Raw genomic sequence first — 114,195 nt, forward strand, 5'->3', positions numbered from 1 at the left:
GGTGGCAAACTTGCGATTAGCTACAAATCGCTCGACCAGCTTGATGATCTTTTGCGCGCGTTATCCGGTGGTTAATCTGCAAGAAGTTCGCGTAAGACTGCATTTAGAATTGGGCGGCCTTTTTCCGTTACTACGAGGCGACCCGCACTTGTATTCACCATACCGAGATCAGTTAAGTTACTGATATTTATTTTAATATTTTCGGTGATCCCGATCCGTTCGATCAACACACCTTCGCGCAGCCGCATGCCCATAAGCAACAGCTCTGACCGCTGATCTTCCGTAGATAACTTGCAGCGCAAACTATCGCCATTTCCTGTCTTGCTGACCTGCGCCAACCATTGCATTGGCGCTAGTGGTGCCTCTGTCGCGTATCGGTCTCCGCCAAGCGTTAACCGTCCATGCGCGCCGGGACCAATCCCGGCATAATCGCCATAGCGCCAATAGATTTGATTGTGGATGCTTTCAAACCCAGGGCGGGCGTGGTTCGAAACTTCGTAACAGTCGAAATTGGCAGCCGCGCAGATGTCTTGCGTCAATGCATACATATCCGCTGCCACGTCATCATTGGGCAGTCCACGCAGTTTCCCAGCAGCGTAACGATTGCCAAAGGCAGTGCCGTCTTCGATTGTCAGCTGATAAAGTGACAGATGATCAATCGCTAAACTCAAGGCTTGATTCAATTCAGCCCGCCAATCCGCCAAATTTTGTCCCTGGCGGGCATAAATCAGGTCAAAACTGACCCGATCAAACGTCTCTCTGGCCGTGCTGAAGGCTGTCAGCGCCTCCTGAGCGGTGTGAAGGCGGCCTAGGGCACGTAAATCTGCGTCGTTTAGGGCCTGAATTCCCATCGAAACACGGTTTACACCGGCATCCCGATACCCGGCAAAGCGTCCCGCCTCGACAGATGTCGGGTTTGCTTCAAGTGTGATTTCGATATTATTCGCCATTGACCACGTCGCGCGCACCTTTGTTAGGATCGCATCGACAAGATCGGGATCCATCATACTTGGCGTGCCACCACCAAAAAATACCGATTTCAAGATGCGCCCTTGGGTCTGGGCGCCAATTCGGTCGATTTCACCTAAATAGGCGGATTGCCATGCAGCCTGATCGATCTTTGCGACGACATGGCTGTTGAAATCACAATAGGGGCATTTGGCCTGACAAAATGGCCAATGGATATAAAGCCCAAAACCCCCATGTTCCCAATCCTCAAGCAAAGCAGCCTGCAATCAGTTTTTGAAACGCATCGGCGCGGTGGCTGATTTTGTTTTTTTCCCAACGATCCATTTCACCAAATGTGATGTCATATCCTTTTGGCTGGAAAATCGGATCGTAACCATGGCCTTGCGCGCCACGCATTGGCCAGACAATTTGGCCAGGCATGACGCCGGGGAAAACTTCATCATGTCCATCCGGCCAAGCAAGAACAAGCGTACAACAAAACCTAGCGGTACGTGGGAACGGCGCAGAAACAGACTCTAACTCTGCCCAACTCCGTTCCATCGCCATAACAAAATCACGGCCATTCGGTGTTTCGGCCCAATCTGCCGTATACACGCCGGGTGCCCCATTTAGCCCGTCGATCTCAATTCCACTATCATCGGCAAGCGCAGGTAACCCCGTTGCCTTTGCAGCCGCATGGGCCTTAATGCGGGCATTTCCTACGAATGTCGTTTCGGTTTCATCAGGCTCTGGAAGCCCATGATCGTCGTTTGATGTCAACGCTATGCCGTAGGGCTGTAAAAGATCAGCAATCTCTTCCAGCTTCCCTTTGTTATGGGTCGCGATGACGAGCTGTTTTCCATCAAACTTGCGCATTAGCTTACCGCGGCCAGTTGTGCGACCTTCAGTTCTGACACGCCTTTTTCAGCAAGATCAAGCAGCGCATCCATTTGCGCGCGTGAATAGGTAGAACCCTCGGCGGACATTTGCACCTCGACCAGCTTGCCGCCCGTCATGACAAAGTTTCCGTCGACACCCGCTTCGCTATCTTCGGGGTAATCGAGATCAAGCACCTCTTGTCCGGCATAAATACCGCAAGAAATCGCAGCGACCGGATCAACCAGCGGATCAGAAATCACATCTCCGGCTTTCATCAGTTTTTGTACCGCCAGTTTCAATGCCACCCAACCGCCAGTGATCGACGCACAACGTGTTCCGCCATCGGCTTGGATGACATCGCAGTCGACGACGATCTGACGTTCACCCAAGGCCACACGATCAACGCCAGCACGCAGCGACCGCCCGATAAGCCGTTGAATTTCTTGGGTACGCCCTGACTGACCGTTCTTGGCTTCACGCCGCATTCGGGTGTTGGTTGCACGGGGCAGCATCCCATATTCAGCGGTTACCCAGCCAAGCCCAGAATTCTTCAAAAACGGTGGCACACGGGCGTCAATTGTCGCGGTGCATAAAACATGTGTGTTCCCACATTTAATCAAGCAAGAGCCTTCCGCATGCATGGTCACATCTGTTTCGATGGAAATTTCACGCATTTCGTTCGTTTGACGTCCAGATGGGCGCATGTGGTCACTCCTTTTGATTGCCTGTTTGGGATACGCTGCCCACATATGAAATCCAACCCCGATTGACGCCGGGGCTGACTTCGTTTTAATTGCCCTGCCTTCACCCGAGGATCAGATGCCTGACCAAACGCCTAATATTGCCGATATGAATGACCGATCGCGCGAGGTATTTCGTCGCGTCGTCGAAGGATATCTCGAAAGCGGTGACCCGGTCGGTTCGCGCACATTAACCCGTGATTTTACAGAAAAAGTAAGCGCGGCGACGATCCGAAATGTGATGCAAGACCTTGAATATCTTGGATTACTTGACAGTCCACACGTCAGCGCGGGCCGTATCCCGACACAGTTGGGGCTACGCATGTTTGTGGATGGTCTGCTTGAGGTTGGCGATTTGGACGGCAAAGACCGCCAAACTATTGACCGGACTTTGGGCGGAAATGACACGGATGTGGCTTCCGTACTTGATCAGGTGGGGCAGGCGCTTTCGGGTGTGACCCACGGGGCCAGCCTCGTTTTGACGCCTAAACACGAGGCCGCGATCAAACATATTGATTTTGTTTCACTGTCACGTGAACGCGCGCTTGTTGTTTTGGTGTTCGCCGATGGGCATGTTGAAAACCGGATTTTTACACCACCAGCGGGCCAAACCCCGTCTTCTATGCGCGAAGCCGCTAATTTTTTGAATGCGATTGCCGAAGGGCACACACTTTCCGAACTTGGAAACGTCATTTCACGTGAAATAGCTGCCCGACGTTTGGAAATCGATAGTCTCGCCGCTGATTTGGTCGAAAATGGCTATGCGCTTTGGGAGAATGAAGGTGAACAGAGCGAGCGTCTTATTGTGCGCGGCCGTGGGAATCTGCTCGCCGATGGCGAAAACGAAGCCGACCTTGCCCGGATTCGAAGCCTGTTCGATGACCTTGAACGCAAGCGTGATATCGCGCAGTTCCTTGATTTGGCCGAAGATGGCGACGGCGTGCGCATTTTTATTGGCTCAGAGAACAAATTGTTCTCACTTTCGGGTTCATCTCTGGTCGTTTCACCTTATATGAACGCCGACCATAAGATAATTGGCGCCGTGGGTGTCATTGGGCCGACTCGTTTGAACTACGGGCGGATCGTCCCGATCGTGAACTATACTGCACAGCGGATTGGCAAGCTTGTTGCTGACCGCTCCTAAAGGAAAAAATTGATGGCTGACAACGAAGAGCAACTGCAAAGTCTTGATGAACTCGCGGCTGAAGGCGATGAAATGGATCTTGCTGCAGAAGCTGGCTTTGAAGAAATCGAAGCGCTGCGTGCAGAGCGTGACGAATTTAAAGACAAGTTCATGCGCGCCTTGGCGGATGCCGAAAACATGCGCAAACGGTCTGATCGCGATCGCCGCGAGGCTGAGAATTATGGTGGGTCCAAATTGGCCCGCGATATGCTGCCAGTTTACGACAACATGCGCCGTGCCCTGCAATCTTCTGAAGATGCGGATAAAGAAACCAACGCTGCCTTGCTCGAAGGTGTGGAATTGACGATGCGCGAATTGATCAGCGTGTTCAAAAAACATGGGATTGACCCCATCGTTCCCGAAGTCGGCGATAAATTCGATCCAAAAATCCACCAAGCTATGTTCGAAGCGCCGCTTCCAGGCACCAAAGCTGGCGACATCATTCAGGTCGCCGCCGAAGGCTTTATGTTGCATGACCGTTTGCTACGTGCCGCACAGGTCGGCGTGTCATCGACACCCGCTTAATCATGAATCGCATCAAAGCAGGGCAAACAACCCTGCTTTTTTGAGCTCTCCCGGCTATTTCTGGTCGTTACACCATCCCACGAAGTTCATAGATCAAGGCGAGCGCGTCTTTGGGTGTAAGCTCATCCGGAAGAACGTCTTTTAGGCGCGCCTCGACTTCAGAACCTTTGGTTTGCACGGGTGAAGGCGCGGGTGTCGCGGAAAACAGCGGCAAATCGTCGATCAGTGCTTTTTGGGCGGTTCCGCCACTGCGCTCACCTTGTTCTAATGCCTCCAACACGACTTTGGCTCGCGCGACCACTGCGGGTGGCAACCCGGCAAGACGCGCGACCTGCACGCCGTAACTGCGATCAGCTGTACCGCGTTTGACCTCGTGCAAGAAAATCACATCGCCGTCCCATTCCTTGACGGTGACGGTCGCATTCTCGACGCCGTCCAGTTTGTTCGAAAGGGCAGACATTTCGTGGTAATGCGTCGCAAACAGAGCCCGACAGCGGTTCACATCGTGTAGATGTTCTAATGTCGCCCAAGCAATCGAAAGCCCGTCATAAGTGGCTGTACCGCGGCCAATTTCGTCTAATATGACCAAAGCGCGGTCGTCAGCTTGGTTCAAGATCGCGGCGGTTTCAACCATTTCGACCATGAAAGTGGACCTGCCACGCGCTAGATCATCTGATGCGCCGACACGGCTGAAAATCTGGCTAACAGTGCCGATATGTGCCTTTGCGGCGGGCACAAATGCGCCCATCTGTGCAAGGATTGCAAGCAGTGCATTTTGGCGCAGGAATGTTGACTTACCCGCCATGTTTGGCCCGGTCAGCAGCCAAATATGTGCGTCAGTCAGACCACAATCATTTGCGATAAATGGCTGTCCAGCTTTTTGCAGAGCTGCTTCGACAACCGGGTGGCGCCCACCTGTAATCGTAAAGGCGCGGCTGTCATCAACTACGGGTCGGGTCCAGTTTTCTGCCACTGCTAAATGTGCAAGCGACGCCGCCAAATCAAATTCTGCCAAGGCCCGCGCGAGTGCGCCCAGCGGTCCTGATTGCGCAATAATTGACTGGATCAGGCTGGAATAGAGTCGCTTTTCAATCTCGAGCGCACGTCCGCCTGCGTTCAGAATCCGCGTTTCGATTTCTGACAGTTCAACGGTTGTAAACCGGACCTGGTTGGCCGTCGTCTGACGGTGGATGAAGGTTTCGTTCAGCGGAGCAGCAAGCATTTTTTCGGCATGGGTCGCTGTCGTCTCAATAAAATATCCCAGCACGTTGTTATGTTTGATCTTCAACGATGCGATGCCCGAAAGCTCAACAAATTGTGCCTGCATCGCCGCGATGACAGATCGGCCCTCGTCACGCAGTTTGCGCACCTCATCCAATTCATCATCATAGCCGGGCGCGATAAATCCGCCGTCACGTGATAGCAGTGGGGGTTCTGCAATCAAGGCGTCATCAAGCAGCGTCAACAAGTCATCGTGCCCGGTGAAATCACGCGCGGCTTCGGACAAGATTGTGGGAAGGTCGCCTGTCACCAAATCAGATAGCCCTGCGGCCTGTCCCAATGTGTTGCGAATGGCGGCCATATCGCGCGGACCACCGCGATCAAGCGCGAGACGCGAGAGTGCGCGATCAAGATCATGCACGCTGCGCAATTGGTCACGGATATCTGCGGTCAGTCGTGTGTTCTTGGTTAAGAATTCAACGCAATCTTGCCGCGCATGGATGACGGGCAGGGCGCAAGCGGGCGATGACAAACGCCGTTCGAGTAGGCGCGCACCACCAGCCGTTACGGTGCAATCAATACAGTGCAAAAGCGACCCTTGCTTGCTGCCATTCATCGCTTGAGTAAGCTCAAGCGAGCGCCGGGTTGCGGCGTCAATCTGCATGGCGGCTGATTGGCCTTCTTGGACGGGGGGACGTAAAAGCGGCAGGTTCCCCCGCTGCGTGATATCTAGGTATTCTGCGACCGCAGACATGGCCGATATTTCAACGCGTGAAAAACCGCCAAACGCGTCTAATGACCCGACTTTATACAGATCGCAAAGCCGCTTTTCGCCTGACGTACTGTCAAAGGCAGCGGCCCCTAATGTGGTCAGTGTTGCCCCACTTTCAGAGACTATTTCAGCCCAATCTGCCTCATTTCCATCTATCACAATCACTTCGCGTGGAGTTAAACGGGCCAGTTCGGGGCCAAGTTGCGCGCCGCTACAGGCCATCACGTGAAACGCACCCGTTGAGATATCAACCCAGGCCAACGCGCCCTGATCACGGATCACAGCATAGGCGGCAAGATAGTTATGGCGCCGCGCATCCAGCAGAGAATCTTCGGTCAATGTGCCGGGGGTGACAAGGCGCACGACCTCGCGTTTGACCACGGCTTTATAGCCGCGCTTTTTGGCTTCGGCGGGGCTTTCCATTTGTTCGCAAACCGCGACGCGGAATCCTTTGCGGATGAGCGTCAAAAAATATCCTTCGGCGGCGTGGTGCGGCACGCCACACATCGGGATATCTTCGCCGTTGTGTTTGCCGCGTTTTGTTAATGCGATGTCCAATGCTTCGGCGGCGGCAATCGCGTCGTCAAAGAACATTTCATAAAAATCACCCATCCTATAAAACAGCAGCGCATCAGGATGCTCTGCTTTGATCTCAAGGAATTGCGCCATCATGGGCGTTACGCTGGATTTATTGGTGCTCATTCATGCCCCCGCATCATCATCGAGACATTACCTAGGCGATGTTAGCGACGAAACCCCGAAATGAACCCGTTGCGGGTTCATTCGAGAAACCGTTATGAATGTCGAACAAAATTGGGGGATACCATGGCTAAAACAAAAATGACCCGCGAAGACGCGTTGCAATTCCACATGCAGCCAAATCCAGGTAAGTGGGAAATTCAGGCCACGGTACCGATGACGACACAGCGCGATTTATCGCTGGCGTATTCACCGGGTGTTGCGATCCCCTGCGAAGAAATTCATCGCGATCCTGCAACGGCTTACGACTATACCAACAAGGGAAATTTGGTCGCGGTTGTGTCCAATGGCACCGCAGTTTTGGGCCTGGGGAACCTTGGCGCGCTGGCAGGTAAGCCGGTGATGGAAGGGAAATCAGTTCTCTTCAAACGGTTTGCTGATGTGAACTCGATTGATATCGAATTGGATACCGAAGACCCGGACGCTTTTTGTGACGCGGTACGGCTCATGGGGCCGACATTTGGCGGCATTAACCTTGAGGATATCAAAGCGCCTGAGTGCTTTATCATCGAACAACGGCTTAAAGAGGAAATGGATATACCCGTCTTCCATGATGATCAGCACGGGACAGCGGTGATTTGCGCGGCGGGTCTTCTGAATGCGCTGCATCTGTCTGGCAAGAAAATTGAAGACGTGAAGATAGTGCTGAATGGTGCAGGTGCGGCGGGGATCGCATGTCTTGAGCTGCTTAAATCGATGGGTGCGACCCATGACAACTGCATCATGTGTGATACCAAAGGCGTTATTTATCAAGGTCGTACCGAAGGTATGAACCAGTGGAAATCGGCCCACGCTGCGCATACGGACGCGCGCACGCTTGATGATGCAATGGAAGACTGCGATGTCTTCCTTGGTGTCAGCGCAAAGGGGGCAGTTACGCAGGAAATGGTGAAAAGTATGGCGCCTAACCCTGTGATTTTTGCGATGGCAAATCCGGACCCTGAAATCACGCCCGAAGACGCCCATGCCGTTCGTGAAGATGCCATTGTTGCGACAGGCCGCAGCGATTACCCAAACCAAGTGAACAACGTATTGGGCTTTCCTTACCTGTTTCGCGGTGCGCTTGATATCCATGCCCGCGCAATTAACGATGAAATGAAAATCGCTTGCGCCGAGGCATTGGCCGGGTTGGCGCGCGAAGATGTCCCTGACGAAGTCGCAATGGCTTACGGCAAAAAGCTCACCTTTGGCCGGGATTACATCATTCCGACGCCGTTTGATCCGCGTTTGATTCACCGTATTCCAACCGCTGTTGCGCGTGCGGGCATGAAAACCGGCGTTGCGCGGCGTCCGATTGTCGACATGGAGGCCTATGAGGCCACTTTGATCGGCCGGATGGATCCAACCGCATCAATCTTGCGCAGTTTGAACGCCCGTGCGCGTGCGAATCAATCAACCGTCGTTTTTGCGGAAGGTGACGATCCGCGCGTTTTGCGTGCTGCCGTGATGTACCAGCGCGCTGGGCTTGGTAAGGCGCTTGTTGTTGGGCGTGACGCGGATGTAGCTGAAAAGTTGACAGCCGAAGGGCTCGCCGATGCGGTTGCGGAATTGACCGTCGTTAATGCGGCTTCGACGGATCATCTTGAGACTTACAAAGAGTTCTTGAACACGCGTTTGCAGCGCAAAGGGTACGATGGCCAGGATATTCACCGGCTTGCCGCCCGTGACCGCCACGTTTTTGCAGCTTTGATGGTCGCCCATGGCCATGCCGATGGGATGGTGACCGGGGCGACCCGCAAATCGGCGCATGTGCTTGAGCTTATTAACCATGTATTTGACGCGCAGCCGCATGATGGCGCGGTTGGTGTCACGGCGGTACTGCATAAGGGACGGATCGTGTTGATCACGGATACATTGGTTCACGAATGGCCGGACGAACAAGATTTGGGCGATATTGCCGAACGTGGCGCATCTGTTGCACGCGCGTTGGGTCTTGATCCGCGCGTTGCCTTCTTGTCGTTTTCGACCTTTGGCTATCCGGTCTCGGAGCGGGCCGAGAAAATGCACAAGGCCGCCAGCGTATTGGACGGGCGGAACGTCGACTTTGAATATGAAGGCGAAATGACAGTTGATGTTGCGCTTAATGTGCAAGCGCAGGAAAATTACCCGTTCTCACGCCTGACCGGGCCTGCAAACGTGCTTGTTGTACCTGCACGGCATTCGGCGTCGATTTCTGTCAAACTGATGCAAGAAATGGCGGGCGCTACTGTTATTGGTCCAATCCTTTCGGGCGTCGGCAAGCCGGTTCAGATTTGTTCAACGGTTTCCACAGTAAACGACATCATGAATATGGCTGTGATCGCAGCCTGTAAGGTCGACTAATGGCAATTTGGAACCTCGGATCGATCAATGTCGATATCGTCTATGCGGTGCCGCATATTTTGGCTCCCGGTGAAACGCTTGCCTCAACGCAGCGTGACACGTTTCTAGGCGGAAAAGGTGCGAATATGTCTGTTGCTGCAGCCCGCGCGGCCGCCCGCGTAAATCATATCGGTGCGGTCGGGCATGATGGGGTTTGGGCGTCGGATCGGTTGCTTGAATACGGCGTCGATACCCGGAATATTACTGTGTTAGACACTGATACCGCCCAGGCGATCATCATGGTTGATCCCCACGGTGAAAATGCGATTGTGCTGCATCCGGGTGCCAACGTTGAAATTCCACAAACGGTTTTGCAAACCGCGATGGCCGAGGCGCAGACAGGCGATTGGATCGTTTTACAAAACGAAACCAATCTTCAGCGCACCGCAGCGCGTATGGGTAAAAAAATGGGTCTTAGGGTCGCCTATGCTGCCGCCCCATTTGACGCAGACCGCGTGATGGCGGTCTTGCCATACTTGGATTTCTTGATCCTGAATGCAGTCGAAGCTGCACAGCTTCAGGCGGCGACCGGGCAAGAGCCGCAAGACCTGCCTGTCCGCGATGTGATTGTGACCTTGGGTGCCGATGGTGCTGATTGGTACGGACCCAGCAAAAAACAGCATTTTGTCGCGATTAATGTTGATCCGGTGGATACAACCGGCGCTGGGGACACGTTTACAGGCTATGTTCTAGCAGGGCTTGATCGCGGTATGACGATGGAGCAGGCCATCGGGCAGGCGACCAAGGCGAGCGCCTTGATGGTCACCCGCCATGGCACGGCAGATGTGATCCCGGACTTGTCCGAGGTCACCGCGTTTCGGCCTTAGTGCGTAAACGGCGCAGCATCACCCCATAGTTCTGACACACGTTGATCCCGCCCGCAGGCGTTGCGGTAAAATGCATAGGCTTCGCTTTGGCGTTTCGGCCCACGGCGGGTCAGCACAATAGATTCCCCTGCATAGTAATCTTGGTGGTAGGCTTCGGCTTCGTAAAACTGAGATTCTTGCAAAATGGGCGTTACAATGCGCTGACCAAGATCGTTTTGTGCGGCGGTCAAAGCGGCCTGAGCAGAGGCAGTTTCAGCATTGTTAGAGACGAAAATGGCCGTGCGGTAGACATCCCCGCGATCACAAAACTGACCACCGGCATCTGTCGGGTCGATAGATCTGAAAAACGCGTGAAGCAATTGGTCATAGCTCACGATGTCGGCGTCATAAGTGATTTGTACGGCTTCATAGTGGCCGGACCCTTTGATCGTTTCATAGGTAGGGTTTGCTGTGGTGCCACCGGTGTAACCTGACACGACCTCGATTACGCCGTTTACCTTTTCAAAGTCACTTTCGACACACCAAAAGCATCCGCCAGCAACAGTGGCAGTTTGGATATCTTCGGCCGCGGCCATTTGGGCCGCAGGGATCATAAGAACGGCGGCAATCATTGATTTAAGCATTGGGTACTCCTTTAGTCGCATCCTGTTTAATGGGGCGTGGCTGCGCAATGCACGGCGGTGTGATCTCACGCGGTGTTTATCGCTTGGAACATTTGACGAGCTGTCCTAGCGTCCATTCAAAGGAGCCTATAATGACTGAAGTCACCACCCATCAAGCCGCCGAAGATTTACGGAACGAAGAAATTCTCATCTATCTCAACGGGCAGATCGTGCCCAAGGCCCAAGCCACCGTCAGCGTCTATGACAGCGGCTTTATGTTGGGTGACGGCGTGTGGGAAGGTTTGCGTTTATACGATGGAAAATGGGCGTTCTTGGACGAGCATATGGACCGTCTATTTGAGGCTGCCAAAGCAATTGATCTTGATATCAGGCTCGACCGAAAAGGTATCGTTTCAGCCTTGTTAGAGACACAAAAGGCGAATGAAATGACCACCGACGCCCATGCGCGACTAATGGTGACACGTGGGACAAAAACAAGGCCTTTTCAGCACCCGAGCTTATCCCAGCAAGGCCCGACATTCGTGATTATCATGGAGCATTCTCAGCCCAAAATCCAGCGTCCCATCACGCTTTCTACGGTTCCGCACTTACGTGGGTTGCCGATGACCCAAGATCCAAAACTGAACAGCCATTCCAAACTGAACTGTATCCTTGCCTGCATCGCCGCACAAAAGGCCGGCGCGGATGAGGCGTTGATGCTTGACCTGCATGGATTCGTGAATACGACCAACGCTTGTAACTTTTTTATTGTGAAAAAGGGGGCCGTTTGGACCAGCACGGGTGACTATTGCATGAATGGTATCACCCGCCAAAAGGTGATCGATCTGTGCCGTGCCAATGATATTCCAGTTTTTGAGCGCAATTTCAGTCTGGTAGACACCTACTCGGCGGATGAAGCGTTTCTGACGGGCACATTTGGCGCACAGACCCCAGTTAGCATGATTGATGGGCGTGTGATTGGGACGGGTGAATTGGGGCCGATGACCATGCGATTGCGTGAACTTTACAAAGATTTGGTGGACCGTTCATGAGAATTGCAATGTGGTCGGGCCCGCGCAACCTGTCGACGGCGATGATGTATAGCTTTGGCAACCGTTCCGATTTCGCGGTTTGGGATGAACCATTCTATGCAGCGTATCTTGCGACGACGGGTTTAGATCACCCGATGCGCGATGATATATTGGCTGCCCATGAAGCAGATCCAAACAAAGTTGCCACGCGCTGTATCGACGCTATTCCAGCGCAAAAGCCATATTTCTATATGAAGCATATGCCGCATCATATGATCAACGAGGTGCCGCTTGATTGGGCACACGACTGTGTAAACGTACATCTGATCCGCCACCCCGCACGGGTGATCGCGTCTTATGGTGAGAAGCGGTCGGAGATGAATTTTGACGATATCGGCTTTGCGCAGCAGGCAGCGATCTATGATAAATTCGGAGGATATGTGATCGACAGCGCCGATATTCGGGCCAACCCGGAAATGATGCTGCGCAAACTGTGCGATGCAATTGGATTGGATTTCGATCCGGCGATGTTGTCCTGGCCAGCAGGTCCGCATGAGGGGGACGGAATCTGGGCGTCACATTGGTATAATGCCGTGCATAAAAGCACAGGGTTCGCGGGCGCCGAAGGGCCGCTGCCAGAACTTGAGGGCGCAGCCGCTGAACTTTGCGCGCAAGCCCTGCCGTATTACGAAAGGCTTGCGGCGTTGAAACTATGATTTCAGAAATTCGCCGAGCTTCATCGCGACAGTCATATCGCCCGAAACTTTGATCTTGCCCAACGCAAAGGCTGTCATAGGGTTCAGATCGCCCTTGATCAGTTTGGATAGGTTGGATTCGGAAAGATGAATTGTGCAATCCGCAGGAAGGTCAGCCAATTCGGCTTTTTGATCGACGAGCGTAATTGCGCCGCTGTCTTTGCAGTCGAATTTGATCACCTTGTCCAATTCAACTTTGTCTAATCCACGCTGCATTTTCGCTGCGATTTCTTCCAAGGACATGGTGCCTCCTGCGTTTTGTTATGACGGCTTGTTTGCGGTGAACAAAAGGCGATGTCTATGAAGACGTTACGGCGTCTTGGAACGCTATATGCGTGAAAGCGAAGCGCGCTAAGTTCTGGCGCGCTTCGCTGGTACTTTAGGCTTTGCGGTTACGCGCTGCCAGCAATTTCAAACGCAGCGCGTTCAGCTGGATAAAGCCTTGAGCGTCGGTTTGGTCATAGGCGCCGGCGTCGTCTTCGAACGTTACGTGGGCCTCGGAATAAAGCGACTGATCCGACCAGCGCGCGACCGTGTTCACGGAGCCTTTGTACAGTTTCACACGCACGGTGCCGCTGACATGTTCTTGCGATTTGTCGATCATCGCCTGCATCATTTCGCGCTCTGGCGAGAACCAGAATCCGTTGTAGATCAGTTCAGCATAGCGCGGCATGATGCTGTCTTTGAGGTGCCCAGCGCCGGAATCCAACGTGATTTGTTCGATCCCGCGGTGCGCCTCTAGCAAAACAGTACCACCCGGCGTTTCATAGATGCCACGTGATTTCATACCGACAAAACGGTTTTCAACCAGATCAAGACGCCCAACACCGTGCTTGCCGCCCAGTTCGTTCAGCTTCGTCAGAATGGTCGCGGGTGACATTGCTTCACCGTTGATTGCAACAGCGTCGCCTTTTTCAAACGTTACTTCGACCATTTCAGGTGTGTCTGGCGCATCTTCTGGGCTGACGGTGCGCTGATAGACGTATTCTGGCGCTTCCTGTGCCGGATCTTCCAGCACTTTGCCTTCGGAGGATGTGTGCAACAGGTTCGCGTCGACACTGAACGGCGCTTCGCCGCGTTTGTCTTTGGCAACGGGGATTTGGTTCAGCTCAGCAAACTCAAGCAATTTGGTCCGGCTTGACAGATCCCATTCTCGCCAAGGCGCGACGACCTTAATATCGGGGTTCAGCGCATAGGCGGCCAGTTCAAACCGTACCTGATCGTTGCCTTTGCCGGTTGCGCCGTGGGCGACCGCATCGGCGCCTTCCGCGGCAGCGATTTCAACCAAACGTTTTGAAATCAATGGACGCGCGATTGATGTGCCTAGCAGGTAAATGCCTTCGTACACGGCGTTTGCGCGGAACATCGGGAACACAAAGTCGCGCACGAATTCTTCACGCAGGTCTTCGATATAGATGGCGCTCGCGCCCATCATCTCGGCCTTTTTGCGGGCAGGTTCCAGTTCTTCACCTTGGCCAAGATCAGCCGTAAACGTAACAACCTCGCACCCGTATTCCGTCTGAAGCCATTTCAGAATGATCGAAGTATCGAGGCCACCAGAATAGGCGAGAACAACTTTTTTCGGAGCGGTCATGCGAGGGCCTTTTTTGTCAGGGTTATTTACCCCGCGCGATAACGGTTTTCTGTCGGTAGAGCAAGGATAGCGCCGTTGACGAACACCATGTTGCATGCGACGAAGTGGCAACTCGCTTAAAAAGGGAATATTTTTGTGGCTTTTCAAATAATACGGCACGCGTTTGCCATGATTTTCAACAATTTCGGGCAGGCACTGCGCGTGTCTGTGGGGCCTTACGTTTTATTGATTGTTGTCTCGGTCAGCGTTTTTTGGTCGTTGGGCCTACTGCCGTTACTGGCTCAGATGGGTGCAGACCAAGTCACACCAGAGCAATTGTTGGCCTCTGACGGCCCAATTATCGTGGCTATCTTGGTTACAGTCGTCTTTGCAGTTTTTGTCGCGGCATGGGTCGCAGTCTCTTGGCATCGGTATATTTTACTTGAGGAATATAGCGGTATATTGCCTACAGTGTCAGGCCGCCCAATTTGGCCTTATGTCGGTGTGAGTATGCAGTTGGGGTTTTTGATTGCAATTTTGGGATTGATCATCGGCATGATTATGGGATTGGTCTTGATCCCGTTTTCTGCAGCTGGACCAGCCGGGTTGTACTTGGGTGGTGCGATCGTCGGCATCGTCATGATCGCAATACTGTCGCTCATGTGGTTCCGCATGGGTGTAGCTTTGCCAGCGACGGCTGTTGGAAAGCCGATTAAGCTAAGCGAGGCTTGGAGGGCGACATCGAAAATCAACGGTACAATTATTGGCATTGTGTTGATCATCGCAGTTGTGTCGTTCATCGCGGGCGTAGCGACGCAAGGGTTATACCAAATTCATCCCGTCATCGGTGTTGCCACTGATCTGTTTGTGCAGTGGGTGAATTTGATGGTTGGCGTCAGCATTCTGACCACCCTCTACGGTCACGTGATCGAAGGGCGGCCGTTAATCGACTAATCCCGCCACAAACGCCGCGTCGCCGTCATTGGAAAGTTCATGAACGGCGGCGCGGGGGTCCATCCAGACGGCGTGATGCCCCTTTTCAGTTGGGGGGCCGTGCGGGCGCACCGGGCGCGCCAGATAGATGTGGCAGATTTTTTCGGCGTTCAGGTCATACTCAGGCATATAGACAAACCGCCGGAACGCGCCGAGCCGTAAGGGCTTGGCAATCCGCCAGCCGGTTTCTTCGAATACTTCGCGATGAAGCGCCTGAATGGGGCTTTCGCCGGGGTCTATGCCGCCGCCGGGCAGCTGAAATTCGAAATGCGGGTCTTCTTGGTAGGTCAGCAATAATTGCCCGTCACGCGGCAGAATTGCATAGGCGCCGGGGCGTAATTTATAGCTGTGACCCCGTTTTGGGCTCTTTCCGTACCGTTTGATCATCTCTTACCCCTTGGACCGTGGCTTGTCCTGACTATATAGGCGCGGTATGCCAATTCCTGACATGTAAGGAAACCCTATGAGCCACAGCGCCAAAATCGCTTGGGACGATACCGTCCTGCCATTTCAACTTGATGCTTCCGACATCCGTGGACGGGTGGCGCGGTTGGATGGTGTGCTAGAACAGGTTCTGGCACAGCATGATTATCCACCGATGATCGAAGGGCTGATTGCCGAAATGGCGTTGTTGACCGCGATGATTGGTCAGTCGATGAAACCACGCTGGAAGCTTTCGCTTCAAGTGCGCGGCGATGGGCCGATCCGCCATATCGCGACCGACTATTATAGCGCTGAAAAAGATGGTGAACCTGCCAGAATCCGCGCTTATGCATCATTTGATCGCGAAACAATTGATTTGAAAGCTGTCCCTGCAAGCCAGTTTGGCAAAGGTTATTTTGCCCTGATGATAGATCAGGGGCCGGATATGGCGCCCTATCAGGGTGTTACACCGATCTCAGGCGGATCGCTGGCCAAAAGCGCCGAAGTGTATTTTGCGCAATCAGAACAGCTGCCGACGCGTTTTTCGCTGACATTTGGTCAATCGCAGGTGCCTGGTGAAGCCGCCCATTGGCGGGCTGGCGGCATTATGTTGCAACAAATGCCCAAGGCGTCGCCTTCAGTGAGCGGCGAAGGCGGTTCAGGCGAGGATGGTTTGCTTGACGCGACTGATTTGCTGACAGAAGACGAATCCGAAAACTGGACCCGTGCGAATGCGTTGCTGGATACTGTCGAAGATATCGAATTGATCGGCCCGTCGGTCACCCCGACGGATTTGCTGGTGCGTTTGTTCCACGAAGAACAGCCGCGTGTTTATGATGCGCAGCCCGTGAAATTCGGCTGTACCTGCTCCGAAGATCGTGTGCGCCAAAGCCTGTCGATCTATTCGGCCAAAGACATTGCAACGATGACAACCGATGAGGGCACAGTGACCGCTGATTGCCAATTCTGCGGCGCACATTACGTTTTCGATCCCACGACATTGGGGTTTGAAGCCAAAGAAAACGGTGCCTGATTTACGCACAAAAATTGATGATGCGCTGTCTTCTACTGGCGGCGCGTCGTCTGATTTTGATCTGAATAAATCGATCGAACCTGCCGGATTGACGCAAACACCGGCTGCCGTTCTTTTGGCTATTCACCCTGTGTTAGAGACTGTAATTCTTACAAAACGCTCAGCACGGCTTAAGCACCACCCGGGCCAGATTGCGTTCCCAGGTGGCAAGCAAGATCCAACAGATGCAACGCTGACAGATGCCGCATTGCGCGAAGCCCACGAAGAAATTGGACTGCCTTACGGAATTGTGGATGTATTGGGGGCATTGCCGACCCACCAAACGGTTACTGGCTACCAGATGACCCCAATCGTTGGCGTGCTGACCGCAGATTTTGATCCGATCCCTGAGGCTGGCGAAGTCAGCGAAGTGTTTGAAGTTCCCCTTGCGCATCTCGCCAATCCTGAAAACTATCGGATCGAAGGGCGGTATTGGCGCGGACAACGCCGCGAATATTACACCGTGCCGTACGGCCCATATTACATCTGGGGCGCAACGGCGCGAATCTTGCGCGGCTTGGCGGATCGCTTGCAATGACCCGGATTAATGCGCCTTGGTTGACGGATGCGGCCGCCCAAAAGGTTTGCGGCATGTTGGTCGATGCAGGCTACCAAGCGTGGTTTGTCGGCGGTTGCGTGCGCAATGCGCTTTTGGGTGCGCCCGTCGCCGATTTGGATCTGTCGACAGATGCTCATCCCGATACCGTGATCGCGCTTGCAAAGGCGGCCGGTTGCGCAGTGGTTCCGACTGGTATCGCGCATGGAACAGTTACTGTTATTGCCCAAAACGTACCTTTTGAAATCACGACCTTTCGCCGCGACGTCGCAACAGATGGGCGGCGGGCGACGGTCGCTTTTGCTGATAACATGACAGACGACGCTCGGCGTCGCGATTTCACGATGAACGCGCTTTATGCCGGAAGCGACGGGGTGGTTGTCGATCCGCTAGGCGGATTGCCCGACCTCGATGCGCGTCGTGTGCGGTTTATCGAAGACGCTGACCAGCGGATCAAAGAAGACTATCTGCGTATCTTGCGCTATTTCCGGTTTCACGCTTGGTATGGCGATATGGACGAAGGGCCTGACCCTGACGCGCTGGCGGCTTGCGCCGCGAATGTCGAAGGGTTGCAAACGCTGTCGTCTGAACGGATCACAAGCGAGTTGCTCAAGCTATTGGCAGCCCCTGATCCCGCGCCGGCGGTGGGATCAATGGACGCGACGGGTGGGTTGGCACAAATATTGCCGGGCGCAAATGCGCCGATGCTCGCGGTTTTGGTGCATGTCGAAGAACAAGCTGGGTTGCCCGCTGATGCGTTGCGGCGTTTGGCTGTTATCGGTGGAGACAGATCCTGTCTACGCCTGGCAAATGACGCGAAAAATCGGCTTGAGCACATGCAAAGCAGTTTTGAGGCGGGCGCGCTTGGCTACTATTTTGGGGCGCAAGTTGCGCATGATGCTTTAGCGGTGCGCGCTGCCAGTTTGGGTGAACTAGTAGACCCTGACATGGCTAAAATGGCAAATTTTGGGGCGCAACAAACATTTCCGCTTGCGGCGGCTGATCTTATGCCGGGGCTGCAAGGGCCAGCGTTAGGCCGTGCATTAAAATCAGCAAAGGCGCGTTGGGTTGCTTCTGGGTTTACCTTGACCAAAGCCGAGTTGATGGATGCCTAAGGCGTGATCGCACACAGGAAAACCACTGGTTTTCCTTGCGTGTAAACCTTGCTATGTCCTGTCTGTATCCGAAAGGCAGGTCCATGTTTCGATTTTTCGAAGGTCTGATCGATCCTTACACACCCTACAAGGAAACAGATGTGCCGCCGACGCGGCTCTACCCATTTTTGCGGGCCTATGCGCAGCCATTTATGCCGGTGTTTTATCTAACGGCGGGTGTGTCCGTCGTCATCGCAGCGGTAGAAATTTGGCTTTTGGGGTACCTTGGGCGTCTGGTCGATATGTTGACTGGTACACCGGAAGACGTTTGGCTTAAAAACGGAACCGAACTTATTTTGGTTGCGATTTTTATTCTGACGTTGCGCCCCGCAGTTCATATTTTCCAAGTTCTTTTACTGAATAATACGATCTTGCCAAATTTCGGAACCTTGGTGCGCTGGCGCGCCCATCGCCATGTTTTGCGGCAATCTGTCGGTTGGTTCGAAGATGATTTCGCCGGGCGGATTGCGAACCGCATCATGCAAACGCCGCCCGCCGCTGGCGAGGTCGTGTTCCAACTTTTTGACGCGATTACATTTGCGCTTGCCTATGTCATCGGGGCGGCAGTTTTGTTGGGGCAGGCTGATCTGTGGCTGATGGTGCCGCTTGCGTTTTGGTTCGTACCCTATGTGTTTTTGTTGCGTTGGGTTGTCCGGCGGATTGGCCCGGCGTCTGAGGCGTCATCAAACGCACGTAGCGCGATTACGGGCCGCGTGGTCGATAGCTATACAAATATTCATTCCGTCAAAATGTTTGCGCATCACGACCGCGAAGTCGCTTATGCCAAAGACGCGATCGAGGAAGCCAGACGCACATTCCAAATCGAAATGCGCCTCTATACGATTATGGACATCGCGCTGATGACCTTGAATGGCCTGCTGATTGTTGGGGTCGTCGGGTGGTCGCTCTACCTGTGGATGCAAGGGATTGCATCGGTTGGGGTGGTTGCTGTGGCCACGTCACTTGCATTGCGATTGAACGCGATGTCGGGGTGGATCATGTGGGCTGTTAGTAATTTTTTCCGCGAATTGGGTGTTGTGGCCGAAGGTATGAAAACCATCGCGCAGCCGATCGCCCTGTTAGATGACACTGACGCCTCAGCGCTGCAATCAGGCGCAGGTGAAGTAAAAATAACCGATCTTTCGCATCACTATGGCAAAGAAAGCGGTGGTTTAGACAAGATCAACCTGACCATCGCACCTGGTGAAAAAGTTGGACTTGTCGGCCAGTCAGGGGCAGGAAAATCGACCTTGGTGAAGCTTTTGCTGCGGTTTTACGACGCCGAATCCGGTCAGATCGCGATTGATGGCCAAGATATTTCATCTGTTCATCAAGAAAGCCTGCGGCGTGTCATTGGAATGGTGCAACAAGATTCGTCACTGTTGCACCGCTCAGTGCGCGAAAACATCCTGTATGGAAACCCTGAGGCGAGCGAAGATCAGATGATCGCTGCCGCCCGCAAAGCCGAGGCACATGATTTTATCCTTGGGCTCGCGGATGCCGAAGGCAACACGGGTTATGACGCGCGGGTTGGCGAACGGGGGGTCAAATTGTCAGGTGGGCAGCGGCAGCGTATCGCGCTTGCGCGCGTGATTTTAAAGGACGCACCGATCTTGTTGCTGGATGAAGCGACTAGCGCCCTTGATAGCGAGGTCGAAGCCGCAATTTTGCAAACACTTTACGGCATGATGCAGGGAAAAACGGTGATCGCCATCGCCCATCGCCTGTCCACCATTGCACAGATGGACCGCATCATTGTTATGGATCACGGTCGGATCATTGAAGACGGCACCCACGACGCATTGCTGGCGGCGGGCGGTCAATACGCGCGTTTCTGGGCCCGTCAATCTGGCGGGTTCTTAGGTGAAAAAGAGCAGGACAAATAATGAAGCCAGAAAACTGGATCGATCCCGTTGCACCCGCCAATGGGTCGCCGCCACAAACCCTTTTGGCATTTATGCATTGGTGTATGCGCGGTAGCTTAAAAATTGTGACTTTGGCTGGAATAGTGTCTGCTTTGGCAGGCACGATTGAGGTCGTTACCGCTGTGATGTTGGGCTGGGTCATTGATGCGGCGCTGGGTGGTGCGGCCGAAACGTATTTCTCGCAAAACGCGCTGTTACTGCTTGGGGTCACAGCATTCTTTATCGTTGCGCGCCCTATTCTGTTGGGGATGTCGGGGGTGTTGCAAAACGTGGTGGTGGCACCTTCGTTAGGGAACCTAATTTTGTCGCGTCTCCATCGTCATACGATTGGACAGGCCGTGACATTCTTTGACGAAGATTTTGCGGGCCGGATCGCGCAAAAGCAGATGCAAGCGGCACGCGCCGCAACGGATCTTGCCGTTGATATGATCCACACTGTTGCATTTGCACTCGCGTCTCTTGTTGGCTCTGTGCTGCTATTGATGACAATTGATGTCCGCTCTGCGGCGTTACTGACGGTTTGGGTTGCTGCCTATTTTGGAATGATCCGGTATTTTATGCCACGCATACGGGTGCGCGCCAAAGCGCGTGCAGCTATGCGTGCGACGGTGACCGGGCAAGTTGTTGATACGATTACCAATATCAAGACCGTAAAACTATTTGCACATGATGAATTTGAAGATCGCGCAGCCCTTGAATCAATGGAAAACTATCGGACGCGTGCCATTCATTATGGCTGGCTATCTGCGACTTTTCGATTTTGCTTGATGGGTTTGGCCGGGATTTTGCCAGTGCTTCTGGTTGGGATCACGCTGTATTTTTGGTCTGTTGGCACCGCCTCTGCGGGGGACATTGCCGTCGCAGGCGCGATTTCGTTGCGCCTGTCACAGATGACCGGGTGGGTCAGTTTCACGCTTATGGGGATGTACGCCAATGTTGGCGAACTCGAAGACGCGATGAACACGCTAAGCCCCGAACACACATTGACCGACGCGCCAGACCCAAAGGTGCTTCGTGCGGATCAGGGTGCTATTGCGCTGAATGACGTTAGTTTTCGCTATGGCGGCGGGCCCGGCGGGCTTGATGGAGTGACGCTTTCGGTCAAATCGGGTGAAAAACTGGGGCTTGTTGGTGCCTCTGGTGCTGGGAAATCGACCTTGGTTGCGCTTTTGTTGCGGCTTTATGATACCGAAGACGGGTCTGTGATGATCGATGGGCAGGATATCCGTGATGTGACCCAAGCAAGCCTGCGTAGCCAAATCGCGATGGTCACGCAAGAAACCGCGATGTTCAACAGGTCCGCCGTCGATAACATCCGCTATGGGAAACCGGATGCATCGGAAGCAGAAATCGAAGCGGCCGCCGCGCAGGCAGAGGCGCATGAGTTCATCGAAAAGCTCGTCGATCACAATGGGCGCACCGGATACGACGCACATCTAGGCGAACGCGGCGTTAAGCTATCAGGCGGTCAACGACAGCGGATCGCAATTGCCCGTGCCATCCTAAAAGATGCCCCGATTTTGGTTTTGGATGAGGCGACAAGTGCGCTCGATTCCGAGGTGGAGGCATCGATTCAAGGCGCGTTAGAGTCTATTATGAGCAATAAGACCGTCATTGCAATTGCGCACCGATTATCCACATTGGCGCAGATGGATAGGATCATCGTGCTTGACGCGGGGCGTATAGTTGAACAAGGAACACACGATGAATTGCTGATCAAGGATGGGCTTTATGCCCGCTACTGGCATCGGCAATCGGGTGGATTTATAGATGCGGCGGAATAAATGTTAACAATCGAAAGCCTGACACACCTTGGTATGGGGCGCGCATCTGATGGGCGGTCCTTGCTCCCGCGTGTTTTACCGGGGGAAGAGGTCGACGTCGCCCAAGATGGTTCTGTAAGGATCGTGACCCCTTCGGCGGACCGGGTCGCAGCCCCTTGTCGGCATTACAAATCATGTGGCGGTTGCGCGATGCAACACGCGACCGATGCGTTTGTTGCAGATTGGAAGCTAGGGATTGTCCAAAAAGCAGTGCATGCGCATGGGCTGTCGCCCGAATTTCATGCTGTACAAACTTCGCCTGCGAATTCACGTCGGCGTGCCAAGTTTTCCGGGCGTCGCACCAAGAAAGGCGCAATGGTCGGATTTCATGGTCGGGCTTCGCACACGTTGTTCGCAGTGCCTGATTGCCAGTTGGTCACGCCAGCGTTGTTGGATATCTTGCCAGCGCTGGAAGCATTGACCGTGCTGGCCTGTTCACGCAAAGGCGAAATTGACCTGACCCTGACAGACGCGCCGCTTGGCCCGGATGTCTTGGTGACGACCGACAAAGAATTGACGCCGCAGCTACGGATCGAAGTGGCCGCATTCGCAAACCATCACGGGCTGTCGCGGCTGGTATGGAACGACGAACCCGTTGTGACCATCAACGCCCCGGCCCAGGATTTCGTTGGAGCTAAGGTGACACCGCCCCCTGGTGCGTTCTTGCAGGCGACCAAACATGGGGAAATGACGCTGTTGCAAGCGGTTGAAGAAATCACAGGCAAAGCGCAGCGCGTTGTTGACCTATTCGCTGGCTGCGGCACCTTCACGCTACCGCTCGCGAAACGCGCAGAGGTTCACGCTGTTGAAGGGGAAGCTGAAATGCTTTCGGCGCTTGATCGTGGTTGGCGAGCTGGGCATGAGCTGCGCAAAGTCACCACAGAAACGCGCGATCTGTTCCGCCGCCCGCTCGAACCCGATGAATTGCGTCACTTTGATACGGCGGTGATTGACCCACCCCGCGCAGGGGCCGATGCGCAAATTGCGACGCTCGCAAGGTCTGACATCAAGACAATCGCGATGGTGTCCTGTAACCCGATCACATTCGCGCGCGATGCAAATACGCTGGTGGACGCCGGGTTTGAGATGCCGTGGGTGCAAACCGTGGATCAATTCCGTTGGTCCCCGCATGTCGAAATGGTTGCAGCCTTCACGCGAAAATGAAGTTCAGTTTGAAAAAATCCTACCTTTTGCCACAATTCATCGCTAAATAGGCAAAAAACGGCGTAGACCGGGACAAGTAGGCAGTAGACATGATTTCAAGACGATCAGTGATGGTTGGCGCAGCAGCAGGCATGGCCGGATGCAGCGCGGCACCGCGCGCATATGCGGGACCAGAAGTAACACGTATCCAAATTTTTAAAAGCGAACGGCGGATGCAGTTGCTGCATAACAACACATTGCTCCGCGAATACGGGTTTGAACTGGGCTTTACCCCCGAAGGCCATAAGGTTCACGAAGGTGATGGGCGCACGCCTGAAGGTTCGTATCGGATTGACCGGCGCAACCCGAACAGCCGCTATCATCTGTCACTCGGGCTTTCTTACCCAGATGCGAATGATGTTGCTTATGCGCGCAGCCAAGGGCTTGATCCAGGTGGCGATATTTTCATTCACGGAACACCAGATGAATGGGTTGGGCAGGCGGATTGGACCTGGGGCTGTGTCGCTATTTCAAATGACGAAATGGACGAAGTCTATGCGATGGTACAGACGGGTACCTTGGTGACGATTTACGCTTAGGCGGTGGGTGCTGTGCCGAAATTCATGGACCACCACAGCTTTCCAGCGGTTTCTTGATACCATGAAATCCCCATCGCACGCGCGTTGGGGTCCAAAATCACGGCGCGCGTATCAGATTGCGCCATCCAAGCAGCCAGTGTTTGTAATTCTGATTCATAGGACTCAGAGATATTCTCGCCCAACAAACGGCCTTGGAATCCCGCACGACGGGCGCGGTCAAGCGGGCTTGACCCATCGGACCCAAACAGCCACGGGCGGTTTTGAAGTGACATATCGCGGGCATGCGTCGCTGCAGCCGCATTGAGTTGCGCATTGAGCTGCACCGGTGCGACCCCTGCGCGGGCGCGCAACGCGTTTACACTATCAAGCATCCGAAACTGAACTGCGGCGGCGTCTGATCCGCTGATCCGATATACCGAGGCAACAGGCAATCCATCTGCGCCCAATGGACGTTGCGGTTCACAAGCGGCAAGGGCACTTGCGGCCAGTCCAAGAAGTAGTTCGCGTCGGTACATCAGTCACCCAATTCGATTGTATTTTCTATCTTTATCGACATCAGTGCGACACTTCAAACCCACTTCGCACAGTTGACGTTTGTTTGAATTGCGGTGGCAGCTTAGACACATTAGATTATATGCTTAAATGCAGTTTTGATTTGGTCGGAGACCGCAATGAAAAACCAACTATCACGCCGTGGATTTTTGGCGACCAGCGCCGCCATGATTGGCACGGGCGCTGTGGCGCAAACTGCCAACTCAACCGAAATCGAAAGCGACCTCTCGGGGCAAGTACAGCGCAACATCTCGAGCTTTCGGTCGTTGGACTGGCAGCCATATTTTAGCAACCTGAATAAAGGTGCGATTCTAGTCGATATCCAATCGCGCGCGCTGCACTACTGGTCCGCTGATCAGTCGACCTACAAGCTGTTTCCAACAAGCGTGCCACTGACCGATGATCTGACCCGCACGGGCCGAACAGAAGTCACGCGCAAAGTCGAAGGCCCGAGCTGGGCACCAACCCCATCGATGCGCATTCGGAACCCAGAGTGGCCAGAATTTATCGGACCCGGACCGGATAACCCGTTGGGAACACATGCGCTTTACCTATCGTGGCAATACTACCGTATTCATGGCACGCATGACACGCGCAAGATTGGTCGTCGGTCATCGAATGGCTGTATTGGGTTGTATAATGAACAGATCGCGGAACTATTTGGCTATGCTCAAGTTGGTACGCAAGTTCTGCTTATTTAAGAGCTAAACCGACGTACAAACCACATTCCAATGCGCGACCGACGGCGGGCTGGTCGTAGCTCTGGTGGCGTATAGATCGGCGCGGTTTGCGCAGGTGACTGCGCACGCGTTTTCCCACTATTGACGATTTTTGACGATTCTTCGTTAAACTCAAGAACCCAATTCGGGATCTGTTTGACAGGTGTTTCGATTTTGCGTTCACGTGGCCGTTGTTCAAGTGTCTGCGACTTGCGCACATATTCATTGGTTTCGGAAACAAGCCGAGACAAAACCGGCCCCAAATTGTCAGCTTGCGAAAGAATCAGCGGTTTGATGCGTTCGCTTTGTTCACCATCAATTAAATCGGACCATTCTCGTGCGGACTGCAAACGATCTTTTGGCAGGATATTCATCGCCTTGTCGATTGCTGCAAGGAAGGCTGGATCATATTCGTCGAAACGCCCGGTAAGTGGCACGCAAGGATCAGGGTTTTGACCCGCAAATTCGGCCATGCGTGTTTGGCTGTTTGGTGGTGCCTCGCCCGAAATCAGGTGATAAAATGATGCGCCCAGCGCATAAAGATCACTGCTCGGGCTTTGCTTGCCGCCAGCAAAGTAGAATTCTTGCGGTGAATACCCATCTTTGACAACCAAAACGGCAGAAAGCTCGCGTGTTTCCCGGCTTGCTTCTTCTCGGGCGGCCCCAAAATCGATCAGAACTGGGCTGCCCCATTTATCAAGCAAGATATTGTCAGGCGAAATATCGCGATGCAGCAGGTCCTGGCGGTGGACGGTATCAACAGCGTCCAGCAGCTTGATCATGATTTCCTGAACCTGCTGTGGCTTCAGCTTTTGGTCACCCTTTTTGATGATATCAAGAAGGTCGCGCCCTTCGATAAGATCAAGCACCATATAGGCTGTGTCGTTATCTTCAAAAATGCGGTGCACGCCGACAACATTCGGGTGCCGCATCTTTGCAATCGTCCGTGCCTCACGCATGAACATTGTGACGATAGAGCGGTATTTTTCATAATGCTGATCAGAGCGCACATAGACGCTTTTACCGTCGCGTCGGCAGAATACCTCAGGATAACATTCTTTGACCACGACATTGCGACCAAGGTAGTTGTCCTGTGCAAGATAAGTAATACCAAACCCGCCGTTGCCAAGGCGCCGCTTAATGGTGAACTGATCACCAAGTAATGCTGTCCCATTTGGGAGCGCTTCGCCCTTTGTGGACGAATTGGTCAGGTTTTTAGAAGGCGCTGCCGTCGTCATGATTCACCAATAACCTGCGCCGAAACGATGGCGCGTTCCAAAAAAATATAGCCCAATAGTTACGCGATAAATGTGGTGGCAATGGGGCCAACAAGCAAAAAATCGCCGACGAAAGGCATCAAAAAACTACAATAACCACAATGATAGTAACATTGTATCCGTTTTTTGCGTAAATCGCGCGAAAATTCAAGTATATTCTGTAAGTTGAACAGGGCCGATTCTATGCCTGCCAGCCCTGTAGATTGCGCACGATGATGTCCGAAAGGGCATCTATATGTGCCGGGCCGTCGTTTAGGCAGGCCACATAGGTGAAGTCTTCGCCGCCAGCGTCTTCAAAGCTTTCTTTGATTTCCTCATTGATCTCTTCCAGCGTCTCAATGCAGTCAGCCGAAAATGCGGGGGCGCAGATGGCAATATTTTTCACACCATCTTCGCGTGCCAAACGGGCGACTTCATCGACGGTATAGGGTTTTAGCCACTCTTCGGGGCCAAATTTGGATTGGAAGGTGGTCACGATTTCGCTATCGTTCCAGCCCAACCGTTCTTTCAGCAACCGCGTCGTTTTCTGACATTGGCAGTGATAGGGATCGCCTTCTTGCAGGTATCGTTCAGGCACGCCGTGATATGAGCAAATCAGCTTTTCGGGCTTTTTATCAGCCGTTGCATAAGCCCGTTCAATCGATTGCGCGAGCGCGTCAATATAGGCAGGATCTTCGAAATAGGGTTCGATGACGCGCGCAATAGGCTGTTGCTTTTGATCAATTAAAGCACGGAAAAATTGGTCATTGGCTGTGGCCGAAGTTGGCCCTGCGTAATGCGGGTACAGTGGAAAGAACAAGATTTTGGTGCAGCCTGCGGCAACCATTTCGGCGACTTTGGATTTGGTTGACGGGTTGCCATAGCGCATACAAAAATCCACCATCACGTTGTCGCCGTAAGCGTCGTGCATCTTGGCTTTGATCGCTGCGGTTTGCTGTTTGGTAATGGTCAGTAGCGGACTTTCGTTGGCCTCGTTATTCCAAATCGACTTGTAGGCGGCCCCTGATTTGGAGGGCCGCGTGGTCAAAATAATCAACTGTAGAATCGGTTGCCACTTCCACCAAGGGTAATCGACGACGCGTTTGTCTGACAGAAATTCGCTAAGATATCGCCGCATCGGCCAATAGTCGGTGGAATCAGGTGTGCCAAGATTTGCAAGTAAAACGCCGATCTTTGCAGGTTTGATCGCTGGGTGATCTTTGGGAGCGTGCGCCGGGCAGGCTGCTGACTGGGACGTGTCGGACATTGGCATCGCCTTTTGCTGAATTGAGTTAGGTATCTGACGGATCAAGCGGCGTTTCAACCGCATCCAGTGCATCGGCAAGCCGGGTTGTCGCGCTGCCTGGGCGCAGCGGCTGTTGTTGCCCATCGCCGGGGGCCCAGCCTGTCAGTGTGATCAATTCAAACGTGGCATCAACGCGTCCGTCTTCATTGGTGAAATGCTCGGCATAGATGCTGGCGGTTTCAGTCATCACATTGCGCCGTGTCATATGTCTGATCCGGTCGATCATCGCATTGGTTTCACCCATTTTGCGCAGATCATGCATCAGGTGAAACGCATTTGCATAGCTTGCAGTTAGCGGGGTGGCATCTGCCACTGGCAGCGCGAATCCAGCGCGCTGCAACAGGGCACCCAGATCGCGAATTTCCCCCATTGGGGCGATCCGCGGCGAAATTCCACCTGCAACAATGGCCTCGGCTTCGGCCAATGATGCACGCAATTCGTGCAAGGTCTGCCCCCCCAAGAACCCACAAAGCAAAAGCCCGTCAGGCTTTAGCGCATGCCGACATTGCACCAATTGCCCCACCGGATCATTGGCCCAGTGCAACGCCATGACATGCAAAACAAGATCATGTGCGCCCGGTTGCAGCTCCAGAACATCTTCATCCGCGACAATCGTAGCGGCGGGAAAGGCCTGCGCCCAAAAATCGGGAAATCCAGTTACAATCGCGATCGACGTAAAGGTTCTGTTAACCTCGTTCAGTCTTTCATGCAGTTCGGTGGCCAATGCGTCGTGCAAGAACAGCGCGTCGGCATCTGCGCGTGCGCGGTTGTGTTGCACGGTGCGGCGGTCAAATAGGGTCGGCATTTTTTCCATGCCCTCCATCTAGGGTGCAATTATGCGAATGCAAAGCGTGATCAGAGCAATTTACCCTGCGCAATGCGTCGCATGTGATGCGCAGACCGATTCAGAATTCGGCTTATGTGGGGCGTGCTGGCGCGAAACGCAGTTTATTGGCGGGGTGGTCTGCGATAGTTGCGGCACGCCTTTGCCCGGCGATGACCCCGGCGAAACTGTGCAATGCGATGACTGCATGAAAATCGCGCGGCCCTGGGAACATGGCCGTGCGGCTTTGGTATACACAGGGGTTGGGCGGCGGTTGGTGCTGGGTCTGAAACACGGGGATCGCACCGATCTGGCGCGGCCTGTTGCGATTTGGCTTGCGCGCGTGGCCCGACCGCTTTTGCGCGATGACACGGTTTTGGTGCCTGTTCCGTTGCATTGGCAACGCCGCGTGAAGCGGCGATACAATCAGGCCGCGTTGCTTACTTTGGCGCTGGGCCGCGGGTTGAATGTGCCAACCAGTGCAGATGCGCTTTTACGACCCCAAAAGACCAAACCGCTTGAAGGACATAGCCGTGATGCCCGCTTTGCTGCGCTATCAAATGCGATCGTGCCGAATGCAAAACGCGCGGACACGATTGCAGGCAAATCGGTGCTCTTGATTGATGATGTGATGACCTCTGGCGCGACCCTCGCTGCTGCTACCGAAGCTGCGAAAACAGCAGGTGCCACAAACGTGTCAATTGTTACGCTGGCAAGGGTGGTCAAAGACGCCTAAATACATCCAAACAAATTGAGGATGATATAGATGAGCACTGTTGAGATTTACACAAAAGCCACCTGTGGGTTTTGCCACATGGCCAAACGGCTTTTATCCGCAAAGGGCGTCAGCTTTGCCGAAGTGGACATTCTTAAGCAGCCCAAACGCCGCCCAGAGATGATCCAGCGTGCTAATGGGCGCAGCACAGTGCCGCAGATTTTCATCGGCGGAAAACACATTGGTGGGTGCGATGATCTTATGGCGCTTGATCGCAGTGGTAAACTGGATGCTATGCTGACGGCATGAAAGCCGCATTACTCCAACTGAATTCCAGCGATGATCCCGCACAGAACTTGGCGGACACAGTCGCCTTGATCGACCGCGCAGCGGCGCAAGGGGCAGAGTTTGTTGCCACGCCAGAGGTCACAAACTGTATATCGATGGACCGGGATCATCAGCAGCGGGTTTTACAGCACGAAGCTGATGATCAAACACTGATCGGGCTGCGCGCGGCTGCAAAGGCGCATAGCATTTGGCTGTCAGTTGGGTCACTTGCATTGAAAACGGGTGATCCTGACGGGCGATTTGTCAATCGGTCTTTTGTGATTGATCCGTTTGGGGATGTCGTGGCGCGTTATGACAAGATCCACATGTTTGATGTCGCCGTGTCAGAAACGGAAACCTACAAAGAATCCGCTGGCTATCGGCCGGGTACGCGTGCCGTGATTGCACAAACGCCTTTTGGGGTGCTGGGGCTCAGCATTTGTTTTGATTTACGGTTTCCTTATCTTTACCGCGCCTTAGCCCAAAGTGGCGCTGAGATTTTGTTGGTGCCTGCGGCGTTTTCGCCTGTCACGGGGGCGGCGCATTGGGAAACGCTATTGCGTGCACGGGCGATTGAAACCGGATCCTACGTTTTGGCAGCCGCGCAAACGGGCGCACATGCGTCATCGACCGGGCGAATGCGCCAAACCTACGGGCATTCGCTGGCTATCTCTCCGTGGGGCGAGGTATTGGCGGATTCCGGCACGTCGCCGGGAATCACGATGGTTGATATTGACCGGACAAAAGTGGCACAAAGCCGCAAACGTATTGCGGCTCTTGCATCTGACAGGGCTTTTGAAGGTCCATAATGTCTGAAAGCACTAAAAACCTTGCTGTATCGCTGTTTAGCGAAATTTTGGTCGTTGATCAGCTTGCGCGCGCAAGCGTGGCGCGGGTTTTACCCAAAGGGATGGAGCTTTCACATTTTTCGGTTCTGAACCAACTGGCGCATGCTGGCGTTGAACGCACCCCGGCGCAATTGGCCAAGACATTTCATCTGACCCGAGGCGCAATGACAAATACGCTTAATAAGCTAGAGCGCGCAGGCTGGGTGCATGTTCGCCCTGATTGGGATGATGCGCGTCGCAAATTGGTGGCGATTAGCCCCGCAGGCCAATCAGCGCGTGACGCTGCCTTGGATGTGATTGCTCCGCTCATCGCCGAAGTCGTTACTACCGTTGGCGAAGAAAAAGTGCGCAGCGCTTTACCAGTTATGCGCGAAATGCGCCTTAAGCTGAGCGAGATCGACTAGCACTATCGGTTTGCGCCAAGATCATTTGCGCCAACCCATCATCCAGCGCGACCCGCGGTGCCCACCCTAAGATTGATTGTGCTTTGGATATATCAGGGCAGCGACGAGTTGGATCATCAACGGGCCGCGGGTGAAATTCAATTGGTGTGTCGTGCCCAAAATATGCGTTCACGCGGGCTGCGATATGCCCGATTGTGACTTCATGGGGGTTCCCGATGTTGATCACTTCGCCCTTAGCGCCGGGTTCACTGGCAAGCCGCATCAACCCATCAACGGTATCTGAAACATAGCAAAAGCTGCGGGTTTGGCTGCCATCACCATGTATGGTCAATGCGCGATTTGCTTGGGCTTGCGCGATGAAATTTGGCAAGGCGCGGCCATCTTCGCGGGCCATGCCTGGCCCGTAGGTATTAAAAATGCGGGCGATGCGAATATTCGTCCCGTTATGTCGAAACGCATCCATCAGCAGTGTTTCGGCGGCACGCTTGCTTTCGTCGTAACAGGATCGTGGCCCCACTGGGTTCACGTTGCCCCAATCAGATTCCTTTTGCGGATGTGACAGCGGGTCGCCATAAACTTCGCTGGTTGAGGCCTGAACAAAGCAGGCGCCGCACTGTTGCGCGTGATCAAGTAGGTTCGCAGTGCCATAGATATTGCTGCGCCATGTCTGCAGCGGATCAGCTTGATACTGCGGCGGCGATGCGGGGCTTGCCAGATTGAATACGACGTCGGCCTCTGGAAATGACCCAGCCGTTGCGATGTCGCGATCGGTGACGTTAAGCTGATGATTGCCTAGCAGTGCAACACCTTCACGCGAACCGGTTGCAAAATTATCGACAACATTTACGCGCGCGCCCTGCACAATCAATGCCCGGACAAGATGCGTGCCGATGAACCCGGCACCACCTGCAACCAGTACTGATTTGTTGGTCCAATATGTCATATAGCGCCTTCTGTCGTGTTGATAATGTCCGCCGCAACGCGGGTTTCCGTTTCAAATGTCATCGCCCGAGCAACGTCCTGGCCAGCCGCCGCAATGGCACGTGCCTTGTCTGGATTGGATTTCACCCAGTCTACGTTTGCTGCTAAATCAGACATATCAGCGCTGATTGGTACGTAATGTTCCCACGCGGTTAGCTTGTGGTAGTACCATTGCCGAAACCCAAATTGGCTGTCGACCTTTAGCACGCAACACCCGAGTTTGAGCCGTTGCAAGAAATTGCACCACGCGTTTGTATATCCATCGATATCAATGGCATATTTCATGCCGCCCCAATCATGGGTGGGGATATATTCCCCGATCAGCCCAGCGCTTGCGAGTGGGCCATGGACCACTTCACCAACACCATCTACGAACCTAAAATTGACCCCTAATGCCTTGCATTTTTGCGCCATGCGGAGGCGCTGTTTTACACCAGGGTTGTCTTGCAACGCTGGATCAAGCGAATACAGGCCGGGATTGTTGACGCGGCCGCGCCAAATAATTTCGTCGGAACGATCACCCCAATCTTGGGCTTGCGTCGCTGCAAACTTATCTGTTTCTGCGTAGCCGCCAGCGCGGAAAAAATGCGGATCAGGTAGCGGGACCACGTCAGGGCTATTGCTGCAATACGCGTAGTGCGCAGTAGAGGCGAGATCGCCATCAGATCCATTTACGGTGATAGACTTAACCGATGGGTCCGCATGTTGAAACCAATGCATCGCCGCCGAAAACCGCGCGGAATTCGAGAAAGTCGCGAAATCTGTGGCCTGGGCACGGATTCTGATGCATTGCCCTGTTCCGTCGCGCGACAGCATAAAATCAGTTCCACCTTCAAGTTCGTCAGAACGAGAAATGATTACCGATGGCGGCACAACTCCAGAAAGGGCGTACTCATCCAGCACAGCGCTGGTCAGCCGAGCTCTGAGTTTGTTTTCGTTGTATCGATCTAAACGACGATGGTTCCAAGATTTGATGGTTTGGAGCAAATGAAAAATCTTTCAAACTGGCGACTAATGCCTAAACCTACATCGGGCTTGCTTCAGATGTGTAGTGTTAAGCTGTGGCTTTCAGTGCCGTTGTGACATAATTCACTGATAGATCGCGGTCAGAGATCGACCAGGTGAATTGTGCAAAGTTAAAGACAAACCCTTTGCGGTCGACCGGCGTAAGGCCAGCGTTTTCTATCAGCTTGTACAGCTCATCGGGTGTGATGAATTTTGCCCACTCATGTGTGCCTTTGGGAAGCCACCGCATGATCCATTCGGCCCCGATAATTGCCATGCCAAAGGACTTTGGGTTGCGATTGATGGTTGAACAAATCTGGATGCCACCCGGCTTTAGCAGCTGTTGGCAGGCGGTCAAAAACCCGAGCGGGTCTGCCACGTGCTCGATGACTTCCATGTTAAGAACGACATCAAATTGTTCCCCATCCGCAGCAAGCGCTTCGGCAGTCACAAAACGATAATCGATGTCTAGCCCGGATTGTGCAGCGTGGACTTTGGCCACAGAGATGTTGCGCTCTGCTGCATCTGCCCCGACAATTGTTGCGCCCAACCGCGCCATTGGTTCACAAAGCAGCCCGCCACCACAACCGATATCAAGGATGCGCAACCCTTTGAATGGGTTCGGCTTGGTCAGATCACGCCCGAATTCAGCGGCAATTTGACTGGTGATATAGTCCAACCGGACCGGATTCATCATGTGCAAGGGCTTGAATTTCCCGTTCAAATCCCACCACTCTGCGGCCATTGCTTCGAATTTGGCGATCTCGGATGGGTCGACGGTATTGGTGGCAGACATGTGCTGGCTCCGGATGGTCAGTGCGTTATACGTGGGATATAGGATGATTATGGACAAAACCGTAGGGCATAAAAGCGCATACGCGTATCTTTATCCAGCTTTGGACCCGTTTGATCGCCGTATGCTAGATGTGGGCGGCGGGCATAATGTTTATGTTGAACAATGCGGCAATCCGAATGGCATTCCGGTGGTGGTGTTGCATGGCGGGCCGGGCGGCGGTTGTAGCCCAGCAATGCGCCGTTATTTTGATCCATCAATCTACCGGATTGTCCTTTTTGATCAGCGAGGTTGCGGAAAATCACGGCCCCATGCCAGCGTTGTTGCGAATACCACCTGGCATTTGGTGGCGGATATTGAATTGATCCGGCAAACCCTTGGTATCGATGATTGGGTCGTCTTTGGCGGAAGTTGGGGGGCGACGCTGGCGTTGATCTATGCGCAAGCCTATCCTGAAAACGTGCGCGCCTTGGTTTTGCGCGGCGTGTTCTTGATGACCCAGCCAGAGCTTGATTGGTTTTATGGCGGCGGCGCGGGCCGATTTTGGCCAGAGCTTTGGGATCGCTTTGCATCATTGGTTCCCGTAGATGAGCGTGATGATTTTGTAGCGGCCTATCACAGACGTCTTTTCAGCGGTGATCACGCAGAAGAAGTGAAATACGCGCGCGCATGGACGGCGTGGGAAAATGCGCTTGCCGCGATTGGAAGCGACGGAATGACAGGTGATGCCCCCGCTGAGTACGCACGCGCCTTTGCACGGCTCGAAAACCATTATTTCGTAAACGGTGGTTTTTTGGACAAATCACAACAAATTTTACACCCAGACCAAATAGCTAAAATCGCGCATATTCCCGGCGTGATTGTTCAGGGGCGATACGATATGATTTGTCCGCCGGATTCTGCGCACAAACTTTCGAAATTATGGGCGAATTCGCACCTAATTATGGTTGCGCGCGCTGGGCATGCATTGTCAGAACCAGCGATTAGTGCGGCTCTTGTTCACTGCATGGATCGTTACAATTCCGCACAATCTTTCACCGGGCTTTAGAGTTTACAAGGGTTTACAAGTTGTTTCACGCCGTTAAGGTGTCGCTTAACCAATTGGGAATGCGATACTTTGCACACCGTCCTTAAGATTATCTTGCAGCGTCTCGCGCTGGGTTTGATCACTTTGCTGATCGTTTCCGTGGTCATTTTTGTCGCTGTGAACATGTTACCGGGGGATTTTGCGCAAGCGATCCTTGGCCAAGGCGCAACAGAAGAATCTGTCGCAGCAATCCGGCGTGATCTGGGTTTGGACCAACCACTTGTGACACGTTATTTTGGCTGGCTGGCTGGTGTTGTGCAGGGTGACTTTGGGTCCAGTTTTGCAAGCGCAAACGCAGCCAGTTTCAGCGGAACCTCTTCGGGGGTCACCACGGTGGCGCAACAAATCGCGCCGCGCTTTGCCAATACGATGTTCCTTGCTGCGGTCACGGCGGCATTTGCCGTGCCACTTGCTGTGGGGCTGGGGGTCTTGGCGGCGCTTTACCGGAATTCAGTGTTTGATCGGGCGGCTAATATTTTCACGCTAACGTCAATCTCAAGCCCAGAGTTCTTTCTCGCCTATGTGTTGATTTTGTTTCTGGCGGTGCTGAACCCAATTTTCCCGTCACTGTCGAATATCTATGATGGGATGGCGTTTAGTGAACGATTGAACAAATCTATGTTGCCGGCGCTTGTGCTAACCCTAGTGGTAACGGCGCATATGATGCGGATGACGCGGGCCGCAATTATTAACTTGCTTGCTAGCCCATATATCGAAATGGCGCGGCTCAAGGGGATGTCGCCGATGCGCGTGATTGTGAAACACGCGCTACCAAATGCACTTGCGCCAATCATCAACGTGGTTGCGTTGAACCTCGCCTATTTGATTACAGGTGTTGTCGTAGTTGAGGTGGTGTTCGTCTATCCGGGCATCGGTCAACTATTCGTGGACAGTGTGAAGACACGCGATATTCCTGTGGTACAAGCCTGCTGCATGATCTTTGCCGCCGCGTATATTCTTTTGAACCTGACGGCTGACATTATGTCGATCCTGTCCAACCCACGTCTGAGGCACCCGAAATGATCTTATGGATTGTAGCGACATTGGTCGGCATGGGCGCATTGGCGTGGACCTTCCGTTTTGCGGGTCAGCAAGTGACAGGGCAAACGCCCAAGTTTCGCGATATGCCGTTTGGGGTGGCTTACGGCTATATTGTCGCCGTCCTTGTTCTGGGTTGGCTAGTATGGGCCTATATACAAGGCCGCAGCAGCGATCCGGCGATTGCGAATAAATTCTTCTTTTTGCGGATCGGTATCGAAGGGTTCATCATCTTTGCGATTGCCGCGTGGTTGTTTCGGACCGCAGGGCGCGCTGTTGGGACCGTATGGTCACGCAAAATGTTCCGCGATATGCCATTAACAGCCTCGTTTGGCGTTATGATTATTTTGATTTACGCAATTTTGGCGATCTTCGCCGGATTGCTGGCACCCTATGGCCAAGAACAAATTATCCCCGGTGTTGCAGCTAATATCACCCCGGGTGGTGATCCTGCGCTGGGCGGCAACCCCGACTTTCCTTTGGGTACGGACCAAATTGGGCGCGATATCCTGAGCCGGTTGATTTACGGCGCACAAAACACCGTTGGCATCGCCTTTGCGACGACCCTTCTAGCCTTCTTTCTTGGCGGCACGTTTGGCTTTCTGGCAGCGACCTTTGGCGGTTGGTTGGATCAAATTTTATCGCGCTTGGTCGATGTGCTGATGGCCATTCCATCGCTGATCTTTGCGCTGTTGTTGATGACAATCGCGAGCGTTTGGGCCCCGCAATTGGGTATTCCACTGACCGTGTTTATGGTGCTGATCATCGCGGTGATTGATAGCACGCGTGTCTTCCGTCTTTCGCGCGCCGTTGGGCAAAACATCGTTGTGATGGATTACATCGAGGCCGCAAAACTGCGTGGCGAGGGTTTTGGATATATCATCTTCAAAGAAATCCTTCCCAACGCAACGGCGCCGTTGCTTGCCGAATTTGGTTTGCGTTTTTGCTTTGTGTTTTTGACCATCGCGGCGTTGTCGTTCTTGGGTGTTGGTATCCAACCACCGCTGGCCGATTGGGGAACCATGGTGCGCGACCTTGGCGGTTTTGTGAACTATGCGCAGTTTGCGCCGCTGGCGGCCACAGCGCCACTTTTGGCGGCGGGTGCAATTGCACTGCTAACGGTAGCGGTGAACTTTGTGGTGGACTGGATGCTGTATAAATCTTCGGGGCTCAAAGAATGACTGAACCGCTTTTGAAAATGCGCGGCGTCGAGATCGAAGGCCGCAGCGATGAGACATGGAACCCGATCATCAACGGTGTCGATTTGACGCTCCAACGTGGTGAAGTTCTTGGGCTTATCGGCGAATCTGGCGCGGGCAAGTCGACGATGGGTCTGGCCGCGATGGGCTATACCCGTGATGGCGTGCGGATCAGCGGTGGTAGCGTCGAATTCGACGGGATCGATTTATTGACTGCCTCCGCCGCGGTTAAGCGTGATCTGCTCGGCAAGCGCATTGCTTATGTCGCGCAATCGGCCGCTGCCAGCTTTAACCCCGCGCATCGGTTGATCGACCAACACGTCGAAGCCCCAATGCAACACGGTGTCATGGACCGTTCCGAAAGCGAAGAAGACGGGATGGAGCTTTACCGTAAATTGCGGTTGCCCAATCCGGATGAAATCGGTTTTCGCTACCCGCATCAGGTGTCGGGTGGGCAATTGCAGCGCGCGATGACCGCGATGGCGATGTCGTGCCGCCCTGATCTGATTATCTTTGATGAACCAACCACGGCGCTTGATGTGACCACGCAGATTGAGGTGCTTTCTGCGATCCGTGATATTGTGACCCAATTCCGCACGGCAGCGATTTATATCACCCATGATTTGGCTGTTGTTGCCCAAATGTCCGACCGGATTAAGGTATTGCTGAAGGGTGATGAGGTCGAAACCTCTGACACGCGCACCATGCTAGATGCGCCAACGCAGGAATATACAAAATCGCTTTGGGCTGTGCGTAGCTTTGAACGCCCGAAGAAACCAGCCATTGCGACGGGCGCAGTTCCGTTGGTCAGCATCAAGAATGTTGACGCATCTTATGGTACCGCGAAGGTCTTGCATGATGTCAGCTTTGATATGCATGCAGGGCGCACGGTTGCGGTCGTCGGTGAATCGGGCTCGGGGAAATCCACGACGGCGCGGTGTATTACCGGATTGCTGCCGCCGACTGCGGGGCAGATCTTGCTTGAAGGTGAAACGCTTCCTGCCAACTATAAGAAGCGCAGCAAAGACCAGCTGCGTCAGGTCCAGATGATTTACCAGATGGCTGACACGGCGTTGAACCCGCGCATGTCGATTGGGCAAATTATCGCGCGACCTGTGCAATTCTACTTAGGTCTGACAGGTGCTGAAAAACGCAAGCGTGTCGACCAATTGCTTGAACAAATTGAGCTAGAGCCGACGGAATACTACAACCGTTTGCCTTCGGAACTGTCAGGCGGTCAAAAGCAACGGATCGGTATTGCCCGTGCTTTGGCCGCAGAGCCAAAGTTTATTATCTGTGATGAGGTCACATCTGCACTGGATCAGCTCGTTGCCGAAGGGATTTTGCGGCTTTTGGCAGATTTGCAAGATGATCTGGGCCTGACTTATATGTTTATTACGCATGATCTGGCGACAGTGCGCGCAATTGCGGATGAAGTTGTCGTCATGAAAGATGGGCGCGTTGTGGAACAAGGGCCGAAAGCAGAAATGTTCAAACCACCGCACCATGCATATACCGATTTGTTGCTCAGTTCGGTCCCGGAAATGGACCCGGATTGGCTCACAAATCTACTTGAAGAACGCGGCGTTGATAATATCGGCGATGCAGCAGTTGGTAAAATGTAAAACGAATCGTCTATTTTTGAATGGAACAAACGGGCAGACTATCGCTCGAACTAGCTAACTAGGAGAATGACAAATGAATGGAATTAGTAGACGCGGTCTATTAAAAACGGGTGTCGCTGCTGGCGTCTTGGGCCTGACCGGCCTGCCTGCACGCGCGCAAACGCGTGGCGGTAAACTCACCGCTGGCCTTAACGGTGCCAACACATCTGACAGCTGGGATGGGCGTACGCACTCTGATTTGTTCATGATTGCCGCGTCCATGGGGTGCGTGTTTGACTGTCTCACAGAAAACGGCGCAGATGGTCTGCTAAAAGGCGAATTGGCGGAAAGCTGGGAAGCCAGCCCAGATGCAAAAGTATGGACATTTAACCTGCGTCAAGGTGTGACATTCCACAACGGCAAAGCATTTGGTGCTGACGATGTGATTGAATCGCTTCAGATGCATGTGGTCGAAGGGTCTAAATCTGCCGCGCAGCCGATCGTTGCAGCGATCACTGAAATGACTAAAATTACCGAACATCAGGTACAATTCACATTGGAATCCGGCAACGCCGATTTCCCATATCTGATGTCCGACTATCACCTGCTGATCTATCCTGCTGGTCAGATCGAAGAAGCGATCGAAAAAGGGATCGGTACAGGTCTGTACGAAGTTGTCGCCTTTGATCCGGGCGTGCGTTTTGTCGGTAAGCGTTACGAAAACCACTATAAAGGCGATGACGCCGGTTTCTTTGAAGAAATCGAATACATCGCGATCAACGACAACACCGCACGTATGAACGCGTTGCTGACAGGTCAGGTCGATGCCGTTAACCGGATCGACTTTAAGGCCGAGGCACTGCTTAAGGCCAACCCAGCTGTCCGCATCCAAGAAGTGACAGGCAACCAGCACTACACATTCCCGATGCACACCACTACTGCGCCATTTGATGACGTGAATGTGCGTCAGGCGCTGAAATACGGCATCAACCGTCAGGAAATGGTCGACAAAATCCTGCTTGGTCACGGTCAAGTTGGCAATGACAGTCCGATTGGCCCAGCCAACCAATACTACAATGCCGAGATGGAACAACTGGCCTACGACCCTGATAAGGCGCGCTACCATTTGCAGCAGGCTGGTCTTGATAGCTTGAGCATCGATTTGTCAGCATCCAACGCAGCATTTGAAGGCGCGGTTGACGCGGCTCAATTGTATCAGGCCTCTGCATCTGCCGGCGGTATCGACATCAACGTGGTCCAAGAACCTGCTGATGGCTATTGGTCTAATGTTTGGCTGAAAAAGCCATTCTGTGCATGCTACTGGTCTGGACGTGCGACAGAAGACTGGATGTTCTCGTCTGCGTATGCAGCAGGCGTTCCGTGGAATGACACGATGTGGGATAACCCGCGCTTTGAAGAACTGCTGGTTTCAGCGCGTGCTGAATTAGACAGCGATACACGTCGCGCACAGTACTACGAAATGCAGCAAATCCTCAGCACCGAGGGCGGTGCATTGATCCCAATGTTCGCCAATTATGTGCAAGCGGTGAATAATCGGATTGTGTCTCCTGAAGTTGTCGGGAACCTGTGGCAGATGGATAACGCACGTATGGCAGAACGTTGGTCTGTCGCATAGGCTACACGTATCGGATGTAGTATCTCACTTTGAGCGAGATACTACATCTATTAATAAATTCTTGACTCTAGGCCCCAAATGAGTCCGGCCTATCTTGACATGAGCGAATCACGAAATTATATAAAACGTATACCGGCCAATAGCAGGTCTATTGGTTCAAGAGCTGCATAAGGTTTGCGCCTTTGCGGCTCTTGCTGTATTCACCCTAGAGATGTTTTTGAGGTGTGCAATGCGGGTTAGAGTGTATGTTGACGGCTTCAATTTATACTATCGTCGATTAAGACATTCCCGGTACAAGTGGACTGATCTTCGCTCACTATCAGAGAAACTGGTTGCTCCAGATGACGTTATCGAACGAATTCGCTATTTCACTGCGGATGTAAGCCCCAGGGCTGGAGATCCTAGCGCACCAAATCGTCAACAGGCGTACTTCCGAGCGCTAAAAACGATACCTGAACTGAGAATCCACAAGGGTAAGTTCTTGCCGAGACAAAAATCACGTCCATTGGTCAGTAATCCCGCCCAAAAAGTCTTGGTCCACGATACCGAAGAAAAAGGTTCCGACGTCAATCTTGCATCGCATCTGCTCATGGACGGTTTTTGTGATCAATATGATGTCGCCTTAGTATTGTCGCAGGATACAGACTTGCTTGAACCGATGCGAATGGTCGTGGAAGAGTTGGACAAGAAGCTCATTATTGGCTGGATGGAGCAGAGCCAACCAGGTAAAAAGCACCGTTATATTGCAAGTGCAATCCGCCACATTACGCAGACAATGTTAGCAAATTCTCAATTTGAAGACCCGGTAATCGGGCGAGGAGGAGTTAAGCTTGCGCGACCAGTTGAATGGGACCCCACCCGCGAAATGTGAAGGGGTTGCAGACTCACCCCCGTGGGCGTATATGGACATCAATAGCGGCGCCTTGGCTTCCAAACCCAACGCTCCACCGGGAAACATCAACGGGCCGCGCGCCCGTTTTTTTGTGCTTGAGAGAGATATGAACGACCTGATCGCCAAAGCGGCCATTGACCGCCGTATCGCTGAAATTATCACCCCTGTTGTCGAAGACATGGGGTTTGAAGTTGTTCGCGTGCGTCTCATGACCGGCAAAGAAAGCATCCTGCAAGTCATGGTGCAACAGCCCGATGGCACCATGGAAGTCGATGATTGCGGACACGTGTCCACTGCGCTCAGTGCGGTTTTGGATGTCGAAGATCCGATTGTTGACGTCTATAACCTTGAGGTGTCCAGCCCTGGTATTGACCGTCCGTTGACACGGTTGAAAGATTTCGACCAGTGGGAAGGCTTTGAAGCGAAGATTGAAACTGATGAGCTAATCGATGGTCGCCGCCGCTTTAAGGGCGCGCTGGCTGGGACTGAAGGTGACGAAGTGTTGATCACGATCCCCGAAGGCACGATTGGTCTGAAATTTGAATGGCTGTCAGATGCCAAACTGGTACTGACAGATGAATTGATCCGCGATGTTTTGCGCGGGCGTAAGGATGCGGGCCAAATCGACGAAGCCCAATTTGATGAGATTGAAACCATAATTGATGGTGAGGAGAACACCTGATGGCATATACTTCCGCGAACCAGCTGGAGCTTTTGCAAACGGCCGAAGCCGTCGCACGTGAAAAAAACATCGAGCCCGGCTTGGTTGTTGAAGCGATGGAAGAATCGCTCGCGCGGGCTGCAAAGTCCCGCTACGGCGCTGAAATGGACATCCGTGTGGATATCGACCGCAAGACCGGCAAGGCCACGTTTACCCGCGTGCGCACGGTTGTTGAGGAAGAAGAGCTTGAAAACTATCAGGCTGAATTCACCGTCGAACAAGCCCGCGAATACATGGAAAACCCCGAAGTGGGGCAGCAGTTTATCGAGGAAGTACCACCCGTTGAATTGGGTCGGATCGCCGCGCAATCTGCCAAACAGGTGATCTTGCAAAAAGTCCGCGAAGCCGAGCGTGACAAGCAATACGAAGAATTCAAAGACAAGGCCGGTACAATCATCAACGCACTGGTTAAGCGCGAAGAATACGGCAACGTCATCGTGGATGTGGGCGCTGGCGAGGCTGTCCTGCGCCGCAACGAAAAGATCGGCCGCGAGGCATACCGCCCGAACGACCGTATCCGTTGCTTCATCAAAGAAGTCCGTCGCGAACAACGTGGTCCGCAGATTTTCCTTTCGCGGACAGCGCCAGAATTCATGGCTGAACTGTTCAAGATGGAAGTCCCTGAGATTTACGAAGGCGTGATCGAGATTAAGGCTGTGGCCCGTGACCCAGGTTCACGCGCGAAAATCGCTGTGATTTCCTACGATAACTCTATTGATCCTGTCGGTGCCTGTGTCGGTATGCGCGGGTCACGTGTTCAGGCTGTTGTGAACGAATTGCAGGGTGAAAAGATCGACATTATTCCTTGGAACGAAGACATGCCGACGTTCCTCGTGAATGCGCTGCAACCTGCCGAAGTCTCTAAGGTTGTTCTGGACGAAGAAGCGGGCAAAATCGAAGTTGTTGTCCCTGATGAACAGCTGTCGTTGGCCATCGGCCGTCGCGGTCAAAACGTGCGCCTTGCGTCACAGCTAACTGGCCTCGACATCGACATTCTGACCGAAGAAGAAGAGAGCAAGCGTCGTCAGGCCGAATTTGAGCTGCGCACGAAATTGTTCATGGACACCCTTGATCTGGATGAATTCTTTGCCCAGCTACTGGTTTCCGAAGGGTTCACTAACCTTGAAGAAGTGGCCTATGTCGAAGTTGACGAGCTGACCGTGATTGAAGGCGTTGACGATGACACAGCCAGCGAATTGCAAGCACGTGCGCGCGACTATCTTGAAGCCAAAGCGAAAAAAGCGATGGATGCAGCCCGCGCGCTGGGTGTCGAAGACAGCCTCGTGAATTTCGAAGGGCTGACGCCAGATATGCTGGAAGCTCTGGGCAAAGATGGCGTGAAAACGCTGGAAGATTTTGCAACCTGTGCTGACTGGGAACTGGCCGGCGGCTGGACCATCGTTGATGGCGAGCGCAGCAAAGATGACGGTGTATTGGAACCGTTTGATGTGTCTTTGGAAGAAGCGCAAACAATGGTTATGACCGCACGCGTCATGTTGGGCTGGGTTGATCCCGCTGAACTTGAAGCTGAGGCCGAAGAAGAACTAACAGAGGAAGAAGAGGCCTAATCAGGCCCTTTGAAGGAATAGAACATGGCGCGTGGCGGCCACAACAAAGCAAAAGACGATGCGGCGACACGTAAGTGTATCGTCACCGGCGAAGCGCAGCCAAAGGCTGGGCTGGTCCGGTTTGTTGTGGGGCCCGATGATCAGGTCTATCCTGATGTTCTTGGTAAATTGCCCGGTCGCGGCATGTATGTTTCGTCAACACGCGAAGCGTTAGATGCGGCAAACAAGGGGCAGTTTTCACGCTCTGCCAAACAAGCGGTCACCGTTCCTGACGGTCTGACCGACGAAGTAGAACGGCAAATTGCACGTCACGCGGTGGATTTAATCGCGATGACGCGTAAATCGGGCCGCGCAGTCTGTGGATTTGAAAAAGTTAAAGGGTGGCTCGCTGGTGGCGAGCGGGTCCGCGTCTTGGTTCAGGCAGCGAATGGATCTGAACGGGGCAAAGCGAAATTATGGACGCCGGAAGGTGCGCGATACTTTGGATGCTTTACAGCCGAAGAATTGGGTTTGGCTTTTGGGCGGCAAAGTGTGATACATGGCGCGCTTGCGACTGGCGGACTCAGCAATCGTGTTGTAGAGGAAGCCACAAGGCTACGTGGCTTACGCGAAGTGGACGGTGGCGATACGGCCTCCGGGAAGGATATAGAAGCTAAATGAGCGATAACGACGGTAAAAAGACACTCGGTCTCGGTGGTTCGCGTCCAAGCAACGTGAAGCAAAGTTTTAGCCATGGACGGACCAAGAACGTCGTGGTGGAAACCAAACGCAAACGCGTTGTGGTGCCAAAGCCGGGTGCGGCAAAACCGACTGGTGGCACAGGCCCCATCGGTGGTGACCCCTCAAAACGTCCTGCAGGCATTTCGGATGTAGAACTCGAACGCCGGATGAAGGCGCTCGCGATGGCGAAAGCCCGTGAGACAGAAGAAAAAGCAAAGCGCGAAGCCGAAGAAAAAGCCCGCGCCGCTGAACGTGAAGCACGCCGCGCTGAGATCGAAGCAAAAGAAGCCGAAGAAAAAGCGCGCGAAGAGCGTGCAAAGGCAAAAGCCGAAGAAGAAGAGCGCAAGCGTGCCGAAGCTGCAAAAGCTAAAGCAAAAGCTGACGCGCCAGCTGCAGCCCCTGCTGCCGCTGCTGTGCCCGGCGAAACTGCCGTGACGCGCCCATCTTCTGCGCCACGCAAAACGGACCGTGATGCGCCGAACCGTGACAAAGCGGCAAAAGCTAAGCCTGGCCGTGGTGGCGCAAACGACGGTCGTCGTTCTGGTAAGCTGACATTGAATGATGCGATGGCGGGCCGCGAAGGCGGGCGTCAGCGTTCTATGGCTGCAATGAAGCGCAAACAAGACCGCGCACGCGCTAAGGCAATGGGCGTTTCTGCTGAACGCGAAAAGGTATTCCGCGAAGTGGCGCTGCCCGAAGCAATTACCGTTTCTGAATTGGCAAACCGGATGTCCGAACGTGTGGCAGACGTGGTTAAGGCGCTGATGACAAACGGTATCATGGCAACACAAAACCAAACCATCGATGCGGACACAGCCGAGCTGATCATCGAAGAATTTGGCCACAAAGTTGTGCGCGTTTCCGATGCCGATGTTGAAGACGTGATCACCAAAATCGACGATGATCCCAAGGATCTCAAATCGCGTCCGCCAATTATTACGATCATGGGGCACGTTGACCACGGGAAAACATCGCTCTTGGATGCGATCCGGAATGCAAAAGTTGTCGCTGGCGAAGCCGGCGGGATCACGCAGCACATCGGGGCCTATCAGGTCACCACAGATAGCGGCGCTGTTCTGTCATTCCTTGATACGCCAGGACACGCCGCGTTTACGTCGATGCGGTCACGTGGAGCGCATGTGACTGATATCGTTGTGCTTGTTGTGGCTGCGGATGACGCGGTGATGCCACAGACCATTGAGGCGATTAACCACGCTAAAGCAGCCAAAGTGCCGATGATTGTCGCGATCAACAAGATCGATAAGCCAGCAGCAAACGCCGATAAAGTGCGGACAGATCTGTTGCAGCACGAGGTGATCGTCGAAAAGATGTCTGGCGATGTGCAAGACGTCGAAGTGTCAGCGATGACGGGCCAAGGTCTGGATACGTTGCTTGAAGCGATTGCGTTGCAGGCGGAAATTCTTGAACTGAAAGCGAACCCTGATCGGTCAGCAGAAGGTGCAGTGATCGAGGCGCAGCTTGACGTTGGTCGTGGTCCAGTTGCCACTGTTTTGATCCAAAACGGGACCCTGCGCCAAGGCGACATTTTCGTTGTGGGTGAACAGCACGGTAAGGTACGTGCGCTGATCAACGACAAAGGTGAACGTGTGACCGAAGCTGGTCCTGCGGTACCTGTTGAGGTTCTTGGCCTGAACGGTACGCCAGAAGCTGGCGACGTGCTAAACGTGGTTGATACTGACGCACAAGCCCGTGAAATCGCGGAATACCGTGAAAAAGCAGCGAAAGAAAAACGTGCTGCGGCAGGTGCTGCGACGACGCTTGAACAGTTGATGGCAAACGCCAAGCAAAACGAAAACGTCAGCGAATTGCCGGTGGTCGTGAAGGCCGATGTGCAAGGCTCTGCCGAGGCAATCGTGCAAGCGATGGAAAAAATCGGTAACGATGAAGTGCGCGTGCGGGTTCTGCATTCGGGCGTTGGCGCGATCACCGAAACCGACATCGGCCTTGCCGAAGCGTCGGGTGCCCCTGTCTTTGGCTTTAACGTCCGTGCGAACACATCTGCGCGGAACACAGCCAATCAAAAGGGCGTTGAGATCCGTTATTATTCGGTGATTTATGACCTTGTGGACGATGTGAAAAAAGCGGCTTCTGGCCTGCTTTCTGCAGAAATTCGCGAGAAATTCATCGGCTATGCGTCCATCAAAGAAGTCTTCAAGGTTTCCAATGTCGGTAAAGTCGCCGGTTGTATCGTCACCGAAGGTGTGGCGCGTCGGTCTGCCGGTGTGCGCCTGCTGCGTGACAACGTGGTTATCCACGAAGGTACGCTCAAGACGCTCAAGCGCTTCAAGGACGAAGTCCCCGAAGTGCAGTCAGGCCAAGAATGTGGTATGGCGTTTGAAAACTACGACGATATCCGCCCGGACGACGTGATCGAGATTTTCGAGCGCGAAGAAGTCGAACGCAACCTGTAAGGTTACAATCCAAAGAAATAGAAAGGGCGGTCCGATCGGGCCGCCCTTTGTCGTTTATAACCAGTCGCGTAGCACCGGGATGAGCGGGATATCTGCCGCTGGCATCGGATAGTCGCGCATATCAGTTGGACGCACCCATTTCAGTACCTGACCCTCGCGGGCCTGTGGAGTGCCATCCCATTTACGGCAGGCAAACAGCGGCATCAGCAGATGAAAATCATCATAGCTGTGGCTGGCGAACGTGAGCGGCGCAAGGCAAGATCCCCATGTTTCAATGCCCAACTCTTCGTGCAATTCGCGGATGAGCGCGGCTTCGGGGGTTTCACCGGGTTCAATCTTGCCGCCAGGAAATTCCCATAGGCCGGCCATCGCTTTGCCTTCAGGGCGCTGCGCCAAAAGCACGCGCCCATCGGGATCAATCAACGCAACTGCAGATACTAAGACAGTCTTCACGACCGGTAATCCGCATTGATTTCGATATAGCCGTGGGTCAAATCGCAGGTCCAAACGGTTGATGCGCCATCACCAAGCCCAAGATCGACGGCGATCGTCAGCTCTTGGTTTTTCATATAGGCGCTCGCGACCTCTTCGGAATAATCAGGTGCGCTCCAGCCGTTTTCAGCGACGAGAATATCACCAAAGCGAATGGATAAACGGTCACGATCTGCCGCAGCCCCTGATTTTCCGACCGCCATGACGATACGTCCCCAATTGGCATCCTCGCCTGCGACCGCGGTTTTGACCAAGGGTGAATTGGCAATGGCCATGGCGACTTTGCGCGCATCTCTCGCATCGGCCGCACCGGTGACATCGACGGTCACAAATTTCGTTGCACCTTCGCCGTCGCGCACGACTTGATGTGAAAGATCAAGCATCACACCGTGTAGCGCATCAACGAAATCGCTGTTTCCAGTAACATCGACGCTAGATGCGCCCGTCGCCGCAAGAATGAGACTGTCAGAGGTCGAGGTATCGCTATCGACCGTGATGCAGTTGAAAGTGATGTCGTTCTGCGCGCTGAGGATTTGTTGCAAATCGGATTGGGCAATTTTGGCGTCGGTAAACAGATAGACCAGCATTGTCGCCATATCGGGGGCGATCATGCCTGACCCTTTGGCGATCCCTGCGATTTTCACGGGCTTGCCGTCGATCATCACTGTGGCATGTGCCCCTTTGGGGAACGTGTCTGTGGTCATGATGGCGCGTGCAGCATCTTCGATCTTGTCGGCGCTTTGGTGCGCGGCAAGCTCTGCGACCTTGGCTGTGATCCGGTCATGTGGAAGCTGTTCACCAATCACCCCAGTTGACGCCGTAAAGACGCGCATGGGATCAATTGACAATGTCGTTGCCACGGTTTCGCAAATTGCGGCAACGCTGTTGTCACCGTGTTTCCCGGTGAACGCGTTAGAGTTCCCGGAATTCACGATAATCGCAGCAGGGCCGCTTGGGTCGCCGCCCAATTTGGCCTGACAATCCAGTACGTTGGCGGATCTTGTGGCCGAACGGGTGAATACGCCAGCAACTGCGCTGCCAGCGGTCAGGCAAGCGAGCATTACGTCGGTACGCCCAGCATAGTGAACCCCGGCAGCAGCCGCAGCAAAAGTCACGCCGTCAATTTCCGGAAGGTCCGGAAATTGTGCAGGGGCAAGCGGTGATATAGTCACGCGATCAGTCCAACAGGTCGAAACGGCTGATGATGGTGGCGTCGAACTGACCTTCTTCAGGCTTAATGACGTTTGAAGCAGCGGCAAGTTCTTCAAGATGCGCGGTGATCGCGGCCTCTTGCAATTCGCCGGTCAACTGCGGGGTCATTTCTTCGAGCGTCGGACGTGGCTGCACGCGCTCTTCGAGCAATGTTGCGAGGTGCCAACCAAACTGGGTTTCAAACGGATCAGACACGCCGCCTATTTCAAGCGCGGTGATGGCGGTTTCAAATTCGGGGACCATTGCGCCGGGACCGAACCAACCTAGATCACCACCATTTGGCCCAGTTGGACCCGTGGACACGGCGCGCGCAACATCGGCAAATTCTTCACCCTCATCGATGCGGGTCTTTGCGGCGATTGCTTCTTCTTCGGTTTCAACCAAAAGATGCGCCGCGTGGAATTCCGGAAGCTCTTCGGCGTTCGCAAACCGCTCATCATAAGCCGCTTGAATGTATTCCGGCGTAACCGCAGCTTCGGCGACAACGGTAATGGCCGCACCTGCGAGCAATGTGCGCTCTTCGTTTTTGAGCGCATACAAGACATTGGCGGGGGCGTCTTCGACTGTATCTGCGAGAAGCTGTTGTTGGATCAACTGGTCAACCAAACCCTCAAACAACACTTCTTCTGGAAACTGCGCGTATTGTTCTGGCAGCTCGGTGCGTGCGATCAGCACTTCGCCCAATGTGATCTCAGTTTCGCCGACAGTCGCGATGACGGTGTCGACTGTTACGTCGTCTTGGGCAAATGCGGTTCCCGACAATGACATTGTCAGTGCAGTCGCACCCAAAAATGTAACATGTTTCAGCATAAATCGATCCCTAAATGATCCACGCGGGTGCGTGGCGTTGACACTGCATATCCGGCCCCTTACATCCCTAAGATGCCTCGACGGGGCTGGCTCTTGGCCCTTTGTATGTGGCCAGTCGCGGGCCTACAAGCGACCTCGTCTTAATTTGATGTCAGACAGGCGCGGATGCGCCGCCGGAGTGAATATGCTGGGTATTGGAACGATTACCAAAAAGGTGTTTGGTACCGCCAACGACCGCAAAGTGAAGGCTGTTCGCCCGCTGGTCGCGCAGATCAACGCGCTTGAACCAGAATTTGAAGCCCTTTCTGACGAAGACATCAAAAACAAGACAGAGGCGCTCGCAAAACGTGCGATGGGCGGCGAAAGCCTTGATAAACTGCTGCCAGAAGCGTTCGCCAACTGCCGTGAGGCGGCCAAGCGTGCCTTGGGTCTGCGTGCCTTTGATACGCAGCTGATGGGTGGGATCTTTCTGCATCAAGGTAACATTTCCGAGATGAAAACCGGTGAAGGTAAGACGCTCGTTGCGACCTTCCCGGCCTATTTGAATGCGCTGACAGGCAAGGGCGTCCACATCGTTACCGTGAACGATTATCTCGCCAGCCGCGACGCCGAATGGATGAGCAAAGTTTACAGTGCTTTGGGTCTAAAAACTGGCGTTGTTGTGCCTAATCAGCCGGATGATGAAAAGAAAGAAGCCTACGCCTGTGACGTGACCTATGCCACGAACAACGAACTTGGCTTTGACTATCTGCGCGATAACATGAAATCTGAGCTGTCACAGATGTACCAACGCCCCCACAATTTCGCGATTGTGGACGAGGTCGACAGTATTCTGATCGATGAAGCACGGACACCGCTGATCATTTCCGGCCCCGCCGAAGATCGTAGCGAAATGTACGCGACCATGGATAAGGTCATTCCGGAAATTCTCGAAGAGCATTATACGCTGGACGAAAAGACCAAGCAGACGACATTCACCGACGAGGGCAACGATTTCCTTGAAGCGCGATTGACCGAATTGGGCCTGATGCCAGAAGGTCAAACGCTATACGATCCGGAAAGTGCGACCTTGGTCCACCACGTGAACCAAGCGCTGAAAGCGCACAAGCTGTTCACGCGTGATGACAACTACATCGTGCGCAACAACCAGGTTGTTTTAATTGATGAATTCACGGGCCGGATGATGGACGGGCGCCGTCTGTCCGACGGGTTGCATCAGGCGATTGAAGCCAAAGAAGGCGTCGCGATCAAACCCGAGAACGTCACATTGGCGTCGGTCACATTCCAGAACTATTTCCGCCTTTACGAAAAGCTGGGCGGCATGACCGGGACCGCGACAACCGAAGCCGAAGAATTCATGGAAATTTACGGGCTTGGTGTGGTCGAAGTGCCCACCAACCGTCCGATTGCGCGGGTTGACGAACATGATCAGGTTTATCGCACCGCCAAAGAGAAATTCGAAGGCGTCGTCAAAGAAATCAAAGAGGCACATGCCACTGGGCAACCGATTCTGGTTGGGACGACATCGATTGAAAAATCGGAGCATCTTGCGCAACTTCTTGGGGCTGAAGGCATTAAGTTCAACGTGCTTAACGCGCGCCAACACGAACAAGAAGCGCAGATTGTTGCGGACGCTGGCCGTCTGAACGCTGTAACCATCGCCACCAACATGGCAGGTCGCGGGACTGATATTAAGCTGGGCGGTAACGTCGAATTCGCAATCATGGAAGCCATCGCAGCCAATCCCGAGGGCGATCACGCAGCGATCCGCGCGCAGATTGAAGCCGCGCACGATGCTGATGAGAAGGCCGTCAAAGATGCAGGTGGCCTGTTTGTTTTAGCGACAGAACGCCACGAAAGCCGCCGGATTGATAACCAATTGCGCGGCCGTTCGGGCCGTCAGGGTGATCCGGGACGGTCGTCGTTCTTCCTCTCGCTTGATGATGATCTGATGCGGATTTTCGGTTCCGAACGGCTTGATAAGGTGCTGTCCGGTTTGGGTATGAAAGACGGCGAAGCGATTGTGCACCCATGGGTCAACAAATCGCTGGAACGCGCACAGGCAAAGGTCGAAGCGCGCAATTTTGACATCCGTAAGCAGCTGTTGAAATACGATGACGTGATGAACGACCAGCGCAAAGCGATCTTTTCGCAGCGCCGCGACATCATGGAAGCAACGGATCTGTCCGACATTACCAAGGATATGCGCGATCAGGTGATCGACGATCTGGTCGGTGACTATATCCCCGCAAAAAGCTATGCAGATCAATGGGATGGCGAAGGGCTGCAAGCAGCCGTGAAGGAGCAGCTTGGGCTTGATTTGCCTGTCGCTGAATGGGCGTCTGAAGAAGGTGTTGATGATGGTGATATCATTGAACGCCTTGAAGACGCTTGCGACAAATTCATGGCGGAAAAGACGGAAAGCTTTGGCGATGAAACAATGCGCCGTGTTGAAAAACAAATTTTGCTGCAAACGATTGATAGCAAATGGCGCGAGCATCTTTTGACGCTGAATCACTTGCGGTCAGTTGTCGGTTTCCGTGGTTATGCACAGCGTGACCCGTTGAACGAATACAAAACCGAAGGGTTTCAATTGTTTGAAAGTCTTTTGGATGGCTTACGTGCCGATGTGACAAAACAGCTGTCACGCATTCGCCCGATGTCAAAAGAGGAACAAGAGGCCATGATCGCACAAGCAATGCAACAGCAGCAGGCGGCCGCAGTGGCGGCGGCCACGACCGACAGTGCGCTTCCTGGTTTTGATGAAAATGATCCGACGACGTGGGGCAATCCTTCGCGGAATGATGATTGTCCTTGTGGATCAGGTAAAAAGTTCAAGCATTGCCACGGTCGCTTTGCGTGAATTAATGCTTAGACCCGTTGTCGGACGCTGCTAGACTGTTTGCCACATCGAAGGATTAACGGAATCACTATGGCGCGCACGATCACATATAAGACGGTCTTGTTGACGGTTGCGGTCGCGCTTGGTCTTGGGTTTTTGGTTCAAATTGGGGAAACGCCCTCGGATGGAGCCAGCACACCGGCCCGCGCGGCTGTGCCACGGGCCGTGACCGTTGTGACAAATAGCCAATCGAGTTCGGTTTTCGGCGTACCCGAAAACGCGCATAGGCTTGTCGACCACGTTTCAAACGTTCAACACGTGGCGCTTGTACGTGAGACAAATACAGAGGAATCCGCTCCCGCGATGGGTACGATATCGGCTGTACCCGCGATCGAAGATGCCTGCAAAGTGATGCTTTCAGCGATTGAGATGCCTGCCGAAATGGCGCGTTTGACGGTGCTGGCACCATGTCACCAGAATGCAGATTTTGTCGTTTTGCATGAAAGCCTGCGGTTCTCACCACGTACAGACGGATTGGGTGCCGCTGAAGTCACTCTCCCGATTATGGCGCAAAACGCGCGGATATCTGTCTTATTTGATAATGTTGAATTTGCGCATGTGGCGATCTACGCGCCGGATGTTTCGCAATATGACCGCACAATTCTGCAATGGCGTGGCGCGGATAAGTTGCAACTGCACGTGTTAGAAGTTGGTGCAAGTATTGGCCAATCTGGGCATATATGGACAGGCTCTAGCCATACGGCGGAGCTCGCAACGATGGGGCAGCACGGCTTTGTGACAAGCCATGGAACGCACACCGCAGTTGTCCCCTATCAGGCGGAAGTTTACTCGTACCCGGCGCATTTTGATCGGGCTGATATTTCCGTCACGATGCCAGTAGGTCTGATGGTAACGCCGCAAAACTGTGGTCGCTTGTTTAGTGCGCAACTTATCCATGTGGTTTCAGGACGAATATGGGTGCCGATTGACGTTTCAATTCAGGTGCCGGCCTGCAGTTCAGCGGGTGAATTCGTTATGCTGCCGGACGCGATTGCGCCCTATACAAGCCTAGAGCGTTAAGCATCCGCGCCTAAATACCCCTGCGCTCGAAAGCTGGTTTCGCAAGACTTTCCAACAATAAGGTGGTCATGCAATGTGATGCCAAGTGCTTGCGCCGCGCGATTAATTTGCGCGGTCATGTCGATATCGGCGGCCGATGGCGTTGGATCACCTGAAGGGTGGTTATGCACCAATATCAATGCAGCTGCATTTAGCTCTAACGCGCGTTTGACGACCTCGCGTGGATAGACTGGCACGTGATCAAGCGTGCCCTTTGCCTGTTCTTCGTCGGCAATAATTGTGTTCTTCGTATCCAAAAACAGGATGCGAAATTGCTCTGTGTCGCGATGGGCCATTGTAGTGTGGCAATAGTTCAAAAGCGCGTCCCAACTGGATACCACATGGCGTTGCATTACTTTCGCGCGGGCAAGACGGTGCGCCGCTGCTTCGACAATTTTCAGTTCGGTTGCCACAGATTCGCCGACGCCCTGGACCTGTGTCAGTTGACTTACCGGCGCTGACACGACGCGATTAAAATCACCGAAGGTCTGGATCAGCAAGTGGGCCAATGGTTTCACATCTTGGCGCGATATCGCACGAAAGAGGATCAATTCAAGCAGTTCATAGTCGGGGACGGCTGTCGCGCCGCCGTTTAAGAACCGGTCGCGCAACCGTTTACGATGGTCGCGCAGATAGGAAGGCGCGCGCGCCTTGGCTGGGACCACAACGTCGTCAATATCAGAAAAAAGCGAGCGCGATTCGGCAAAATGGGACATATCCCAATTGTTCGCCGGTATCGGTTAATGAAGCGTGAATAAGGCCCCGGTACGATCCGGGGCCTTATCTTAACCTTTCATCGAATCCCAAAAGCTTTTGACCGAGGTAAAGAAACTCGATCCTTGCGGGTTGTTTTCTTCGCTGAGTTCGTCAAATTCTTTGAGAAGCTCACGCTGGCGCGCCGTCAGTTTAACAGGGGTTTCAACGGCGAGTTCGATGAACATGTCGCCACTGCCAGCCCCGCGTAGGGCAGGCATTCCTTTGCCACGCAAGCGCATTTGCCGTCCTGATTGCGACCCTTCGGGTACTTTCACGCGGCTACGGCCACCATCGATGGTCGGCACTTCGATTTCGCCGCCCAATGCAGCGGTCGCCATCGATACAGGCACGCGGCAGAAAAGGTTGTTGGCTTCGCGTTCGAACAGCGCATGATCTTTGACCTCGATAAAGATGTAAAGATCGCCAGTCGGGCCGCCGCGCATTCCGGCTTCGCCTTCGCCAGCAAGACGGATACGCGTGCCAGTTTCGACGCCAGCTGGAATATTGACGGAAAGCGATTTTTCTTTTTCGACACGGCCTTGACCATGACAGGCTTTACACGGGTCTTTGATAGTTTGACCTAAGCCAGAACAGGTTGGGCAGGTGCGTTCAACGGTAAAGAAACCTTGTTGTGCGCGGACCTTGCCCATGCCTGCACAAGTTGGGCAGGTTTGGGGTTCGGATCCACCTTCGGCACCCGTGCCGTTGCAGGCCTCGCAGCCTACAGCAGTTGGGACATTCACCGTCTTTTTGAGGCCAGCAAAGGCTTCTTCGAGGCTAATGCGCAAGTTGTAGCGCAGGTCATTGCCACGTTGGGCCCCGCCACGACGCCCACCGCCGCCACGGTTGCCGCCCATAAAATCGCCAAACAGGTCGTCGAACACGTCCGAAAAGGCGCTGCCAAAATCGCCTTGGCCGCCACCGGGGCGTTGTCCGCCGCCGCCCATGCCATTTTCAAAAGCCGCGTGACCATAGCGGTCATAGGCTGCTTTTTTCTCGGCGTCTTTCAGGACTTCGTAAGCCTCGTTCGCTTCTTTGAACTTGGCTTCGGCAGTTGGGTCATCGGCATTGCGGTCAGGGTGCAATTCTTTCGCCTTTTGGCGGTAGCCCTTTTTGATGGCCGCTGCATCGGCGCCCTTTGCGACACCAAGAACCTCGTAATAGTCTCGTTTTGCCATGATAATTTCCCCCTTGGGAATGGAAAAAGACCGGCCCGGTGGTGGGCCGGTCCTCTTTCCTAAGACAGCGCTGGCTTAGTTGTCGCGCTTGTCGTCATCCAGATCTTCGAAGTCAGCGTCGAGAATTTCTTCATCGGCGGCTGGCGCGTCAGGCTCTGCCTCTCCGGCCTCTTCTTGGCTGGATTTATAGATGGCTTCACCCAGTTTCATCGCAGATTCTGTGACGTTCTGGATGCCTGATTTGATCTTTTCGGCGGTGCCTTCTTCAAGATCGTCCTTCAGCGCAGCGATGGCCAATTCGATGGCTTCGATGGTTGTTGGGTCGACCTTGTCAGAATGCTCTTCCATCGACTTTTCGGTCGAGTGGATCAGGCTTTCGGCTTGGTTCTTGGCTTCGATAAGTTCGCGGCGATCTTTATCGGCCTCGGCGTTATCTTCCGCATCTTTCACCATTGCTTCGATGTCGTCATCTGACAGACCACCAGAGGCTTGGATCGTGATTTTCTGTTCCTTGCCGGTCCCTTTGTCCTTAGCGCCCACTTCAACGATGCCGTTGGCGTCGATGTCAAAGGTCACTTCGATTTGTGGCAGGCCGCGAGGTGCGGGTGGGATTTCTTCGAGGTTGAACTGGCCCAACATTTTGTTGTCGGCGGCCATTTCACGCTCACCTTGGAAGACACGCAGGGTCACCGCGTTTTGGTTGTCTTCGGCAGTTGAGAAGACTTGCGATTTTTTCGTTGGGATCGTTGTGTTGCGATCGATCAGGCGTGTGAACACGCCGCCCAATGTTTCGATACCCAAAGACAACGGTGTCACGTCGAGCAGAACAACGTCTTTCACGTCGCCTTGCAGAACACCGGCCTGAATGGCGGCACCCATCGCAACAACCTCATCAGGGTTCACACCCTGGTGCGGTTCTTTGCCAAAGAACTTACCGACCTCTTCTTTAACGCGTGGCATGCGGGTCATACCACCCACAAGAACAACCTCGTCGATGTCACCAACGGACAGACCAGCGTCTTTGATCGCGTCTTTACATGGTTTGATCGAGTTTTTGATCAGGTCCAGAACCAGTGATTCCAGTTTCGCGCGGGTCAGTTTCATGACCATGTGCAAAGGCTGACCGTTTGACCCCATAGAGATAAACGGTTGGTTGATTTCAGTGCTGGAAGACGAAGACAGTTCGATTTTCGCTTTTTCCGCAGCTTCCTTAAGACGCTGCAACGCCATCTTGTCTTGAGTCAGATCGACTGAGTGCTCTTTTTTGAACTCATCCGCGAGGTAGTTCACGATGCGCATGTCAAAGTCTTCACCACCAAGGAATGTGTCACCATTGGTAGATTTAACTTCGAACAGGCCGTCGTCGATTTCGAGGATGGTCACATCGAATGTACCACCGCCAAGGTCATAGACCGCGATAGTTTGTGTGTCTTCTTTATCAAGGCCGTAAGCCAGCGCCGCAGCTGTTGGCTCGTTGATGATGCGCAGTACTTCGAGGCCAGCGATTTTACCCGCGTCTTTTGTCGCCTGACGCTGTGCGTCGTTAAAGTACGCTGGAACGGTGATAACCGCTTGTGTCACGTCTTCGCCAAGGTAGCTTTCGGCGGTTTCTTTCATCTTACCAAGAATGAAAGCAGAGATCTGGCTTGGAGAGTATTTCTCATCCTTGGCCTGCACCCATGCGTCGCCGTTGCCGCCATTGACGATGTCAAACGGCATGTTTTTCTTTTCTTTCGCCAAATCTGCGTCGTCGAACCGGCGGCCGATCAGACGCTTCACAGCAAAGATTGTGTTTTCTGGGTTGGTGACGGCCTGACGTTTTGCAGGCTGACCGACAAGGCGTTCGTCGTCGGTAAACGCAACGATAGATGGCGTTGTGCGCGCACCTTCGGCGTTTTCAATCACGCGTGGTTTAGAGCCATCCATGATGGCAATACAAGAGTTTGTCGTTCCGAGGTCGATACCAATAACTTTGGCCATTTTTCAAATCCCTTACTTTAGGCAGTTTGAGTAGCGCGAACCCGTTTCGGCACCCGCACCAGTTACGTTCTGTTGATCAGGGGAAGCCCCTAAACAAGTGATCTAGGCGTATATAGGGATGCGTAATCGGGGCTGCAAGCGCCCTAGGCTCAACAAAACAGCAAAAAATCGGTTTTTTGTTCAGGGAAAGTTAAGAGATGTTGGCGAACGCCCTACTTCCCCATGCTCCAACTGGCAGAAACATGTTGCCGCGTGAAAAACATGCCCATCATGCCAAGAACTAGGAAGACCAGTGATACCTGCAATGGGTAGGAAATTGTGGTAAAATGCGGGTTATAGTCTAGAAAAACAAAGCCTTTGTTTTGGTCGATAATGTGAAATAGCGGATTCCAATCAAACATCGCAATCATGGCCGATGGGAGCGCGTTGACCAAAAACATCTTTCCTGAAGCAATCATGTTCATGCGCCGATAGAGTTGCCCGACAATGGCCATTGTACGCGGAAACCATGGCGTAATGGCAAGAAATAGAACCCCGATGCAACATCCCGAAAACCACGCGAGCAAAAACATTCCCATCGCGCCAATCGGGTTGTCGATGTAGATCGGGGTAACTGCGCAATGGTAGACTGTTAAGACGACCAAAATCGCCAAAAGCTGTTGATACAATGTTGCAAGCGCTGATGCGCAGATCGTCACAATCGGGTTCATTGGTGCATAAAGCATCATCGGCGCCAATGCATCGTTAGCCCCTTGGGTCGCCTTAACGGATTGGACATGTGTACGAAACAGCATCACGCCGGACATGATGTAGATCAAAAAATCTTCGCCAGGTATGGGGCAGCTGCGTATACCGACGACCATGAACATCACCAAAAATACGGCCACCAAAACAAGGCTTTGCAAAATGGTCAAAACAAGGCCGACGACAGCATTTCTGTGGCCCCCGCGCACAGATCGTACGGTGACTTCGTAAATCAGGTCGAGATTGCTGAAAAAGCTGCCTAAGGTCGACACATTTCGGCGAGTTTGAAACATCGTGATGCTTTCGTTCTGTGCCTGCGCTAGGATTGGCTTGCCGACATCGGATCAAGCCTTCATAACCGTCACACCCTAATTATTCAATAAACAGGACCCCCGCGATGGATTTTGAAAAACTGAACACCGTGATGCGGGAACTCGCGCTTTTGGCGGGCGATAAAATTATGAAAATCTATGCCGCCGACGATTTTGATGTGCGCGCGAAAAGCGATGAAAGCCCGGTGACTGCAGCAGACGAAGCGGCCGATGCGATCATTAGCGCAGGCCTGCGTGCGGCATTCCCTGACGTCCCACTTGTCACCGAGGAACAGTCAGAATCGCACGGTCAATCCGTTAGCACGTTCTTGATCGTCGATCCGTTGGATGGGACCAAAGAATTCATCAAACGGCGCGGTGATTTCACCGTGAACATCGCTTATGTGGTCGACGGCGTCCCGGTCCGCGGGATCGTTTATGCGCCCGCCAAAGAACGGCTGTTTTACACCGATGCGGGGGGCGTTTCGGTCGAGGAAACAGGCGTGTTTGCAAAAGAAACGGTAGGTAAAATCGCGCCATTGCAGGTTTCAAAGCCCGACAATAGCGCGCTTTTAATTGTTGCGTCCAAATCTCACCGGGATCAAGCAACCGATGATTATATTAATAAATACAACGTCCAAGACATGAAAAGCGCAGGGTCATCGTTGAAATTCTGTCTGGTCGCCACGGGCGAGGCCGACCTTTACCCACGTCTTGGGCGCACGATGGAATGGGACACGGCTGCCGGGCATGCTGTGTTGACAGGGGCCGGCGGGCAGGTGGTGCGGTTTGATGACCATACGCCGCTGACCTATGGCAAACCTATTTTCGAAAACCCATTCTTTATCGCGCTGTCGCCGGGTGTCACGTTGGAGCAAGGATAATGCCTGTCCTTATCGTTGTACCAGCGCGCTATGCATCGACCCGCTATCCCGGCAAGCCGCTTGTTGAGCTGCGCGGGGCAGACGGAATCGCGAAAACGCTGATCCGCCGGTCTTGGGATGCCGCGATGCAAGTGAAAGGTGTCGACCGGGTTGTGATCGCGACGGACGATGACCGCATCGCGGAAGCTGCGCGCGGCTTTGGGGCCGAGGTGGTGATGACATCAGTTGATTGTCAAAACGGGACCGAACGCTGTGCCGAAGCGGTCGCAAATATCGATGGCGGCTACGACATTGTCGTGAATTTACAAGGTGATGCGCCGCTGACACCTGCGTGGTTCGTCGAAGATCTTGTTACTGGGCTACGTGCCAACCCACAAGCAGACGTGGCAACGCCTGTTTTACGGACCGAAGGGCGCGCCCTAAACAGCTTTTTGGCTGATCGCCGCGCCGGTCGCGTTGGGGGCACCACGGCTGTGTTTGGTACAAGTAACAACGCACTTTATTTCTCAAAAGAGGTGATCCCCTATACGGGTAAGACCTATGAGGATGCGGATGAAACGCCTGTGTTTCACCATGTGGGCGTCTACGCTTATCGGCCCGATGCGCTTTCATCCTACCCGACATGGGAATCCGGCCCCCTTGAACAGCTCGAAGGTCTGGAACAGCTCCGGTTCTTAGAGCGCGGAACGCCTGTATTATGTGTCGAAGTTGACGGCCGAGGACGGCAATTTTGGGAATTAAACAATCCTGAAGATGTGCCACTTATTGAGGCAATGTTGCAAGAAATGGGCGAAGCTTAGCCGCCAGGTCGCAAAAGGTGGATAAATCCCCTTTAGGCCCACAACCATCGGCACTACGCTGGGTCTGAGTAATAAAGAGGCACGAACATGAAAAGAAAAGTAACCAAAGCAATTTTTCCAGTGGCTGGCATGGGAACGCGGTTTTTGCCCGCAACCAAATCTGTCCCCAAAGAAATTATGACCTTGGTGGATCGCCCGTTGATCCAATACGCGATCGATGAAGCCCGCGCTGCGGGGATCGAAGACTTTATTTTTGTGACGTCACGCGGAAAATCTGCGCTCGAAGATTATTTTGATCATTCTCCTGAATTGGCATCGTCGTTGCGCAAATCGGGCAAGACAGAGCTGCTTGAAACCTTGCAAGCCACCAATATGGACAGCGGTGCGATTGCCTATATCCGCCAGCACAAGGCGCTTGGGCTCGGGCACGCTGTGTCATGCGCGCGCAAATTGATCGGGGATGAACCATTTGCGGTTATCCTGCCCGATGATGTGATCGCGGCCGAGAAACCTTGTCTGCAACAGATGATCGAAGCCTACCAAGACACTGGCGGCGCAATGGTTGCTGCGATGGAAGTCGCGCCGGAAAAGACGTCGTCCTACGGGATTTTGGATGTAATCAGTGACGAAGGATCGGTTGTTGAGGTTAAAGGCATGGTCGAAAAGCCAGCCCCCGGCACAGCGCCGTCAAACCTCGCAGTGATCGGGCGTTATATTCTGACGCCGCGTATTATGCAAAACTTTGACAAGATCGAACGTGGTGCTGGTGGCGAAATCCAACTTACCGACGCGATTGCTTATGAGCTGACTACAGGGCGTGATATCTTTGGGTTTAAGTTCGAAGGAGAACGGTTCGATTGCGGGTCAAAGGCAGGATTTTTGCAAGCGACGGTGTCATTTGCATTGAACAGGCCTGAACTGCGTGACGAGTTAACAACGTTCCTGAAAGATTTGAAATTGCCTGCTTAGGCAGCAAGGGGAAAGATTGCGCGCGACGTTCACGGATGCATGGTTAGCTTACCGTTTGCGCTGGAAACGGCGGCGCATTCTGTTGCGCATTTGGCGCAACCGCAAGCAGATTGAACGGCGTTCGGATCGTACAAAACAGATCATGCCCGGTGCAATTCTGGCGTTTTCGACGGTGCGTAATGAAATGCTGCGCTTGCCGCATTTTTTGGACTATTACCGTAAGCTTGGTGTCGCCCATTTTCTTATCGTGGATAACGCCAGCACAGATGGCACGGCCGATTTTCTAACCAAGCAATCTGACGTTTCACTTTGGACCACATCGCATAGCTACAAGTTATCGCGCTTTGGCATGGATTGGTTAGGTTGGCTACAATGGCAATATGGATCGGGTCATTGGTGTTTGACCGTCGATGCTGATGAATTGCTGGTCTATCCGCAAAGCGACAACCGCGATTTGCAGGCATTGACGGCCCACCTCGACTCACAAGGCTTGCCCACATTTGGCGCGTTGATGTTGGATATGTACCCTCAGGGGCCGTTAACCAATGTAGCTTATACACACAGACAAGACCCGGTTACTGCGCTGGGCTGGTTTGATGGATCGGGTTACCGGCATCGGGTGCATCCGGTATTTGGCAACCAATGGATTCAAGGCGGGGTGCGTGACCGCGTGTTTTTCCAAGCTGACCCAGACCGGGCGCCGAGCCTGAACAAAACCCCGCTGGTCAAATGGCACTGGCGCAATGTCTATGTGACCTCGACCCATCATATGCTGCCGCGACGGTTGAATCAGGTGTTCGACTGGCCATCAAAGACCAAGATGACGGGTGCGTTGTTGCATACCAAATTTCTGCCCGATATCGCTGCGCGATCATCCGAAGAATTGGATCGACAGCAACATTTTGAGAACAGCGCGCTTTATACCGGGTATTATCGGAATCTTATTGCTGGCCCGGATTTGTGGACCGATAGGTCTGTGGCCTATAAGGGGTGGCAGCAGCTCGTTGAACTTGGGCTGATTACGCCGGGTGATTGGCGTTAGAAAGGGATAAAATTTGGGGGTTTGGACATCATATCGGCTGCGATTACGGCGGAAACGTTGGAAAATACGCGCGCGTCGTAAAGGCCGCGAATTGATCCCTGTCCAAGATCGCACAGCGCAAATTACCCCATCTGATATCTTACTATGCTGTACGTTTCGAAACGAAGACATCCGGCTGCCGTTCTTCTTGGATTACTATCGTAAGCTGGGGGTGACCCACTTTCTTTTGGTCGACAACGGCAGCGACGACGGCGGTGCCGCCTATATGGCGGATCAACCAGATGTGTCGCTTTGGAAGACTGACGCTCATTACGGAAAATCGCGCTACGGCATGGATTGGCTCACCTATTTGCAGGGCAAATACGCGCATGGGCATTGGGTGTTGACCGTCGATGTCGACGAGTTTTTCGTCTACCCGTTTTGCGACACGCGTCCTATGCGCGCTTTGGCCGATTGGCTTGAAGCGTCAGAAGTCCGATCGTTCGGCGCGATGATGTTGGATATGTATCCAAAGGGGCAAGTCAGTGACGCGGTTTACCAACGCGGCGCGGACCCGTTCAAACTGGCCAATTGGTTTGATCCCGGCAATTACACGCTAAAACGCAATGATTTTTACCGCAATTTGTGGATTCAAGGGGGGCCGCGCGCGCGCGTATTCTTTGCAGAAAAACCCAAACAAGCCCCAGCATTGAACAAGATTCCTTTTGTTAAATGGGATCGTGATTTCACCTATGTCAGCTCTACCCACATGCTTTTGCCACGCGGGCTAAACCTTGTTTACGGACAAAATGGGGGTGAAAAAACGTCTGGAATTTTGCTGCACGCAAAATTTTTGAACACCTTTGGTCCGCGCGTAAGTCAAGAAGCCGAACGTGCCGAACACTATAGCGCTGGGCGAGAGTATAAATCCTATGCCAGTGCTGACAACGACCCGGAAATCTGGTGCCAGTGGAGCGAACAATATTTGAATTGGCGTCAGCTTGAGGCGCTCGGCTTGATGTCCAAGGGGAACTGGGCATGAGCTTAGGTGTCGTCATGTTGGTACATACGGATTTTGACCGTGCAGAACTGATGGTGCGCCACTGGGCTGAGGGCGGTTGTCCGGTGATGATCCACGTCGATAGCGATGTCGATGACACGACTTATGATCGTTTTGTAGCCAATTTGGATGATCTTGCCGACGTCCGGTTTAGCACGCGCCACCGTTGCGAATGGGGCATGTGGGGGCTGGTTGCAGCTACGCAAGACGCCGTGCAGCATTTGTTGACTGATTTTGAACAAGTGGGGCGCGTCTTTTTGGCGTCCGGTTCCTGCCTGCCACTTCGCCCAATTTCGGAACTGCGCGCATTTTTGGATGCCAGCCCTCAAACCGATTTCATCGAAAGCGCCACGACAGCTGATGTCCCTTGGACGGTCGGTGGGCTTGATCGTGAACGGTTCACCCTGCGTTTCCCTTTTGCTTGGAAACGGCGGCGACGGCTGTTTGACGGCTATGTTCGGTTGCAGCAGATCATTGGGATCAAGCGGCGAATTCCAAAGGGTTTGATGCCACATATGGGATCGCAATGGTGGTGCCTGACGCGCACGACGCTCGAAGCAATTTTGAACGACCCAAACCGGCGCAGATATGATCGATATTTCCAGCGGGTTTGGATCCCTGACGAAAGCTATTTTCAAACTCTTGCGCGTAAACATGCAGCACGCATCCAAAGTCGATCCCTGACGTTGTCAAAATTCGATTTTCAGGGCAAGCCACATATTTTTTACGATGATCACGTCGAAATATTGCGACGCTCAGGGTGCTTTGTCGCGCGTAAGATCTGGCCAAATGCCCAAGTTCTCTATGAAAATTTTCCCTGTGCGACCGATAAGGCGGCGGGCGCTGTAAGGCCGAGCACGGGCACAGTGGACCGCATTTTCGACAAGGCGGTTGAGCGCCGTACGCGCGGGCGGGCAGGTCTATATATGCATAGCCGTTTCCCGAATATGGAAAAGGCAAACGGGATCGCTGCCGCCCCGTTCTCGGTTATGCAGGGCTTTGACGCGCTGTTTCCAGGTTTTCAGAACTGGCTTGCGCTGCAAACCGAGGCAACCGTTCACGGGCATCTTTATGCAAAGGATAAGGCCCATTTTGCGGATGGTGCAGAGGTATTCCGCGGCGCGCTGTCTGACAGTGCGCGCTTGCGCGATTACAATGCTCAAGGATTTTTAACAAATTTGATGTGGACCACGCGTGATCAATATCAATGCTTTATGTTTGGGCCTGCGGATACGCAATCCATTCGGTGGTTGCTGGCGCATGATACCAACGCGCGCGTTTGGGTGATCTCTGGTGCTTGGTCGATTCCATTGTTTTTATCGGGCCGGTCTGCGGCCGAAGTGCGGACTGAAGCCGCGCGTTTGCAACGCCGCGAAAACCAATTTCTTAAGACACTGCGCGCGCCCGACGCGCATGCGCGCCTACATATCTATACTTTGGCGGATTTTCTTGAAAACCCACGCGATGTCTTGCAAATGCTTATCGATCAAATCGGAGGACACAAGGCGCATGCGCTTGGACAACTTCCTGAAATGGTTGACCTAAGCGGCTTGCCAGTGTTTCTGCAAGAGCTCAAAAATCAAGGGATGCACCCGTTTTTGACAGGTCATCTTTCGGAAGAAATGCATCGTCGGGCGACGGTGGTTTCAGAACCGCGATCTTATGTAGTTGGCCACAAATGACCAAATTTGACTATTTCATTATCCTGGCGGAAATGCGTACAGGGTCCAATTTTCTTGAAGCGAATTTGAACGCGCTGGAAGGGGTAACCTGCCACGGAGAAGCCTTTAACCCCGCGTTTATCGGTTACCCCAAAACGGATGGTCTGCTTGGAATGTCACGAGATGATCGTGACTCGGACCCCTCCGCACTTATCACAAAAATCGTCGCGGATGACGGTTTAGTTGGGTTTCGGTTCTTTCATAATCATGATCCGCGCGTATTAACCATATGCATGGATGACCCGCGCTGTGCCAAGATTATTCTGACGCGCAACCCGCTGGACAGCTACGTGAGCTGGAAATCCGCACGTGCGACGGGGCAATGGAAGCTGACCAATGCGACGAACGCAAAATCGTTACAAATTGCTTTTGATTCAGAAGAGTTTGAGGCGCTACTGGCGCGGCTGCAAGAGTTTCAGTTGGATATTCAACGCAGGCTACAGACCAGCGGGCAAACGGCATTTTATGTTGGTTATGACGACCTGCGCGACGTAGAAATCTTAAACGGCTTAGCCGCATTTTTGGGCGTTGATGCGCGTCTTGATGGGCTTGATAAAAAGCTAAAGAAACAAAACCCAGAGCCGCTTGATCAGCGCGTGCGCAATTTTGACGCGATGAAGGCGGCGCTTGGGCCGTTGGACCGGTTTGATCTATCGCGGACCCCAAATTTTGAACCGCGGCGTGGTGCAGCCGTGCCAACATATGTCGCGTCTGAAAAAGCTGGGTTGCTGTTTATGCCGTTACGGTCTGCGCCGGATTGGGCGGTGCGGCGCTGGCTCGCTGAAGTTGAAGGGACGCGGCCACGCGATTTGCAACGCAAATTTACCCAAAAGACCCTGCGCACATGGCAGGAAAGCCACGTTGGTCACCGTAGTTTTACCGTGCTGCGGCATCCGGTGGCCCGCGCACATGCCGCGTTTTGCGACTGCATTCTATCCGATGGACCGGAAAGTTTTCCCGGCATTCGCGCAAATTTGCGCAGGGTCCACAAACTACCTATTCCGGACCCGCTGCCTGACCTTTCGGACCCGCAGACCTATAGCAATGCGGCCCACCGCGCGGCATTTTTGGGATTTTTGCAGTTTTTGCGTCAAAATTTGGCGGGGCAGACACCGATACGAGTTGATCCAGCTTGGGCCAGCCAGCTCGCCCTTTTGCAAGGCATCGCTACACTCTCACTCCCTGACGTGATTTGTCGAGAAGACAGTCTTGGTGACGAGCTAGCTGTTCTTTCAACTCAGTTAGGGATCGCGCCTATTCCGCCGCTTGGCGACACCAACCACCAACATCACAACCGATTGGTCGCGATCTACGATGCGGTGATCGAAGATGCGGCGCGCACAGCATATGCACGTGACTATGCGGCGTTTGGGTTCGGAAATTGGGCCTAAGCGGCTTGCGACGACTGCTCTGCGGTTAAAATTGTGTGCAGTGTAGCTGCATCACTATTTGCGCGCAGCTTCGCGCAAATAGCGTCATCTCGTAGGGTACGCGATACTAGCGCGAGCGCCTTAAGATGTTCAACGCCCGCGTTTTCAGGAGCAATCAGACAAAATACGAGGTCGACTGGCTGGCGATCAACAGAGTCAAAGTTCAAAGGTTTTTCGAGACGTAGAAAAATACCCTGAACTTCAGTTACGCCGGGCAGGCGGGCATGCGGCAATGCGATACCATGTCCCACACCGGTCGGGCCAAGCCCCTCGCGTTCAATGAGAGCATCGATAACATGGGTCGCGTTCAGGCCATAGCTTGTGTTCGCCAACTCGCCCAAGTCGTGAAACAGCCGCTTTTTACTGGTGCAAGACGCGATGGTTTTCACCGCGTCCGGCTTGAGGATGTCTGCAACTTGCATCGGTTGTTTCTTTCACCAAATTTACTGGGGGTTAGCCCAATGATTTGGGATCAATCCAGCCAATATTTCCGTCGTCACGTCGATAGACGACGTTAATTCCATTGTGTTTCTCATTTCGGAACACAAGCACCGGAGCACTCGCGATTTCCATTTGCATCACCGCTTCACCAACCGAGAGCGATGGGATTTTTGTCTCCATCTCCGCCACGATCATAGCGTTAACGGTATCCTGCGCGGCCTCATCTGACTCGTCTCTTGGCTCGAGGATATATGACCCAGCATCAGAAAGTTCAACAGGTTGTGACCGGCCGGAATGATGGTCCTTGAGACGGCGCTTATAACGGCGCAGTTGTTTGTCCATTTTTTCGCCGCTGCTGTCGAAAGCGGCGTAAATTTCTGTTGCCTTCCCAGTGGCTTGCGCTGTCAGACCTGTCGAAAGATGCACAACGGCTTCGCAGACATATTCATGCCCAGACTTGGAGAAAACAACATAGGCATCGGTAGGGCGCCCGGCGTATTTTTCAAGAATATCACCCAACTCTGATTTCACATGTGTTTGCAGTGCTTCGCCAATGTCGATTTGCTTACCGCTGATTTGATACCGCATCGTTTCTCCTATCTTGTGGTTGCAGATACGCAATACACCTCAATTCTAGAGGTGACGTTAACGCGCATCTAGTCGGTGGAAAACGATAACACCCCAGTTTCATTCGCTTTATTCTCAGACCCTGGCGCAGGCGCCAGCCGAGTCATGAGAGAAGAAATCGGGTTAGTCATCCCCTACAGTTGGCGACGAAAAACGAAGCTTGTCAATATCTCAGCCACCATTGTGAACAAAGAATCAGTTCACGCGGAAACTATCGCCCAGATATACGCGCCGCACATTTTCATCGGCGATGACTTCTTCAGTGGTGCCGTTCATCAGGACCGTGCCGTCATGCAGAATGTAAGCGCGGTCAACGATTTGAAGTGTCTCTTGGACGTTGTGATCAGTGATCAGTACGCCAATCCCGCGGTTTTTTAGGTCCGCAACAAGATGCCTGATTTCACCAACGGCAATCGGATCGACGCCGGCAAACGGTTCATCAAGCAGGACGTATTTCGGTCCCGCAGCAAGGCACCGCGCGATTTCAACCCGGCGGCGTTCCCCACCCGACAGCGCCATCGCAGAGGCGCGCCGCAAATGTTCGATTGAGAACTCGGAAAGCAGCTCTTCAAGTCGTTCGCGCCTTTTATGATGGTCTTTCACCGCGATTTCGAGAATCGACATGATGTTATCTTCGACGCTCATACCCCGGAAAATTGACATCTCTTGCGGGAGATATCCAATACCAAGCTGCGCCCGCCGATACATGGGCAGCAATGTAACGTCGCGCCCATCAATGATCACCTTGCCGCCTTCGGGGGTAACAAGACCAGCGATGGAATAAAAGCAGGTTGTTTTTCCAGACCCATTTGGGCCAAGAAGTGCGACGACCTCTCCGCGGCCCAGATCAATCGTGACGTCGCGGATCACAGGGCGCTTACGATAGCTTTTGCGTAGATTGACAATTTTGAGGCCCGTACCCCCATCCATGGTGGAGCCGTCCATCAGTTGTTGCCCTGTTGAAGAACTGTGCGCACGCGCCCTTCCATCGATGCCGTTCCAGTTTCGACATTGACGATCATGCTTTGTGCGGAAATTGCGCTGGCACCTTGGGTTAGCAAAACGTCACCCGTCAGGGTTAATAGCCCCGTTGTGATATCGTATTCGGCACTTTGCGCCTCTGCGGCTTCGGCCGCGGTGACAAAGGTCACGCCACCTGTCGCAATCAGCTGTGCAATCTCGCTATTTTCAGTCCCATATACCACTTCGACGGCGGCCGCAGACAGGCGCAGGTCGCCTTGCCCAATGATGACGTTGCCGGTGAATTGGGCGGTGCCGTTTTCTTGGTCAACGGCCAAGCTATCAGCGGTGACTTCGATCGCTGCCGATGTATCAACAGTCATGCCGCCCAAATCAATGTTGGTCTGCGCCAGCACGGGACCCGCAAGTGACAAAAGGAAGGTCGACAAGATCGCGAATTTTCTGAACACTTGGCTAGTTTCCTATTTTGAACGCTTCATTCTTTCGGTGTGTATATCAGTTTGACGCCATTGGTGAATAGCATCTGCTGGATGGCGCCACCGCTGGCCATTTGAAACGTGACTTTGCCCGCAGTCAATTCGCCCAAGGGCGCGCGGATCTCAAGATGGCCGTCAGATGTGATCACCCCGGTGTCTAGCACTGCGGTGATCCCATTGGTTTCCATCGCATAGCCGGTCGAGGTTTCCAAATGGGCAAGACCAAGGAAACGAGCGATTTTTTCGGACCCGTTTAGCTCTCCGCTGGTGGTGGTGACGGTGATATTGCTGCCATCAGGGTTATCCATTTGCATGCGCATATCGTCGGTGAGAATAACCGCAGGATCTGCCGGGCTTGGATGCGCGGCGCGCGCTGAAATGGACAGGGTCGCGCCATCATTGGTGACGCCGGAAAACCGCGGCGCGGAAAGCCGTTGTTCGCGTGCGATTTCTGTCACCTCTGTCATATCTAACTGCGTCGGCTCGCCCGGGGCGCGCGCGAACAAGAAGAGTGTCGACAAAAGCCCGATAGCCCCAATCGGTAGCATGATCTTCGCGAGGTTGACGATTTGCGAATAGATGTTATCGCGCCCACCCATGTTAGACGACGCCTGCACGCAAGCAGTCGTGGATATGTAAGACCCCGGCCAGCTTGCGCGGGGAATCTGGGTGGGCGGCAAATAGGCAGGTGATCTTACGATCATTCATGATCGCAAGCGCCTCAGCGGCGAGCGCATGAATTGACACCGTCGCCGGATTTCGGGTCATAACTTCACCGGCTGTGAGATCGAGCAAACCGTCCATGTGCCGGCGTAAATCCCCATCGGTCACGATTCCAACAAGCGTCTGGCTGTCGTCCAAAACGGCGACAACGCCAAACCCTTTTTGGCTGATCGCAAGCAATGTTTCGGTCATCGGCGTATTAACGGTTACCGTTGGTACGGTTGCGCCAACATGCATGAGGTCCGACACGCTGGCCAATTGCGCGCCCAATTTGCCGCCGGGATGAAATTTGCGGAAATTTTCAGGGGTGAACTTGCGATGTTCCATGAGGGCTACGGCGAGCGCGTCACCTAGCGCGAGCGTCATGGTCGTGGATGTGGTTGGCACTACGCCTGATCCGCAGGCTTCGCCGCATTTGGGCAAAAGAATTTGCACGTCAGATTGCTGCAGCAAGGTGCTTTCTGTCCGGCTCGCAATGCCAATCATTGGGATACCAAAGCGCCGTGTATAGGTCACCAAATCTGCAAGTTCGGGTGTTTCGCCCGAATTGGACAAGACAAGCACAACATCGTCTTCAGTCATCATACCCAGATCGCCGTGGCTTGCCTCTGCGGGGTGGACAAAATGTGCCGGCGTGCCTGTGCTGGCAAATGTCGCTGCGATTTTGCGGGCGATATGGCCTGATTTGCCCATCCCCGAAACGATCACGCGTCCCTTTGCAGTTAGCAATAGCTTAACAGCCGCAGTAAACCCGCTGCCGAGACCATCTGCAAGCTGCGTAAGGCCTGTGGCCTCTTCATTTATGACCCGGCGCCCAGTGGCGAGAAATTTTTCTGTGTTTTCCATCAGTGCGCGAAAATATCTGTTTCGGGCCAACCTGCAAGGTCAAGTCGTGCCCGCGTTGGTAGAAAGTCAAAACATGCTTGGGCGATCTGCGTACGATCTTCACGTGCAAGCCGCCTATCAAGTGCTGATTTCAGCTGATGCAAATACAAGACGTCAGAGGCCGCATAGTTTAGCTGCGCCTCTGTAAGATCGGCGGCGCCCCAATCGCTTTGTTGTTGATATTTAGAAATATCGACACCGACCATTTCTTGCAGCAAGTTACGCAACCCATGGCGTTCGGTATATGTGCGGACCAGCTTTGAGGCGATTTTTGTGCAATAGACCGGAGCAGCGAGGGCGCTAAATGCGTGAAAGAGCGCGGCTATATCAAAGCGACCAAAGTGAAACAGCTTGAGTACATCAGTGTTGGTCAACATCGCGCTTAGGTTTGGGGCGGTTGTTTGTCCAATTGCGATCTGAACCATATGGCAATCGCCGTCACCGCCAGACATTTGCACGAGGCATAGACGGTCACGATGTGGGTTTAGCCCCATGGTTTCGCAGTCGATTGCGACGACTGGCCCAAGGTCAAGCCCGTCCGGCAGATCATTTTGATAGAGATGGTTAGCCACGGTGGAATCCTTTTGGCGATGCTTCTCGTCAAATAGGGGCTATTGTGTCGTTCCTCAAGGTTACTGGATCATTTGCGCGACGCGAGGCGCGATATGTAGCGGGGCATTTGCATGGGCTTTTAGCCAGACACGGAATTCTTCGGCCGGCATCGGTTTCGCATAACCGTACCCTTGGGCAATAGCGCAACCGCGTTCGTTAAGATGCGTGGCTTGAATGTCTTCTTCGACGCCCTCTGCGATGACGTGCAGCCCAAGTTCGGACGCCAAAGCAAGGATTGCGCGCACAATACTATCGGCCTTTGCATCGGGAAGTGGGGCCACCAACGAGCGGTCAAGTTTGATCCCATTAAGTGGCAATTGTGTGAGTTTCGCGAGCGAGGCGTAACCTGTCCCAAAATCATCTAGTTCCAGGCTGACCCCGCATTCAGAAAGGCTATCAATGTTGATTGCGGCCATGTCATCTGCGCCGTTGATAAGCGTGGTTTCAAGCACTTCGACAATAATCTGATCGACCCCAAGTCCTGAACGCTGCAGCTCTAATAAAAGCCGTTCAATGAGATGCGGATCCGAAATTGTTTCAGGTGCGGCGTTTAGAGAAATACAGGGATGCCAAAGGTTTTCTTTTTGCCACAATACCGCATGCGCCATCGCCACGCGCCAAATACTGTGATCCATGTCGATGACGAGCCCTGCACGCTCTGCGGCGGGAATGAAACGATCAGGGGTTAATAAACCACGCGTTGGGTGGCGCCACCGTGCCAGAACCTCGGCCCCATGCAGATGCCCGTCCGATAAACGGACCTGTGGTTGGAACCAAGGCTCAATTTCACCTTGTTTGATTGCATCCGCAAGTTCTGCTTGTAAGGCGCGCATGCTTTCTACGTCGTCCCGTAGTGATTTTTCAAACTGCAGCGTCTTGTTTTCACCAGAATTTTTCGCAGTTTGAATTGCAATTGACGCGTCCGCAATCGTGTTGATCGGGTCTTCAGTATTTGTTGAAAGCTTTAGGTAGCCGATGCTTGCGTGAATCGGAATGCGACGGCCCTTTACCTCGAATGGGTCCGCAAACAATGCCCGAATCCTGCCGATCATCAAATGTGCGGGCTCATGGGTGACAAGTACAAATTCGTCCCCGCCAACACGCGCGACGATATTGTCGTCGTCGACGCAACTTTGCAGTGCGCGGCCCACAGTGATGAGCAATTCATCCCCAAAATCATGCCCAGCTGAATTGTTGACCGCCTTAAAATTATCTAACCCCACAAATAGCACAGAAAGCCCGATGCTTTTTTCTTCTTTGTTCATACGCCCAAGGTAGGCCGTCAGGTGTGCGCGGTTGGGTAATCCGGTGAGCGGATCTTGGTGGGCGGTATGTTCCAATTTGCGGTTCATTTGTCGCAGTTCATGTTGTGAATCGCGGAGTGACTTTGTTTGTCTGTGTAGTTTTCGTATCGTTGACTGCACGGCGAGATGGGTCGGCACAAAGATAAAGATCGCCTCTGCAAGTAGTGCAAGCGCTGAAACTATCAGCACGCTACGTTGCCATTTTGAAAGACGAATGGCATCTGCATGGGCCTCTCGCTCAACCAGGGCGGCCGCGGAATGGAGCCCGTTTCCCAAGCCGTGGTTAGCGTAGAGCTCGTTGAGCTGTCGCGTTAATCCGGCATATTGCGCTGGGGTAGCCGTGCTAAATCTTGACGAAATATCGACAAATTCGGCGATGAGAGCATGCAGCGGTTCAGCGGAACCAAAGTAGTGTGTTCGTTGCTCGTCTGACCAAAGCCCCCCAAAAACGGTCATTGCGTAACTGCGTTCAAACTGTTTGATCGCTTTTTCAATAGGCGCAGCAGAGCTGACGTGTCCCGATGCCATGCGTTCTGCGATCAATAATATCTCATGTGCGTAGGTGATTTGCGATTGCGAGGTCTTGATCCCCGTTTCAGCGATGAGCTGACGTTCAATGATGGTGTGGTTGATATATTGGGTCGTGCCCAGCAAGGCCAAGATGATGAGTAGCGCCGCACACGAATGAATCCAGAGCCGTTCTGGACGGCGTAGGGTGAATATTTTCCGAGCGCGATACGCAAAGGGTCGCAAGAATTGCATCAACCGAATCCTATGGGGTTTGTCCATGCAAGTTGAACTGGATTGCTTAAGGTAAGGTTAGGTGCTTGCGAACTCCTCTTTTTAAGTAATCATTAACCAATCTTGATGCATCTTGGGCGTTGGGGATGTTGGTAGGAATAATTTCATTTTGCTTGGTAAAGCCATTCACCATGTACGCCTGTGGCAAATACTGTTCGCAGCCTTTATTCTACAGGGGTGCGGGGCAGCATATGTATCGCCCAAGGTCCAAGCAGAAGACGGGGTTGTTAGGGTCGTACCGTTGACGGCCCAAGCCATCGAAACGGCCAATCAGTCACCCTATAGCCCACGCGCAATTCCGGCGGCATTTACACAGCAAATCGCGGCAAACCCTAGCAATGGAGTGCAAGGGATGGGCGTTTTGCCTGTGCTAGGCGACGCGCCGCAACCCCGGCAATTGGCGACGCGCATCCCGCCACAGGTTGACCCAGAGCCTTATAAAATTGGCATCGGTGACATCGTCAGGTTAACGACACAGCCAGATACAAACCGCGATACATCTTCGGCTCCGCCAGACGTGCGAGCGACATATACGGTCCAAGATGATGGGATGATCTCCATTCCCGGAGTTGGCCGGGTCATGCTGCTTGATCTGACGCTCGCGCAAGCAGAAGCTCGCCTTTTCGAGAGCTTTGTGAGCGCGCGGATCGACCCGACGTTTAGCTTAGAAATGGCAGAGTTTCATGCGCGAGCCGTCGTGATTGGTGGTGCGGTGGCGGCACCAGTTTCGATTCCGATCACGCTCACACCATTATACTTGGATGAAGCAATTTCACGTGCTGGCGGTGTCGCCGTGTCTGATGGGACCGACGTGTCGATCCGAATTTACCGCGATGGCTCACTTTATCAACTGCAGTTGTCCGAATATTTGACAACGCCAGAATTTCACAAAATGCGGCTTTTGGGCGGGGATAGTATCTATATCGATACCGAATTTTCACTTGAGCGGGCGCAGGTATATTTTGAGCAGCAGATCACCTTGGCGCAAACGCGGCACCAAGCACGGGCGCAGGCGGTGGCGGCACTAACAGCCGAGCTGAACCAGCGCCGTGCGACATTGGCGGTGCACCGAACGAATTTTCAGGATCAATTGGCGCTTGATGCTGTTGCGCGCGACTATGTTTACTTAACGGGTGAGGTCATCGCGCCGGGGCGGTTTACCTTGCCGTTTGGGCGCGAGGCAACATTGGCCGATGCGTTGTTTTCAGAAGGGGGATTTACCAGCCAAACCGCGAACCCTGCGCAGATCTATGTGCTGCGCGCGGGCGAAGATGGCGCTGTTACGGCGTGGCAGCTTGATGCACGCAATGTCGCCAATCTTGTCTTAGCGACGCAGATGAACCTACGCCCCAACGATATCATCTTTATCGCAGAGCAACCGGTTACACGGTGGCACCGGGTTGTGCAGCAGATGGTTCCGGCACTGATCACCAGCGGCGCAGGGCTGGCAGCAAATTAAAGATCGTACCGCTTGCGGATGCGGTCGACTTTGGTGCCGTCGCGCAGCGGGATATCGATCAACCGATCATAGTCTTGGAACCCAAGCCCGCCATAATAGCGTAATCCTGCGACGTTATCGGCGCGGATTGTTGCGTCGATCACCGCAACACCTGCCGTTGTCGCCGCAGATTTTGTGGCAGCAAACAGCCCCTGTCCAACACCCATGCCTGCCGCCTTTGGCGCGACAAAGCTTGCGATAACGCCCCAGCCTTTGGGCATTGGATCATCGGGATTGCGCGGCCATCCCAGCCACTGAAACCCAACAACTTTACCTTCGCTTTCAGCGACGTGACAACAAACTAACGCGGATGGGGCGATATAATGAGACAGCATCGTGTCTTCGGTAAACGGTGTTTCATGCGCCGTTGACCCGCCGAGGGCGATAATCGTGTTAAGCAGTTCGACCATGTCAGCGGCGTCATGTGGTGTCACAGAGCGAACGATCATAGCGCATCCATCAGTTTTTTGTGGCGGTTTGTGAAATCGTCGCGGACTTCCATTGGGGGACGCAAATGAATTGAGAATTGCTTTGTCAGGGCCGCGTCTTGCTTGCCGAAAAGCTTGTTCGCCTCGGCTTGGGTGAACCCGGCGATTTGCACGGCTTCAAGCCAAGCTGACAGCTTGTCGGCCTTTTTGATTTGCCGCTTGATCGCGACGGGGATCTGCGCGGGCAGCCCAAAGCGAATGTGGATGGCGGCCGTCAACCGATCATCCAATGCACCGTAATCAGGGCCAACGGCGGCTTTGACTGGGCTAATCATATCGCCGATCACATATTCAGGTGCGTCATGCAAAAGCGCGGCCAGTTGCCATTTTACTGGGGCGCTGGGCTGCTGCCGTGCAAAGATATCAGTCACAAGCAGCGAATGCTCGGCCACGGAATAAGCAAAATCACCCCGTGTTTGCCCGTTCCAACGTGCGACAAACGCCAAGCCATGCGCGATATCAGCGATTTCGATGTCGACCGGGGTTGGGTCAAGCAGGTCAAGCCTGCGCCCCGAAAGCATCCGTTGCCACGCGCGTGGTTGCTTCATAGTGATTCTGCCTTAATCTAATATTGAATGATCTGGATAATACGCGGGTTTGGATTGTGGCAAGCCGTTTGCAATGGTATTGGCGCGCAACCTTTCTAGGAGAATGAATGATGTCGCAAGATTACATCGTAAAAGATATCGACCTCGCCGCTTTTGGCCGCAAAGAACTGGATATTGCCGAAACTGAAATGCCGGGGCTGATGGCGCTGCGGGCTGAATATGGTGAGAGCAAGCCGCTTGCTGGGTCCCGCATCGTTGGGTCGCTACATATGACGATCCAAACCGCCGTGTTAATCGAAACATTGGTCGCGCTGGGCGCGGACGTACGTTGGGCGTCTTGCAATATCTTTTCAACACAAGATCACGCCGCTGCGGCGATTGCGGCAGGCGGCACGCCTGTATTTGCGATTAAAGGTCAGTCACTTGTCGAACATTGGGACTATCTTGATCGGTCGTTCCAATTCCCCGACGGCGCGAACATGATCCTGGATGACGGTGGCGATGCGACATTATATATCCTGCTGGGTGCGCGCGCCGAAGCTGGCGAAGATGTGCTTTCTGTGCCGACTTCTGAGGAAGAAGAAGCCATTTTTGCGCAAATCAAAAAACGTATGGCCGAAACACCCGGCTGGTTCACCAAAACACGCGATGCGATCAAAGGCGTCTCTGAAGAAACGACAACGGGTGTTCACCGCCTGTATGACCTGCACAAGAAAGGCCAGCTTCCTTTCCCCGCAATCAACGTGAACGATTCGGTGACCAAGTCGAAATTCGACAATAAATACGGCTGCAAGGAATCGCTGGTCGACGGTATTCGCCGTGCGACAGATACGATGCTGGCCGGTAAAGTTGCGGTTGTCTGCGGTTATGGTGACGTTGGCAAAGGCTCAGCTGCGTCGCTGTCCGGCGCTGGTGCGCGTGTAAAAGTGACCGAAGTTGACCCAATTTGCGCACTTCAGGCTGCGATGGACGGGTTCGAAGTTGTCGTTCTTGAAGATGTCGTCGATAGCGCTGATGTGTTCATCACAACGACAGGCAACAAAGACGTCATCCGGATCGAGCACATGCGCGAGATGAAGGATATGGCAATCGTTGGGAACATCGGCCACTTCGACAATGAAATTCAGGTTGCCGCGCTGAAAAACCACAAATGGACCAACATCAAAGAACAGGTCGACATGATCGAGATGCCGTCGGGCAGCCGTTTGATCTTGCTCTCTGAGGGGCGTTTGTTGAACCTTGGGAACGCAACCGGTCACCCGTCATTTGTGATGTCCGCATCGTTCACGAACCAAGTTCTGGCGCAGATCGAAATCTGGACCAAAGGTGATGAATACGCGCCGGGCGTGTTTATCCTGCCCAAGCATTTGGACGAAAAGGTTGCACGTTTGCACCTTGATCGGATCGGCGTGAAGCTGTCCACACTGCGCAAAGAACAAGCGGATTATATCGGTGTGACCGTCGAAGGGCCGTTTAAGCCTGAACACTACCGCTACTAAGCGATCATGCGGCACAGCATTCGTCAGGCGAAGGCCCAGGCCGCAGAAAAAAGTAAAAAGCGCGACCATCCCATTTTGCGTGGGGCGGTTGCGTTTTTCTTTGCAATCACGCTGATAGCGGGCGGTTATGGAATGTTTGTTCATCCTGAAACCCCGTTGCCACGGGCATGGAATCCAATGCAGCCGCTGCGTATTGATGACCAGATCACACCACTAACAGCGTGGAAGCTATCGCGCGCATCGGATGATCCGGCGCTATGTCTTGCTGCACTAGATGGGTATGCGTCGTTTACACCGATGAACGACATGGTGATTTCCGATCAGTGTCATATCCAAGATAGGGTGACGCTATCCGCGGTCGGGCAAGCCAAACTGGACGAGGTCGAAACAAGGTGCGCAATCGCGCTGCGGTTGGCGATGTGGGAACACCACAGTTTGCAACCCGCCGCACAGCAGTTTTTGAGTGCGACCGTGCAGTCGATCACCCAGATTGGTAGCTACAACTGCCGTGCGATACGGACACTTGAGGGCACTAGTACAAGGATGAGCACCCACGCCACCGCCGAGGCGATTGATATCAGTGGGTTTCAGTTCGCTAACGGGGAACGGATATCTTTGCTCCGTGATTGGGATGGGAATACACCCCAAGCGCAGTTTCTTCGGGCCGCCCGGGACGGCGCTTGCAGCTTTTTCAAGCTTACGCTCTCACCGGACTATAACGCGCTTCATGCCGACCATTTTCACCTGCAATCGCGGGGCTGGGGGTTGTGTCGCTGACGGCGAAAGATTGCCGCATGTAGGGTTTTTTCTTTACGAGCAACAATATCCCCCGTTAACGTGCAGCCAGCGCAGCAAAAATATGCGGCGTCGATCAATTCAAAATATCAACACTGGGGACAATTTCATGGGTAAACGAGACGATTTAATCGCAAAATACGCAGACGACCTGAAAAACAAATGCGGCATCACGCCGGATATGGATTTGCTGACGAAGGTTACAATCGGCTGCGGCCCTGCGATCTATAACGCCGACGCGTCAACCGTTGCCGCCAGCCAACCCGATGAAATTGAGACAGTAAAAAACAATTTCCTGATCAAGAAGCTTGGCCTCAAAGACAGTGCCGAACTTGATACAGCCATTGATTCCGTGCTGACTACTTATGGCCAATCAGAGCGCAACAAATACCGCGCGGTTGTGTACTACATGCTAACAAAGCATTTCGGCAAAGAGGCCATCTACGGATAAGTCTTTGTTATTACGTTAAGATACGCCCGCCAATGCGCGGGCGTTTTGCATTTGAACTAAATGCGCTGCGCTAAGTCTTTGCCAGATACTGCGCTTTGCGGTTAGGTAGTGATCAGGATCAGTAGGTCCGGACCTAGATATTCAGATGCGTGTGGTGGCTTAGGAGCACGCGGGGTGAAAAGGGGGTTCGGGCTATGTCTGAGCCCCCTTTTTTAAAACAGCGTTAATACCAAACCGATGATGGCCGCAGCTGCTGTCGCATAGCCACCATCGATTACGGCAAGCTTCCATGGCCTATCAGAATAGCCCGTGTTGATGAAAATCCACGGCGTAATAAGAAACAGCCCAATACCTAGCCCGGCTTGCAGCCCTTTGCCCGCTGTTTCGATTCCCGAAAGTGCAAAAATATGCCGTGTCATCCCTGCGACAAGCAGAATGCAGATGAATGAAACGATGTAGGGCGTCGGATTCGATCCGTTTTCAGGTTTTCCGTCTGCCCCAATCTTGATGCCTGCCGCTGCCATCCATGGTTTTGCAAGCACCATGTAATAGGCTGCGCCAAATGCAAATGCCGCGATTGTCGCGACGACAATTGAAAGAATAGCCATTGATAACCTCCCGTTTGGTGGGATTATGCGGCGCTTTGCCCCGTCACGCTAGGGTTTTGTGTTTCCAAGCGCGCAGACGATATCCCATTCTGTATCGGTGACGGGCTGCACAGATAGGCGCGAAGACTTTACCAGCGCCATGTCCTGCAAGCGCGCGTCTTCTTTGATTTGCGCAAGGGTGACTGGGGTTATGAAGGGGCGGATCGCTTTGATATCCACACACTCCCAGCGCGGGTCATCGGTGGTGCTGTCTTGGTGGGCTTCGGCACACACCTCGACAATGCCAACGATCTCAAGCCCGCTACGTGAGTGGTAGAAAAACCCCCGATCGCCCAGCTTCATCGCGCGCATGTTGTTGCGCGCTTGGTAGTTGCGCACACCGTCCCACTCTTCTCCGGCCTCACCTTTGGCGACCTGTTTGTCCCAACCCCAAACGTCAGGTTCAGATTTGAACAGCCAATATGCCATTAGCCGACGACCTTTTTCCAGGCTTGGATCCGCACGTCGCTGAAAAGCCCAGCTTTGGCATAAGGATCATTGTCGGCCCAGGCTTGGGCTGCGGCCAAATCAGCGACCTCTAGCACAATAAGAGACCCGCACATTTGATCGCCGTTGTCTAAAAATGGCCCGGCCATCTCGACAACGCCCGTATCCGCAATATAGGCCAAATGTGCGTCGCGATTATCAAGCCGTACCTGTAGTGCGCCGGGTTTATCTGTCGTCATGAGTGCAAAACGCATTTATTCTTCCTTTAGTGGTCGTGATAGCAGTGCATTTAGCGCGCGCATCACATCGGTTTTATCTTCGGTCAGATCTGCGACAACTGTGCAGATTGGCATATCAATGTCTAGGTCGCGCGCAAGTTGGCGCACGGCACGCGCGGTTGCAGCCCCTTCGACAGTGGTGTCACTGTCAAAGCTTTCACCACGCCCAAGAGCGAGCCCATAGCGAAAATTGCGTGATTGTTCAGAGGTGCACGTCAGCACCAGATCACCAAAACCGGATAGCCCAGACAGCGTATCCGCTTGCCCACCCAATTCGGTGGCGAGCCGCTGCATTTCGGGAAACCCGCGAGTGATCAAAGCCGCGCGGGCACTTTCGCCAAGCCCGGCGCCAATGGCCACGCCTGATGCGATTGCCATCACGTTTTTCAGCGCGCCACCCAATTCCGCGCCCACTGTGTCTGTCGTTCTGTAAATCCGTAGTGATGTGGTCGAAAGTGCGGTTTGCAAAATTGCCCCAAGTGCATCATCTGCACATGCAAGCGTCAGCGCCGTTGGCAGCCCGCGCGCAATATCCGCCGCAAAGCTGGGTCCGGTTAGCATGGCTGCGGTTGCATCCGGCACGAGATCGCGGATCGTGCTGGCGGGACCCGTCATGCGGGTCAGGTCGATGCCCTTGCAACAGGCCACAAGGTACTTGCCAGACAGCTGGGCAGCATGGGTATTCAAGAACGCAGGCAAGGTTTGTGCCGGGATTGCCAACAACAAGGTGTCGCAGCTAAAAACAGTCTCTAACTTAGCTGAAATAGATATATTTTTGGGTAAGGTTACACCGGGCAGTTTGGCGTTGCCACGCGTGGTTTGCATTGCTGTGACAGCATCGGCATTCCGCGCCCAAAGCGCGATGTCATTACCATCAAGCGCAAGCGCCACCCCAAGTGCAGTGCCAAACGCACCGCCACCAACGATCCCAATCTTCATGCCTTCGCCCCTTTTTTTCCCGATCCGAGCATGGGCGCCGCCCGTTGGTCAAGCGGCCATCGCGGGCGCGCCGAAAGCGTCAAATCATCACGGTGCCCCGCTTGCATCATTTCGATCCCGGCATAGGCGATCATCGCGGCGTTATCAGTGCATAAATTCAGCGGTGGTGCGACAAAATCAGTGTCTAATTCAGCGCAAACCTGCATTAGTCCATCCCGGATGGCCCCGTTTGCAGCGACCCCACCTGCAATGGCAAAACTGCGTTTTTCTGGGTTCAACGCCAGATAGGCCTGCATTGCACGGCGTGTTTTTTCGATCAAAACGTCAGTGACCGCTGATTGGAAGCCCGCGCAAAGGTCGGCTTGATCTTGCGGGGTTAACCCGCCTTTTTCGGCAACGACACTATCACGGGCGCGCAAGATCGCGGTTTTGAGCCCGGAAAATGACATATCGCATCCCGGTTGGTTCAATAGCGGTCGCGGGAGCTTGAACCGTTTTGCATTGCCTGCTGCCGCCGCTTTTTCAACCGATGGCCCACCGGGTTGCGGCAGGCCTAAAATGCGCGCGGTTTTGTCAAAGGCTTCGCCGGGGGCGTCATCAATTGTGCCGCCGATGCGTTGATAGGTGTCATGAGATTCGGCAATCAGAAACTGACAATGTCCGCCTGATACAAGTAGCATCAAATAGGGGTAGGGCACTTGATCAGTCAGACGGGGTGTTAATGCGTGCCCGGCAAGATGGTTCACGCCGATCAATGGCAAGCCTGTCGCGGCGGATAATCCTTTGGCACACATCACGCCAGACAGGACACCGCCAATCAAACCGGGGCCAGCAGTGACAGCGATTCCATCCAATTCAGGCAGTGTTAGACCCGATTTTTGCAATGCCTCTTCGATACAAAGATCCAGTTTTTCGGCATGGGCGCGGGCTGCAATTTCAGGAACCACGCCACCAAAATCGGCGTGCAGCGCCGTCTGCCCATACACCACAGAGGCAAGCACATCCGTGCCACGTACCACGGCGGCGGCGGTATCATCGCAGCTGCTTTCTATTCCAAGGAGGGTCAGGGTCATGTGCGGCTCTTTGCTTGTGTGTGCCAGGCAGGTAACATCGCGCGACACTCCGAACAATGGTGAGCAGATGACCCCGACCCTGATCCTGACAAGACCCGCGCCAATCGCACAGGTGTTTGCGGATCAATTGCGCCACAGATTTGGCGATCAGGTTCGGGTTATTACGTCGCCTCTTATTGAAATTGTACCGGTGCCGATAACCGAAGATCTGTCCGAAATCACCGGGGTTATCTTTACCTCTGCGCAGGCGGTAGATGCGCCGGCGCTACCCCGCGGTTTGACCGCATGGTGCGTTGGCCCCAAGACGACCGAACGGGCAAAAAGCGCGGGGTTCGCGACAATCACGGGGCCAGGCGATGCAGCCGGTTTGGCGCAGATGATTGTGCACGCCGCGCCCTGCGGCCGATTGGCGCATATTCGGGGGCGCCATGTGCAAGAAAACGTCGCACGGCAGCTGAACGAATCTGGCATCCCATGTGCGGATATTATTGCCTATGATCAGCGCCCCCTTACGCTGTCTGGCGAAGCGAAAAATGCGCTAAAAGGGAAGCTTCCTGTCGTATTACCCCTGTTTTCTGCGCGTACAGCCACCATATTGAAAGAACAGGGGCCATTTTCTGCGCCTCTACACGTTGTCGTAATGAGTGAGCAGATAAAACGGGCGGTGGGTCGCATGAATGCACAAACGACCGGCATCGCTGCGCAACCCAGTGGAAATGCGATGGTTGACGCGACCGTTGCACGGCTGGATGCGCTATTGAAAGACAATACCGACGGTTGAGAGCATCTCATCTCCGGGGTAAAGTAAGTGAATATTGGCGTAAACTGCGAGTCTGTTCGCTGGAAGGGTATTATTGTGGCAAAACAGCCATCCAAAAAGGCGCAAAAAGCACCGGAAAACGCGGCAACAGAAGCGTTGGGCGACGCAAAACCCCATATTGATTCTATCCCGGCCGAAGTTTACGCAACGGAATCTGCGCAGGCACAGTCTGTGCCACTAGAACCTACGCCAGCAGTTGCAGAACCAGAGCCAACGCCCGAACCTCGACCGCAGCCTGTCCCGGAAAAGCGTGCCAGCGGGTTTATGCCTCTGCTGCTCGGTGGCTTGATCGCTGGCGCGATTGGGTTTGGTGTTGCATCTTTGACGAAACCAACCGCCGATACGTCTTATGCTGATCAGCTTGCAACTCAGGCGGGTGAAATTGATAGTTTGCGTCAGCAAATCGCGGGAATTCCCGATGTTGATTTATCGGGCGTGACGACAGCTCAGGACGAAATTTCGGTTGTAATAGGTGCGCTTGAATCTGACGTGACCTCCGCGCTTGATGCTCTTTCAGAACGGGTCACAACGCTTGAAAATCAGCCACGTATTGTTGGCGAAGGTGCGGCACCTGCAACCGCTGCCTATCAGGCAGAGCTTGACGCGCTACGCGCCCAAATCGACGATATGACTAATATCGCCGAAACGCAGTTGGAAGCAGCCCGTGCCGAAGCCGCCGCGATTGAAGAAAATGCAGCCCTTGCAGCACGCAATGCTGCGGGTCGCGCCGCTTTGGCGCGTGTGCAATCGGGTTTGGAAACGGGCGCGCCACTTGGCGCGGCGCTCGGCGATCTCGAAGCGGCATTGGGGCAAAGCGCGCCAGAGGCACTATTGGCGGTCCAAGATGGCGTGCCGACATTGCTGAATTTGCGCGAAACCTATGCTGATGCGGCGCGTACGGCACTTGCGACGGCGCGCGCCGAAGGCGTTTCAGGCGAAGACACAGGCGGTTTCGGCGCGTTTTTGCGTGATCAATTCGATGTTCGGTCGACTGCACCGCGCGAAGGTGATGATGCGGATGCGATCTTGTCGCGTGCAGGCGCGGCTATTGACGCAGGGCGTCTGTCTGATGCGCTTACTGAAATTGCGGGGCTTCCCGAAGTTGCGCGCGCGGAAATGTCGGACTGGCTCTCTCAGGCTGAAATGCGCGCTGCCGCGCAATCGGCAATCGATCTGCTTTCTACCACCCTTAGTGACAATTAAAGGCGATATTTATGCTCTGGTCTCTCATCAAAATTATTGCTTTCGTTGTCGCGGTTACTGCGCTGACCTTTGGATCCACGTTGCTGATGGATGTCGAAGGGGGTGCCACGATTGGTATCGCGGGCAAAGAAGTCACGCTGAGCACCCTTGAAATGGTGTTCGCGCTGGTCGCTTTGGCGGTCACAGTTTGGCTTGGGCTGAAGTTATTGGCGTTTCTGGTTGCCGGATTCAAATTTTTGAATGGTGATGAAACTGCGATTTCGCGCTATTTTGATCGCAATCGCGAACGCAAAGGGTACGAGGCCCTATCCGAAGGCATGATGGCGCTTGCGTCAGGCGAAGGGCATCTTGCGATGACCAAGGCTAACCGCGCGGATAAATACCTTAACCAGCCAGAATTGACGAACCTGTTGACGGCGCAAGCGGCTGAAATGACAGGTGATCATCGCAAGGCGGAAGAAACTTATAAGAAACTGCTGCAAAACGACAAAACGCGCTTTGTCGGTGTGCGCGGGATCATGAAACAAAAGCTGTCCGAGGGTGACACAGATACAGCGATGGCGCTGGCGCAAAAGGCGTTTGCCCTGAAGCCTAAGCATGAAGAAACCCAAGATGTGTTGCTGCAATTGCAGGCCGAAAAGGCGGATTGGGCCGGCGCGCGTCAAACCTTGGGCGCAAAGCTGAAATCGGGGTATTTGCCGCGTGATGTGCATAAACGCCGTGATGCGGTCTTGGCCCTGTCCGAAGCACGGGAGATCATGGACGAAGGCAAAACCATCGAGGCCCGCGAAGCCGCAGTTGAGGCAAACCGCCTCTCGCCGGATTTGATCCCAGCCGCGATTATGGCCGCACGCAGTTATATTGTTGCGGATAATGCCCGTTACGCGACCCGCGTTTTGACCAAGACATGGAATGCGCAGCCGCACCCAGATATTGCAACAGCATTTGCCGAAATCGTGCCCGATGAAACCCCGCAAGAGCGGCTAAAGCGGTTCCGCGCGTTGATAAAGGCGACACCAGATCACCCCGAAACAAGGATGTTATTGGCTGAATTGCAAATCGCCGCCGAAGATTTCCCAGCCGCCAAACGCGCTTTGGGCGATCTGATTGAAACAAATCCGACAGCGCGCAGCCTGACGCTGATGGCCGCGATTGAACGTGGCGCTGGCGCCGAAGATTCTGTCGTGCGGGGTTGGCTGACACGTGCGCTGACCGCGCCGCGTGGCCCGCAGTGGATTTGCGACAAATGCCAGCATATCCACGCGGCATGGGCCCCGACCTGCGAAAATTGCGGCGCGTTTGACACACTTTCTTGGAAAACGCCGCCTGCAAGCGAGATCGCAATGCCGTCCGGCACTGAAATGTTGCCGCTGATCGTGGGGCAGGATACGGATCAAAATCTTCCTGTGCCGATTGAAACACCAGATGCAGAAATCATCGATCCAGATACCCCCAAAGCCTCGGTGACTTAAAAACCCCTTGAATGCAGCTATTTTAACCTAGCATCGCACCTATTCAGGGATAATTGCACCGGGGGTCGCGATGACGCGGGCCGCTAATGCATGGCCTGCTGCCATCGCTTGCAGGGGCGACTGGCCGCGCGCGATTGCCGAAAGGTAGCCCGCGTTAAAACTATCGCCAGCCGCAGTAGTATCAACGACGTTGATCGGCTCCGGGGGAACGGCAAAGACATGGGTGCCTGATAGATCAAGTGGCCCCTCTTCCCCACGTTTCAGCGCGCCTTCTGTTGCTCCGATACCGTTCAACCGGGCGACTGTGGCTTCTGTGCTTGCATCGCCAAATAGCGCCTGTTCGTCATCTACTGAAGGCAAGGCGATATCGGCACGCCGCCACATTTCGGTGTTCACGTCACGTGCGGTTTGAATGTCCTCCCACAGTTGGGGGCGGTGATTGCTATCGTAAACCAATGTGCCGCCCGCAGCGCTGAATGCTTCGGCCCATGCGATTACCTGGGCCCGAATAGCAGGTGGCAAAATCGCCATCGAAATCCCTGTCAGCAGCACCATGTCAAACCGGTTGAGATCATCAAACGACACAGTTCCACCGGGCGAAAACAATTGTCGTGCCGCCGCGGCAGAGCGCCAGTAGCTAAAACTGCGTTCGCCAGTTTCATCGGTATCAATCGCATAAAGGCCTGGCATCTGCCCGGCGCGGCGTTCAACACATGTGGTATCCAGCCCGTGGCTTTGGATCGCGGCGTGAATGCGGTCCGAGTAAGGGTCGGTGCCCAAAGCCGTGACATATGACACGCTGATATCGCTGCCGCGCAGCGCCCGCGTGAGGTAAACAGCAGTGTTATATGTATCACCTGCAACGCCAACACGCGCGCTGCCATCTTGGTTGGCGATCAGTTCGATCATCACTTCACCGATGCAGGCGATGCTGTGGATTGGCCGTTTAGTCGTCATTTAGATATCTCCGAAAGTCAGCCGCACTTGGTCCCAAGCGTCGGCAAGATGTGAACGCAGTGCGGCTTCGGCGGCATCAGGATCGCGCAATAAAATGGCGTCCATGATCGCGGTATGCGATGCAAAGTTGATCCGATTGCGGTCGGCAAGACGGGGCATTTGCCCCCATTGCGGCGCAAGCCAAGTCGTATAGGCGCGGTGAATGGCAGGGTACGCGGGGTTGCCGGGGATATCGTAAAGCACCGCGTGGAATTGTTGGTCAGTTTGGTAAAATTGATCATTGTCATCAATAGCCGCTCCATTCGCGGCAAGTGCGGTCTTTAAGTTCACAATGTCCTTTTTACCCGCAGATAGGGCAGCTTCGCGTACCAACGCAGCTTCGAGCATAATGCGCGTGTCGAACAGATTGTGCACGCCACCGGGTTGTTGCAACAGGTTGTCAACGATTGATCCTGCGGCATCAAATGCCGCCCCAAAGCCAGCTTTGCGAATGACAGGGCGATGGCGTGGCTTGGCTTTTATTAAGCCTTGGCTCGACAAGATGCGTACAGCTTCGCGGGCGACGGTGCGACTGACCTCAAATTCGGCCATCAGGTCACGTTCAGCAGGCAATAGGTCACCATGAGCAAGCGCACCGCTATGGATACGCGCTGTGATCGTGTGAACGATGCTATCTGCCGCACGGCCTGTCACTCTTACCAACTCCCAGTTTGTATATTTAGTACGACTAAATACGTAAGTATTGTTGAATATTTGGAAAAGCAAGCATTTTTGGTACGACCAAATAATGATCGCAGGTTATTGTTTCGCGAAAATTACAAATCTGTACTTGATTTTGTCGCGCGACAAGTTTTTGATAAGTTGCGCAAATTTGTGTCAATTACCGAACCGAAAGCGATTGAAGCGATGGAAACCAAGATCCGAAATATGGAAGATTTTGCGAAGGCGAGCGGCATTTCGCGCCCAACAATTTCCAAATACTTCAACGATCCCAATGCTGTTCGCAACACGACGCGCGAACGGATTGAGCAGGCGCTAGAGACCTACGATTACCGCCCAAATATTTTTGCGATGAACCAAAACCGCAAACTTACCCGTAACATTGGCGTTGTTGTCCCGTCGCTTGCCGACCCATTCTTTGCTGAAATTGCGCGTAACGTCGAAAGGCGTTGTATTGACGCGGGCTATCAGCCAACGCTGTACAGTGCGCATGGCAATCGCGACCAAGAAGTCGAAATTCTTGATAGTTTGCGGTCGCTAAAACCTGCTGGATTGTTGATTGCCCCATTGGGGCGCAGTTCGGACAAGGCGATGATCGAAAAGTTCAGTCGAAAAGTTCCAACTGTGTTGTTCGATAGCTATCTGCCTGACATCGGGCTGTCCTTCGGTGGGTCGGATAACTTCCAGTTTGGTCGATTGATTGTCGACTATTTGTGCCGCACGGGGACGCCGCCATGTTTCTTTGAGATGCAGAACCCATCAAACCCAAACGCAAATAAACGTCGGCAAGGGTATATTGCAGCTATGGAAGCCCTTGGGCACGCCCCACAGGTGGTAAGTGTCACAGGGGAAGGTTGGAACTTTGAAGAGATTGGACGGAACGGAGGGCTTGAAATCATCGACAGTGACGGCTTCCCGAGCGACACGGTACTGTGCAGCAATGACCGTCTTGCGATCGGGCTAATATCGGCCTGCTTTGCACGTAAAATGCCCGTTGGGTTCGAGGAAGACAGTGCGATTCGTATTGCTGGGATGGACGATCATCCGTTCTCGCGGTTCACTTGTCCGCCGCTTACAACAATTTCACAAGACTACGAAGCAATTTCTAAGCATGCTGTTGAAACACTGTTCGGAAATCTGGAAGGTGATGAAATTACAGACAAAGTTGTTCTTTTTGAGGGCAATTTGATCATGCGAAAATCGGCTTAATCTTGGTTAAAAAGTTTCCGCGCGTAAAATTTTGGTTGACCGCGCGGCCATAACTGATCAGGATATTTCCAGTGGAGATTTGTTTCTGGGAGGAAAAAGATGAAATCTTTGATGAACACGGCTGTCGGTCTGTCGATGACTGTTGCAACTGCAACTACTGCATTTGCTGAAGGTCACGCAACTGAGCTGACAATCGCGATCGTGAACAACGGTCACATGATCAACATGCAAACTGTCGCTGAAGCTTACACCGCTGAAACCGGTGTGACCCTAAACTGGGTATCACTGGAAGAAGGCGTTCTGCGCGAGCAGGTCACGTCTGACACAGCAACTGGTGGCGGCCAGTACGACATCATCAACATCGGCATGCAAGAAGCGCCGATTTGGGGTGCTGCAGGTTGGATCGAACCACTTGAGTTCGGCGCCGACTATGACGTTGACGACATGCTGCCAGCAATGCGCAACGGTCTGTCTGCTGACGGTACGCTTTACGCTGCACCATTCTATGGTGAATCTTCGATGGTTATGTACCGCAAGGACCTGACTGACGCGGCTGGCGTATCAATCGCTGACAACGACAGCTGGGACAACGTGATGGCAGCAGCCGCTGCAATGCACGACCCAGACAACGGGGTTTACGGTGCATGTCTGCGCGGTAAGCCGGGCTGGGGCGACAACATGGCGTTCGTCACGACTGTTGTGAACTCATTCGGCGGTGCATGGTTCGATGCTGAAATGCGTCCAACACTGGATTCAGACGAATGGAAAGCTGCGATCAACTTCTACGTTGAGCTGCTGGGCACATACGGCCCTCCGGGTTCTGAAGGCAACTCCTTCAACGAGATCCTCGCGCTTTATAACGAAGGCAAATGTGGCCTTTGGATCGATGCGACAATCGCGGCTTCTTTCCTTGAAGTAGACGGTGTTGCATACGCTCAGTCTCCGAATGCTGGTAACCCTGTTGGTGCGAACTGGCTGTGGGCATGGGCAATGGCTGTTCCTGCGGGCACAGATACTGCCGATGAAGCCAAAGCATTCATCGAATGGGCAACATCGAAAGCCTATATCGAAGCTGTTGGTAACCACCCAGACTTCGGTTGGGGTTCTGTTCCTACTGGGACACGTGCATCAACATATGCAATCCCTGAGTTCCAAGCTGCTGCACCTTTCGCAGCCGCAGAATTGGCAGCGATTGAATCTGCGGCACCAGAAGCCACAGACATCAAGCCATACGTTGGTGTTCAGTTCGCTTCGATCCCTGAATTCCCAGAAGTGGGTACAGCGGTTGCACAAGAAATCGCAGCGGCATTGTCTGGCGCGAAATCTGTCGACGACGCACTGGAAGCTGCGCAATCTGCGGCTGATGCAATCATGTCCGAAGCGGGTTACTACTAACTCTCTTTGACAGAAATGGTACAGGCCCGGTGGTTAACGCCGGGCCTGTTACCCTAGCAGAACTCTTTATCGCTTGGCTTGATCGCGGCATATCCAACTTGTGCTGATCGCCGAATGAGCGCCCGCCCAATAATCACGACGCAACCCCGAATGAACAGGTGACCCGAGCTATGTCCAAAAGAACGCTCCCTCGCATCCTTCAAACGCCAGCGGTCATACTTTTGTTGATCTGGATGCTGGTCCCGCTGAGCATGACGCTCTATTTTTCCTTCATTCGCTATGTGTTGAACAGCAACATCCGGCCCGAATGGACAACGCCTGCACTTAGCAACTGGCGCGGTTTTGGGAACTATGCCTACGTCTTGAAGGCCAAGGATTTCCTATTCGCGATCCAAAACTCGGTTTTTATCGTAGGCAGCATCTTGATCATCACGGTTGTTTTGGGCCTTGCGATTGCGGTTTTGATTAACCGTAACTTCCCCGGTCGTGGAATCGTACGTGTCCTTTTGATTTCGCCTTTCTTTGTGATGCCAGCGGTGAACGCGGTATTGTGGATCAACATGATCCTTGACCCGGTGCTGGGCCTGCAAGGCATCGCAGTTGGTGGCATCAATAATCTGGTCGATGGGCTGCGGGATTTCCCGGTGTTGGGCTGGTTCTTTAACCTCTGGCCGACGCTTGAGCCGATCTCTTTCCGGGCGACGCAGACCTCTGCCTATGCGGTGATCATGATGGTTGCTTGGCAGTGGACGCCTTTTGCGGTCCTGATCTTTATGACCTCTTTGCAGTCCGAAGATGAAAGCCAAAAAGAAGCAGCGACGCTTGACGGGGCATCACCTTGGTCTCAGTTCATCAATTTGACAGTGCCGCATTTAGCCCGGCCAATCGCGATCGTCGTGATGATCCAATCGATCTTTCACCTGTCACTTTACGCAGAGATTGAGATCGTCAGCCGCGGGAACGGGAATAAAAACCTGCCCTATCTGATCGGCGAATTCACATCCAATAACATCGGCGCCGCAAGCGCCACGGGCATCTTTGCCGTCATTCTTGCCAATATCATCGCAATCTTCTTGCTGCGCATGGTTGGCAAAAGCTTGATGGACTAGGGGGAAAAGATCATGGCAGCCGTTACAGAACGTTCAAATTTTGGCAAAATCGCATGGCCCATCGTGGCATGGATCGTCGCCCTTATCTTCTTTTTCCCAATCTTTTGGCTGGTGTTCACCAGCTTCAAGACAGATGCCGACGCCGTTAAACCGGAACACCTGTTCCGCTTTACGCCGACGCTAGAAAACTACACGAACATGACCCAGAACTATGACTACTGGAAGTTCGCGATCAACTCGGTGATCACATCGACCTTTGCGACGCTATTCGCGTTGGCAGTGGGTGTCCCGGCGGCCTATGCGATGGCGTTTAACCCCAGCCGTCACACCAAAGATATCCTGATGTGGATGCTCTCGACGAAAATGCTGCCCGCTGCGGCCGTGCTTTATCCGATGACATTCTTGACCAAGAACTTCCTTGGCATCTTTGATACGCATTTTCTGGTCATCGTGGTCTTGTGCCTGATCAACCTGCCGATCGTGATTTGGATGTTGTTCACCTACTTCAAAGAGATCCCAAAAGAGATCATCGAAGCGGGTAAAATGGATGGCGTTTCCACATGGGGCGAAATCAAGGATATCCTGATCCCCCTGGCATGGGGTGGCATCGCATCGACCGCGCTTTTGACATTCATCTTCTGCTGGAACGAAGCCTATTGGACCGTGCGCCTGACAACCATTGATGCCGCGACTTTGTCAAAGCTGATCGAGGGCAACCGCGCGCCAGAAGGCCTGTTCTTTGGTCGCCTGTCTGCGGTGTCTACAGCGGCGATTGCACCAATCGTTATACTTGGCTGGTTCTGCCAAAAGCAGCTGGTCCAAGGCCTTACATTCGGAGCAGTGAAGTAATGTCGGTGACGTCCTCTCTTAATATCTCTGCCACAAGCTATGACAGATCCGCATGTGCCGTTGGTATTGTCCATCTTGGCTACGGCGCGTTTCACCGTGCCCACCAAGCGGTCTACATCGATGACTATATGGATGTATCTGGCGATCTGCGCTGGGGCATTGCGGCGGTCAACCTGCGCGGTTCTGAGGCAGCACAGTTCGCGGCGGCAAAAGCTGACACGGAGACGCATGATGGATATTATCTGAAATCCATTTCGGCGGACAATGACGTCGACCTACGGCGTGTCCGCTCGCATGTGAAATTTGTGGATTGGAGCATTGCACAAACCGAGGCAGAGAAGCTTTTGAGCACTGCATCGGTACATCTGGTGACAATTACGGTGACCGAAAGCGGGTATTACACCGACCCGAATGGCGATCTAAACACGGACGACCCGATGATCGCTGGCGAAGTTTCCGGCGGACAGCCCCAAAGTGTCTATGGTTATCTACGGGCTGCGTTGCGTGGCCGGATGGATAGCATTGGTACACCGCTCACGATTGCGTGCTGCGACAATATTCGCCAAAACGGCAAAATGCTGCACCGCAATCTGTTGGCCTATTTGGAAGCTTGCAACGATGCACCGCTTGCCGAATGGGTTGCGCAAAACGTGGCGTTCCCCTGTTCTATGGTGGATCGGATTACGCCACGCAGCTCGCAAGATCTGGCAGATGAACTAAGCAAGATTGTCGGCGCGACGGTTACGTCACCGATCATGGCCGAAGATTTCACGCAGTGGGTATTGCAAGACACCGCTGCCGCGCAAATGCCTGCGCTGACCCAAGCAGGGGTCACAGTGACGCCTGATGTCGACCCGTATGAAGAGACCAAAATTCGCGTTCTCAATGGCGGGCATACCGCGCTTTGCTATTTAGCTGCGTTGGAAGGTGTTGAAACCTTTGATGCTGCGATGCGGGTGCCACATTTGAACGCGCATTTCCATGCGTTTGAGCAAGACGAGGTTTTGCCTGCGCTGACGATTGCTTTGCCATTCTCAAAGGAAGACTATCTTGCTGATATCGCCCGACGGTTTGGGAACAAAGCAATCGGTGATACGGTCGCGCGGATCTGTGCTGACGGTATGGCGAAATTCCCGATTTTTGTGCGGCCCACGCTTGAAGGCTGCCTGAAGCAAGGGATCATGCCGAAAAACGCCATCCGTAGCATCGCAAGCTGGCACCAGTTTGCGCGCCGTGTGGACGCGGGTAAAATCCCGTTCGATTATATCGAACCAAGCTGGACCGATCTGAAGGCGATGCTTGGGACAGATGCCTTTATCACCAGTCGCCAGCTTTGGGGCGACCTACCTGAAACATATCCCGAATTTGCCGCTGAGTTGCGGCGCGAAATTACTGAATTGGAGGCAACATGGCCGGTCTAACACTTCGCGATGTAAAAAAGCGCTACGGTGAAACGCAAGTGATGCACGGTGTCGATCTTGATATCGAACATGGTGAATTCGTCGTATTTGTTGGCCCGTCGGGCTGCGGCAAATCAACCTTGCTGCGCATGATCGCTGGTCTCGAAGAAATCAGCGATGGCACTGTCGCCATTGGCGATACTGTGGTCAACGATGTAGCGGCGTCAAAACGCGGCGTTGCAATGGTGTTCCAAACCTACGCTTTGTACCCGCATATGACGGTTTACAAGAACATGGCGTTTGGTCTGAAACAGGCAAAAACCGATCCGGCTGAGATCGACAAGCGTGTGAAAGCCGCTGCAGAAATCTTGCAGCTTGGTGATTACCTTGACCGCAGCCCGCGCAATTTGTCCGGTGGTCAGCGTCAGCGGGTCGCCATTGGCCGTGCCATTGTACGCGATCCGGAGGTGTTCTTGTTCGACGAACCGCTGTCAAACCTTGATGCGGCGTTGCGGGTGCAGACACGTTTAGAAATCGCGCGTTTGCACGAACGCCTTGGGAACACGATGATCTACGTGACCCACGATCAGGTCGAGGCGATGACCCTCGCTGACAAAATCGTTGTGCTGCGTGATGGACGTATTGAGCAGGTCGGTTCGCCAATTGAACTTTACGAACGCCCGCAGAACGCATTTGTTGCGCAGTTTATCGGCAGCCCCAAGATGAACTTCTTTGGCCCAGGTGACCTTGCGGCAAATGCGGCGGCTGTTCTTGGAAAAGAATTGCCAGCGTCGCAACAAGTTGGCCTACGCCCTGAACACATGGTCATCAGCGATCCAGCGAATGGCGTGGTTGAAGGCAAGATGGAACTTGTTGAAAACCTTGGCGAATACGCGATGGTTCACATGATCACCGAAACTGGCGTTGAATTTATTGCAAAGACAGAAAAGCCACCGGCAGCCAAAAAAGGTGAAGTGATTAGCTTTACGATTAAACCCGAGCTTGCACATTACTTTGATGCAGAGACAGGTTTACGCAGCTAAGCCTATGTATAACCTCCTAGCCTAAAGAGATTTAGGTTTTTAACGCATGGGCTTGTGGCGTCGTACGAAATTGGTGCGGCGCCATTTTTCTGTTCACAAAGACCTTGGGTTGGTTCCCGTTTGGTTTCATGGCACGATATGCGCATATCCGAACGAAGGACCGGTTTATGAAGATTAAATCCGTTAGTTGCTCTCCGATTGAGGGGCAGTTGCCCGGAACGTCCGGCCTGCGCAAAAAAACCCGTGTGTTTATGGCGCCCGGATATCTCGAAAATTTTATTCAGGCGACGTTTGACGCGATTGGTGGCGGCCAAGATAAGACGTTGATTGTCGGGGGTGATGGGCGATTTTTTAATCGCGATGCTATTCAAACGATCCTGAAAATGGCGGCCGCCAATGGCGTGACAAAGGTAATTGTTGGTCAGGATGGCATCCTGTCGACACCTGCGGCGTCCCACTTGATCCGCCTGAACAACGCTGAGGGCGGGTTTATCCTTTCTGCCAGCCATAACCCCGGCGGGATTGACGAAGACTTTGGGGTTAAATTCAACGGTCAAAACGGTGGCCCTGCGCCTGAAAGTTTGACGGATCTTATCTTTGAGGCGACGAAAAACATTACGCAATATCAGATAGTTGATGTAGACGATGTTGATTTGGCGTCCATCGTCACATCCTACATTGGCGGCATGTCAGTGCAGATCGTTGATCCCGTCGAAAGCTATGAGACGCTGATGCAAACACTGTTTGATTTCGACGCCATCCGCGGTCTTTTTGAATCTGGGTTCACCATGTGTTTTGACGCCATGCACGCGGTCACTGGACCCTATGCGACGGCGATATTGGAAGGCTCATTGGGTGCGGCGCCGGGAACGGTGGTCAATGGCACCCCGCTTGAAGATTTTGGCAAAGGTCACCCTGACCCCAATCCGATTTGGGCTAAAACACTGATGGATTTGATGATGTCAGATGCGGCCCCAGATTTGGGCGCGGCCTCGGATGGTGATGGGGACCGGAACATGATCGTGGGGCGCGGAATCTATGTCACCCCATCTGACAGTCTCGCGGTCCTTGCGGCCAATGCGCATCTTGCTCCGGCCTATGCAGGCGGCCTTGCGGGCATCGCGCGGTCCATGCCGACCAGCGCGGCCAGCGACCGGGTCGCGCAAAAACTTGGGATCGGGCTGTACGAGACGCCAACGGGCTGGAAATTCTTTGGAAACCTTTTGGATGCTGGCAAAGTCACGATTTGCGGTGAGGAAAGCGCAGGCACAGGGTCTGACCATGTCCGCGAAAAAGATGGGCTTTGGGCGGTGCTTCTGTGGTTGAATATTCTGGCTGTCCGCAAGCAATCTGTGTCCGAAATTGTGACCGATCACTGGGCGACCTATGGGCGCGATTACTATTCGCGGTTTGATTACGAGGCTATCGCGACTGAAAAGGCCAATGCGCTGATGTCCGACCTGCGCGCGCGGATTACTGGGCTTTCTGGGCAAACTGTGGCGGGTCTTACCGTCGCGTCGGCTGATGAGTTTTCTTATGATGATCCGGTTGACGGGTCTGTCAGCGAAAATCAAGGGGTACGTATTGCGTTTACAGGCGGTGGTCGCGCTGTGTTCCGACTGTCGGGAACAGGCACACAAGGGGCGACACTTCGTCTGTATCTTGAACAATATGCCGATCAGACAGGGGATTTGACCCGTGCCACACAAGACGCGCTGCAAAAGGTGCGTGATGCCGCTTTGGCGATCAGCAAGATGCAAGACATGATTGGGCGCACCACGCCGGACGTGATCAGCTGATTGCCCCGAATTCAAGCACAGACAATGGCGGGCAGCCTATGATGCTACCTGCGATGGTTTGCCAAAAACCGTATGAATGTCAGCGTGAGATTTTCGCGTCGTGATTTGTCGGACCACATAGCATAAACGCCAAGCGGGCTGAGGCTCCAGTCCGGCAAAAGACGCACGAGCGTCCCAGATTTTTCACCGCGTTCGGCCAGATGTAGCGGTAGGATAGTCACGCCGATGTTTTGGCACACAAAATGATAGAGCGCATCAGCACTGTCGACTTGAATTTGAGATCTTCCTTTGACTTCGAAAACCTGCCCGGAAGGGTCCACTAATTCCGCCGTATCGGAACGTTGTTTGTACCAAATCCAATCCCAATCCTGGAGATCTTTGGCATGGGTCGGCGGCGGGCGGGACGCGGCATAATCACGGCCCGCCACTAAAACGCGGTCAATGCTTTGCAGCTTGCGCTGCATTGTCGCGCTGTCGTCGGGCCAGCCCGCACGGATATTGATGTCAAACCCATCCTCCAACAACCCGACAGGATAGTCGCTATATGACACCGTCATTGCTACGTGCGGATGTTGGCGGATGAAATCGGCGATGACCGTCGAAAGCCAAGAAGATGACATAAACGCCGGAACCGATATGCGTAAAGCACCAGCAGGTTCAAGCGACAGCGCGTTCAGTTCGTTTAGCCCGGTTTCGGCACTGCGCAGCATGTCAGCCACGCGCGCATAAAGAACCCTGCCTTCGTTGGTCAACGCGATTTTGCGTGTCGTGCGGTAAAGCAAAGTTGCACCAAGATGATCTTCTAGATCAGACACAGTTTCGCTGACCCGCGATGGAGCAATGCCAATGGATTTAGCCGCCGCCCGGAAAGAGCCGTTTTCCACGACGCGGGCAAAGACTGCCAAATGTCTAAGGTGGTTGATCATTGTTCTGCCTCGCGGAACTATCATTTCTAAAATCGTCGGATAGTCAAAAACAAATGCAGTGGCTAGCTGTAGATCAAACAACAAAGGAGTTGCGACATGCAAGCCGTATCAAGGGTTGAAACCGCTTTAGCCGCCCAATACCTTGGCTCGCTTTGTCAGCATTTTGGGCACAAAATACCGGTAGAGCATAATGATTTAAAAGGAAAAATTCAATTTCCTTTTGGGCAATGCAATCTCGTGGCGGATGAAATATCGCTGCAGCTTTGCGCTATCGCCGACAACCAAAACGATCTTGATAAGACGGTAGACGTCGTGACCAACCATCTCGAACGGTTTGCCTTTCGCGAAAGCCCCGACATCACTTGGCAAGCGACAGCGACCTGTGACGAGACACACAACCACCAAAACCTTGGCATTTCGGTGCCGATTTGAACAAGAGGGCATAAGACATGCTGTTACGATTTTCTCCCTATTTGCTTTGGGCGCTGCTCGCGCTACCGGGGTTTGGCGCGCTGATGGGCATCATCAATGCAACCGGCCCCGACGCACTAAAAGACGCGTTACATCCGACAGATGAATTCGCTGCGCGGTTCATGATCATCGGGATGTTGGCTTCGCCGCTTGTTTTGATCTTTCGTGGCTGGCGCGGCCCGCGCTGGCTTATGAAAAACCGGCGTTACTTTGGTGTTGCCGCATTCTTTTATGCTTTGGCACACACGGTCATCTATCTGGTTGACCTCGGATCGCTTCAGCAAATTTTGAACGATATTCCAAAGCTTTACATTTGGACCGGCTGGATTGCTTTTCTTATTTTCGTTCCACTCGGGATCACGTCATCAGATTATTTCGTGCGCGCAATGGGGACAAAATGGAAGCTGCTGCAGCGGACGACCTATGTTGCTGCGGTCATGACTCTATTGCACTGGGCTGCACTCCATGAATGGGGCGGCGTCTCTGCTGCGCTTGTCCATTTCGGTCCGCTCGCGGTGCTCGAAGCCTACCGCGTTTGGTATTGGTATCTGCGCCCCAGACCCGCGCGTGGCGCATAAGAACCCGCAAACCCCACCCAAAACCGGGAAAATACCATGCCGATCCTGCCCTCTGACAATTCCGATATCGCTTCGCTTAAAGGTATCCACCTGTATCACGCGGGCATCTCCAACTGCTCTATGCGGGTTCGCATTGCGCTCGAAGAAAAGGGGTTGAACTGGACGTCTCATGAAATCGACCTTGGCCAACAAGAAAACCTGAAAGATTGGTATCTGGCAATCAACCCTAAAGGGCTGGTACCTGCGATTGTTGACGATGGCGTTCTTGTGACGGAATCGGCTGATATTCTTTATTACCTAGAAGAAAAATTCCCAGAACCGCCGCTTTTGTCGTCCGATCCCGTGCGCGCCGATGAGGCCCGCGAATGGCTCGATCTTGCTGCTGCCTTACATATGAAGGCGATCAAGACATGGGTTTATGGCAGTACGGGCGGCGCTTCGAAAAAACGTTCGGACATGAAGCATTATGCGGAGATTCAGTCCGACAAGTCTTTGGTTCAGTTTCATGAACACTCGCTTGACGGGTTCACAGATCAAGAGATTGAAGTGGCCCGCAAAATGCTTGCCGATGTGTTTGGCCGGGTGGAAATCCGGCTCAAGGATCACGTGTTCCTCGTAGGGGATACACAAAGTCTCGCTGACGTCGCTTGGTTGCCGCAATATGTGTTACTGAACATGCTTGGATTCGATTTTCGTCCCTTCCCGTCGGTCGTTGAATGGGCAAAGCGGCAACAACAACGCCAAGCATACGAAAAGGCAGTAGCATCTTGGATGCCAAAGGTTCCTGGGTGGGTGATGCGCCTGGGTGTCAGGCTCAAGCGGTTTTACAGCAAGTTGAAGCCAGCCTAGGATTCAGGACCCCGCGATAATGTCACGGGAAACCATGAAAACCTGTTGAGTTTCTTGAAACTCCGCGCAAAATTGATCAACTGAGCGAGCCGAGTACGTCGATTGTGTTCGGCAATTGACCTGCGTCAATCATCTGGTCCGTTCTGTCGTTAGTATGGTGGTAGCAGAATCGAGGTCTTAGATGACTACCAATCATACAACTTATATCAATACCCCTGAAGCAGTCGGCGTGTTCGACAGTGTTGAGACACTTCAAGTTGCCATTAAGCACATTGCTGAAAAAATTCTGAACGGCCATTCGGGTCGAGATGGCCACATCCATGGCAGGAGCGAATAGCGCCATTTGCTGTGGCAAATCTACCCCAGATCCCATTCGCGCGAAGGAAAAGAACATGACAAGCGACCACGACGGATTTTTGAACAATGGGCCCGCAGCTTTCGTGACAAAGATGCAAAAGGGTATTTTGTGGGGCGGGGTGGTGATGATCCTGCTTGGCGTCGCCGCGATTGCGGCCCCGCTCCTGAGTTCATTGGTTGTTGAATTGATGATCGGCTGGTTGTTGACCGTCAGCGGGGCGCTTGCGGTGATAGGCGCATTCTCTTTGCGCAGGACGGGTGTGTTTGCGTGGAATATTGGTGCAGGTCTTGTCACATTGATCGGCGGGGTTTTGATGTTGTCCTACCCGCTTGAAGGGCTTGTTGCGCTCACGGTTCTTGTGGCGTTGATCTTGTTGATAACCGGGCTCGCCCAAGCCATCATTGCCCTGTGGATCAGACCAGCACTGGGCTGGGCATGGGCCGGATTTTCTGCACTGATCAGTATCGCTTTGGGCCTCTATATCTTTGCGGCCTTACCCGAAGCCTCTGCGGTGGTCTTAGGGTTGATGGTTGGCATTGATTTTGTGAGCACCGGCACGGCGATGGTGTTGATTGCGCGGTCTGCAGCATTGGTACAGCACAACCTGCGAGGGGAATGAAACGCATGCGGAATTGTTCTGAAATCGCCCTATGTCTCAAAGCGCAAGAACTGATCGCAATGGACGCGCGCTGTCATCATGCCGCCCCCTTAAATAACCGAACCATTGGGGAAGGGTATAATCGTGTCTGATGTCATCGACCAAATTCGGGCGCGTATTAAGGCTTTGGAGGCCGAGCTCGATGATGAAATTGCGCGCCATCGACGTGATTTCAAATACCAGATCCAACAGCGGCGCATTGTCTTTGAACGCGATATTCAAAAACAGCACGCAGCCGTGAAACAAAGGCTCGCGTCTTACCTATCCGATGCACGCCCATTGGTCGTGCTGACGGCACCTGTCATCTATGCAATGATTATTCCGTTTGTCCTATTGGATGTGTTTGTGACGATTTATCAGACCGTTTGCTTTCCTGTGTATCGCATCCAAAAGGTCAAGCGTTCAGACTATATTACCTTTGATCGCAAGCATTTAGCCTACTTGAACGGTCTCGAAAAATTCAATTGTCTGTATTGTTCGTATGGCAATGGTTTACTGGCTTATGCCCGTGAAATTGCTGGGCGTACGGAAAAACATTGGTGTCCGATCAAACACGCCAAACGGATGGATGGCATGCACCCACATTATCCCGATTTTTTGGAATTTGGTGATGCTGAAGGGTACCAAAAGACAAAACAAGCATCCCACGACTCCACAAAATAAGAGCACCCGGTCACTTAGGTGTGACCGGGTGCCCAACTTTGTGGAGGAAATTGGTCAGTGCGCCATAAACACGGCTTGGTCGGTTTGTTTGATCAAATCCCGTGTTGTGCCGCCAAAAATCGCTTCGCGGGTTCTGGAGTGACCGTAGGCACCAGAAACGATAAGATCTGCACCTGCCTCTTTAGAAAGATCCAAGATACAGGTTGCGATGTCCTGACCACCGCTTGGGAACTGGCGCAGGGTTACATTGCAGCCGTGATTGGACAGCCATTTTGCGATGTCAACACCGGGGTCTTCGCCGTCGCGCCACTCTGTCTTTACGGGGTCGATTGAGCCGATGATCACCTCTTCCGCGTGGCGCAGGGCTGGCAACGCCAGGTGAACCGCGCGTGCAGATTGCAACTGCGTGTTCCACGCCACAAAGACCGTTTCCGGCGCATTCAGCATGCTTGCTTTTGCGTCGTTTATCAGCACCCCCAACAGGAGATTTGAACAAAACGCCATGCAGTAACTGATCAAAGACCGTCGCGTGTTTGCGCAGGTCTTCGCTGACCCAGACAATGTCACATACCATGGCCTGCTGTGCGATGTTGTGCCCGATCGCGTTCGGTTCACATGAAATCGCAGACACGCCGCCTGAAACACCATGTTTTTCGAGCAGCAGCTTGATCTCTGCGACCTTGGCTGCCGCTGCGCGTTTGTTTTCAGCAACTTCGGCACGCCAATCATCGGGTATTTCGGTCGTACCGTAAGGCGGAATTCCATAGCTATAGTAAGGCACAACGGGCATTTCGTTGACGACAATAACCGTCGCATGAGCCCGAACAGCACGGATAGATTCAAGCTTCTTGCTGAGGTCACCAGAAGAAGTTTCCCTACTGACGGCAATGAGAATTGTAGTATTTTTCATTGTGAGACCTTTCTTCAGTTTGGGTTTAAACCGGGGTGGCGTGCGCTCCTGTTTTAGATGTGCCTTTTGTGCCGATCTCCATCATTTTAGCGAATTCGGCGGCGTAATCATCCATTGCACCTTGGAAGAATTTTGCTTGCACGGCTTGAACTTCGGCGAAGTCCTTGGCTTGCATCAGCTCTTGCTGGGCTTGCACATCTTCTTTGATGCGCGCCGCGACAAATTCCATCACTTCATTTCCCATTTGGGTCATGGTTTCCATCCAATCAGTCCCGAAACCTGGGAATGACGGAAAGAGTGTTTCATGCACTGTTGGTTTTGCTTTCTTTGTCATCTTATTTCCTTGTTGATTCGTGGAGATGTGGCGCAAGTGTAACGTTTCGTGGCGCGGTGGCGTTGACCGAAGTCAAATGCCGCGCATGAACGTTGGACTTTAACTAAAGGCCTGTTGGCAGGCCGCCGCGATAGTGGCCTCTTCGTTTGTGGGGATGACGCATGTTGTTACACGCGCCGAATCGGTACTGATCGTCACTGCGTTTTGCTTATTCGCCGTTTCGTCCAATTCAATACCGAGCCACGCCAATCTGTCGCATATCAAATGGCGTACCAATGCCGAGTTTTCACCGATACCGGCAGTGAATATGAGCGCATCCAACCCGCCGATGGCAGGTACCAACCCGGCCAGATGCGCGGCGGCACGATAGCAATATAGCTCAATTGCTTCGCGCGCTTCCGGCGTGTCGCGATCCTGTAGGACCCGCATATCATTGCTGAGACCTGATACCCCTAAGAGACCGGATTGTTTGTACAATAGGTTTTCGATTTCGGGCGCAGACATTCCTTTGGTTTGCATCAGATAGAGCACCACACCAGCGTCCAATGTCCCGCAGCGCTGTCCCATCATCAGGCCGTCAAGCGCGGTAAACCCCATGCTTGTCGCCATGCTTTGGCGGTTTTTCATGGCGCACATGCTGGACCCGTTGCCAAGATGGGCGACGATCACCCGGCTGCTTGGCTTGTCTGCAAAGTACTTGGGCAGCACGCTTGCGATGTAGTCATAGGAAAGCCCGTGAAACCCATAGCGGATGACGCCTTCAGCTGTGAAAGCTTGGGGTAATGCGAAAAGCTGCGCGAGATGGTCTTGCGTGCGATGAAAGCTGGTGTCGAAACACGCTATCTGAGGCAGGTGCGGGTCCCATTGCGCGACCGCACGTATTGCAGCGATGTTGTGCGGTTGATGGAGCGGCGCAAGTGGAATAAGCGCCTCGAGCTCCGCCAGAACGGCTTGTGAAATGAGCGCGGGCCCAGAATACTTTTTGCCGCCATGCACAACCCGGTGCCCGACGCCGACAAGCGGCTGGTCACCCTGATATGCACGTAGCCAAGAAAGCAAACGCGCAAGAAGGTCTTCATGATCTAGCGATGCATCGATATGGGCCATCGCTGCGGAGTCGATAGGCATGTTTTCGGCATCCTGCGCCGAAAAAACCGGCGCGCTACCGATGCCTGCGATTTTGCCCTTTAGCACGGGATTTTCGGTTCCATCGTCGCTGCCGAAAATCGCAAATTTGATGCTGGATGATCCTGCGTTTAACGTCAGGTAAGTGCCGGTCATACCGCGGTTTCTTCATGAAAATGCACATATAGTTGCGCCATTGCGGTAGAGGTTAGCCGCGCCATAACGCTATCCGCGCGACTGGTAAGAACAATTGGCACCTGCGCGCCTAACACGATCCCTGCGGCATCAGCGCCCGCCAGATAGATCAGCTGTTTCGCGACCATATTTGCGGCTTCAAGGTCGGGCATTATCAAGATATCGGCGTCGCCAGCGATGTGTGATTGGATGCCTTTTGCGTTGGCGGCGGCTTCGGATATCGCGTTGTCAAAAGCCAATGGTCCGTCAAGCTGCCCCCCTTCGATCTGCCCTCTGTCCGCCATTTTACAAAGCGCCGCCGCATCAAGCGTGGACGGGATGCGCGGGGTCACCGTTTCAACCGCAGACAGCAAAGCGACTTTGGGGGCCGCAATACCAAGAGCATGGGCCAAATTAATGGCGTTTTGCACGATGTCACGTTTCGTTTGCAGGTCGGGAAATATGTTGATGGCGGCGTCGCTTATGATCAGTGGCTTGGGATGATTAGGAACATCCAGGATATAAAGGTGGCTCATCTTGCGTTCCGTGCGCAGGCCGATTTCGCGGCTGACGACTGGCTCTAATAGCTCATCAGTATGGAGCTTGCCCTTCATCAACATATTGACCTCGCCCGCGCGGGCCATGTCTACGGCTTGTTGTGCAGCGGCGTGGCTATGGGGGGCGTCGATGATCTCAAAACCGGATATATCACAGTTTGCTTCCGTGGCCGCGGCCTGAATTTTAGCTAAAGGCCCGATCAAAATTGGGATGATCATACCTTTGGCCGCGGCCTGCGCAGCCCCGTCTATCGATAATGGATCGCAGGGGTGGACGACGGCCGTGCGGACCGGCGGCAAGGTAGAGGCGTCAGCGATCAAAGCGCCAAACCGCGCGCCGCGTTCATGCAGATGAACCTCGGGGAGGTTGACTTGCGGGCGGCGGACCTTTTCGGTTGGGGCGATGACCAGTGCCTGCCCTTCGATCACAGTTTCGCCGTCTTGATTGACGCATAGGCAATCCAACGTGACTTTGTGATTTTTGAGAGCTTTATCTGCGACGGTCACACGGATCGTCACAGTGTCACCCAAGCCCACCGCCCGGCGAAAACTTAAACTTTGGTTTAGGTAGATCGTTCCGGGGCCGGGAAGTTTGGTGCCCAAAACCGCAGAGATCAGCGCGCCACCCCACATGCCGTGGGCGATGACTTTGTGAAACATATCTGACTGGGCATATTCTTCGTCTACATGGGCGGGGTTCACATCACCTGACATGACCGCGAAAAGCTCGATGTCGTCGTGGCGCAGCGTTTTGGTTAGCTCTGCGACGTCGCCGACCTGAATTTCGTCGAAAGTCCTATTTTCGATATATTGCATGGCTGTTGACCTTTGTTACGCGCGCACGTGGTACCCGCCATCGATATAAGAGGTGTTGCCCGTCACTTTTTGCGAGAAATCACTGACCATCCCGACCGCCATGTGTCCGACATCTTTGATCGTTACGAGGCCTTGTTCTGGCGCGCGTGTTCTTGCGTCGTCAATCAATTCGTCAAAATGGTCGATTCCAGATGCCGCCCGCGTTTGCAGCGGGCCCGGTGAGATGGCGTTGACGCGGATCTGTTGCGGCCCTAGTTCGGCCGCGAGGTATCTGACCGTGCCTTCTAGCGCTGATTTGACTGGCCCCATGATGTTGTAATGATCGACGACTTTTTCAGCGCCATAATAGCTCATGGTGAGGATGCTGCCGCCGTTTTTCATTAACGGCATGGCCAAGCGCGTCATTCGGATCAGTGAATGGACTGAAATATCCATGGCCTGTGCGAACCCTTCTTTTGAACACGCGCTAACGGGGCCATGCAGGTCGTCCTTGGGGCAAAAGGCGATGGAATGCAGCATGAAGTCTAGCGATCCCCACTCAAAGTCGATTGCGTCAAATACGGCCTTCATTTGGCTATCGTCCTGGACGTCCAGCTGCATGAACAGCGGTGCGTCCAGTTTCGCCACAACCGGTGCGACAAAGCGTTTGGATTTTTCGCTGGCATAGGTCACCGCGAGTTCTGCACCAGCTTCGCGAAACGCGGTTGCGCAACCTGCTGCGATTGAATCTTCGTTTGCGATTCCGACAATAAGTCCGCGTTTGCCGTTAAGAAGGGTTTTCAACATTTGTGATTATTCCTGAAAGACATAGGTGCCGGGAGCGTCGCATATTGGTTCATATTCTGCGGTTCCGATTGCGGGTGGATCAACGGGTTCGCCCGACCGATCTCCCAACCATTCTGCGAATTCTACCCACCATGATCCGTGCAAAGTTTCGGCTTCTGCCATCCAGGTGTCCGGATCCTGATAGGGTGAGTCCTTTGTTTTTGCGCGCATGCGGTAGTGGCGGCGTGGGTGGCCTGGCTCCGATACGATGCCCGCATTATGCCCTCCGCTGGTTAAAACAAATGTGACATCGGTGTCTGATAGCAAATTGAATTTATAGACCGAATGCCAAGGTGCCACGTGATCATGTTCGGTCCCAACGATAATCACAGGAGCGCGGATGTCGGACACTACGACGGGTTGATCCCCCACGCGGTAGCGTCCTCCTGCAAGATCATTGTTAAGAAACAGCTTCCGCAAATATTCAGAATGCATCCGATACGGCATTCGCGTCGCATCTGCGTTCCATGCCATCAGTGGGATCATTGGCGACCGTTCACCCATGAGATAGTCATGAATAATACGTGACCAAATCAGATCGTTGGATCGCAATAACTGGAATGCGCCCGCCATTTGCGTCGCGTCCAAATACCCTTTGTCCCACATGATATCTTCAAGATAGGTCAGCTGGCTGTCATTAATAAACAACGTCAGCTCGCCTGCTTGCGTGAAATCGACCTGTGCTGCGAGCAACGTCAGGCTCTTAAGCCGGGTATCATTGTCGCGTGCCATCGCCGCTGCTGCGATGGATAGCAGCGTGCCACCCAAACAATATCCCGCCGCGTGAATTTCAGGGCTACCGCTGATTTGTGAAGCGGCTGTGATGGCTTGCATGATGCCCTGTGATAGATAGTCATCCATTCCCAGGTTGCGATCGTCGGCATCCGGGTTTTTCCAAGAAACCATGAACACGGTGAAGCCCTGCTCTGTCAGATACCGCACCAGTGAATCCCGTTCGGTAAGATCAAGGATGTAGTATTTCATGATCCATGCAGGCACGATCAAAATGGGTTCAGGGCGCACCTTGTCCGTTGTTGGCGCATACTGGATCAATTCGATAAGGTGGTTGCGATAGACGACTTTACCCGGGGTCGTCGCCATGTTTTTACCGACGACGAAAGCGTCGCTGCCCACCGGTTTTTGTTCAGCGTTGCGCAAGGAGACGTCTTCGATGAAATTCTGCCAGCCGCGCCATAGGTTCATGCCGCCTTGTTCATAGGTTTTGGCCAGTACTTGCGGATTGGTGAACAGGTAGTTCGACGGAGAGAATACATCTAGAATTTGGCGTGCAGTGAACGTGACGACGTTTTCGTGCTGCTTAGTCACGCCTTCGACGTCAGTTGTCGCGTTGTGCCACCATTGTTGGTTTAACAAAAATGCCTGTGACATCGCGTTGAACGGCCATCTATTCCATTCTTCCCCATTGAACCGCTTGTCTTGCGGCAGCGCAGTGATGCATTGTGCGGGCGTGTCGGGGCTTTGGGCGCTCAATGTCGCGAAACTCGCAAAACGACCAGCTTTCTTTGCCGCTTTCTCTGCCAGCTCCCATTGCTTTCCGGGGGCAGAGTAGAGGTGCAGCGCCCAGTCCGAAAATGCTGCCGCAAGCGCGATTGGGGATAACCCACCAGTGAAACGCGCATGTGCAGCGTTGAGCCCCCTATCAATCGCTTGTGTAATCGAAGTGTGGTCGGAATTGCGTTCATTCATCGTGCTGTAAGGCACCGGGAATTCACCACGACGGCTTAGGGGTAGGGCAGCGACGTCGGTGGTTTGATTGTCATGCAATGTGGTGATGTTCGCCATCGAACAACCTTTCCGATTCGACCAAAGCTAATGGGAAAACTAAACGATTTGGGATGCGGGGCTATTGACCTACATCAATCACATGTCCCCGGTTTTTGTATAACTAGTACAGCGGAGGGAACCGCAAGTCGTCGCTGGAGAAGTAGTCAGGGCGACGTGAAAAAAAGGGGACGTCGATGTCCGCAGGTGCTCAGGTTAAAAAGACTTCGCAAAGCCAGAGCCTTCCCTCGACTGAGGGGCGGATTGTCGCAATTCGCGGTGGCGTCGTCGATGTGATGTTTCCCGGAACCGTCCCGCGTATTCATGAATTGCTTTTTGCGGGTGATGTCGCACTTGAGGTCTCGGGGTTGATCGGTGAAGGCGTGGTGCGTGCAATGGCTATGGCGCCGGTGCGCGGGCTGGGTCTTGGGATGATTGTCCGGGCGACGGGTGGCCCGATAAATGTGCCCGTTGGTGACGCCGTTCTTGGCCGGATGCTTAATGTCTTTGGCGCGCCCATCGACGGTCGCGCACCGCCAATTGGCGCGGAACAGCGGTCTATCCACCGTGCCGCCCCAAAGCTGGACGAACGCGTCTTACAATCGCGCATTTTGGAAACAGGCATCAAAGCTATCGACCTTCTATCGCCGATTGAGCGGGGCGGGAAAACGGGGCTGTTCGGTGGGGCTGGGGTTGGCAAGACCGTGTTGATTACCGAACTCATCAACAACACCGTGCAACAGCACAAAGGCGTCAGCCTGTTTTGCGGTATCGGTGAACGGTCTCGTGAGGCCGAAGAACTCTACCGTGAAATGGGCGAAGCAGGCGTGCGCGAGAACACGGTTATGCTGTTTGGCCAAATGAACGAAGCCCCCGGCGTGCGGTTCCGCGTTGGGAATACCGCGCTGACAATGGCCGAGTACTTCCGCGATGACAAAGGGCAAGATGTCTTGCTTTTAATTGATAATATTTTCCGCTTTGTACAGGCGGGCTCTGAGGTGTCCGGCCTTATGGGGCGTATGCCGTCGCGGGTTGGCTATCAGCCGACAATGGCAACGGAACTCGCTGCGCTCGAAGAACGTATCACATCCACAAAACGGGGTGCGATTACGTCGATCCAAGCCGTTTATGTCCCAGCGGATGATTTCACCGATCCCGCCGCCGCGCATATCTTTTCGCATCTGTCTGCGTCGGTCGTGTTGTCGCGCAAACGCGCGAGCGAAGGGCTTTATCCAGCGGTTGATCCGCTCGCCTCTGCGTCTGTGATGTTAACGCCTGCGGTGGTTGGCCAGCGCCATTATGAGATCGCGCGCGCGGTGCGCCGCACGCTGGCCGATTACGAAGAACTGCGCGATATCATAGCGATGTTGGGCCTGGAGGAGCTGTCATCGCATGATCGGGCGACTGTTGCCCGGGCCCGTAGGCTCGAGCGGTTCTTGACTCAACCATTCTTTACCACCGGGTCGTTCAGCGGGATGTCCGGTAAGCGCGTTCCAATCGCAGACACGCTGAACGGCTGTGAAGAAATTCTAGGTCAAACCACATTCGATCTGCCTGAAAGCGCCTATTATATGATTGGCGGATTGGATGATCTGGAGGCAGCAACATGACGGTCGCGGCTGAAATGCAAGTCACCTTGCGGCTGCCGACCCGGACCTTGTTCGATGGCCAAGCAACCCGGTTGACAGCGGTGGCCCCCAATGGCGCCTTCGGGATATTGCCGAACCATGTTGATTTTGTCTCTGCGACGGTGCCGTCGGTGGCTACGCTTACGCTCGCGGATGGGTCAGAGGCATTCTTTGGCCTCGATGCAGGGCTTTTGGTCAAACAGGGTCATTACGTTACGGTCACAGCACGTCGCGGTGTCCAAGGAGATGATCTGGAAAGTCTGCGCGCTTCGGTTGCGGCAAGTTTTGTGCAGATGGACGAAGACGAACGGCAGGCACGTGCCGCCCTTTCGCGGCTAGAGGCAACGATGGTGCGTCACTTTTCTGAACTCGCGGGGCCAGCGCAATGACAGCGAAACCGGATAAATCCACGGATGATATCACGCGCCAAGCAAGGCGGATGAAAGCGATCCGCGATAATCCGGGGCCAAGCCCGCTGCGTGGGATTGGCACGTTTGGGATGATTGGCTGGTCTGTTGCTGTGCCAACGGTTGGCGGTGCGTTCTTGGGTCATCGGCTTGATGGGAAAGCGCCACAATCCTTTTCGTGGACCATTGCGCTGATCTTAGGCGGTGTTGTGGTGGGGGCGTTCATTGCCGCATCTTGGATGAGTAAAGAAGGAGACGACAAATGATGGCTGTTAATTGGGCTGCCGTCGCGCTGGGCGGCGGTATCGGAACCATAACGGGCGCGCTCTTCTTCTGGGGCTTAGCGTTCGGCATGCGGCATGCGCTGCGCAGTGAAAGCCCGGTAAAGGCATTGGTGCTTAGCGCGGTTTTGCGCATAACTGTTTTGCTTGCTGTGGGGTGGATCGTTGCCACGCAGGCCGGACCCTGGGCCGCTGTTGGTTATGCTCTGGCGTTCTTTCTGACACGATTTATTGCCACGACATTTGCGCCCATTGGGCCGCGTGGGGCGTCGGCGTCATGAACTTAACCCCCGATAACACGGTCATGTTCACGCTATGGGGCCTGCCGATAAATGCCACCATTTTCTATACTTGGTTTGTGATGATCCTACTGACGGGCGCATCAATGTTGATCACCCGCAACTTGCGCCCAGACGTGCCGCCAAACAGGTGGCGCACAACGCTAGAGGTGATCGTCAAAGGCATTCAAAGCCAGATCGCGGAAATTGCGCCGGGCCCGTCGCGGCATTTGCTGTACTTCGCGGGGACGCTGTTTCTATTTGTTGCGGTATCGAATCTGTTGCTTGTTGTTCCGGGGTTTGAGCCCCCGACATCATCACTTTCGACCACAACTGCGCTTGCGATATCGGTATTGATTGCGGTGCCGCTGTTCGGTGTAAGCAGCCGGGGTCTTGGTGGCTATCTCAAGACCTATCTTGAACCATCGTTCATCATGCTGCCGTTTAACATCATTTCAGAATTCTCCCGCGGTATTTCGCTCGCAATTCGCTTGTATGGCAACATCATGAGCGGGGCCGTGATCGCGGCTATTTTGCTGACGGTAGCTCCTTTCTTCTTTCCTGTCGTGATGGATGTGTTGGGTCTGCTGACCGGCATGATCCAAGCCTACATCTTTGCAATCTTGGCGACGGTTTACATTTCCAGCGCCACTGCGCCTCCTTCCCAGCCTGAAAAGGATATCTTATGACTGAACTTGCTATCATTGCCGCCGTTTCAATCTTCACCGCAGGTTTGACCGTTTCTTTCGGCGCGATCGGACCCGCACTGGGTGAAGGGCGCGCTGCCGCCAATGCCCTGAATGCAATTGCGCAGCAGCCCGATGCGGCCCCGACAATATCACGCACGTTGTTTGTTAGCCTTGCAATGATCGAATCAACGGCGATCTATTGCTTTGTGGTCGCCATGATCCTGATCTTCGCGAACCCGTTCTGGATAGCAGCGCTTGCGGCCTCGCAGTCCACAGGGGGCTAAATCATGTCCATCGACTGGATGACTGTTGGTGCGCAGATTGCCAATTTTTTGGTACTTGTCTGGCTGCTAAAGCGGTTCCTTTACCGCCCCATTCTCGATGGAATCGACGCCCGCGAAGCCGAGATTACCCAACGTATGACCGAGGCTGTGGATGCAAAAGATGGGGCGGAGGCAATTACCGAGGAATACCACGAAAAATTGCAGAAATTGCATGTGTCGCAGGCTGAAATGTCCGAAACCATCCGAAAGTCGGCCGAGGATCAGCGCGATACCTTGCTGGCTGAGGCGCGCAATCAAATGGAGTCTGAACGCGCAGGCTGGCAGGCGCATATGGATGATGAGGCGCATAAATATACCGCCCGTTTGCAGCTTGCGGGCGCAGATGCGTTGTTATCGTTGACCCGCAAAGCATTGAACGATTTGGCCGATGAGACGCTAGAGGATCGTATCGCGCGCAATCTGGCGCGACAGCTGAAACCAATGGCAGCAGATCTGAACGCTGCTGCTGGCGATGGGGCCTTAGCGATCGTTGTCAGCCACAGCGCCTTGGCGCAATCCGTGCAGGACGATTTGGTTGCAGAGCTGGAAATCATGTTCCCGCAGGTAGCGGTCACATTCGAAGTGGATGAGGCCCAATCGCCGGGGATTATGTTGCGCATTGGTGGGGCGCAGCTGGCGTGGACCGTTGATTCATACATCGACGGGCTCGCGGCCTCGGTCGATGACCGGCTTGGCAACGGGCCAAGGGTATAACGATGCAAACTGACCCTTCTATAATCGATACCAATCTTGAAAAGATGGTGAAAGCGTTGCTGGAAAGCCCAGCCCCCGCTCCGCAGTTAAGCGAAATCGGGCAGGTTGCCGAAGTTGCGGACGGGATTGCCGTTGTGACGGGGCTAGAACGCGCTTTGTCAGACGAGGTTCTGGCGTTTGAAAATGGTGTGCAGGGTATTGTTCTTGATCTTGAACCCGGCCGTTTGGGCGTTGTGCTATTGGGTCCTTCCGACAATATCGGGGTCGGACAAAACGTCTTTCGCACGCATACCGTTGTCAGCACACATGTGGGCCCTAGCCTGCTGGGACGCGTCGTTGACGCACGTGGGTTGCCCATTGATGATAAGGGCCCCACAGATAGCGACTCCGTGCGCCCAGTTGAATCGGAAGCCCCAGAAATTCTGGAACGCAAAGCAATTTCGCGACCTCTAGCTACGGGGATCAAGGCCGTAGATGCGGCAGTGCCAATCGGTCTGGGGCAACGCCAACTGGTGATCGGGGATCGACAAACCGGCAAGACATCTTTGGCGGTGGACACAATCTTGAACCAAAAGCACACGGATGTGGTTTGCATCTACTGTGCGATTGGACAGCGCGGTGACGCCGTGGCCAAGGTCATCGGCGCGATCACGCAGGGTGGCATGCGAGAGCGGACTGTCATTCTGGCCGCAGGTGACGAGGAGGCCGCAGGGCTGGCCTACATCGCACCTTATAGCGCGCTTACGATTGCAGAATCCTTTGCCGCGCAGGGGCGCGACGTGCTGGTAGTCTTGGATGATCTTACCCACCATGCGCGATCTTATCGCGAATTGTCTTTGTTGCTGCGACGCCCGCCGGGCCGCGAGGCGTTTCCGGGCGATATTTTCTATATCCATGCGCGCTTGCTAGAACGCGCAGGCCAATTCACAGAGGCCGCGGGAGATGGGTCGATCACGGTTTTACCCGTGGTCGAAACACAGGCTGAAAACCTATCTGCCTATATTCCGACAAATCTTATTTCGATCACAGATGGGCAGATTTACCTCTCTCCACGACTGGTCCGAAAAAACCAATTTCCTGCGGTGGATTTAGGCGTTTCCGTCAGCCGCGTGGGCGGAAAGGCACAAAGCAAAGCGTTTCGATCCGTTGCGGGGAACCTGCGCGTGACCTTGTCGCAGTTTGAAGAATTGGAAGACTTCGCGCGGTTTGGCACCCGTCTTGACGATGCGACGCGCGCGCGTCTGCAACGGGGTGCTGCTGTACGGGCATCATTGCGGCAATCCGAACGTGATCCCATTGCGGCCGTTGAACAGTTGACGGTGTTGGTTGCGGCAATGGATGGCCAGTTCGATGGGCTGGACGAGGCAGGGATTTTTGCGGTTATGGCAGAACTCAGGGCCGCTGCCGCCCATGAATTGGATGATATCGCACAAATGATAGCCCAGAATGAACCCATTGATGACGCGATACGCGCGCGAATGGCTGCGCTAGGCCAGCAGGCGCGGGCGTCGGTAGGGGGCACCAATGACCCAATCACTTGAGGTTCTGGCCCGTCGCACCACAAGCATGCAAGGCATTCGCAGTGTCGTGCACACCATGAAATCACTGTCGGTCATCAACGCGGCCCCCTATGAACAGGCCGCCCGCGCGATTGAGGCTTATCATCAGACAGTGCTGACCGGATTGCATGCGTTCTTGTCCCAGTCACCTCCAATGAAAGCGCAGGCATCGCGGTCTGCGTCGCAAGTGATCATTGTTTTCGGGTCGGATCACGGGCTGTGCGGCAACTACAACGATGCTTTGGCAGCCCAAGCGGCGCCCAATATAGACCCCGAAAAGATCGTCCTATGTGTGGGCGCACAAATGGCAGGGGCGCTTTCTGATCTTGGTATCAAAGTCGAAAAAACCTTCATGCCACCTGCTTCGGTTGACGGAATCGGGCGGCTTGCGAACCTGTTGACGCTTGAACTGGACGGTATTCGCATGAAAACCCCCGGTTCAGATATTGCCGTTACGGTCGCTTTTTTTGCTCAAGGCGCGCAAGGATTACAAACTGCTGAGATAAAACCGCTTCTCCCGCTTGATGCTGGCCTCATCGAGGGGTTTCGGAGCAAGCCTTGGGTGTCGCGTAGCTTGCCGTTTTTCACGATGCCCCCGGATGACTTGTTTTTGGCGCTGATCCACGAACATCTTTTTGCCAGCCTGTATCGGGCTGCGGCCGAAGCGATGGTGACTGAAAACGCCGCGCGCCTTGCGCTCATGCAGCAGGCTGAACAATCGGTTGATGACAGGTTAGACGCGCTAAAAGCCGACACACGTGCGATGCGTCAAAGCGAAATTACGAATGAGCTTTTGGACGTGATTATCGGGTTTGAGGCCTTGAAAAAGGACAAAAGACGCAAGCGCGGGTGATAAAGTTGGTAGGCTCTTACAGCGTTCTTTGTGTCTCTGATGCGTCGCGCGCTTTGCCTTTGACCTAGATCACGAAACAAAATCGAATCTATGCGTAAAGTGATTTCGAAGACACTGCACACGTGCATGTGGTCGGAGTGACGCACGATGAATTCTTGAACTTTGAACGACGGAAAACACAGATGTCGCCGTGTAAATACTAAGAATAGGGGCATCTTAAGTGCCCGGCTATTATATCTCGAAAAACGCAAAATGCTGCGTGCTAAGAAAGGTCCTGTCTCATGCAGGGTAATAATCACCGATGGCCATAACGACCCCAAGCAATGCGCCGGGTCAGGGCGCACTTGCCCCCAATGCGCTGGGGCGGATGGGGTATGCTGACATGATCGCGGCAATGCTTTGGGTCGTTTCTAGCCAAGGCTATTACTTGATCAAAGATAGTTTCGCGTTTGAAGCTGGGTATGATAGCGCGCCGATACTCTTCACCGCCTACTATCTTGCTTGGAGCGCCATCGCGCTATGGTCTTTCCGATCTTTGATCGCCGAAAGCGTGAACCCCAACACGATGACACGCGAAGCGGTAATACTTGTATCGATCCTTGGGTGCTTTGCGCTGTTTGTGATTTATGGCCTACCGCTTTTGCCAAATGTATCCGAATTGCGCGCGCCCTCTGAACCGCCAGATTTCATGTTCGCATCGGCTTGGTACTATTTGCCAAAATCAGCTGAAATTCTGTTTCAACAAGTATTGGCCGCAGCGATCATTCTCACCGCGGGGCGTGCCGGGTATCGCCTGTCCACGATTACTTTAGGGATGGCCTTGGCCTTTGGCAGTTTCCATCTGCTGTTAGCATTTGATGGTTTCACCCCGACATATGTCACCCGTTTTACCATCTCCGCCACCGCGTTCGGGGCCTTGCTTCCTTATCTCTATTTACGGGCCAATAGCGGGTTTCGGTGGGCTTATAGCCTGCATTGGGGGTTCTACGCCGTCGATGCGGTGCTGACACATTTCATCCTTGCCGCGCCCCCTTGGGCATAATCAGAAAACACTGACTGGATAGAGAACATGACAATCAAAAGTATCAGCGGCTGCATCGGGTGCGAGGAATGCGTAAAGTCTTGCCCT

116 protein-coding genes (2 of these 116 only partly in view) are annotated in these 114,195 nt (G+C 53.6%); 70 read left to right on the top strand and 46 right to left on the bottom strand.

What is annotated here, in order from left to right; genetic code table 11:
• Positions 1-75, top strand: the final stretch of a protein-coding gene (locus Yoon_RS11905; protein ID WP_238112458.1) for a ParB/RepB/Spo0J family partition protein. The gene continues 813 nt to the left of window position 1, outside the view; only the last 75 of its 888 coding nucleotides appear in the window; its start codon lies off the left edge, out of view; its stop codon occupies positions 73-75.
• On the opposite strand, the gene hemW is transcribed toward Yoon_RS11905, so the two are convergent.
• The 3 genes from hemW to rph are packed head-to-tail and all read right to left on the bottom strand — an operon-like array spanning position 72 to position 2,531.
• Positions 72-1,223: a radical SAM family heme chaperone HemW gene (gene hemW, locus Yoon_RS11910; protein WP_238112459.1), complete on the bottom strand. Its 1,152-nt coding sequence runs from the start codon at positions 1,221-1,223 to the stop codon at positions 72-74. The genes Yoon_RS11905 and hemW overlap by 4 nt on opposite strands.
• A complete protein-coding gene (gene rdgB / locus Yoon_RS11915) occupies positions 1,216-1,824 on the bottom strand; it encodes an RdgB/HAM1 family non-canonical purine NTP pyrophosphatase (RefSeq protein WP_238112460.1) in 609 nt (202 codons plus the stop codon). The genes hemW and rdgB overlap by 8 nt, the downstream gene beginning before the upstream one ends.
• The gene (gene rph, locus Yoon_RS11920; RefSeq protein WP_238112461.1) at positions 1,824-2,531 is read right to left on the bottom strand and encodes a ribonuclease PH; all 708 of its coding nucleotides are present in this window, start codon (positions 2,529-2,531) and stop codon (positions 1,824-1,826) included. Before rph ends, rdgB begins: the two co-directional genes overlap by 1 nt.
• Before the next feature lie 115 nt (positions 2,532-2,646).
• Here rph and hrcA point away from each other — a divergent pair, with 115 nt between their 5' ends.
• Positions 2,647-3,711 carry a heat-inducible transcriptional repressor HrcA gene (hrcA, locus tag Yoon_RS11925; RefSeq protein ID WP_238112462.1) on the top strand — a complete coding sequence of 355 codons (1,065 nt, stop codon included), beginning with the start codon at positions 2,647-2,649 and terminating at the stop codon, positions 3,709-3,711.
• Positions 3,712-3,723: 12 nt separating this feature from the next.
• On the top strand, positions 3,724-4,275 hold the full coding sequence (locus Yoon_RS11930) for a nucleotide exchange factor GrpE (protein ID WP_238112463.1): 552 nt from the start codon (positions 3,724-3,726) through the stop codon (positions 4,273-4,275).
• Between the two features lie 67 nt (positions 4,276-4,342).
• Here the strand turns inward: Yoon_RS11930 and mutS are convergent, their stop codons facing one another.
• A complete protein-coding gene (gene mutS / locus Yoon_RS11935; protein ID WP_238112464.1) occupies positions 4,343-6,970 on the bottom strand; it encodes a DNA mismatch repair protein MutS in 2,628 nt (875 codons plus the stop codon).
• Between the two features lie 123 nt (positions 6,971-7,093).
• Here mutS and Yoon_RS11940 point away from each other — a divergent pair, with 123 nt between their 5' ends.
• Together Yoon_RS11940 and Yoon_RS11945 are read left to right on the top strand one after the other, a co-directional pair.
• The gene (locus Yoon_RS11940) at positions 7,094-9,349 is read left to right on the top strand and encodes an NADP-dependent malic enzyme (protein ID WP_238112465.1); all 2,256 of its coding nucleotides are present in this window, start codon (positions 7,094-7,096) and stop codon (positions 9,347-9,349) included.
• Entirely contained in the window at positions 9,349-10,215 is an 867-nt protein-coding gene (locus tag Yoon_RS11945; protein ID WP_238112466.1) for a ribokinase, read from the top strand. The genes Yoon_RS11940 and Yoon_RS11945 overlap by 1 nt, the downstream gene beginning before the upstream one ends.
• Here Yoon_RS11945 and msrA read toward each other — a convergent pair.
• Positions 10,212-10,838, bottom strand: coding sequence for a peptide-methionine (S)-S-oxide reductase MsrA (gene msrA / locus Yoon_RS11950; protein ID WP_370642163.1), 627 nt, complete (start codon positions 10,836-10,838; stop codon positions 10,212-10,214). The two genes, Yoon_RS11945 and msrA, sit on opposite strands and share 4 nt — an antisense overlap.
• 131 nt (positions 10,839-10,969) lie before the next feature.
• Here msrA and Yoon_RS11955 point away from each other — a divergent pair, with 131 nt between their 5' ends.
• Together Yoon_RS11955 and Yoon_RS11960 are read left to right on the top strand one after the other, a co-directional pair.
• On the top strand, positions 10,970-11,869 hold the full coding sequence (locus Yoon_RS11955; RefSeq protein WP_238112467.1) for a D-amino acid aminotransferase: 900 nt from the start codon (positions 10,970-10,972) through the stop codon (positions 11,867-11,869).
• Positions 11,866-12,564: a sulfotransferase gene (locus Yoon_RS11960; protein ID WP_238112468.1), complete on the top strand. Its 699-nt coding sequence runs from the start codon at positions 11,866-11,868 to the stop codon at positions 12,562-12,564. Before Yoon_RS11955 ends, Yoon_RS11960 begins: the two co-directional genes overlap by 4 nt.
• On the opposite strand, the gene Yoon_RS11965 is transcribed toward Yoon_RS11960, so the two are convergent.
• Both Yoon_RS11965 and Yoon_RS11970 read right to left on the bottom strand, forming a co-directional pair.
• A complete protein-coding gene (locus Yoon_RS11965) occupies positions 12,559-12,846 on the bottom strand; it encodes an SCP2 sterol-binding domain-containing protein (protein ID WP_238112469.1) in 288 nt (95 codons plus the stop codon). The two genes, Yoon_RS11960 and Yoon_RS11965, sit on opposite strands and share 6 nt — an antisense overlap.
• Before the next feature lie 136 nt (positions 12,847-12,982).
• On the bottom strand, positions 12,983-14,197 hold the full coding sequence (locus Yoon_RS11970; RefSeq protein ID WP_238112471.1) for an argininosuccinate synthase: 1,215 nt from the start codon (positions 14,195-14,197) through the stop codon (positions 12,983-12,985).
• A 168-nt stretch (positions 14,198-14,365) separates the two neighbouring features.
• Here Yoon_RS11970 and Yoon_RS11975 point away from each other — a divergent pair, with 168 nt between their 5' ends.
• Positions 14,366-15,130 (top strand): hypothetical protein, encoded by a 765-nt coding sequence (locus Yoon_RS11975; protein ID WP_238112472.1) that lies wholly within the window; start codon positions 14,366-14,368, stop codon positions 15,128-15,130.
• Here Yoon_RS11975 and Yoon_RS11980 read toward each other — a convergent pair.
• A complete protein-coding gene (locus Yoon_RS11980; RefSeq protein WP_238112473.1) occupies positions 15,119-15,556 on the bottom strand; it encodes an NUDIX hydrolase in 438 nt (145 codons plus the stop codon). The genes Yoon_RS11975 and Yoon_RS11980 overlap by 12 nt on opposite strands.
• 76 nt (positions 15,557-15,632) lie before the next feature.
• Here Yoon_RS11980 and Yoon_RS11985 point away from each other — a divergent pair, with 76 nt between their 5' ends.
• The 7 genes from Yoon_RS11985 to Yoon_RS12015 all read left to right on the top strand — a co-directional run bounded on the left by Yoon_RS11985 (position 15,633) and on the right by Yoon_RS12015 (position 23,864).
• A complete protein-coding gene (locus Yoon_RS11985; RefSeq protein WP_238112474.1) occupies positions 15,633-16,625 on the top strand; it encodes an Hsp33 family molecular chaperone HslO in 993 nt (330 codons plus the stop codon).
• Positions 16,618-17,202 (top strand): CoA pyrophosphatase, encoded by a 585-nt coding sequence (locus tag Yoon_RS11990; RefSeq protein ID WP_238112475.1) that lies wholly within the window; start codon positions 16,618-16,620, stop codon positions 17,200-17,202. Before Yoon_RS11985 ends, Yoon_RS11990 begins: the two co-directional genes overlap by 8 nt.
• A complete protein-coding gene (locus tag Yoon_RS11995) occupies positions 17,199-18,335 on the top strand; it encodes a CCA tRNA nucleotidyltransferase (protein WP_238112476.1) in 1,137 nt (378 codons plus the stop codon). The genes Yoon_RS11990 and Yoon_RS11995 overlap by 4 nt, the downstream gene beginning before the upstream one ends.
• 83 nt (positions 18,336-18,418) lie before the next feature.
• Complete coding sequence (locus Yoon_RS12000; RefSeq protein WP_238112477.1) at positions 18,419-20,260, top strand: ABC transporter ATP-binding protein; 1,842 nt, start codon at positions 18,419-18,421, stop codon at positions 20,258-20,260.
• A complete protein-coding gene (locus Yoon_RS12005) occupies positions 20,260-22,083 on the top strand; it encodes an ABC transporter ATP-binding protein (protein ID WP_238112478.1) in 1,824 nt (607 codons plus the stop codon). Before Yoon_RS12000 ends, Yoon_RS12005 begins: the two co-directional genes overlap by 1 nt.
• Complete coding sequence (locus tag Yoon_RS12010; RefSeq protein ID WP_238112479.1) at positions 22,084-23,286, top strand: class I SAM-dependent RNA methyltransferase; 1,203 nt, start codon at positions 22,084-22,086, stop codon at positions 23,284-23,286.
• Positions 23,287-23,375: 89 nt separating this feature from the next.
• Positions 23,376-23,864 (top strand): murein L,D-transpeptidase family protein, encoded by a 489-nt coding sequence (locus tag Yoon_RS12015; protein ID WP_238112480.1) that lies wholly within the window; start codon positions 23,376-23,378, stop codon positions 23,862-23,864.
• Here Yoon_RS12015 and Yoon_RS12020 read toward each other — a convergent pair.
• Positions 23,861-24,379, bottom strand: a complete 519-nt coding sequence (locus tag Yoon_RS12020) for a CAP domain-containing protein (protein ID WP_238112482.1) — start codon at positions 24,377-24,379, stop codon at positions 23,861-23,863. The two genes, Yoon_RS12015 and Yoon_RS12020, sit on opposite strands and share 4 nt — an antisense overlap.
• 156 nt (positions 24,380-24,535) lie before the next feature.
• Here Yoon_RS12020 and Yoon_RS12025 point away from each other — a divergent pair, with 156 nt between their 5' ends.
• Entirely contained in the window at positions 24,536-25,117 is a 582-nt protein-coding gene (locus Yoon_RS12025) for a L,D-transpeptidase (protein ID WP_238112484.1), read from the top strand.
• On the opposite strand, the gene Yoon_RS12030 is transcribed toward Yoon_RS12025, so the two are convergent.
• The 3 genes from Yoon_RS12030 to Yoon_RS12040 all read right to left on the bottom strand — a co-directional run bounded on the left by Yoon_RS12030 (position 25,114) and on the right by Yoon_RS12040 (position 28,511).
• A complete protein-coding gene (locus Yoon_RS12030; protein WP_238112486.1) occupies positions 25,114-26,373 on the bottom strand; it encodes a serine/threonine-protein kinase in 1,260 nt (419 codons plus the stop codon). The two genes, Yoon_RS12025 and Yoon_RS12030, sit on opposite strands and share 4 nt — an antisense overlap.
• Positions 26,374-26,593: 220 nt before the next feature.
• Positions 26,594-27,658, bottom strand: a complete 1,065-nt coding sequence (gene hemH / locus Yoon_RS12035) for a ferrochelatase (RefSeq protein ID WP_238112487.1) — start codon at positions 27,656-27,658, stop codon at positions 26,594-26,596.
• A gap of 25 nt (positions 27,659-27,683) precedes the next feature.
• Complete coding sequence (locus Yoon_RS12040) at positions 27,684-28,511, bottom strand: methyltransferase domain-containing protein (protein ID WP_238112488.1); 828 nt, start codon at positions 28,509-28,511, stop codon at positions 27,684-27,686.
• Between the two features lie 22 nt (positions 28,512-28,533).
• On the opposite strand from Yoon_RS12040, the gene Yoon_RS12045 reads away from it, so the two are divergent.
• From Yoon_RS12045 to Yoon_RS12060, 4 genes are read left to right on the top strand one after another with little or no spacing between them, the layout of a single operon-like run.
• Entirely contained in the window at positions 28,534-29,256 is a 723-nt protein-coding gene (locus Yoon_RS12045; protein WP_238112489.1) for a double zinc ribbon domain-containing protein, read from the top strand.
• Between the two features lie 30 nt (positions 29,257-29,286).
• Positions 29,287-29,544, top strand: a complete 258-nt coding sequence (gene grxC, locus Yoon_RS12050) for a glutaredoxin 3 (RefSeq protein WP_238112490.1) — start codon at positions 29,287-29,289, stop codon at positions 29,542-29,544.
• Complete coding sequence (locus Yoon_RS12055; protein WP_238112491.1) at positions 29,541-30,371, top strand: carbon-nitrogen hydrolase family protein; 831 nt, start codon at positions 29,541-29,543, stop codon at positions 30,369-30,371. Before grxC ends, Yoon_RS12055 begins: the two co-directional genes overlap by 4 nt.
• The gene (locus tag Yoon_RS12060; protein WP_113778262.1) at positions 30,371-30,814 is read left to right on the top strand and encodes a MarR family winged helix-turn-helix transcriptional regulator; all 444 of its coding nucleotides are present in this window, start codon (positions 30,371-30,373) and stop codon (positions 30,812-30,814) included. The genes Yoon_RS12055 and Yoon_RS12060 overlap by 1 nt, the downstream gene beginning before the upstream one ends.
• Here the strand turns inward: Yoon_RS12060 and Yoon_RS12065 are convergent.
• The 3 genes from Yoon_RS12065 to ubiG form a co-directional block, all read right to left on the bottom strand.
• Positions 30,792-31,757 carry an NAD-dependent epimerase/dehydratase family protein gene (locus Yoon_RS12065; RefSeq protein ID WP_238112492.1) on the bottom strand — a complete coding sequence of 322 codons (966 nt, stop codon included), beginning with the start codon at positions 31,755-31,757 and terminating at the stop codon, positions 30,792-30,794. The two genes, Yoon_RS12060 and Yoon_RS12065, sit on opposite strands and share 23 nt — an antisense overlap.
• Complete coding sequence (locus tag Yoon_RS12070; protein ID WP_238112493.1) at positions 31,754-32,611, bottom strand: glycosyl transferase family 90; 858 nt, start codon at positions 32,609-32,611, stop codon at positions 31,754-31,756. Before Yoon_RS12070 ends, Yoon_RS12065 begins: the two co-directional genes overlap by 4 nt.
• Before the next feature lie 238 nt (positions 32,612-32,849).
• On the bottom strand, positions 32,850-33,596 hold the full coding sequence (ubiG, locus tag Yoon_RS12075; RefSeq protein ID WP_238112494.1) for a bifunctional 2-polyprenyl-6-hydroxyphenol methylase/3-demethylubiquinol 3-O-methyltransferase UbiG: 747 nt from the start codon (positions 33,594-33,596) through the stop codon (positions 32,850-32,852).
• Positions 33,597-33,645: 49 nt separating this feature from the next.
• Between ubiG and pip the strand changes: the two genes are divergently transcribed.
• From pip to infB, 10 genes are all read left to right on the top strand, one after another.
• Positions 33,646-34,641, top strand: a complete 996-nt coding sequence (pip, locus tag Yoon_RS12080; RefSeq protein ID WP_238112495.1) for a prolyl aminopeptidase — start codon at positions 33,646-33,648, stop codon at positions 34,639-34,641.
• A 69-nt stretch (positions 34,642-34,710) separates the two neighbouring features.
• Complete coding sequence (locus Yoon_RS12085; protein ID WP_238112496.1) at positions 34,711-35,703, top strand: ABC transporter permease; 993 nt, start codon at positions 34,711-34,713, stop codon at positions 35,701-35,703.
• Positions 35,700-36,899, top strand: coding sequence for an ABC transporter permease (locus tag Yoon_RS12090; RefSeq protein ID WP_238112497.1), 1,200 nt, complete (start codon positions 35,700-35,702; stop codon positions 36,897-36,899). Before Yoon_RS12085 ends, Yoon_RS12090 begins: the two co-directional genes overlap by 4 nt.
• A complete protein-coding gene (locus tag Yoon_RS12095; RefSeq protein WP_238112498.1) occupies positions 36,896-38,542 on the top strand; it encodes an ABC transporter ATP-binding protein in 1,647 nt (548 codons plus the stop codon). Before Yoon_RS12090 ends, Yoon_RS12095 begins: the two co-directional genes overlap by 4 nt.
• Before the next feature lie 73 nt (positions 38,543-38,615).
• Positions 38,616-40,157: an ABC transporter substrate-binding protein gene (locus tag Yoon_RS12100; RefSeq protein WP_238112499.1), complete on the top strand. Its 1,542-nt coding sequence runs from the start codon at positions 38,616-38,618 to the stop codon at positions 40,155-40,157.
• 229 nt (positions 40,158-40,386) lie between these two features.
• On the top strand, positions 40,387-41,028 hold the full coding sequence (locus Yoon_RS12105) for an NYN domain-containing protein (protein ID WP_238112655.1): 642 nt from the start codon (positions 40,387-40,389) through the stop codon (positions 41,026-41,028).
• A gap of 127 nt (positions 41,029-41,155) precedes the next feature.
• On the top strand, positions 41,156-41,731 hold the full coding sequence (rimP, locus tag Yoon_RS12110) for a ribosome maturation factor RimP (RefSeq protein ID WP_238112500.1): 576 nt from the start codon (positions 41,156-41,158) through the stop codon (positions 41,729-41,731).
• Positions 41,731-43,338 (top strand): transcription termination factor NusA, encoded by a 1,608-nt coding sequence (gene nusA / locus Yoon_RS12115; protein WP_238112501.1) that lies wholly within the window; start codon positions 41,731-41,733, stop codon positions 43,336-43,338. The genes rimP and nusA overlap by 1 nt, the downstream gene beginning before the upstream one ends.
• A 24-nt stretch (positions 43,339-43,362) precedes the next feature.
• Positions 43,363-43,998, top strand: a complete 636-nt coding sequence (locus Yoon_RS12120) for an RNA-binding protein (RefSeq protein WP_238112502.1) — start codon at positions 43,363-43,365, stop codon at positions 43,996-43,998.
• Positions 43,995-46,490, top strand: a complete 2,496-nt coding sequence (gene infB, locus Yoon_RS12125; protein WP_238112503.1) for a translation initiation factor IF-2 — start codon at positions 43,995-43,997, stop codon at positions 46,488-46,490. The genes Yoon_RS12120 and infB overlap by 4 nt, the downstream gene beginning before the upstream one ends.
• Before the next feature lie 54 nt (positions 46,491-46,544).
• On the opposite strand, the gene Yoon_RS12130 is transcribed toward infB, so the two are convergent.
• From Yoon_RS12130 to Yoon_RS12140, 3 genes are read right to left on the bottom strand one after another with little or no spacing between them, the layout of a single operon-like run.
• Complete coding sequence (locus Yoon_RS12130) at positions 46,545-46,943, bottom strand: (deoxy)nucleoside triphosphate pyrophosphohydrolase (protein ID WP_238112505.1); 399 nt, start codon at positions 46,941-46,943, stop codon at positions 46,545-46,547.
• Positions 46,940-48,154 (bottom strand): bifunctional glutamate N-acetyltransferase/amino-acid acetyltransferase ArgJ, encoded by a 1,215-nt coding sequence (argJ, locus tag Yoon_RS12135; protein WP_238112506.1) that lies wholly within the window; start codon positions 48,152-48,154, stop codon positions 46,940-46,942. Before argJ ends, Yoon_RS12130 begins: the two co-directional genes overlap by 4 nt.
• 4 nt (positions 48,155-48,158) lie before the next feature.
• Positions 48,159-49,004 (bottom strand): peptidylprolyl isomerase, encoded by an 846-nt coding sequence (locus Yoon_RS12140; RefSeq protein ID WP_238112508.1) that lies wholly within the window; start codon positions 49,002-49,004, stop codon positions 48,159-48,161.
• A gap of 184 nt (positions 49,005-49,188) precedes the next feature.
• On the opposite strand from Yoon_RS12140, the gene secA reads away from it, so the two are divergent.
• A complete protein-coding gene (gene secA / locus Yoon_RS12145) occupies positions 49,189-51,867 on the top strand; it encodes a preprotein translocase subunit SecA (RefSeq protein ID WP_238112510.1) in 2,679 nt (892 codons plus the stop codon).
• A 69-nt stretch (positions 51,868-51,936) separates the two neighbouring features.
• A complete protein-coding gene (locus Yoon_RS12150) occupies positions 51,937-52,926 on the top strand; it encodes a hypothetical protein (protein ID WP_238112512.1) in 990 nt (329 codons plus the stop codon).
• Here the strand turns inward: Yoon_RS12150 and radC are convergent.
• The 4 genes from radC to Yoon_RS12170 all read right to left on the bottom strand — a co-directional run bounded on the left by radC (position 52,923) and on the right by Yoon_RS12170 (position 57,916).
• A complete protein-coding gene (radC, locus tag Yoon_RS12155; protein ID WP_238112513.1) occupies positions 52,923-53,681 on the bottom strand; it encodes a DNA repair protein RadC in 759 nt (252 codons plus the stop codon). The genes Yoon_RS12150 and radC overlap by 4 nt on opposite strands.
• A gap of 69 nt (positions 53,682-53,750) precedes the next feature.
• Positions 53,751-54,899 carry a molecular chaperone DnaJ gene (gene dnaJ / locus Yoon_RS12160; protein ID WP_238112515.1) on the bottom strand — a complete coding sequence of 383 codons (1,149 nt, stop codon included), beginning with the start codon at positions 54,897-54,899 and terminating at the stop codon, positions 53,751-53,753.
• 75 nt (positions 54,900-54,974) lie between these two features.
• On the bottom strand, positions 54,975-56,879 hold the full coding sequence (gene dnaK, locus Yoon_RS12165) for a molecular chaperone DnaK (RefSeq protein ID WP_238112516.1): 1,905 nt from the start codon (positions 56,877-56,879) through the stop codon (positions 54,975-54,977).
• 212 nt (positions 56,880-57,091) lie between these two features.
• A complete protein-coding gene (locus Yoon_RS12170; RefSeq protein WP_238112517.1) occupies positions 57,092-57,916 on the bottom strand; it encodes an ABC transporter permease in 825 nt (274 codons plus the stop codon).
• Positions 57,917-58,020: 104 nt separating this feature from the next.
• On the opposite strand from Yoon_RS12170, the gene cysQ reads away from it, so the two are divergent.
• The 7 genes from cysQ (at position 58,021) to Yoon_RS12205 (ending at position 65,780) form a co-directional block, all read left to right on the top strand.
• Positions 58,021-58,818, top strand: coding sequence for a 3'(2'),5'-bisphosphate nucleotidase CysQ (gene cysQ / locus Yoon_RS12175; protein WP_238112518.1), 798 nt, complete (start codon positions 58,021-58,023; stop codon positions 58,816-58,818).
• Positions 58,818-59,618: a 3-deoxy-manno-octulosonate cytidylyltransferase gene (locus Yoon_RS12180; protein ID WP_238112519.1), complete on the top strand. Its 801-nt coding sequence runs from the start codon at positions 58,818-58,820 to the stop codon at positions 59,616-59,618. Before cysQ ends, Yoon_RS12180 begins: the two co-directional genes overlap by 1 nt.
• An 87-nt stretch (positions 59,619-59,705) precedes the next feature.
• Positions 59,706-60,587 carry a UTP--glucose-1-phosphate uridylyltransferase GalU gene (gene galU / locus Yoon_RS12185; protein WP_238112520.1) on the top strand — a complete coding sequence of 294 codons (882 nt, stop codon included), beginning with the start codon at positions 59,706-59,708 and terminating at the stop codon, positions 60,585-60,587.
• Between the two features lie 16 nt (positions 60,588-60,603).
• Entirely contained in the window at positions 60,604-61,629 is a 1,026-nt protein-coding gene (locus Yoon_RS12190) for a glycosyltransferase family 2 protein (protein WP_238112521.1), read from the top strand.
• A gap of 13 nt (positions 61,630-61,642) precedes the next feature.
• Positions 61,643-62,650, top strand: a complete 1,008-nt coding sequence (locus Yoon_RS12195) for a glycosyltransferase family 2 protein (RefSeq protein WP_238112522.1) — start codon at positions 61,643-61,645, stop codon at positions 62,648-62,650.
• Positions 62,647-64,350, top strand: a complete 1,704-nt coding sequence (locus Yoon_RS12200) for a beta-1,6-N-acetylglucosaminyltransferase (protein WP_238112523.1) — start codon at positions 62,647-62,649, stop codon at positions 64,348-64,350. The genes Yoon_RS12195 and Yoon_RS12200 overlap by 4 nt, the downstream gene beginning before the upstream one ends.
• Positions 64,347-65,780 carry a nodulation protein NodH gene (locus Yoon_RS12205; RefSeq protein ID WP_238112524.1) on the top strand — a complete coding sequence of 478 codons (1,434 nt, stop codon included), beginning with the start codon at positions 64,347-64,349 and terminating at the stop codon, positions 65,778-65,780. Before Yoon_RS12200 ends, Yoon_RS12205 begins: the two co-directional genes overlap by 4 nt.
• Here the strand turns inward: Yoon_RS12205 and Yoon_RS12210 are convergent.
• The 8 genes from Yoon_RS12210 to Yoon_RS12245 all read right to left on the bottom strand — a co-directional run bounded on the left by Yoon_RS12210 (position 65,777) and on the right by Yoon_RS12245 (position 72,630).
• The gene (locus Yoon_RS12210; RefSeq protein WP_238112525.1) at positions 65,777-66,241 is read right to left on the bottom strand and encodes a PTS sugar transporter subunit IIA; all 465 of its coding nucleotides are present in this window, start codon (positions 66,239-66,241) and stop codon (positions 65,777-65,779) included. The two genes, Yoon_RS12205 and Yoon_RS12210, sit on opposite strands and share 4 nt — an antisense overlap.
• 31 nt (positions 66,242-66,272) lie before the next feature.
• The gene (hpf, locus tag Yoon_RS12215; protein ID WP_238112526.1) at positions 66,273-66,848 is read right to left on the bottom strand and encodes a ribosome hibernation-promoting factor, HPF/YfiA family; all 576 of its coding nucleotides are present in this window, start codon (positions 66,846-66,848) and stop codon (positions 66,273-66,275) included.
• A 234-nt stretch (positions 66,849-67,082) separates the two neighbouring features.
• Positions 67,083-67,832, bottom strand: a complete 750-nt coding sequence (lptB, locus tag Yoon_RS12220) for an LPS export ABC transporter ATP-binding protein (RefSeq protein WP_238112527.1) — start codon at positions 67,830-67,832, stop codon at positions 67,083-67,085.
• Complete coding sequence (lptA, locus tag Yoon_RS12225) at positions 67,832-68,317, bottom strand: lipopolysaccharide transport periplasmic protein LptA (protein WP_238112528.1); 486 nt, start codon at positions 68,315-68,317, stop codon at positions 67,832-67,834. Before lptA ends, lptB begins: the two co-directional genes overlap by 1 nt.
• A 26-nt stretch (positions 68,318-68,343) precedes the next feature.
• Positions 68,344-68,943 (bottom strand): hypothetical protein, encoded by a 600-nt coding sequence (locus tag Yoon_RS12230; RefSeq protein WP_238112529.1) that lies wholly within the window; start codon positions 68,941-68,943, stop codon positions 68,344-68,346.
• 1 nt (position 68,944) lies between these two features.
• Positions 68,945-69,913, bottom strand: a complete 969-nt coding sequence (locus Yoon_RS12235) for an SIS domain-containing protein (protein ID WP_238112530.1) — start codon at positions 69,911-69,913, stop codon at positions 68,945-68,947.
• Positions 69,913-70,524: a ribonuclease D gene (locus Yoon_RS12240; protein ID WP_238112531.1), complete on the bottom strand. Its 612-nt coding sequence runs from the start codon at positions 70,522-70,524 to the stop codon at positions 69,913-69,915. Before Yoon_RS12240 ends, Yoon_RS12235 begins: the two co-directional genes overlap by 1 nt.
• A 60-nt stretch (positions 70,525-70,584) precedes the next feature.
• Positions 70,585-72,630, bottom strand: coding sequence for a bifunctional diguanylate cyclase/phosphodiesterase (locus Yoon_RS12245; protein ID WP_238112532.1), 2,046 nt, complete (start codon positions 72,628-72,630; stop codon positions 70,585-70,587).
• Between the two features lie 148 nt (positions 72,631-72,778).
• Between Yoon_RS12245 and Yoon_RS12250 the strand changes: the two genes are divergently transcribed.
• On the top strand, positions 72,779-74,128 hold the full coding sequence (locus tag Yoon_RS12250) for a polysaccharide biosynthesis/export family protein (RefSeq protein ID WP_238112533.1): 1,350 nt from the start codon (positions 72,779-72,781) through the stop codon (positions 74,126-74,128).
• Here Yoon_RS12250 and Yoon_RS12255 read toward each other — a convergent pair.
• Positions 74,125-74,616 (bottom strand): GNAT family N-acetyltransferase, encoded by a 492-nt coding sequence (locus Yoon_RS12255; protein ID WP_238112535.1) that lies wholly within the window; start codon positions 74,614-74,616, stop codon positions 74,125-74,127. The genes Yoon_RS12250 and Yoon_RS12255 overlap by 4 nt on opposite strands.
• The gene (locus tag Yoon_RS12260; protein WP_238112537.1) at positions 74,613-75,203 is read right to left on the bottom strand and encodes an HD family hydrolase; all 591 of its coding nucleotides are present in this window, start codon (positions 75,201-75,203) and stop codon (positions 74,613-74,615) included. Before Yoon_RS12260 ends, Yoon_RS12255 begins: the two co-directional genes overlap by 4 nt.
• Positions 75,204-75,313: 110 nt before the next feature.
• On the opposite strand from Yoon_RS12260, the gene ahcY reads away from it, so the two are divergent.
• The 3 genes from ahcY (at position 75,314) to Yoon_RS12275 (ending at position 77,948) form a co-directional block, all read left to right on the top strand.
• Positions 75,314-76,702 (top strand): adenosylhomocysteinase, encoded by a 1,389-nt coding sequence (gene ahcY, locus Yoon_RS12265; protein WP_238112656.1) that lies wholly within the window; start codon positions 75,314-75,316, stop codon positions 76,700-76,702.
• A 6-nt stretch (positions 76,703-76,708) separates the two neighbouring features.
• Positions 76,709-77,479, top strand: coding sequence for an extensin family protein (locus Yoon_RS12270; protein WP_238112538.1), 771 nt, complete (start codon positions 76,709-76,711; stop codon positions 77,477-77,479).
• A 127-nt stretch (positions 77,480-77,606) separates the two neighbouring features.
• Positions 77,607-77,948, top strand: a complete 342-nt coding sequence (locus tag Yoon_RS12275; RefSeq protein ID WP_113778225.1) for a DUF2853 family protein — start codon at positions 77,607-77,609, stop codon at positions 77,946-77,948.
• A gap of 212 nt (positions 77,949-78,160) precedes the next feature.
• Here Yoon_RS12275 and Yoon_RS12280 read toward each other — a convergent pair whose 3' ends face one another.
• From Yoon_RS12280 to tsaD, 5 genes are read right to left on the bottom strand one after another with little or no spacing between them, the layout of a single operon-like run.
• On the bottom strand, positions 78,161-78,556 hold the full coding sequence (locus Yoon_RS12280) for a DUF1761 domain-containing protein (RefSeq protein WP_238112540.1): 396 nt from the start codon (positions 78,554-78,556) through the stop codon (positions 78,161-78,163).
• A 48-nt stretch (positions 78,557-78,604) separates the two neighbouring features.
• On the bottom strand, positions 78,605-79,024 hold the full coding sequence (locus tag Yoon_RS12285) for an EVE domain-containing protein (RefSeq protein ID WP_238112541.1): 420 nt from the start codon (positions 79,022-79,024) through the stop codon (positions 78,605-78,607).
• Entirely contained in the window at positions 79,024-79,296 is a 273-nt protein-coding gene (locus Yoon_RS12290) for a YciI family protein (RefSeq protein ID WP_238112542.1), read from the bottom strand. Before Yoon_RS12290 ends, Yoon_RS12285 begins: the two co-directional genes overlap by 1 nt.
• Complete coding sequence (locus Yoon_RS12295) at positions 79,297-80,259, bottom strand: NAD(P)H-dependent glycerol-3-phosphate dehydrogenase (protein WP_238112543.1); 963 nt, start codon at positions 80,257-80,259, stop codon at positions 79,297-79,299.
• Positions 80,256-81,332, bottom strand: coding sequence for a tRNA (adenosine(37)-N6)-threonylcarbamoyltransferase complex transferase subunit TsaD (gene tsaD / locus Yoon_RS12300; protein ID WP_238112544.1), 1,077 nt, complete (start codon positions 81,330-81,332; stop codon positions 80,256-80,258). Before tsaD ends, Yoon_RS12295 begins: the two co-directional genes overlap by 4 nt.
• 67 nt (positions 81,333-81,399) lie before the next feature.
• Between tsaD and Yoon_RS12305 the strand changes: the two genes are divergently transcribed.
• The 3 genes from Yoon_RS12305 (at position 81,400) to Yoon_RS12315 (ending at position 84,827) form a co-directional block, all read left to right on the top strand.
• Positions 81,400-82,113, top strand: a complete 714-nt coding sequence (locus tag Yoon_RS12305) for a uroporphyrinogen-III synthase (protein WP_238112545.1) — start codon at positions 81,400-81,402, stop codon at positions 82,111-82,113.
• A 75-nt stretch (positions 82,114-82,188) separates the two neighbouring features.
• Positions 82,189-83,355 carry a hypothetical protein gene (locus Yoon_RS12310; RefSeq protein ID WP_238112546.1) on the top strand — a complete coding sequence of 389 codons (1,167 nt, stop codon included), beginning with the start codon at positions 82,189-82,191 and terminating at the stop codon, positions 83,353-83,355.
• Positions 83,356-83,366: 11 nt separating this feature from the next.
• Positions 83,367-84,827: a heme biosynthesis protein HemY gene (locus Yoon_RS12315; protein WP_238112547.1), complete on the top strand. Its 1,461-nt coding sequence runs from the start codon at positions 83,367-83,369 to the stop codon at positions 84,825-84,827.
• Between the two features lie 39 nt (positions 84,828-84,866).
• On the opposite strand, the gene Yoon_RS12320 is transcribed toward Yoon_RS12315, so the two are convergent.
• Positions 84,867-85,784: a sugar kinase gene (locus tag Yoon_RS12320; protein ID WP_238112549.1), complete on the bottom strand. Its 918-nt coding sequence runs from the start codon at positions 85,782-85,784 to the stop codon at positions 84,867-84,869.
• Positions 85,785-86,477: an FCD domain-containing protein gene (locus Yoon_RS12325; RefSeq protein ID WP_238112551.1), complete on the bottom strand. Its 693-nt coding sequence runs from the start codon at positions 86,475-86,477 to the stop codon at positions 85,785-85,787.
• A gap of 213 nt (positions 86,478-86,690) precedes the next feature.
• Here Yoon_RS12325 and Yoon_RS12330 point away from each other — a divergent pair, with 213 nt between their 5' ends.
• The 7 genes from Yoon_RS12330 (at position 86,691) to Yoon_RS12360 (ending at position 95,308) form a co-directional block, all read left to right on the top strand.
• Complete coding sequence (locus Yoon_RS12330; RefSeq protein ID WP_238112657.1) at positions 86,691-87,713, top strand: LacI family DNA-binding transcriptional regulator; 1,023 nt, start codon at positions 86,691-86,693, stop codon at positions 87,711-87,713.
• Positions 87,714-87,812: 99 nt separating this feature from the next.
• On the top strand, positions 87,813-89,108 hold the full coding sequence (locus Yoon_RS12335) for a sugar ABC transporter substrate-binding protein (protein WP_238112553.1): 1,296 nt from the start codon (positions 87,813-87,815) through the stop codon (positions 89,106-89,108).
• Between the two features lie 170 nt (positions 89,109-89,278).
• Complete coding sequence (locus Yoon_RS12340) at positions 89,279-90,217, top strand: carbohydrate ABC transporter permease (RefSeq protein ID WP_113778214.1); 939 nt, start codon at positions 89,279-89,281, stop codon at positions 90,215-90,217.
• Between the two features lie 12 nt (positions 90,218-90,229).
• Complete coding sequence (locus Yoon_RS12345; RefSeq protein WP_113778213.1) at positions 90,230-91,066, top strand: carbohydrate ABC transporter permease; 837 nt, start codon at positions 90,230-90,232, stop codon at positions 91,064-91,066.
• Entirely contained in the window at positions 91,066-92,487 is a 1,422-nt protein-coding gene (locus Yoon_RS12350; protein WP_238112555.1) for a mannitol dehydrogenase family protein, read from the top strand. Before Yoon_RS12345 ends, Yoon_RS12350 begins: the two co-directional genes overlap by 1 nt.
• Complete coding sequence (locus tag Yoon_RS12355; protein ID WP_238112556.1) at positions 92,475-93,509, top strand: ABC transporter ATP-binding protein; 1,035 nt, start codon at positions 92,475-92,477, stop codon at positions 93,507-93,509. Before Yoon_RS12350 ends, Yoon_RS12355 begins: the two co-directional genes overlap by 13 nt.
• 167 nt (positions 93,510-93,676) lie before the next feature.
• Positions 93,677-95,308 (top strand): alpha-D-glucose phosphate-specific phosphoglucomutase, encoded by a 1,632-nt coding sequence (locus Yoon_RS12360; RefSeq protein WP_238112558.1) that lies wholly within the window; start codon positions 93,677-93,679, stop codon positions 95,306-95,308.
• A 44-nt stretch (positions 95,309-95,352) separates the two neighbouring features.
• Here the strand turns inward: Yoon_RS12360 and Yoon_RS12365 are convergent, their stop codons facing one another.
• Positions 95,353-96,234 (bottom strand): LysR family transcriptional regulator, encoded by an 882-nt coding sequence (locus Yoon_RS12365; RefSeq protein WP_238112559.1) that lies wholly within the window; start codon positions 96,232-96,234, stop codon positions 95,353-95,355.
• A gap of 96 nt (positions 96,235-96,330) precedes the next feature.
• Here Yoon_RS12365 and Yoon_RS12370 point away from each other — a divergent pair, with 96 nt between their 5' ends.
• From Yoon_RS12370 to Yoon_RS12390, 5 genes are all read left to right on the top strand, one after another.
• On the top strand, positions 96,331-96,666 hold the full coding sequence (locus tag Yoon_RS12370; RefSeq protein ID WP_238112560.1) for a DUF2218 domain-containing protein: 336 nt from the start codon (positions 96,331-96,333) through the stop codon (positions 96,664-96,666).
• Positions 96,667-96,683: 17 nt separating this feature from the next.
• Complete coding sequence (locus tag Yoon_RS12375; RefSeq protein ID WP_238112561.1) at positions 96,684-97,283, top strand: sulfite oxidase heme-binding subunit YedZ; 600 nt, start codon at positions 96,684-96,686, stop codon at positions 97,281-97,283.
• 36 nt (positions 97,284-97,319) lie between these two features.
• The gene (locus Yoon_RS12380; protein WP_238112562.1) at positions 97,320-98,132 is read left to right on the top strand and encodes a glutathione S-transferase family protein; all 813 of its coding nucleotides are present in this window, start codon (positions 97,320-97,322) and stop codon (positions 98,130-98,132) included.
• A gap of 392 nt (positions 98,133-98,524) precedes the next feature.
• Positions 98,525-99,109 carry an HdeD family acid-resistance protein gene (locus tag Yoon_RS12385; RefSeq protein WP_238112563.1) on the top strand — a complete coding sequence of 195 codons (585 nt, stop codon included), beginning with the start codon at positions 98,525-98,527 and terminating at the stop codon, positions 99,107-99,109.
• 123 nt (positions 99,110-99,232) lie between these two features.
• On the top strand, positions 99,233-99,811 hold the full coding sequence (locus tag Yoon_RS12390) for a hypothetical protein (protein WP_238112564.1): 579 nt from the start codon (positions 99,233-99,235) through the stop codon (positions 99,809-99,811).
• A gap of 54 nt (positions 99,812-99,865) precedes the next feature.
• Here the strand turns inward: Yoon_RS12390 and Yoon_RS12395 are convergent, their stop codons facing one another.
• Positions 99,866-100,258: a universal stress protein gene (locus Yoon_RS12395; RefSeq protein ID WP_238112565.1), complete on the bottom strand. Its 393-nt coding sequence runs from the start codon at positions 100,256-100,258 to the stop codon at positions 99,866-99,868.
• Between the two features lie 113 nt (positions 100,259-100,371).
• Here Yoon_RS12395 and Yoon_RS12400 point away from each other — a divergent pair, with 113 nt between their 5' ends.
• A complete protein-coding gene (locus tag Yoon_RS12400) occupies positions 100,372-100,563 on the top strand; it encodes a hypothetical protein (protein WP_238112567.1) in 192 nt (63 codons plus the stop codon).
• 183 nt (positions 100,564-100,746) lie between these two features.
• Here the strand turns inward: Yoon_RS12400 and Yoon_RS12405 are convergent, their stop codons facing one another.
• From Yoon_RS12405 to Yoon_RS12425, 5 genes are all read right to left on the bottom strand, one after another.
• The gene (locus Yoon_RS12405; RefSeq protein ID WP_238112569.1) at positions 100,747-101,055 is read right to left on the bottom strand and encodes a phasin family protein; all 309 of its coding nucleotides are present in this window, start codon (positions 101,053-101,055) and stop codon (positions 100,747-100,749) included.
• Positions 101,056-101,154: 99 nt separating this feature from the next.
• A complete protein-coding gene (locus Yoon_RS12410) occupies positions 101,155-102,336 on the bottom strand; it encodes an acetate/propionate family kinase (protein WP_238112571.1) in 1,182 nt (393 codons plus the stop codon).
• A complete protein-coding gene (locus Yoon_RS12415) occupies positions 102,333-103,727 on the bottom strand; it encodes a bifunctional enoyl-CoA hydratase/phosphate acetyltransferase (RefSeq protein WP_238112572.1) in 1,395 nt (464 codons plus the stop codon). The genes Yoon_RS12410 and Yoon_RS12415 overlap by 4 nt, the downstream gene beginning before the upstream one ends.
• Positions 103,728-103,742: 15 nt before the next feature.
• Positions 103,743-104,513 (bottom strand): enoyl-ACP reductase FabI, encoded by a 771-nt coding sequence (gene fabI / locus Yoon_RS12420; protein ID WP_238112574.1) that lies wholly within the window; start codon positions 104,511-104,513, stop codon positions 103,743-103,745.
• A gap of 6 nt (positions 104,514-104,519) precedes the next feature.
• Positions 104,520-106,355, bottom strand: coding sequence for an alpha/beta hydrolase (locus Yoon_RS12425; protein ID WP_238112575.1), 1,836 nt, complete (start codon positions 106,353-106,355; stop codon positions 104,520-104,522).
• 176 nt (positions 106,356-106,531) lie between these two features.
• Between Yoon_RS12425 and atpD the strand changes: the two genes are divergently transcribed.
• From atpD to Yoon_RS12480, 11 genes are all read left to right on the top strand, one after another.
• Positions 106,532-107,944, top strand: a complete 1,413-nt coding sequence (gene atpD, locus Yoon_RS12430) for a F0F1 ATP synthase subunit beta (RefSeq protein WP_238112576.1) — start codon at positions 106,532-106,534, stop codon at positions 107,942-107,944.
• Complete coding sequence (locus tag Yoon_RS12435; protein WP_238112577.1) at positions 107,941-108,351, top strand: ATPase; 411 nt, start codon at positions 107,941-107,943, stop codon at positions 108,349-108,351. Before atpD ends, Yoon_RS12435 begins: the two co-directional genes overlap by 4 nt.
• The gene (locus Yoon_RS12440; RefSeq protein ID WP_238112578.1) at positions 108,348-108,635 is read left to right on the top strand and encodes an AtpZ/AtpI family protein; all 288 of its coding nucleotides are present in this window, start codon (positions 108,348-108,350) and stop codon (positions 108,633-108,635) included. Before Yoon_RS12435 ends, Yoon_RS12440 begins: the two co-directional genes overlap by 4 nt.
• Entirely contained in the window at positions 108,632-108,931 is a 300-nt protein-coding gene (locus Yoon_RS12445) for an ATP synthase subunit I (protein WP_238112579.1), read from the top strand. The genes Yoon_RS12440 and Yoon_RS12445 overlap by 4 nt, the downstream gene beginning before the upstream one ends.
• Entirely contained in the window at positions 108,928-109,617 is a 690-nt protein-coding gene (locus Yoon_RS12450) for a F0F1 ATP synthase subunit A (RefSeq protein WP_238112580.1), read from the top strand. Before Yoon_RS12445 ends, Yoon_RS12450 begins: the two co-directional genes overlap by 4 nt.
• The gene (locus tag Yoon_RS12455; RefSeq protein WP_238112581.1) at positions 109,614-109,901 is read left to right on the top strand and encodes a F0F1 ATP synthase subunit C; all 288 of its coding nucleotides are present in this window, start codon (positions 109,614-109,616) and stop codon (positions 109,899-109,901) included. Before Yoon_RS12450 ends, Yoon_RS12455 begins: the two co-directional genes overlap by 4 nt.
• A 3-nt stretch (positions 109,902-109,904) precedes the next feature.
• A complete protein-coding gene (locus Yoon_RS12460) occupies positions 109,905-110,654 on the top strand; it encodes a F0F1 ATP synthase subunit B (protein ID WP_238112582.1) in 750 nt (249 codons plus the stop codon).
• 2 nt (positions 110,655-110,656) lie between these two features.
• Complete coding sequence (locus tag Yoon_RS12465) at positions 110,657-112,195, top strand: F0F1 ATP synthase subunit alpha (RefSeq protein WP_238112583.1); 1,539 nt, start codon at positions 110,657-110,659, stop codon at positions 112,193-112,195.
• Complete coding sequence (locus tag Yoon_RS12470) at positions 112,179-113,066, top strand: FoF1 ATP synthase subunit gamma (protein WP_238112584.1); 888 nt, start codon at positions 112,179-112,181, stop codon at positions 113,064-113,066. The genes Yoon_RS12465 and Yoon_RS12470 overlap by 17 nt, the downstream gene beginning before the upstream one ends.
• Positions 113,067-113,367: 301 nt before the next feature.
• Positions 113,368-114,108 (top strand): hypothetical protein, encoded by a 741-nt coding sequence (locus Yoon_RS12475; protein ID WP_238112586.1) that lies wholly within the window; start codon positions 113,368-113,370, stop codon positions 114,106-114,108.
• A gap of 27 nt (positions 114,109-114,135) precedes the next feature.
• Positions 114,136-114,195 carry the 5' portion of a ferredoxin family protein gene (locus Yoon_RS12480; protein ID WP_238112588.1) on the top strand. Its footprint extends 150 nt past the window's final position, so only the first 60 of its 210 coding nucleotides appear in the window; it begins with the start codon at positions 114,136-114,138; its stop codon lies beyond the right edge, outside the window.

The sequence above is a fragment of the Yoonia sp. I 8.24 genome (assembly GCF_022096995.1).
Taxonomy (GTDB): domain Bacteria; phylum Pseudomonadota; class Alphaproteobacteria; order Rhodobacterales; family Rhodobacteraceae; genus Yoonia.

Bases quoted from the DNA above. Each gene is read 5' to 3' on its own strand.
- Yoon_RS12065 (WP_238112492.1), bottom strand. From the start codon at position 31,757: ATGACATATTGGACCAACAAATCAGTACTGGTTGCAGGTGGTGCCGGG.
- Yoon_RS12375 (WP_238112561.1), top strand. From the start codon at position 96,684: ATGCTGTTACGATTTTCTCCCTATTTGCTTTGGGCGCTGCTCGCGCTA.
- Yoon_RS12060 (WP_113778262.1), top strand. From the start codon at position 30,371: ATGTCTGAAAGCACTAAAAACCTTGCTGTATCGCTGTTTAGCGAAATT.
- Yoon_RS12320 (WP_238112549.1), bottom strand. From the start codon at position 85,784: ATGACGACTAAACGGCCAATCCACAGCATCGCCTGCATCGGTGAAGTG.
- rph (WP_238112461.1), bottom strand. From the start codon at position 2,531: ATGCGCCCATCTGGACGTCAAACGAACGAAATGCGTGAAATTTCCATC.
- Yoon_RS11955 (WP_238112467.1), top strand. From the start codon at position 10,970: ATGACTGAAGTCACCACCCATCAAGCCGCCGAAGATTTACGGAACGAA.
- fabI (WP_238112574.1), bottom strand. From the start codon at position 104,513: ATGTTGAAAACCCTTCTTAACGGCAAACGCGGACTTATTGTCGGAATC.
- hpf (WP_238112526.1), bottom strand. From the start codon at position 66,848: ATGCGGTATCAAATCAGCGGTAAGCAAATCGACATTGGCGAAGCACTG.
- Yoon_RS12350 (WP_238112555.1), top strand. From the start codon at position 91,066: ATGTCGGTGACGTCCTCTCTTAATATCTCTGCCACAAGCTATGACAGA.
- galU (WP_238112520.1), top strand. From the start codon at position 59,706: ATGAAAAGAAAAGTAACCAAAGCAATTTTTCCAGTGGCTGGCATGGGA.
- Yoon_RS12245 (WP_238112532.1), bottom strand. From the start codon at position 72,630: ATGCAATTCTTGCGACCCTTTGCGTATCGCGCTCGGAAAATATTCACC.
- Yoon_RS12380 (WP_238112562.1), top strand. From the start codon at position 97,320: ATGCCGATCCTGCCCTCTGACAATTCCGATATCGCTTCGCTTAAAGGT.
- Yoon_RS11965 (WP_238112469.1), bottom strand. From the start codon at position 12,846: ATGTCCTTGGAAGAAATCGCAGCGAAAATGCAGCGTGGATTAGACAAA.
- Yoon_RS12260 (WP_238112537.1), bottom strand. From the start codon at position 75,203: ATGAAGCAACCACGCGCGTGGCAACGGATGCTTTCGGGGCGCAGGCTT.
- dnaJ (WP_238112515.1), bottom strand. From the start codon at position 54,899: ATGGCAAAACGAGACTATTACGAGGTTCTTGGTGTCGCAAAGGGCGCC.
- Yoon_RS12000 (WP_238112477.1), top strand. From the start codon at position 18,419: ATGTTTCGATTTTTCGAAGGTCTGATCGATCCTTACACACCCTACAAG.
- Yoon_RS12055 (WP_238112491.1), top strand. From the start codon at position 29,541: ATGAAAGCCGCATTACTCCAACTGAATTCCAGCGATGATCCCGCACAG.
- Yoon_RS12180 (WP_238112519.1), top strand. From the start codon at position 58,818: ATGCCTGTCCTTATCGTTGTACCAGCGCGCTATGCATCGACCCGCTAT.
- rdgB (WP_238112460.1), bottom strand. From the start codon at position 1,824: ATGCGCAAGTTTGATGGAAAACAGCTCGTCATCGCGACCCATAACAAA.
- Yoon_RS12170 (WP_238112517.1), bottom strand. From the start codon at position 57,916: ATGTTTCAAACTCGCCGAAATGTGTCGACCTTAGGCAGCTTTTTCAGC.
- msrA (WP_370642163.1), bottom strand. From the start codon at position 10,838: ATGCTTAAATCAATGATTGCCGCCGTTCTTATGATCCCTGCGGCCCAA.
- Yoon_RS12355 (WP_238112556.1), top strand. From the start codon at position 92,475: ATGGCCGGTCTAACACTTCGCGATGTAAAAAAGCGCTACGGTGAAACG.
- hrcA (WP_238112462.1), top strand. From the start codon at position 2,647: ATGCCTGACCAAACGCCTAATATTGCCGATATGAATGACCGATCGCGC.
- mutS (WP_238112464.1), bottom strand. From the start codon at position 6,970: ATGAGCACCAATAAATCCAGCGTAACGCCCATGATGGCGCAATTCCTT.
- Yoon_RS12305 (WP_238112545.1), top strand. From the start codon at position 81,400: ATGACCCCGACCCTGATCCTGACAAGACCCGCGCCAATCGCACAGGTG.
- Yoon_RS12205 (WP_238112524.1), top strand. From the start codon at position 64,347: ATGACCAAATTTGACTATTTCATTATCCTGGCGGAAATGCGTACAGGG.
- tsaD (WP_238112544.1), bottom strand. From the start codon at position 81,332: ATGACCCTGACCCTCCTTGGAATAGAAAGCAGCTGCGATGATACCGCC.
- ubiG (WP_238112494.1), bottom strand. From the start codon at position 33,596: ATGTCTGCCACCAATACCGTCGACCCATCCGAGATCGCCAAATTCGAA.
- Yoon_RS12330 (WP_238112657.1), top strand. From the start codon at position 86,691: ATGGAAACCAAGATCCGAAATATGGAAGATTTTGCGAAGGCGAGCGGC.
- Yoon_RS12010 (WP_238112479.1), top strand. From the start codon at position 22,084: ATGTTAACAATCGAAAGCCTGACACACCTTGGTATGGGGCGCGCATCT.
- Yoon_RS12315 (WP_238112547.1), top strand. From the start codon at position 83,367: ATGCTCTGGTCTCTCATCAAAATTATTGCTTTCGTTGTCGCGGTTACT.
- nusA (WP_238112501.1), top strand. From the start codon at position 41,731: ATGGCATATACTTCCGCGAACCAGCTGGAGCTTTTGCAAACGGCCGAA.
- Yoon_RS12470 (WP_238112584.1), top strand. From the start codon at position 112,179: ATGACCCAATCACTTGAGGTTCTGGCCCGTCGCACCACAAGCATGCAA.
- Yoon_RS12335 (WP_238112553.1), top strand. From the start codon at position 87,813: ATGAAATCTTTGATGAACACGGCTGTCGGTCTGTCGATGACTGTTGCA.
- ahcY (WP_238112656.1), top strand. From the start codon at position 75,314: ATGTCGCAAGATTACATCGTAAAAGATATCGACCTCGCCGCTTTTGGC.
- Yoon_RS12435 (WP_238112577.1), top strand. From the start codon at position 107,941: ATGACGGTCGCGGCTGAAATGCAAGTCACCTTGCGGCTGCCGACCCGG.
- Yoon_RS12410 (WP_238112571.1), bottom strand. From the start codon at position 102,336: ATGACCGGCACTTACCTGACGTTAAACGCAGGATCATCCAGCATCAAA.
- Yoon_RS12385 (WP_238112563.1), top strand. From the start codon at position 98,525: ATGACAAGCGACCACGACGGATTTTTGAACAATGGGCCCGCAGCTTTC.
- Yoon_RS12020 (WP_238112482.1), bottom strand. From the start codon at position 24,379: ATGTACCGACGCGAACTACTTCTTGGACTGGCCGCAAGTGCCCTTGCC.
- Yoon_RS12015 (WP_238112480.1), top strand. From the start codon at position 23,376: ATGATTTCAAGACGATCAGTGATGGTTGGCGCAGCAGCAGGCATGGCC.
- Yoon_RS12280 (WP_238112540.1), bottom strand. From the start codon at position 78,556: ATGGCTATTCTTTCAATTGTCGTCGCGACAATCGCGGCATTTGCATTT.
- Yoon_RS12100 (WP_238112499.1), top strand. From the start codon at position 38,616: ATGAATGGAATTAGTAGACGCGGTCTATTAAAAACGGGTGTCGCTGCT.
- Yoon_RS11970 (WP_238112471.1), bottom strand. From the start codon at position 14,197: ATGACCGCTCCGAAAAAAGTTGTTCTCGCCTATTCTGGTGGCCTCGAT.
- Yoon_RS12095 (WP_238112498.1), top strand. From the start codon at position 36,896: ATGACTGAACCGCTTTTGAAAATGCGCGGCGTCGAGATCGAAGGCCGC.
- cysQ (WP_238112518.1), top strand. From the start codon at position 58,021: ATGGATTTTGAAAAACTGAACACCGTGATGCGGGAACTCGCGCTTTTG.
- Yoon_RS12340 (WP_113778214.1), top strand. From the start codon at position 89,279: ATGTCCAAAAGAACGCTCCCTCGCATCCTTCAAACGCCAGCGGTCATA.
- Yoon_RS12090 (WP_238112497.1), top strand. From the start codon at position 35,700: ATGATCTTATGGATTGTAGCGACATTGGTCGGCATGGGCGCATTGGCG.
- Yoon_RS12450 (WP_238112580.1), top strand. From the start codon at position 108,928: ATGAACTTAACCCCCGATAACACGGTCATGTTCACGCTATGGGGCCTG.
- Yoon_RS12415 (WP_238112572.1), bottom strand. From the start codon at position 103,727: ATGCAATATATCGAAAATAGGACTTTCGACGAAATTCAGGTCGGCGAC.
- Yoon_RS12105 (WP_238112655.1), top strand. From the start codon at position 40,387: ATGCGGGTTAGAGTGTATGTTGACGGCTTCAATTTATACTATCGTCGA.
- Yoon_RS12345 (WP_113778213.1), top strand. From the start codon at position 90,230: ATGGCAGCCGTTACAGAACGTTCAAATTTTGGCAAAATCGCATGGCCC.
- Yoon_RS12360 (WP_238112558.1), top strand. From the start codon at position 93,677: ATGAAGATTAAATCCGTTAGTTGCTCTCCGATTGAGGGGCAGTTGCCC.
- Yoon_RS12365 (WP_238112559.1), bottom strand. From the start codon at position 96,234: ATGATCAACCACCTTAGACATTTGGCAGTCTTTGCCCGCGTCGTGGAA.
- Yoon_RS12255 (WP_238112535.1), bottom strand. From the start codon at position 74,616: ATGATCGTTCGCTCTGTGACACCACATGACGCCGCTGACATGGTCGAA.
- Yoon_RS12120 (WP_238112502.1), top strand. From the start codon at position 43,363: ATGGCGCGTGGCGGCCACAACAAAGCAAAAGACGATGCGGCGACACGT.
- rimP (WP_238112500.1), top strand. From the start codon at position 41,156: ATGAACGACCTGATCGCCAAAGCGGCCATTGACCGCCGTATCGCTGAA.
- Yoon_RS12150 (WP_238112512.1), top strand. From the start codon at position 51,937: ATGGCGCGCACGATCACATATAAGACGGTCTTGTTGACGGTTGCGGTC.
- infB (WP_238112503.1), top strand. From the start codon at position 43,995: ATGAGCGATAACGACGGTAAAAAGACACTCGGTCTCGGTGGTTCGCGT.
- Yoon_RS12275 (WP_113778225.1), top strand. From the start codon at position 77,607: ATGGGTAAACGAGACGATTTAATCGCAAAATACGCAGACGACCTGAAA.
- Yoon_RS11945 (WP_238112466.1), top strand. From the start codon at position 9,349: ATGGCAATTTGGAACCTCGGATCGATCAATGTCGATATCGTCTATGCG.
- Yoon_RS12200 (WP_238112523.1), top strand. From the start codon at position 62,647: ATGAGCTTAGGTGTCGTCATGTTGGTACATACGGATTTTGACCGTGCA.
- Yoon_RS11940 (WP_238112465.1), top strand. From the start codon at position 7,094: ATGGCTAAAACAAAAATGACCCGCGAAGACGCGTTGCAATTCCACATG.
- lptB (WP_238112527.1), bottom strand. From the start codon at position 67,832: ATGGACGGCTCCACCATGGATGGGGGTACGGGCCTCAAAATTGTCAAT.
- Yoon_RS12405 (WP_238112569.1), bottom strand. From the start codon at position 101,055: ATGACAAAGAAAGCAAAACCAACAGTGCATGAAACACTCTTTCCGTCA.
- Yoon_RS12465 (WP_238112583.1), top strand. From the start codon at position 110,657: ATGCAAACTGACCCTTCTATAATCGATACCAATCTTGAAAAGATGGTG.
- radC (WP_238112513.1), bottom strand. From the start codon at position 53,681: ATGTCCCATTTTGCCGAATCGCGCTCGCTTTTTTCTGATATTGACGAC.
- Yoon_RS11995 (WP_238112476.1), top strand. From the start codon at position 17,199: ATGACCCGGATTAATGCGCCTTGGTTGACGGATGCGGCCGCCCAAAAG.
- dnaK (WP_238112516.1), bottom strand. From the start codon at position 56,879: ATGGCCAAAGTTATTGGTATCGACCTCGGAACGACAAACTCTTGTATT.
- grxC (WP_238112490.1), top strand. From the start codon at position 29,287: ATGAGCACTGTTGAGATTTACACAAAAGCCACCTGTGGGTTTTGCCAC.
- Yoon_RS12030 (WP_238112486.1), bottom strand. From the start codon at position 26,373: ATGACGACGGCAGCGCCTTCTAAAAACCTGACCAATTCGTCCACAAAG.
- Yoon_RS12455 (WP_238112581.1), top strand. From the start codon at position 109,614: ATGACTGAACTTGCTATCATTGCCGCCGTTTCAATCTTCACCGCAGGT.
- Yoon_RS12230 (WP_238112529.1), bottom strand. From the start codon at position 68,943: ATGGGTGGGCGCGATAACATCTATTCGCAAATCGTCAACCTCGCGAAG.
- Yoon_RS12140 (WP_238112508.1), bottom strand. From the start codon at position 49,004: ATGCTGAAACATGTTACATTTTTGGGTGCGACTGCACTGACAATGTCA.
- Yoon_RS12005 (WP_238112478.1), top strand. From the start codon at position 20,260: ATGAAGCCAGAAAACTGGATCGATCCCGTTGCACCCGCCAATGGGTCG.
- pip (WP_238112495.1), top strand. From the start codon at position 33,646: ATGGACAAAACCGTAGGGCATAAAAGCGCATACGCGTATCTTTATCCA.
- Yoon_RS12400 (WP_238112567.1), top strand. From the start codon at position 100,372: ATGTCACATACCATGGCCTGCTGTGCGATGTTGTGCCCGATCGCGTTC.
- hemH (WP_238112487.1), bottom strand. From the start codon at position 27,658: ATGTCCGACACGTCCCAGTCAGCAGCCTGCCCGGCGCACGCTCCCAAA.
- Yoon_RS11960 (WP_238112468.1), top strand. From the start codon at position 11,866: ATGAGAATTGCAATGTGGTCGGGCCCGCGCAACCTGTCGACGGCGATG.
- Yoon_RS11975 (WP_238112472.1), top strand. From the start codon at position 14,366: ATGATTTTCAACAATTTCGGGCAGGCACTGCGCGTGTCTGTGGGGCCT.
- atpD (WP_238112576.1), top strand. From the start codon at position 106,532: ATGTCCGCAGGTGCTCAGGTTAAAAAGACTTCGCAAAGCCAGAGCCTT.
- Yoon_RS12290 (WP_238112542.1), bottom strand. From the start codon at position 79,296: ATGCGTTTTGCACTCATGACGACAGATAAACCCGGCGCACTACAGGTA.
- Yoon_RS12040 (WP_238112488.1), bottom strand. From the start codon at position 28,511: ATGGAAAAAATGCCGACCCTATTTGACCGCCGCACCGTGCAACACAAC.
- Yoon_RS12045 (WP_238112489.1), top strand. From the start codon at position 28,534: ATGCGAATGCAAAGCGTGATCAGAGCAATTTACCCTGCGCAATGCGTC.
- Yoon_RS12295 (WP_238112543.1), bottom strand. From the start codon at position 80,259: ATGAAGATTGGGATCGTTGGTGGCGGTGCGTTTGGCACTGCACTTGGG.
- Yoon_RS12070 (WP_238112493.1), bottom strand. From the start codon at position 32,611: ATGCTGTCGCGCGACGGAACAGGGCAATGCATCAGAATCCGTGCCCAG.
- Yoon_RS12285 (WP_238112541.1), bottom strand. From the start codon at position 79,024: ATGGCATATTGGCTGTTCAAATCTGAACCTGACGTTTGGGGTTGGGAC.
- Yoon_RS11985 (WP_238112474.1), top strand. From the start codon at position 15,633: ATGAGCCACAGCGCCAAAATCGCTTGGGACGATACCGTCCTGCCATTT.
- Yoon_RS12395 (WP_238112565.1), bottom strand. From the start codon at position 100,258: ATGCTGAATGCGCCGGAAACGGTCTTTGTGGCGTGGAACACGCAGTTG.
- Yoon_RS12210 (WP_238112525.1), bottom strand. From the start codon at position 66,241: ATGCAAGTTGCAGACATCCTCAAGCCGGACGCGGTGAAAACCATCGCG.
- Yoon_RS11930 (WP_238112463.1), top strand. From the start codon at position 3,724: ATGGCTGACAACGAAGAGCAACTGCAAAGTCTTGATGAACTCGCGGCT.
- Yoon_RS11980 (WP_238112473.1), bottom strand. From the start codon at position 15,556: ATGATCAAACGGTACGGAAAGAGCCCAAAACGGGGTCACAGCTATAAA.
- Yoon_RS12370 (WP_238112560.1), top strand. From the start codon at position 96,331: ATGCAAGCCGTATCAAGGGTTGAAACCGCTTTAGCCGCCCAATACCTT.
- secA (WP_238112510.1), top strand. From the start codon at position 49,189: ATGCTGGGTATTGGAACGATTACCAAAAAGGTGTTTGGTACCGCCAAC.
- Yoon_RS12025 (WP_238112484.1), top strand. From the start codon at position 24,536: ATGAAAAACCAACTATCACGCCGTGGATTTTTGGCGACCAGCGCCGCC.
- Yoon_RS12445 (WP_238112579.1), top strand. From the start codon at position 108,632: ATGATGGCTGTTAATTGGGCTGCCGTCGCGCTGGGCGGCGGTATCGGA.
- Yoon_RS12440 (WP_238112578.1), top strand. From the start codon at position 108,348: ATGACAGCGAAACCGGATAAATCCACGGATGATATCACGCGCCAAGCA.
- Yoon_RS12425 (WP_238112575.1), bottom strand. From the start codon at position 106,355: ATGGCGAACATCACCACATTGCATGACAATCAAACCACCGACGTCGCT.
- Yoon_RS12270 (WP_238112538.1), top strand. From the start codon at position 76,709: ATGCGGCACAGCATTCGTCAGGCGAAGGCCCAGGCCGCAGAAAAAAGT.
- Yoon_RS12475 (WP_238112586.1), top strand. From the start codon at position 113,368: ATGGCCATAACGACCCCAAGCAATGCGCCGGGTCAGGGCGCACTTGCC.
- Yoon_RS12235 (WP_238112530.1), bottom strand. From the start codon at position 69,913: ATGGAAAACACAGAAAAATTTCTCGCCACTGGGCGCCGGGTCATAAAT.
- Yoon_RS12460 (WP_238112582.1), top strand. From the start codon at position 109,905: ATGTCCATCGACTGGATGACTGTTGGTGCGCAGATTGCCAATTTTTTG.